This is a genomic window from Marinobacter sp. F4218 (assembly GCF_019443085.1).
GTDB classification, from domain to species: domain Bacteria; phylum Pseudomonadota; class Gammaproteobacteria; order Pseudomonadales; family Oleiphilaceae; genus Marinobacter; species Marinobacter albus.
In genome coordinates this window covers 1701487-1816829 of sequence record NZ_JAHZIL010000003.1, presented here as the reverse complement: position 1 = coordinate 1816829, position 115343 = coordinate 1701487, and the positions used below count along the sequence as shown (strand labels likewise).

Below are 115343 nucleotides of genomic sequence, written 5' to 3'. Positions count from 1 at the left end.
ACCACGACGATCTCGGTGGCCGATGGCTGATGGGTACCCATCTGGATGTGACCGATGAGAAGGTCAGTCAACACCAGCTCCAGAAACTGGCCGAATCGCTGCCGGGCGTCATTTACACCTTCGTGATGGAACCGGATGGCAGTTTTCACTTCCCGTACCTGAGCCAGAAGACCGAGGACTTCTATGGCGTTTCCGCGGAAGACGCCAGGGCCAATCCCAACCTGATGTTCGACCCGATCCACCCGGACGATCTGCCACGGCTTCAGGCATCCATCGGCGAGTCCGCCCAAACCCTGTGTCAGTGGGTGTGCGACTTCCGTATCGTGCAAGGTGACCGGATACGCTGGCTTCGAGGGGTGTCGCGACCGGAGCGGGATATCGATGGCAGCATTACCTGGCACGGCGTGATCACGGACATCGACGACCGCAAACTTCTGGAGCTGGAACTGGAACAGCTATCCATTACCGACGAACTCACCGGCCTGTACAACCGCCGGTACATGCTCCGGAAACTGGAAGAACTGGCCGCCGAGACCGAGCGCTACGGCCACACTTTCTCGCTTGTCTCCCTGGATATCGATTTCTTCAAGGCCATCAACGATTCCTGGGGCCATCCCATGGGCGACAGCGTGCTTCAGACAATTGCCCAACTGATCGAATCCCGCACCCGGAAGGCCGACATCGTGGCCCGGACCGGAGGCGAGGAATTCATCGTGCTGATGCCCAACACCACCCTGGGCGATGCCCGGCATGTGGCGGAAGCCCTCCGGACCGGCATGGAATCCCTGGCGTTCGTCAGTGACGAGGGGGAGTCCTTCAGTGTTACCCTCAGTGCCGGTGTGGTCAGCTGGTCGACCAACGTTCCGTCCGTGCGCGACCTGCTGGCGATGTGCGACCAGTCGCTGTACCAGGCCAAGCGGGCCGGACGGAACCGGGTGGTGGTCAGCGGTGCCGAAGACAAATGAACCACACCCATTGATCCCGGCAGGAAACTGCCCGTATTTATGCCAGAACCCCAACCTCAAACGGAGCAAGCACTATGATCGGATACGTCACCATCGGTGTCAGTGATATGAACAAGGCGAAGGCATTCTACTCGGACCTGCTCGCCGACCTGGACGCCAGAGTCCTGCTGGACATGGGCCGGATTGCCTTCATCGGCAAGAGCATGGGCACCCCCATGCTGGCGGTGTGCGAGCCCTTCAACAAAGAGCCCAATCACCCCGGCAACGGCAACATGGTGGCGATCAATCCCGGTTCCAAAGAGGCCGTGGATGCCCATTACCGCAAGGCCATTGAACTCGGAGCCAGCTGCGACGGTGAGCCGGGGCAGCGGATTCCCGATCAGTTTTACGGGGCCTACGTGAAGGATCCGGACGGCAACAAGCTGGCGTTCTTCCACTTCGGGTAACGCAAAAGGCCCTCTGTCGAGGGCCATTTGCCATTACCGGTTACCCGGGGCCACCTCAGGTGACCGCCGGCACCACCTCGGCCTTGCCCACCTTGACCAGGGCGTAGCCAAAACCAATCACCAGTGATCCGACCGCAATCGCGATGAGGTAGGGCAGCACGGCGCTGACCGCGTGGGGAATCGCCAGCACAAACAGGCCGCCATGTGGCGCCATCAGCTTGACCGAAAACAGCATGGACAGCGCGCCGGTGATTGCACCGCCCACCATGCACACCGGAATCACCCGTAAGGGGTCCTTGGCCATGAACGGAATGGCGCCCTCCGAAATAAAACACAGGCCCAGCACGAACGAGGCGCGGCCGGCCTGACGCTCGGCCTCGGCAAACTTCCGGCGGGCAACGAAGGACGCCACCCCCATACCGATCGCCGGCACCATGCCTGCCGCCATGATCGCCGCCATGGGCGCCGAGCCACCGCTGCCTTCGGACAGCAAGCCAACCCCGAAGGTGTAGGCAGCCTTGTTCACCGGCCCACCCAGGTCGAAACACATCATGGCACCGAGGATCCCGCCCAGCAGGATGGCGTTGGTGGTACCCATGCTCTCCAGGAACCCGGTCAACGCCCCCATGATTGCGGCCATGGGTTCTCCGATCACGTAAATCATGCCCAGGCCGGTCACCAGGCTGGCGAACAGGGGAATGATCAGGATCGGCTTCAGCGACTCCACACTTTCGGGTAATGGCAATTTCTGGCTGATGAAACGCGCGACGTAACCGGCCAGGAAACCGGCCACAATCCCGCCAAGAAAGCCGGCCCCCAGTTCCCCGGCCAGGAACCCTCCGATCATTCCGGGCGCCAGACCGGGGCGGTCGGCAATGGACCAGGCAATGTACCCGGCCAGTAACGGAATCATCAGCTTGAAGGCGGTACCGCCGCCAATCTGCATCAGGGCCGCCGCCAGTGTGCCCTGCTCCTGAAACGCCTCGATGCCAAAAACAAACGACAGGGCAATCAGGAGACCACCGGCCACCACCATGGGCAACATGAACGACACCCCGGTCAGCAAGTGCTTGTACGGACCCCGGTTCTCACCACCGGCGCTGGCCGCCTTTTGCTGGCCAACGTCCAGGAGCGTCGCATCGGCCAGGGCCTGACGCACCGTGTCCGCCGGCTTTTTCAGGGCTGCTCCGGTTGAGGTCCGCCAGACCCGCTTGCCGGCAAAACGGCCAGGGTCCACCTCAATGTCACAGGCCAGGATAACCACATCGGCCGCGGCAATCTCCTGCTCGGTCAGCGGGTCCTGGGCCCCCACGGAGCCCTGGGTTTCCACCCGGATACAATGACCGGCCGCTTCGGCCGCGGCCGTCAGTGCCTCTGCTGCCATGAACGTGTGGGCCACGCCGGTCGGGCAGGCGGTCACCGCGACAATGTTTCGGACTCCAGGGGCGGGGCCGTCGCTGCCGCCATCAGTTCCGGATACCACGGGCGCGTCATCCGGCGACCACGGGCTGGCCTGCTGTTCGGCGGCATCAAGCACGGCGGCCGGATCCGGCAAGGCCGCGGTAACGGGAATCTGGTACAGGGGTTTCCCGGCATAGGCGTCCAGCCCAACCGGGACGCCCAGCGCGGCGATCACCAGATCGGCCGCGGCAATCGCCGAGTCCCCGGGGGGATTCGGCGACTGGCCACCGGGACCCCGGACATCGGTGGTGACCTGCCAGCCGCGCTGGTGGGCGGCCCGTTCCAGGGTCCGGGCCGCCAGGAAACAGGTGGCGAACCCCTGAGGGCAGGAAGTCACAATAATCAGGTTCATAACGGCATCTCCCCATGGTTGTTATCCCCGGGCCAGGGGTACACCCGGGTGTTGTCGAGCAAGGTGGTGAAATCAGGCGCCGCCGGATCGCCCACACCTGCATGGCGCACGCACTCGGCGGACAGGGCGGTGGCAAACTGCAGGCGCTGGGTCGGGTTGCGCTGCTCTCCAGGCAGCAACTGGCCGTGAAGCATGCCGGCCAGCAGGGTGTCGCCGGCGCAGACGGTGCTCAGTACGGAGACCGGCGGCGGCAGGGAGCGGTAACGGCCCTCGGGCCCGAACCAGAGCACCCCGTCCGGGCCCAGGGAGACAATCACCTGCGTTATGCCCTGAGCCTGAAGCCGGGCCGCCACGTCAGCGACCTCACGGCGGGACGTCAGCGCGCAACCGGCCCAGGCCGACAGTTCCTCGAGGTTGGGCTTGATGGCGTCAGGCGTCGCCGCCAGACCATGGACAAGAGCCTCCCCGCTGGTATCGAGCCAAACCGGCTTGCCCGCCTGCCGGACCATGGTGACCAGCTCCGCCACCGCCGACGGAGGCATGTTGGCCGGAAGGCTTCCGCCAATCACAATGACATCATGCTCCGGGATCAGGGGCGCCAGCCGGAACTCCAGGCACTTCAGGGCATCGGCGGGTATCTGGAACCCGGCTCCGTTGAGGTCGGTGACCCGGCCACCCTGTTCGGCGATCTTGATGTTGATGCGATTCTCGCCCGGAATCCGGACGAAACTGTCGTCCAGTCCGGCATCCGCAAACAGCCGCTCAAACGGCGCAGCATTGTCCTCACCCAGCAATCCGGTCACAGTAACCCGGTGGCCCAGGCGTGCCAGCACGCGGGCCACATTGAGCCCCTTGCCGGCGGCATCCAGGCTGGTGGCGGTGGTCCGGTTCACCTGGCCGGGCGTCAGGGTCTGAAGGTCCGCGTTCAGATCGAGTGCAGGGTTCAGGGTAATGGTCATTATCCGGGCCATCAGAACGACTCCAGGGCATCGCGAACCTCGGCAGCAGAGGCCTTGGTCAATGCCAGTTCTGCCTGGGCCCGGGCCTCGTCCAGGGTGAGCTCGCGAATACAGGCCTTGACCAGGGGTACCCGGCGGCTGGTCACCGACAGTTCATCCACTGCCAGACCAACCAGAACCGGAATCGCCTGGGGATCCGAGGCCAACTCGCCACAGACGCCGACCCAGCGCTGGTGGGCGTGGGCGGCCTCCACCGTCATCTGGATCAATCGCAGCACCGCCGGATGCAGGGCATCGGATTCGGCGGAGAGCTGGCCATGCCCGCGGTCAATGGCCAGGGTGTATTGGGTCAGGTCGTTGGTGCCGATGGAGAAGAAGTCCACTTCCGGCGCCAGGGTTCCGGCCAGCAGGGCGCAGGACGGCACTTCAATCATCACGCCCACCTGCACATCCGCGGCAGCCACTTCCGCCTGCACCCGCTTCACAATCTCCCGGGCGGCCCGGAACTCTTCCAGATCCTTCACCATGGGAAACATGATGCGCAGCGGCCGGTCCCCGGCAGCCGTCAACAGGGCCCGGACCTGAGTTTCCAGGATTTCCGGCCGGGTCAGCGATAACCGGATACCCCGCAGGCCCAGAAACGGGTTGTCCTCCTGGGGCAGGGGCCAGTAGTCCAACGGCTTGTCGCCACCCACGTCCAGGGTGCGGGCCACCAGGGGCAGACCGTTCAGGGCATCGAAGGCGTGCCGGTACTCCCGGACCTGGGTGTCGAGATCCGGCGCCTCCGGATGCGCCATGAAAATGAACTCGGTCCGCAACAGGCCGATGCCATCGGCACCTCGTTCCACGGCATCCGGGGTATGGGCCGTATTACCCAGGTTGGCGCACACTTCGATGGAGTGCCCGTCCCGGGTCGTGGCCGGCCGATGACGGTGGTCGTAGGCGGCGGCCTGAAGGGATTCCAACTGATCGATGCGCCGGAGGACCCGTTCCCGGCGTTCACTGCCCGGATTCGGCACTAGGCAGCCACGCTCGCCGTCCACCACCAGTTCGGCGCCCTCGGCGATCGCCAGCACCGCCTCGCCGGCACCCACCACGGCGGGCAGACCCAGCGCCCGGGCCAGAATCGCGCTGTGGGAGGTGGCACCACCACGGGCCGTCACCAGCCCCCGGACCCGGGAAGTATCCAGCCGGGCGACATCGGACGGACCGAGATCTTCGGCCACCAGCACATAGGGGGTGTCCGGCGGCGTCGGCATGGCCACACCGCAGAGATTGGCCAGCACCCGGCGCCCAACATCCCGCAGGTCCGCCGCGCGCTCGGCCAGCAGCCGATCGGCCAGGGCCTCCTGGCCCTTCGCTGCAGTGTCGATGGCCCGCCACCAGCCGGCTTCGGCCGAGGCGCCCTCGTTGATCGCTTCCAGGGTGGCCTGGTACAGGTCCTCGTCCTGCAGCATTTCCACGTGCACAGACAGTATGGGTGCCGCCTCGCCCCCTTCCGCCTGACGGATCAGGGTCCGGAGCTGGCCATCCGATTCGTCGATGGCACGGTTCAGGCGCTGAATCTCGGCTTCGGCATCCGCAGCGGTTTCCAGGTACGTCAGTCGGGGCTGACGCATCACGAACGCCGGAGCCAGGGCAAGTCCTGGCGATGCCGCAACAGCCTTGAGAGGTTCGTCGTCCACCAGCGGCTCAGGGTCGGTTGCACCGGCCTCGGCCGGGTTCGGGGCACCCTCACGCAGGGGCGAAACCTGTTCACCAAGGCCTTCGGAGATGGCCCGGGTCAATGCCGTCACCGCCTGTTGCGCTTCATCGCCGGTGGCCGACAGCACCAGGGTCTGGCCACGGCGGGCCCCCAAGCCAATGACCCGGGTCAGGCTGGTGGCCGAGACGGCACTGCCATCGCCTTCCCGCAGACGCACCCGGATACTGGCGTTGTGACGACGGGCCTCCTGAACCAGCTGTTTTGCCGGCCGCGCATGCAGGCCGTGGGTGTTCAGCAGGGTGACGTTGGCGGTGACCGCATCCGACGCTTCGCCGGAAAGTCGTGCCAGCAGGGCATCAATGCCCAGGCCATCAATGCCGCCATCGCCCGCCAGGAAGTTATCCATGCGCTCCAGAAGTTCGTGGCACTCGTCACCCGGACCGGCCAGACAGAATACGCCCTGGAGCTCCGGCCCCGGTTTTTTTGGCGTCGCCAGCGACAGCGCCGGACGGTGGGCCCCCAGAGTATGATGGACCAACCAGAAGCCCCGCCCCAGGGCCACCGGCGGCTGGGTTATGATCTCGGTCAGAAAATCGGCGTCGATACAGCGCAATCGCTGGAGCCGGGCCGCCGCCGCCAGCGCCAGCTCCTGCGCCGTCGTGGCCTCGATACCCAGGCACAGGGTATCGCCGTCGCACTTGGCCACCACCGGCGGTTTGGAGAGCAGCGCCACCAGTTCACCGGCATTCCCGGCTTGCGCCAGCTTTTCCGCCAGCCCCGGCTTATCCAACACCCGGGTCAGATGACGAAGGATATCCAGATGCTCGTCGGACTGGGCCGCGATTGCCACCAGGACATGCACCCGGGCGCCGTCGTGCCAGGTGACCCCGTCGGGGAACTGAAGAATCCGGATGCCGGTCTCCAGGACCGCCTCCCGACTTTCCGGCGTGCCGTGGGGAATGGCGATGCCGTTGCCCAGCACGGTGGACGACTGCTGTTCACGGGCGTTCATGCCAGCCAGGTAAGCGGAAGAGGTTCGGCCGGCCGTTTCCAGGTCCCGGCCAGCCTGGGTCAGGGCATCCTGCCAGTCACTGGCGGTAGCCCCGAGTCGTATGTCGTTGGCGGTCAGCGTCAGCATGGGTGTTTGCCTCGCTTTGTTGTTGTGGTGTTCCGTGGTTTATAGTTGCTGAATCGTGTCAGCATGCTTAAAATCGATGATGGATCAGATATGCTCAGAAATCAAGCAATCCTTGAACAGGGAAGCAACCCATGACACTCGCTGAACTTGCCCGGCTGGCCGGGGTGTCGAGAACCACCGCCAGCTATGTCATGAACGGTCAGGGCGTGGCCCGGCGCATCAAACCGGACACCATTGACAAGGTCCTGGCCATTGCCCGCGCCCACCATTTCCAGGTGGATGCCCAGGCGGCGGCCCTGCGCGGTGGCGCCAGCAAAACCCTCGGTTTTATTCTGCCGGACCTGGAGAACACCAGTTACGCCCGGCTGGCCAAGCTGCTGGAACAGCGCGCCCGGAGCCACGGCTACCAGCTGCTGATCGCCGGTTCCGATGACGACCCGGCAACGGAAAAATCCCTGGCCCGGGCCCTGAAGGCGCGACGCTGTGATGCCCTGATCGTGGCAAGCGCGCTTGGCGCGGACGATCCCTTCTATCCGGAACTGCAAGCCAATGGCCTGCCGGTGGTGGCGGTTGACCGGGCCCAGTCGCCGGGCGTCATCCGCTGTGTGGTCAGTGACAACCAGAGCGCGGCGGACACCCTGACCCGGTCGGTTCTGGGCGACGACACAGGCACCGTGGCCTGGCTGGATGCGGTGCCGGAAATCGCCATGACCCGGGAGCGCCGGGCCGGATTCGAGGCGGCGGCACGCCGGGCCGGCTGTCACGTGCTGGTGCAAAGTGGTGCCCGCTACGATCGCGAGACCGGCGCCACCCTGATGCGGGCGCTGCTGACCGAGACCGGGTTGCCGGATGCCCTGGTCACGGCCTCCTACACGCTGTTGCAGGGGGTGCTGGATGTGCTGCTGGAACAGCCCGGCGGCTTGCCCGGGAACTTGAAACTCGCCACCTTCGGCGATGACCGTCTGCTGGACTTCCTGCCGGTGCCGGTCAATTCCATGCCGCAGAACCACGAAGCAATCGCCGCCGCCGCGCTCGATCAGGCGCTGGCCGCGATTGACGCCCCCGAAGGGCCGGCACAGCTGGTGACCATCAACCGGTCGTTGAAGGAACGCTCGGCGCCTCAAACCACCAGCCGGGGAGCAGATTCCGCACCGGTGGCTTGAGGAACCGGTCGTCGATCAGCCAGATCACACCCTCGTCCTCCGGTGTACGGATCACCCGGCCCGCCGCCTGGGCCACTTTCTGCAACCCGGGGATCAGGTAGGTGTAGTCGTAGCCGGCACCAAAGCGCTCCTCCAGTCGGTCCTTGAGAATCTCATGCCAGGCATCAAACGGGGGCAGGCCTAGGGTGGCGACAAAAGCCCCGATCAACTGGTTCCCGGGCAAATCAATGCCTTCGCTGAATACCCCTCCCAGAACCGCAAACGCGACGCTGCCAGTGCCTTCCCGGAACTCCGCCAGAAACTCAACGCGTTGTTGTGGGCTCATGCCCGGCTTCTGAGACCGTTGCGGCACCTCCGGTGCCTCCCGGGCAAGCACCTCGCTTACCTCGTTCAGGTATTTGAAACTGCTGAAGAACGCCAGATAGTGACCCGGTCGCTGCCGGAACTGCTGGGCAATGAGTTCGGCAATGGGTTGGGCCGAGGCGTGCCGGTGCGCCTGTCGGGTACTGATCCGCGGGGTAAAATGCACCTGTAGTTGATTAGCGGTGAACGGGCTGGGCAGCGAGGTAAACCGACTGTCCTCGGGCAGGCCCAACAGGTCCCGGTAATAGACCCCGGGGCTGAGGGTCGCCGAAAACAGCAGTACCGAACGGGCGGCCGCAAACCGCTCGCGCAGGAAATCCGCCGGCACCAGGTTCTGAATGGTCACGCTGGCCCGGCCCCGGCCGGTGCGCCGGAACTCGCACAGGGAATGATCGCCAAAAGAATCCGCCAGTTTCATGAACGCCACCGATTCGAACAGCAGTTCCTGCAGCGCCAGGTCCGGCGGGTTGTCGGCCAGAAAGTCGGTCAATGCCGAGACCAGCCCGAGCAGACTGCCGGCCAGCGCCAACGGCAGGCTGTCGAGGAACACCGGCGTGTCGCCTCCCTCCCCATGGTCCCGGATAACGCCTTGCCAGGCCCTGGCCGTCCGGTCCAGGTGCGGTTTCAGGACCCTTGGCGCGGTTTTCCGAATCCGCAGCAGGCGCTGCTGGTCCAGGCGCACCGAGTACATACCCCGGGCCCGGTCCACCAGATTGTGGGCCTCATCCAGCAGCACGGCCGCCTGCCACTGGTTCTGGCGGATCAGGCCATGGAGCAGGGCAGACTGGTCGAACATCCGGTTAACGTCGCCCACCACCACATCGCTCCAGCGTGCCATCTCCTGCGCCAGGAAGTAGGGACAGATGCCATGCCCGGCAGCGATTCGCGCCAACGCCTCCCGGGTCAGGGTGGCGCCGGTCTGAACCGCTTCCGCCCGGGCGTCCGGCAGGCGATCGAAGAACCCCTTCGCGAGAGGGCAGGAATCACCGTGGCAGGCCTTGTCCGGATGCTCACAGGCGTCGTCCTTGGACACCAGTTCGAGGGTCCGCAACGGCCAGTGTCCCGGGTTTTCCTGAGCCACCCGCAGGCGCTCGATGGCATCGACCGCCAGCTGCCGGGCGGTGTTGCGACAGGTGAGGTAGTACAGCCGATCCTGGCCTGCACTTGCCATCGCCATCAGTGACGGAAACAGGGTCCCCAGGGTTTTGCCCAGGCCGGTGGGCGCTTCCAGCAACAGTGTGCCGGCGTTCATGGCATTCTTATAGACGGTTTCGGCCAACCGGCGCTGGCGCGGCCGGAAATCCGGAAACGGAAACCGCAGGCCGGAGAGGCGTGCGTCCCGCAGTTCCCGATGATGCTCCTCCTGCTCCGCCCAGGCCCGGAACTGAGCACACAGGGCTTCCAGTTCCTGCCAGAGTTGCACCGCTGTGGCGGTTTCAGTCACCGGCGTCTCCTTGTCCTTGCCGGTGTCGTAATACACCAGGGTCAGTTCCAGTTTCTTCAGATTCTCCTGACGACAGAGCAACGCACCGTAGGCCCGTAACTGGGCCCGGTGCAGTCCCCGCTGGTGTTCCCGGATGCGGGACAGATCGCCCCGGTGGGTCTTGATCTCTTCCAGCCGGCCGCGATGCGGATGATAGCCGTCGGCTCGCCCGGAAAGCTGTAACCCCAGACACTCCCCGGTAAGTAAGTATTCGCTTTTATAGCCATACCCACGTCGGGCCTGGATCGCCTGGTGACCGGCAATGCCCTCGTCGGAACTGGGTGCCGGGGTGTAGCGAAAGTCCAGGTCACCGTGGCGGGCGGCAAACTCACACAGGGTACGAACCGCAACCTTCACCCGCACTCTCCATCGGATTGCCAGCGCACGTAACAGACGCTGGCTGCAATGTCGTTACTGGCGAAAAATGCCAGCCACCGAAGCTGGTGGTCCTGTAACCGATCCCCCGGGCCTTTGACCTCAATCATCCGGTAACGACGGCCGGCATCCGGTGCATCGGGAAAAAACTGGATCAGGTCCGGGAACCCGCTGCGGTGTTCCCGGATGTTCAGCAGCAGGCGCTCGAACAACACGCGAAGATCCCGGGCGGGAATGCAGTCCAGGGCCAGGGTCAGCAGTTCCTCGGTCAGTACCGGCCAGATCACGAACGGGTTGGCAACCCCCTGCTTATCCGCAAAGTTGTCCCGGATGACCCGGCGATAGCCACCGTCTTCCAGCAGTGCAAAGCATCGGTCGAACGACGACTGGCGGCGGGCGACGAAATCCTCCCGGGTGAGGTCCGCCGGGCCGACATGAAACGGATGGAAAAACGCCCCGGGGATGGCCTGGAAGATGGTTTGCCAGCACAAAAGGCCGAATAGTCCGTTGATCAGGGTGTTCTCCACGTAGAACGCCGGCGCGTCCTCCCGGCTCAGGTCGTCCCGCGCCGCCATTTCCACCGAGCCGGACGACGGCGGTACCAGGGTGCGGGTGAACTCCTGTATCGGTGGTGCCGGGGTGACCCGGGGAATTGTCGCTCCCATCCGGGACGCTAGCCGCTTCAGGATTCGGCCCAGGCCCTGGGCCTCGGCGTCGCTCAATTCCCCGGTCTGCCAGTCCCGGGCCAGGTCCCAGGCTTCGTCGAAGCGCTTCATGCGTTCGAGCAGCCGCAACCGTTTCAGCCGGGCTTCACGATGGCCGCTGGAGGCGAGCGCCTCGAGGGCGAGATCCCGGTCACCCTGGCGTTCGGCCTGTCGGCCCAGCTCCAACAGCAACCGGTCCCGGCGGCTGGTCAGCCAGGGATTGTCCGACGCAGCGGGCACATCGGCCCAGACTGCGTCGGCCGGAACGCCCTCGTCCAGCCGTTGTCGGCAGTCGTGCATCGCCAGGTAGCAGTCCACATCCTCGCGCCGGTGGAACGCCCGGGAGTCCGGCGCCAGGGACACCTGTTCGTAGCGTTGGTGCCCGAGTTCCACCAGCACGAAATCGGACCAGCTCTGGCGCAGGTTGCCAAAGAACATCAGTCGCGTGCGGTCGAACAGGGCCATGTGCCGAACCCGGACCACCGGTGCCCGGTCGTGGCCCAGCCACTCCGCCACCGGCAGGACGCCGGCAAAGTCCGGTTGCACCGCCTCGCGCAGCCGGGCCTTGGGCAGGGTTTTCGGCAGTCCCAGGCGCGCCAGCTCGTCGGCAAAGACCGGCCTCAGTTCCGCCAGGGTATAGAGCCGGAACAGGTCATCCAGGCCCAGCCTCGGCTCGCTCTCCAGCCAGCACCGGTCGGCCAGTTCTGCCAGGGCCTCGGCTTCGGGTACGGTCAGCTCTGGGTACCGCAGTTTGTCGGCTCGAAACAGCTCACCGGCGCGCATCACCATCCGGGTGAGCAGTGCCCGTGCGGACCGGGACAGGTCGAAAAAGCCAATCAGGCGGGCGTATTCGGTCGTCAGCAACAGGTCACGGTGGTGGGTGGTGACCCAGCGCAGGACGGTTTCCATGTTTTCCAGGTAGTACAGGGGGTTCTCAAGATCCGCGGTCTGGGGCCGTGAGTCCTGGGGCTGTGTGCTCATAGGGGATCTGGGCGACCTTGACGCTGAGGGTTAACCGGCCCCCAACTCTACGACGACCGGCGCGATCGCTCAAATCCCCATTTCGGCAGGCTGTACCCGAACGCCGGCCACTTTCCATTCGCCCTCGATCAGTACCATCCGGTAATAGGCATCCCAGCGCTTGCCCTCGGGGCCTTGCAACCGGACAACCTGAATCTCGAACGGACCGTGGGGAACCCGTTCCGCAAACTCGATGGTGCTGGCGCGATGGACGGCCGGGTAGGCTTCCCGGACCATGCTCAGGAACACATCGGACGAACCGAAACGCCGTTTGATGCCCTCGGACGCAATGGTCCAGGCGGCCTCGTCATCGTCGTTGGCAAAGGCCTCGATCTGCAGAAGGATGGCGTTGCGAATGGCAGTATCCTTGTCCTCGGCCCGCAGCGATACCGACGTCACGACAGCCAGGGCGGCAAGCACAATCACAAGCGGCCGAACGGGCCGGGTGCAGAACAATCTGGTTTTCATGAGAGGAACCCTCCTCAATAACCCCTGTTACAGCTTACGCCCTTTGCGGGGGGACGGATGCCTTTTTGGTTAAAATTTGGCCACCCGAAATGGCAGTCTGAATCTCGCGCCACATGCGGTAACCTGTGGCATCAGGATTGAACTGATCACCCGACAAGGATCCCCATGGCCGAGCACGCCGCCATCGAACCCGGCTTTCACGCCATCCACGCCAATCACCTGGAAGACCTGCGACGGGCCGTGGTGTTCCTGTGCCAGCAGACGCCGCTGCCCCCCCTGGAAAGCGAGACCTTTCTGGTCCAGAGCAACGGCATTGCCCAGTGGCTGAAACTGGCACTGGCCGAGAAGCGCTCGGAGGACGGCGACATCGGTGGGCTTGGTATTGCCGCCGGCATGGATTTCCTGTTTCCCGCCCGGTTTATCTGGCAGGCCTACCGGGCGGTGTTGCCGGCGGGGGATGTTCCGGAGCAGTCGCCGTTCGACAAGCGCCGGCTGGTCTGGCGCCTGTACCGGCTGTTGCCGGAACTCGTCGGTGAGGACTCGGTGTTCACCCCCCTGGCCCGATTTCTCGAGGGCTCCGATCCGGACCTGCGGGATTTCCAGCTGGCCGAGAAGGTGGCCGACCTGTTCGACCAGTATCAGGTGTTCCGGGCGGACTGGCTCAGTGCCTGGGAGCAGGGCCGGGATGTGGTGATCACCGCCCGCAACGAGGAGAAGCCGCTGGACGAGGAACGACGCTGGCAGCCCGTGCTGTGGCGGCGCCTGGTCGAGGACATCGGTGCCGACGCCCACACCAGCCGCTCCCAGATCCACACCCGGTTCATGGCACTGGGGCAGTCCGCGACGTCCCCGGCCAACCCGGCCCGGCTGCCCAAACGCATCGTGGTGTTCGGAGTCTCCTCCCTGCCGCGCCAGGCGCTCGAGGCCCTGTCCGTGCTCAGCCGGTTCAGTCAGGTGGTGCTGTGCGTGCACAACCCCTGTCAGTTCTACTGGGCCGACATCATCAGTGACCGGGAGCTGCTCAAGGCCGAACGCAAGCGCGGGGTCGCCCACCCGGCGCTGTCGCAGATCGGCGATCCGGACCAGCTGCACCAGCACGCCAATCCGCTGCTGGCGGCCTGGGGCAAGCAGGGCCGGGACTACATCCGGCTGCTGGACGAATTCGACAATCCGGACGAGTACCGTGACCGGTTCCGGACCCCGGACCAGAAGATCGACATCTTTTCCGAACATGGCGAGGCGGCCAGCCCCCGTCTGCTGCACCAACTCCAGAACGACATCTACAACCTGACCCCGCTGCAGGACATCCGCAACGAGCAGCGCGAGGTGAACCTGACACAGGACCACAGCCTGGTCTTCCACGACGCCCACAGCCCCCAGCGGGAAGTGGAAATCCTGCACGACCAGCTGCTGGCGGCCTTCAACGCCGATCCGGGCCTGCGTCCTCGGGACATCATCGTCATGGTGCCGGACATCAATGTCTACGCCCCTCACATCCAGGCCGTGTTCGGGCACTACCAGGCCGGTCGCAAACGCCACATTCCCTACACCATCTCGGACCAGGGCCAACGCCATCACGAGCCGGTGCTGATTGCCCTGGAAACCCTGATGTCGTTGCCACGCAGCCGGTTCGCCGTGAGTGAAATCGTGAGCCTGCTGGAAGTACCCGGCATCCGTGACCGCTTCGGCATCACCGAGGAAGAGATTCCCCTCGCCCGGCGCTGGGTTGAGGGCGCCAATATCCGCTGGGGCCTGCACGGCCAGCACCGGGAAAGTCTGGCCTTGCCCGGGAATCTGGACCGCAACACCTGGCAGGCGGGACTGCGGTCGATGTTGCTGGGCTACGGCATGGGTGACGAGGAGCCCTGGGCAGGGGTCCAGCCCTATGGCGAGATTGGCGGCCTGCAGGCGAGCCTGGCCGGTCGGCTGAACGAGTTTGTGCACCAGCTCGAGACGCTCTGGCAGGAACTGCAGGAGCCGCGCTCACCGACGGGATGGGAGACCCTGTTCTCCCAGATGCTGGGGCAGTTTTTCGAACAGCTGGAAGGCACCGATCTGTTGCTGCTGAACCGGTTCCGCCGACAGCTGGAGCAGTGGCTGGACGACGCCCTTGCCGCAGGTCTTGATCACCAGTGCCTACCCCTGAACATCGTCAAGGACGTGCTGCTGCAGGGCCTGGATGAGGGCGGCCTGAATCAGCGGTTCCTCGCCGGCAAGGTGAACTTTGCCACCCTGATGCCCATGCGCGCGATTCCCTTTCGCCGGGTGTGCCTGCTGGGCATGAACGACGGCGATTACCCCCGGTCGCGGCCGCCGGTGGACTTCGATTTGATGGCGGAGGACTACCGTCCGGGTGACCGGTCCCGCCGGGAGGACGACCGCTACCTGTTCCTCGAGGCCCTGCTGTCGGCCCGGGAGCAGCTCTATATCAGCTGGGTCGGCCGCAGCATCCGCGATGACTCCGAGCGGCCGCCATCGGTGCTGGTCGGGCAGCTTCGGGATCACCTCGACGACCTCTGGCAGTTACCCGACAGCGACCGGACCCCGGTCACCCGGGCCCTGACCACGGAGCACCCGCTGCAGCCGTTCAGCCGGGCCTACTTCCCGCCGACCAATGGCCAACACAACGGGGCCGACAGTCCTCCGAAGCCGGTTGCGGAGGTTCTCCGGACACGCAGTCTGTTCACCTACGAACGTGAGTGGCGCAGCGCCCACACCGAGGAGGCGCCGTCGGCGACACAAGCGCCGCTGCCTTACCAGGCACCGGAGGAACCCATCAGCCTCAATGACCTGGCGCAGTTCCTGAAAAAACCCGTCGACACCTTTTATCAGCGCCGGCTCCAGGTTCGGTTCGAGGCGGTGGAAGAGGCCGACACGGACAACGAGAACTTCGATCTGAGCGGCCTGGATCGCTGGCGCCTGGACAACGAACTGATCCAGGAAAGCGTGCTGAAGGCCGCCTCGGAGGACGAACTGTACGACCGACTCGAGCACACGCTGGACCGGATGGCCCGGCGCGGCGATCTCGGCATGGGCGTCACCGAACACCGGTTGCGTTCGGAGCTGTCGGGCCGGCTGCCGGACCTGTTCGAACGCTACCGGGCCACCCTGGCCGACTGGCCCGAGGCCCTGGCGGAGCCCCGGGTCCTTGACTACCGGTACAGCAACGACACCGGGGCCGTTGAGCTGGTGGATCTGGTCGACGGGCTACGCGCCAATGACCGGGGCGACCTGTGCCGCCTGGTTATTGCCCGGTCGAGCCTGCTGTCGGGCTCGGCCGGTGGTCGACGGGTACGCTACGCCAACCTGCTGCCGGACTGGATCCGGCACCTGGCCGGCCAGCTCACCGGGCAGTCCTTCAAAACCCTGGTCCTGGCCAAGGAGGAGGGCAGGCAATTCCACTTCTCGCCGCTGCCGCCGGATGTGGCGCGGGGTCACCTGGATACCATCCTGGCCCGCTGGATGGAGGCCACCACCCGCGTCCTGCCCCTGCAATGCGACGCCGGCTTCGCGTGGATCTACAGTTTCTACCAGAGCAAGAAATACCGGGGTGATCACGACCGGGCCATCGCCGATGCCGGGCAGGCCTACGCTAATGCCCTCGACCGGGACACCGGCTACCTGCGGGGCGCCTTTGAATCCCCGGCCGACCTGTTCGCCAGCGACGAATTCGAAGCACTGCTGCACGCGCTGTATGTCCCCCTCTGGGAAGCCGAACAGGACACCACCGCGGCGGCCGCCATCGAGGCCCTGGCAGGAGTAACGAGATGACCAATCGCAATCCGAACCTGGATCCGCTAGCCCTGCCCCTGAACGGCAGCACCCTGATTGAAGCCAGCGCCGGGACCGGCAAGACCTTCACCATTGCCATCCTGTACGTGCGTCTGGTACTGGGTCACCAGCAACCGGAAGGCAGCCCGCTGGCCCAGGGCATGTTGCCACCCAACCTGCTGGTGGTGACCTTCACCGATGCCGCCACCAAGGAACTGCGGGACCGTATCCGGACCCGGCTGACCCAGGCCGCCGAGGTGTTTTCGGGCTCGGGGGACAGTGCGGCAGCCTCACCGGAAACCGCCCTGATTTACCAGTTGCGGGATCACAGCTATCCGGAGCCGGCCAGCTGGCCGGAGTGCCGCAAGAAGCTGCTGCTGGCCGCCGAGTGGATGGACGAGGCGGCGGTGTCCACCATTCACGCCTGGTGCAACCGCATGCTCAGCGAGCACGCCTTCGACAGTGGCAGCCTGTTCAAGCTGACCCTGGAAACCGACCAGAGCGATCTGCTCGACGACGTGGTCCGGGATTACTGGCGCACGTTTATCTACCCCCTCCCGAGCCATCTCATGGAGGAAGCGCTGGGTCACTGGAGCACTCCGGCCGACCTGCGCCAGGCCGTGCGCAACCTGATCCCCGACGCCAACAGCCTGGGAACACCGGACGGCGACGTCACCGGCGCCATTGAGGCGATCCAGCGCCGGCGCCTTGACCGGGCCCGGGAACTGAAAGCCTACCCCTGGGCACACTGGAAGGATGAAGTGCTGGCGCTTCTGGACACCCTGCACCAGAGCAAACGCCTGCACGGCGGCAGCAAGAAACCCATGGTCGCGGCCTGGGACACCCTGCTGGCCTGGCAGGCCTCCGATGCCCTCTATCCGGACGGCCTGGACAAGGCGGGCTTCCAGAACCAGACACCGGCAGTGCTGCCCGCCAAACTCAAGGGCGACCAGCCGGCGCCCGAGCACCCGGCCTTCGACGCCATCGCCGAGCTGATCGCCTTCAGCCAGAACCTGCACAGCGCCGAAGCCGACATTCTCAGACACGCCACCGGCTGGATTGCCCAGCGCCTGGAAGCCGAGAAACAGCAACGCTCGGAAATGGGCTTCGACGATCTGCTGACCCGGCTCGGCGACGCCCTGCACGGCCCCCGGGGCGACCAGCTCGCCGCCACCATTCGCCGGCAGTTCCCGGTGGCCCTGATCGACGAATTCCAGGATACGGATCCGGTCCAGTACCGCATCTTCAATCGCATATATCGGGTCGCGGAGAACGATCCGCACACCTGCCTGTTGATGATCGGGGATCCCAAGCAGGCCATCTACGGCTTCCGGGGGGCCGATATCTACACCTATCTGGAAGCTCGCCAAGGCGCCCGTGAGCGTACCTATACCCTGGGCCGCAATTTCCGCTCGGCCGAGCCGATGGTCAGGGCCGTAAACCGGATTTTCGGGTACGCCGACCAGACCAGCCGCGACGGCGCCTTCCTGTTTGGCCAGGGTGATACCTCACCGTTGCCATTCCAGGGCGTGGACGCCAACGGCACCAAGCGGCTCTGGGCGGTTGACGGCGAGGTCCGACCCAGCCTGACGTTCTGGACCCTGGACAGCGACGACACGGCCGGCGGCAAAGCGCGGAGCCTCGCCAAGGGGGCGGCGACGGCCGATCTGGCCGAGACCTGCGCCAGTGAAATCGCCCAGTTGCTGACCCTGGGCCAACAGGGCCGGGCCGGCTTTGCCCTGACCGGCGATCCGGCGGATGTGCAGCCGGTCACGCCCGGCGACATCGCCATCCTGGTCAACAACCGCACAGAGGCCAGCGCCGTGCGTCAGGCCCTGGGCGAACGGCGGATCAAGAGTGTCTACCTGTCTGACCGGGACTCGGTACTGACCTCGCCCGAGGCGGCCGAAGTGCTGTGCTGGCTCCGGGCCTTTGCCGAACCACGCCAGCTCGGCCTGGCCCGGGCGGCCCTGGCAACCCCGACGCTGGCCCAATCCTGGCAGTCCCTGAACCGGCTGCTGACCGATGAGATCGCGCTGGAGCGGGAAATCGAACGCTTCATGGGCTATCAGCAGCAGTGGCAGAACCAGGGGGTGCTGCCGATGCTGCGCAGCTTCCTGATGGATTTCGACGTGCCCGGGCGTTTGTTGCAGCGGCCGGATGGCGAGCGGCGTCTGACCGACATCCTCCACATTGCCGAGCTGCTGCAGCAGGACAGCCTGCAACTGGACGGCGAACACGCCGTGGTCCACCACTTCACCCAGATCCTGCGGGCCGCGGACGACGAGGACGAGCATCGCACCCTGCGCCTGGAAAGCGACGCCGGACTGGTGCAGGTCATTACCGTGCACAAATCCAAGGGTCTGGAGTACCCACTGGTGTTCCTGCCCTTCGGTACCTCGTTCCGGGCCCAGAGCGACAACCAGGCCTGGGTGCGCTACCACGATGCCGGTGGCCAGCTGGTCACGGTTTTCGACCCGACTCCGGCCGACATCGCCCAGGCTGACCGGGAGCGGCTGGGCGAGGATATCCGCAAATTGTACGTGGCCCTGACCCGGGCCCGGTTTTCCACCTGGGTCGGAGTGGCCGCCATCGATCAATGGTCCCGGAGCGGACTGGGCTATCTGGTGACGGGCCAGGCCGGCGGCGACAGCGGTGGCCAGCCGGCGGTGGCCGGATGCCTGGAGCCGCTGGCTCGGGGCGAGGCGGCCATTACCGTGACCCCGATGCCGGAATCGACCGATACCTGCTACCACCAGCCCGAACCGGAAGCCCTGGGTCCTGCCCTGGTTTCCGGCCGGGAGGCGAGGGAAGACTGGTGGATAGCCAGTTACTCCTCCATTGAGTACACCGGGATGACCGGAACCGGCATTGTCTTTACCGGCGAGGTCGAAGACGCCGAGACCCAAAACCTTCTGGAAGAAAGCGCCCAGGCCCGGGACGAAACCGTCCCGGAAACCGGGGCCGCGGGGGATCATCACCAGTTTCCCCGGGGAGCCGGCCCCGGGACCTTCCTGCATGACGTGCTGGAGTGGTGCAGCCAGCAGGGGTTTCTGAGCATTGTGGATAACCCGTCGCTGTTGCGGGACTACCTGACCCGACGCTGCGTTACGCGCGGCTGGAGCGACTGGGTGACACCGCTCGAGCGCTGGCTGCTGGGCCTGATTCGGCAACCTTTGCCGCTGCAGCGGGGATCGTCCGAGCGAGCGAGTCTTGCCGACCTGACCCAACTGCGAGCGGAGCTGGAATTCTGGTTCGAAAGCCGAAACGTCAGCATCCGGACCCTGGACTGCCTGGTGAAGGAACGCACCCTGAACGGGGCCGACCGGCCCCAGGCCGAACCCGGCCGGTTCAACGGCATGCTCAAGGGCTTTATCGACCTGGTGTTCGAGCACCATGGGCAGTATTACGTGCTGGACTACAAATCCAATACCCTGGGCGAGGACGACCAGGCCTACACCGACCAGGCCATGGGCGAAGCGATCCTGGACAAGCGCTACGACCTTCAGTATGTGCTCTACCTGTTGGCACTACACCGGCTGTTGAAGGCAAGGCTGCCGGACTACGATTACGATCGCCACGTCGGTGGCGCCGTCTACCTGTTCCTTCGAGGCTACCGGGCGGCCAGTGTCGGTACGTTCACGGACAAACCACCCAGAGACCTGATTGAGCGGCTGGACGCGCTGTTCGACGGTCAGCACGGAACCGGGGAGGCCGCCGCATGAGCAGAACCCGCCATTCCGACCAGCAGTTCGCGCTGGACCTGGATACCGAACCCCGGCAGCCGACCGCATCCGCCATTGATACCCGGCACCTGTTCTCCCGCGCCGAGACCATGGACCATTTGCTCGACCAATGGCAGCAACGGGACTGGCTACGGCCACTGGACGTCGGCTTTGCCCGGCTGATCCGGACCCTGTCGGAAGAGCAGGGCGAACCGGCCCCGCCGCTGGTGCTCCTGCTCGCCGCGCTGGTGTCCCACCAGGTAGGTCGGGGCCACGTCTGCGTGGATCTCGCCAACCTGTTGCAGGATGCCGACGCCACCCTGGCGCTGCCGCCGGACGAGGCGGACCCGGTCGGCACCGACGAGGACGCGACCACCGCCGCGCCTCCGGCGCCGGGTGAGGTCCTCAGCCGAACCAGCCTGAATGATTGCCTGGAGGCGTTGGCAGAGTCTTCCGCGGTAAGTGATGGCTCACTGACTACCCCCTTGGTGCTGAACGGCACTCGCCTGTACCTGCGCCGGCTCTGGCAGTACGAGCGGCAGATTGCCGACGGTATCCACGCCCGGCTGGCGCTGACGTCACCGCTGGCCGATCCCGATTCCGAAGCCGCAGCCACCCTGGCAGAGGCCCTGGAAGTCCTGTTTGGCAGTCGGCCCGGGGTGGACTTCCAGAAGCTCGCCTGTGCGCTGGCCGCCCGAAACCGGTTTGCCGTGATCACCGGTGGGCCCGGCACCGGCAAGACGACCACGGTGGTCAACCTGCTTGCGGCCCTGCAGGCCGTCGCCAGCCAGTCTGCTCAACGCAACGGACGGAAATACCGGATCCGGCTGGCCGCCCCGACCGGAAAAGCCGCCGCCCGCCTGAACCAATCCATCGGCGACGCCACCAGCCGACTGCCGCTGGACCGGCTTCCCGGTCAGGTCACACTTGACGATATTCCGACCCGGGTGACCACCTTGCACCGATTGCTCGGCAGCCGGCCCGATACCCGCCGGTTCCGCCACAACCGGGACAACCCGCTGCTGGTGGATATCCTGGTGATCGACGAGGCGTCGATGGTGGACGTTGATCTGATGGCTTCGGTGTTCGAGGCCCTGCCGTCGACTGCCCAGTTGATCCTGCTCGGCGACAAGGACCAGCTGGCGTCGGTGGACGCCGGCGCGGTGCTGGGTGAACTCTGCCAGCGTGCAACGGCGGCCCATTACACACCGGATACCGCCGGCTGGCTGGCCTCGGTCGTCGGCGGTACCCTGCCGGACGAGCTGCTGGATCCCGTGGGTCAACGGCTGGACCAGGCGGTGGCCATGCTGCGCACCAGTTACCGGTTCGGTGACGGCAGTGGCATTGGCAAACTGGCAGAGGCGGTCAACACCAACGCCCTGGATGGGGCCATGCTCGCGGCGTGTCGCGACAGGGGGTTCGACGACGTGATCTGGCTCAACGGCGACACCCGGAGACCGGCCACGGACGAAACCCTGGCCCGAATCGCCGACCATGCCATCTCGGGCAGCCCTGGCGCCTTCCGCAACCGGGGGGAGGGGCGCCGGGTGAACTCACAGCTACTGCCGCCGCCGGTGGGGTATGGCCACTACCTGTCGTTGCTGAACAATCACAGCCTCACCGAAGCAAGCGGACGGGACGCCTGGGATGAACTGGCGCGGCAGACGCTCAGGGCGTTCTCGGACTTCCAGGTGCTCTGTGCGTTGCGCAAGGGCCCCTGGGGCGTGGAGGGCATCAACGACCTGGTGGCACGCCAGCTGCTGGCCCACAAGCTGATTCCGAGGGCCGAAGGCTGGTATTCGGGCCGACCGGTGCTGGTGACCGGCAACGACTACAACCTGGGCCTGATGAACGGGGACATCGGCATAACCCTGTCGGTGCCCTGGGATCAGGACGACGAAGGGCGACCGGCGCATACCCTGCGAGTCGCCTTTCCCGCCGCCGACGGCACTGACGACATCCGCTGGATCTCGCCCAGCCGGCTGCAACAGCTGGAAACCGTGTACGCCATGACCGTTCACAAATCCCAGGGGTCGGAGTTCAACCACACCTGCCTGGTGCTGCCGGACCGGATCAGCCCGGTGATGACCCGTGAGTTGATCTACACCGGCATTACCCGGGCCCGCAACTGGTTCAGCCTGATCACCGGCGACGCCGGGGTCTTCCGAGACAGCGTAAAACAGCAGGTGGTGCGGGCCTCAGGCCTGGCCCAGGGACTTATCGAGCAGTAGTACCGGGGTCGTCCGGGCCGGCCTCGACCTCACTCTGGTGCTGTTGCTCCCAGAGCCGGGCGTAGTGCCCCCGGCGCACCAGCAGGTCGTTGTGGTGACCGCTTTCGACGATCCGGCCACCATCCATCACCAGGATGGTATCGGCGTCCCGGATGGTGGACAAGCGGTGGGCAATCACCAGGGTTGTCCGCTGCCGGCTGACGTCTCGCAACGCCCCGAGAATGGCCTGTTCCGAGAGCGAATCCAGCGATGAGGTCGCTTCGTCCAGAATCAACAGTGGTGGATTCTTCAGGATGACCCGGGCAATGGCGACCCGTTGTTTTTCGCCCCCGGACAGTTTCAGGCCGCGTTCACCAACCCGGGTCTCGTAACCTTCCGGGAGGCTGTGGATAAAGTTTTCCAGGTGGGCCATGCGGGCGGCCTGATGTACCTCCGCTTCGGTGGCGCCGGGCCGGCCATAGGCCAGGTTACGGTAAAGGGTGTCGTTGAACAGAACGGTATCCTGGGGCACCACGCCAATCGCGGCGCGCAGGCTATCCTGGGTGACGGTGCGGATATCCTGGCCGTCAATGCGGATGGCGCCGGCATCCACATCAAAGAACCGGAAAAACAACCGCGCCAGGGTGGACTTGCCCGCGCCACTGGCGCCGACAACCGCAACGGTGTGGCCGGCGGGGATGCGGAAATTCACGTCGTTCAGGATGGGCCGATCCGGCCGGTAGGCAAAATGGACGTGATCGAACACCACCTCCCCGTCGGTAACCGCCAGGGGCTTTGCATCCGGCGCATCCTCGATGCCGGGCTTGTCCCCAAGCAGACCAAACAGGCGCTCGACATTGACCAGGGCCTGGCGGATCTCGCGATAGACGAAACCGAGTGCATTGAGGGGAATAAACAGCTGGAGCAGATAGGCGTTGATCATGGTGAAATCGCCCAGCGTGATAGCCCCGCTGGCCACCTCGCGTACCGCCATGGCCATGATCACAATCAGCGCCACCCCGATGATCAGGGCCTGACCGGCATTCAGCACCGCCAGTGACAGACGGTTTTTCAGGCGCGCCTGCTCCCAGTCCTGCAGGTCGCGGTCGTACAGCTCCGCCTCGAAGGCTTCGTTGTTGAAATACTTGACGGTCTCGTAGTTGAGCAGACTGTCCACCGCCCGTGAGTTGGACTGGTTGTCCCGGGCATTGGCTTCGCGCACAAAGTGGGTCCGCCATTCGGTCACCCGGATGGAAAAGAGCACGTACACCACGACCGATACCAGGATGGCAACGACGTAGCCGACGTTGAACACCACCAGCAGAATGCCGGCGACCATCAGGATCTCCAGCAGGGTAGGGACGATGTTGAACAGTGTGAAGCGCAGCAGGAAGCTGATGCCGTTGGTGCCCCGTTCAATGTCCCGAGCCAGCCCGCCGGTCTTTCGATCGAGGTGGAACGCCAGCTCCCGGTTATGCAGGTGCCGGAAGACCCGCAGCGATACCCGGCGCATGGCGCGTTCGGCAACGCGGGCAAACACCGCGTCCCGGAGCTCGCTGAACAGGGTGGCGCCAAATCGCAGCAAACCATAGGCGACCACCAGTAATACCGGTATCCACAGCAGCAGCTCAGCACCGCGGTCCTGGTCGAGATAATCCACGATGTACTTGAGTGCCACCGGTGTCGCCACCGTTGCGACCTTGGCGAGCACCAGCAGTGCCAAGGCCAGGATCACCCGTCCGCGAAACTCCGCGAGGTAGGGCCAGAGTCCGGCGATGACTTTCCAGTCCGGTTTGTGATGGGCGGGATAATCGTTGTCGGCGTAGGCGCGCACAGAAAATTCCTTGTCTGACAGGGCAAAGCAACGGCAGGGGCCGTATGATGAACGTCGGCAGTAGAGTGTACCGCAATACCCGCCCGGTTCGTTGAGGCGGAATGTACGTTGAACCCAGGAGGCAGATCATCAACACCCGTCATCGCCAGGCCCTGAAGCTGGTAATCGAATTCATCGGCCCGTATCGCAAGGCCGTGGCCGGAGCCCTGGTGGCTCTGGTGCTCACGGCTGGTATCACGCTGGGTCTGGGGCAGGGGCTGCGAATCCTGGTGGACCAGGGGCTGGCGACCGAATCGCCGGCCATGCTGGCCCGCGCCATTGGCCTGTTTTTTGTGCTGGTGCTCGGGCTCGCCTTCGGCTCGTTCGCCCGCTTCTACCTGGTGTCCTGGATCGGGGAACGGGTGGTGGCAGACATCCGCAAGAAGGTCTTTAACCACCTCATCGACCTGCACCCGGGATTTTTCGAACAGAACCGGGCCCTGGAAATCCAGTCCCGGTTCACCGCCGACACCACGGTGCTGCAATCGGTGATTGGCTCCACCGTCTCCATCGCCCTGCGCAACGCGCTGATGCTCGCAGGGGGCCTGATCCTGCTGTTTGTTACCAACGCCAAACTGGCCAGCATTATCCTGCTGGGTTTTCCCCTGGTGATTGCCCCAATCCTGTTTTTCGGCCGGCGGGTACGACAGCTGGCGCGCCTGAGTCAGGATCGGGTCGCCGATGTGGGCAGCTATGTGGGTGAGAACCTGACCCAGATAAAGACCGTGCAGGCCTTTAACCATCAGCCCCACGACCGGCGGTTTTTCGCCGAGGTCTCGGAGAAGGCCTTCGCCATTGCCCGGGAACGCATCCGCCAGCGGGCCTGGCTGACCACCTTGGCGATCTCGCTGGTGATGGGTGCCGTTGGCGTCGTGCTCTGGATCGGGGGCCTGGACGTGATTCACGGCCGGATTTCGCCGGGCGAGCTGGCCGCATTCGTGTTCTACAGCCTGCTGGTCGGTGTTGCCGCCGGGGCCATCAGCGAGGTGATCGGCGAACTGCAGCGTGCGGCCGGCTCCGCCGCACGCCTATTCGAACTGCTCAGAACCGAGCCCGCCTTCGCCGGCCGAGCAACAGGCGGCGGCAGCCTGCCCGACCGGGTGAACGGCGCCATCGCAATCGAAGAACTGACCATGCATTATCCCGGGCGTCAGGCACTGCCGGCACTGGTGGATTTCTCATTGACCGTCGAAGCCGGGGAAACCCTGGCGTTGGTGGGCCCCTCCGGCGCCGGCAAATCCACCCTGTTCGACCTTTTGCTGCACTTCTACCAACCCGACCAGGGCCGCATTCTGATTGATGGTGTGGATACCAGTACCTGGTCGTTGGCGGACCTGCGCCGGTGCTTTGCGCTGGTTCCCCAAAACCCCGCGCTGTTCCATGGCACAGTGGCCGACAACATTCGCTACGCACGCCCCGACGCCAGTCTCGAAGACGTGATGCAGGCCGCCCGGGTGGCCCACGCCCACGAATTCATTAGGGCCCTCCCCCTCGGGTATGACACCCGGCTTGGGGACGCGGGTCTGGGGTTGTCAGGGGGCCAGAAGCAGCGGCTGGCGATTGCCCGTGCGCTTCTGGCCAATGCGCCTATACTGCTACTGGATGAGGCCACCAGCGCCCTGGATGCAGAGAGTGAGCACCTGATCCAAAGGGCCATGCCGGCGTTAACGGCAGGTCGCACCACGCTGGTGATAGCCCACCGGCTGGCCACGGTAAGGGATGCCGACCGGATTGCGGTTCTCGACCAGGGCCGGCTGCTGGCCGTCGGCAGCCACGAGGAGCTGATGCAGACAAACGACCTCTACCGGCGCCTGGCGAAGCTGCAATTCCGGGACGAGGCGACCTCAGCCTGAGCAACCTCCACGTTGGTCGGTTTGTGGTTCCAGCCCGTACTCCTTACACTGTTTAATGAACGATTCGAACCTGAACTCAGGGAGAAGGCAAAGTGAGCAATAAAGAATTGCAGGCACTCAAAGAACGCTATGTTGCAGCGGGCGCAGCAAGTCCCAATGAACAGTTTGCCGATCACGCAACCAACGCAGAACTCTGGGATGCGGATGGCAAGCGGATGATCGATTTTGCCGGTGGCATCGGTGTACTCAACATCGGCCATCGCCACCCAAAGGTGGTGGAAGCCGTGAAGGCACAGCTGGACAAGCTGATGCACACCTGCCAGACGGTCATGCCCTATGAGGGTTACGTCAAGCTGGCAGAGAAGCTCAGCGGTGTGGTGCCGGTGCGTGGTCACGCCAAGGTGATGCTCGCCAATTCCGGTGCCGAGGCTCTGGAAAACGCGATCAAGATCGCCCGCGCCGCCACCGGCCGTACCAACGTGATCTGTTTTGACGGCGGTTACCATGGCCGGACCTTCTACACCATGGCCATGAACGGCAAGGCGGCGCCCTACCAGACGGATTTCGGTCCGATGCCAGGTACGGTGTTTCGTGCGCCCTATCCGGTTCCGTATCACGGCGTCAGCGAGGATGAAGCGCTCCGTGGCCTGAAGATGGCCATGAAAGCCGATTCCCCGGGCAAGGACACCGCCGCCATCGTCATCGAGCCGGTCCTGGGCGAGGGCGGTTTCTACGCCGCACCCGCCAGCTTCCTGAAGGAAATCCGCAAGATCTGCGACGAGAACGGGATCCTTATGATCGTGGACGAGGTCCAGAGCGGCTTTGGCAGAACCGGGAAGATGTTTGCCATCGAACATAGTGGCGTCGAGCCAGACATGATGACCATGGCGAAGAGCATGGCCGACGGCATGCCGGTCTCGGCCATTGTCGGCACTGACAAGCATATGGACGCGTCCGGCCCCAACTCCCTGGGCGGCACCTACACCGGTAGCCCGACGGCCTGCGCCGCGGCCCTGGCTGTGTTCGAGGTGTTCGAGGAAGAAGACATCCTGGGCAAGGCCCAGCGTCTTGGCGACAAACTCCAGCAACGGTTTAGCCAGTGGCAGGAGCAATTCGAGCATGTGGACAACGTCCGAAACCTCGGCCCGATGGCGGCATTCGAGCTGGTGGAAAGCAAGGACAGCCGGATCCCCAAACCCGAACTGGCGGCGGCGGTCACCAAAAAGGCCAAGGAAAAAGGGCTGATCCTGCTGAGCTGCGGTATGTATGGCAACACCCTGCGTTTCCTGATGCCGGTCACCATCGAAGATGCGGTGCTGGAAGAAGGTCTGGCGATTGTTGAGGAAAGCCTGAAAGAAGTAGGCGCCTGAGCCGGGCCCTGCCCAGCAGACCTGATAAAAACCGGACCCCCTGGGTCCGGTTTTTTTATGCCTTCGGAAGCCCTCCGAATTGTCGTATACTGCCGGCATACCCCGTTCCAAGCAGCACGTTCGGACCTGCGGCAGTTCATCAACCAGGCTGATTTATGACTTCTCCGACTACCCCGACGCACCCTGACCACAAGCCCCGTCCGTGGGTCGACTTGCTGGTCAGCATTGTGATTCCCTCCGTAATCCTGATGAAATTCAGCGGCGACGAGCACCTTGGCAGTGTCAACGCCCTGATTATCGGGCTGGCATTTCCCCTCGGCTGGGGCTTGTTCGAGCTGGTCCGTTACCGCAAGAAGAACTTCATTGCGGTGCTCGGTCTGATCAGCGTGGGCCTGACCGGGGGCATCGGCCTGCTGGAACTCGATGCGGGCTGGCTCGCGATCAAGGAGGCGGCGGTGCCGGCGGTCATTGGCCTGGCGGTGCTGATCTCGACCCGCACCAGGTACCCGCTGGTGCGAACCCTGCTCTACAACCCCAACGTGCTGGATGTGCACAAGATCCACGAGTCACTGGAGGAAAAGGGCAGGGTTGACGAGTTCGAGGCGCGCCTGCTCAAGGCCAGCTACTTTTTTGCCGGTACCTTCCTGTTCTCCTCGATCATGAACTATGTGATTGCCCGCTGGATTGTGACCAGCCCCTCCGGGACCGAAGCGTTCAACGAGGAACTCGGCCGGATGACGCTCGTGAGCTACCCGATGATCGCGATCCCGTCGATGATTATGATGATGCTGATCTTCTACTACCTCTGGCGAACCATCCGGCGGTTGACCGGCTATACCCTGGAAGAAGTCATGGCGCCTCATCTGGCGGAAAAAGAAAAGCAGAAGCGGAACTCGGGCAAGCAAACCGGGGGCTGACCGCCCCCGGAATCGGACTTTCAATACACCAAGGGCCGAGCAAAAAAAAAGCGGCGAGGATGAATGTCCTGCGCCGCTTTTTTTATGGCTGGTTCAGCCGGGGAGTTACACGTCCAGGTTGGTCACTTCCAGCGCGTTGGTCTGGATAAAGACCCGACGTGGCTCGACGTCGTCACCCATCAGCGTGGTGAAGATCTGGTCCGCGGCAAAGGCGTCCTCGATGGTCACCTTCATCATCCGGCGGGTTTCCGGATCCATGGTGGTCTCCCATAGCTGTTCAGGGTTCATCTCGCCCAATCCCTTGTAGCGCTGGATGTTCAGGCCACGCTGCGCTTCCTTCATCAGCCACGCCAGCGCGCCTTCAAAGGACAGCACTGCCTGCTTGCGCTCGCCGCGCTGGATGTAGGCACCGTCTTCGATCAGGCCCTCGAGGGTTTCGCCCATGCGGGCGATGGCGGCGTAGGAGGAAGAATCGAAGAACTCGTGATTGAACACGTGCTCATGGGGCATTCCGTGGACATAGATGGTGACCTTGGGCAGGAACAGATCCCGCTCCGGGTCCTTGGTAACCGAGAAGGTGTACTTGGTGCCGGTACGGGTATCAAGGGTCAGACCCTCGCCCAGGCGCGCTACCCAGCGGGCTACCGCGGCCTCGTCCTTCAGGTGCTCGGACTTGAGGGTGACGTTATCGAGCATCTGCTCCAGAACCTTGGCCGGATAGGCCCGCGACAGACGATCAATCATCGCCATCACCGCCTGGTAATCCTTGACCATGGTCTCCAGGGCCGACTCCTTGATAGCCGGCGCGTCCGGATTGACGAACAGCTGGGCCCCTTCCAGAGCGGTCTGGGTCAGGTAAGCTTCCTTGGCCTTCTCATCCTTCAGGTACTGCTCCTGCTTGCCGCGCTTGACCTTGTACAGCGGCGGCATGGCGATGAAGACGTGGCCACGCTCGATGATTTCCCGCATCTGGCGGAACAGGAACGTCAGCAGCAGGGTCCGGATGTGGGAACCGTCAACGTCCGCGTCCGTCATGATGATGATGGAATGATAACGAAGCTTGTCCGGGTTGAATTCCTCCCGGCCGATCCCGCAACCGAGGGCGGTGATCAGGGTCCCCACCTCCGCAGACGACAGCATCTTGTCGAATCGCGCCTTCTCGACGTTCAGGATCTTACCCTTCAGCGGCAGGATGGCCTGGGTCTTGCGATCACGGCCCTGCTTGGCACTGCCGCCGGCCGAGTCACCCTCCACAATGAACAGTTCGGACAGGGCCGGATCTTTCTCCTGGCAGTCCGCCAGTTTGCCGGGCAGGCCGGCGATATCCAGGGCGCCTTTCCGACGGGTCATGTCCCGTGCCTTGCGGGCCGCCTCGCGGGCCCGGGCCGCCTCGATCATCTTGTTGACGATCAGCTTGGCCTCGTTGGGCTGCTCCTGAAGGTAGTCGGCAAAGCTCTGGTACAACTCCTGTTCCACCGCAGTTTTCACTTCCGAGGAAACCAGCTTGTCCTTGGTCTGGGAGGAGAACTTCGGATCCGGCACCTTCACACTGATGATCGCGGTCAAACCTTCCCGGGCGTCGTCACCGGAGGTGCTGACCTTGGCTTTCTTACCCAGGCCTTCGTGCTCAATGTAATTGTTCAGGGAGCGGGTCAGGGCCGCCCGGAAGCCGGCAAGGTGGGTACCACCATCCCTCTGGGGAATGTTGTTGGTGAAGCAGAAGATGTTCTCCTGGAAAGCATCGTTCCACTGCATGGAAACCTCAACGACGATGCCATCTTCACGCTCACGGGTGAAGTGAAAGACCCGGTTGATCGGCGTCTTGTTGCTGTTCAAATGCTCGACGAAGGCCCGCAGGCCGCCTTCGAACTCGAACACCTCTTCCTTGCCGCTGCGTTCGTCGGTCAGCCGGATGCGCACACCACTGTTCAGGAACGCCAGTTCGCGCAGGCGCTTGGCCAGGATGTCGTAATGGAACTCAATGTGAGTGAAGGTTTCCGAGGACGGAATGAAATGAACCTTGGTGCCGGAGGCATCGGTTTCACCGACCGCGGCCAACGGCGCATTGGGCACGCCGTGGGTGTAGGTTTGTTCGTAAACCTTGTTGTCGCGGCGAATGGTCAGGGTAAGAGAGGAGGAGAGGGCGTTTACCACCGACACACCAACACCGTGGAGACCACCTGAGACCTTGTAGGAGTTGTCATCGAACTTACCGCCGGCGTGCAGCACGGTCATGATAACTTCGGCGGCGGAGACCCCTTCCTCTTCATGGATATCCACCGGAATCCCCCGGCCGTTATCCTTCACGGTAACGGATTCATCCGGGTGAATGATCACACCGATTTCGGAGCAGTAGCCTGCCAGAGCCTCATCGATGGAGTTGTCCACCAATTCAAAAACCATGTGATGCAAACCTGTGCCGTCGTCGGTATCCCCGATGTACATGCCAGGCCGTTTCCGTACCGCATCCAGTCCTTTCAAGACCTTGATACTGGAGGAATTGTAGTTCGATTCGCTCATTAGAGACTCCTGAAGGGGTGTACCGGTGTAGGAGACCTGGGCGCCAAACTTAGCGAACGCAGGTCCGGCCCTGGCCGGTTTTATTCTTCCGTCAATTTGCCATGTTCCACGTGGAACATTCTGTACTCTGGTGCATCGCCCGCCGGCCACAACACTCCGGGTTCCGGGTGTTCGATGGAGGTTATAAAGACCTGGCAACGCAATGCCTGTAATTTTCTGGCCAGCATGGCCCGATGCCCCACATCCAGCTCGGCATTGATATCGTCGAGCAAAAAGGTCACCTGCTTGCCCAGTCCACTCAGCACCATGCCCTGGGCAATCTTCATCAAGATAACAAGGGTCTTCTGCTGGCCTCTGGAAAACGTTTCCGATACGGGCCGGCCTTGAAATTTTAAGCGGATGTCTGCGCGATTGGGGCCATACAAGGTGTGCCCCATTCGCCGCTCCTGCTCCCGGTGGTTCGCCAGGATATCCACCAAGGACTGGCTGGTATCCCAGCCGGGATAAAACTCCAGTTTCAGCCCCTGTGTCCAACCCACGTCCACTTCCCGGACCAACGTTTCAAAGGCTGTTTTGAACCGGTCAAAGGTCGTTTGCCGAGCTTCGCTGATCCGCTCGCTCAGGCCAGTATACTGAGTATCCCAGACCCGCAGCAGTGCTTCGTCTAGTCTACCATTTCTGAGCGTTTGATTCCGCTGTGATGTGACCCTCTGGCACTGTTGCCAAATCCCGGCGAACGAAGGTTCCACGTGGAACACTGCCCAGTCCAGAAATTGCCGACGCTTGCCCGGACCACCCGCCACGATGTCGAAGACGCCGGGATCTATCACCGACACAGGCAGGTGCATGGCCAGCGACGAAAGACTTCTCACACTTTCCCCATCCACGCGCAAGGTCGTCTCTTTCTGCCCTACATCCCGGGCGATGCCGACCCGATGGGCGATGCCACTGCGGTCACGCCCGGGTTCGCCATCCAGGCCTCGGTCGAGCCCCCCAAACACCGTGAACCGCTGTTCGCCATGGCTGACCACTGCCTGGTGCCGACTGACCCGAAACGACCGTCCCAGGCCCAGATACGCGATGGCCTCGAGCACACTGGTCTTGCCGCTGCCATTTTCACCGTACAGCAGGTTAAAGGAAGGAGAGAAGCTTACCGGCGCAGACGACAGATTACGGAAGTGCTGGGTCTGGAGTTTCACTAGCGCCATAGAAACGGGAACTCGAAAGGAAGGGTGGGGGATATTTTCAAGCGCCCACAAAAAAGGCAGCGTTACCCTTGGTGCAACGCTGCCCTAGTGTACAAAAGCACGCCCCGGAAGGCGAGGCATCACTCAGTGAAGCATATTCAGGCGCTCGTCCATGAACACGTCCATTTCCGGCGCAAGGATGTGCACGTAGCGGTCAAAGTACAGGAACTGTTTCAGCAGCAAGGCAAATTCCCGCGGAAAATGAAGGCCGTGGCTTTCACCAATCTTCACCATGTCCATAAGAATGTGATTGACGTCGTCTTCTGCCTGGTCCGCCTCGTAGGGGATTTCGTCCGGCACCATCTTGTCCATCTGTTGATACAACCGACGAAGATCACCCGCCAGTTGATCAACCTGAACGGTCTGGTGGGTAACCCCGATGCGAATCATGGCATCCGCCATGCCTTCGAAATTGCCCACCATCACGGCCGAAATGAAATCACTCACGGCCTGCCACGTATCCGGTTTAATCCGACCGACAATCCCGAAATCGATAAAACCGATCCGACCGTCCTTGAGCACCATCAAATTGCCCGCGTGCACATCGGCATGGAAGAACTCACACTGGGTGAGACTGGCAAACCAGGTGTTCATGGCCGTGATCAACGTCCGCTCCGGGTCACGGGCATACCCGCGAATGCTCTCCAGATCCGTCAGCGGGACACCGTGGAAACGCTCCATCGTCAGGATCCGCCGGGTGCTGCAATGCTCGTACACCAGCGGTACGGTTGCATCGTCGTTGTGGGAATCGTGCAGGAAATTCCGGAACACCTTCAGGTTATTCGCTTCCTTGATGAAGTCGCATTCCTCCATCATGGTGCGCTGGATTTCCTCCACGATGCCGGAGAGGGAAGTCCAGGACAATTTGGGAGCCAGGGTTTCCAGAATCCGGGCCGACAGATACAGGAAATTCAGGTCGGTCAGCAGGATGTTTTCCACCCCCGGTTTCTGCACCTTGATCACCACGTCCTCGCCGGTAACCAGACGTGCCGCATGCACCTGGGCGATCGAGGCTGACGCCAGAGCAACCGGATCAATGTCCGAGTACACCTGATCCAGCGGCCGGCCCAATTCGTCGCGAATAATTTTTTTGATCACACCGAAAGGCAGGTTCGGGGTTTTATCCAAGCAATACTGGAACTCTTCCACGTACTCTTTCGGGAAAAACGTGGGGGAACTGGCGATGAACTGGCCCAGTTTGATGTAGGTTGCGCCAAGCGATTCAAAGGTTTGCCGCAGCAACCGGGGGGTCGGGGGCCGGTCACCCCGAACCCAGTTGACACCTGTGCGCCCCAACACGGACAGGGTCTGTCCGATTCTGAATGCGCCTTTGATTCCGTTCGTAACGGTGCCCATGTTTTTCCTCCTATAGCCTCATTGGCATAACCACATACAAGCAGCGATTATCGGTCTGGGATTCAATCAAGGCACTGCTGTTCGGGTTCGACAGGGTGATCTTCACCTGATCGTCATCCAGTGCGTTCATGACATCCACCAGATAGCCTACATTAAACCCGATCTGGAGGGATTCGCCCTGATAGTCCACCGGCAGCGCGTCTTCGGCCTGTTCCTGATCCGGATTGTTGGCAAACACCTGAAGCTCGTTCGACGCCAGGTTCAATCGCACGCCCCGAATGTTCTCGTGAGAAAGAATGCCCGCCCGCTGCAACGTGTTTTTCAGGGTGGCCCGGTCCGCAATAACGATCTTGTCGCCGCCCCGAGGAATAACGCGGTTATAGTCCGGGAACTTGCCCTCGATCAGCTTGGAGGTAAAGGTGTAGGCACCGACTGTTGCACGCAGGTGGTTGTCGCCGATCACCAGGGTCACCGGGGTTTCCACGTCATCCAGCAACCGGGCCAGTTCCAGCACGCCTTTGCGCGGCACAATTACCTGACGTGGATCGGGGCAGCCGGTCGGAAGTTCCAGATGGGCCATGGCCAGGCGGTGGCCGTCGGTCGCCACGGTACGGACATGGCCCTGGTCGACTTCCAGCAACAACCCGTTCAGATAGTAACGGACGTCCTGCTGGGCCATGGCAAACGCGGTTGCGTCCAGCATCCGACCCAGTTCCTTTTGCGGCAATTCCAGCCGGAAACTCTCCGCTTCGTCTTCCACGTTCGGAAAATGCTCCGCCGGCAACGTCGACAGAGTAAAATGACTCTTGCCGCAGCGCAGGTGCAATCGGTCACCTTCGAGCGCCATTTCTATGGGGGCTTCTTCACCCAGCGCCCGACAGATATCCGACAGCTTTCGCGCGGGCACGGTAATCTTCCCCGGCTGATCGACGTGCACCGGTGTCACCCGGCCCACCAGTTCAACCTCCATATTGGTCCCGGTCAGGGTCAGGGTATTGTCTTCCGCCACCAGCAACACGTTGGACAGCACGGGCATGGTCTGTTTCTTTTCCACCACGCCGGCAATGCTTTGCAGTGGGGTAAGCAGGGATTCACGGCTGATCGTCAGTTTCATGGCACTCAGCATTCTTTTAGGTTGGAAGGGTGAATGTTATGCGCTACCGCCCGGTATCAGGTGGTTAGCAATCTCATAAAGTTCTGATAATCCTCGCGGATACCCGGATCGGTCTCCTGCAGTTCCACGATCTTCTTGCACGCGTGCAGCACGGTGGTGTGGTCCCGGCCACCAAACGCGTCGCCTATCTCCGGCAGACTGTGATTGGTCAGTTCCTTGGACAGCGCCATCGCCACCTGGCGGGGGCGGGTCACCGTCCGGGTCCGGCGCTTGGACAACAGATCCGCCACCTTGATCTTGTAGTACTCCGCAACCGTGCGCTGGATATTATCGATGCTTACCTGTTTCTCGTGCAGCGCCAGCAGATCTTTCAGACTTTCCCGGATAAACGGCGGGGTAATCTCAGAGCCGGTGAAGTGAGCATTCGCTATCACCAGACGCAACGCGCCTTCAAGCTCACGGACGTTCGAGCGGATTTTCTGGGCAATAAAAAACGCCGCCTCACTGCTGAGTTTGACGTTCACCTGCTCGGCCTTTTTCATCAGGATTGCTACCCGCGTCTCCAGCTCGGGTGGTTCCACCATCACCGTCAGGCCCCAGCCAAACCGCGACTTGAGCCGCTCCTCCATATCGACAATTTCTTTCGGGAACCGGTCACAGGTGACGATCACCTGCTGCCCGCCCTCAAGCAGCGCGTTGAAGGTGTGGAAAAATTCTTCCTGTGAACGCTCCTTCCGGGCGAAGAACTGGATATCGTCGATCAACAACGCATCTACCGACCGATAGTACCGTTTGAACTCGTTGATCGCATTCAGCTGGAGCGCCTTTACCATGTCCGCCACGAACCGTTCCGACCGCAGGTAAGCCACCTTGGCCCTGGGGTTCCGGCGCACGATCTCGTTGCCGATCGCGTGCATCAGGTGAGTCTTGCCCAGACCCACACCGCCATACAAAAACAGCGGGTTGTAGGCACCACCCGGGTTTTCCGCGACCTGCATGGACGCCGCCCGAGCCAACTGGTTGGATTTACCTTCCACAAAGGTTTCAAAGGTGAACCCTTCGTTCAGAAAGCTCTGATGTTTGATATCGCCTTCGACCTGCACCGGCCGACGCTCGTTCGCGGATTTTGGACGCACCGCGGAGTTGTTGCCAACACTGACCGCAACCCCTTGCTCCTCCTCCGTAACCCGACTGCCGGCTTCTTCCTGGACCGCGCCATTAACCCTTACCGGCACTTCCGAACGTGTTACGGGTTCGCTTTCTCGGGGCGCAGACCCGACCTTCATGTTTACACGGGGCGCTTGACCTCCATTCAGGTCTTTAAGCACCTCTTCTATACGTCTCAAATACTTCTCGTTCACCCAGTCCATCACGAACCGGTTAGGTGCGAACAGCATCAACTGCCCTTCGCGATGATCGGACTGAAGGGGCCTGAGCCAGGTGTTGAACTGTTGTGCGGGAAACTCATCCCGGAGTACTTCAAGACATTGATGCCACATACTGTTCGGCACGACAGCCTGCTCCCGATAACCCAGAAATGTCTCAGATCAGAATGAGGAGACATCCAATCCAAAGAGGTGACTCCGGATTCTAACCCGACGGTCCCACCAGTGAAAGGGTAAAACCGGTTTCATGAACAGCCTGTGGAAATTAAATGATTTATTTTTCCGCAAGTTACAGACTTACCTACAGGCTTGTGTACAGATTTTTTTTCTTTTGAACTTACCCACACCCCTGTGTGTACACCCTGCGCTTAACCCTGTGCGAAACCCCGGTCGAATCGGTGGATAACTGGCTTCCGAATTCCCCAGGCGACTTATTCACAATTCATAGTGTTCCCGTCCACAGGGCTCATTGGTATTTGTCACAACCCTTATCAATGCCATAACTCCCTGCTTTAAAGAGCCTTTCTTGGATTATCCACAGAAAACAGCCTCAGTAATAACAGTAATAAGTAATCTTTAAAAAGAATTCTAAAAAGACCTATAGATATAATTACTGGCTCGCCACCAGGGATCGGGCGACGAATCCGCACAAGCTCCTAGCAATAACCATTGAATTTCCTCCGGCATTTGCATAGAATGCCGCTCCTGTTTTGGCTGTACATTTTCCAGCCAATTACGAATTCCCAACTTACGAATTGTGAGATCATCACCATGAAAAGAACGTTTCAACCAAGCGTCCTGAAGCGTAAGCGCGTTCACGGTTTCCGTGCCCGTATGGCCACCGCCAACGGCCGCAAGGTACTGTCCCGTCGTCGTGCCAAAGGCCGCGCACGTCTGTCCGCGTAACCAGCTCGCCTCATGAAGGCTTTGAGTTTCCCGAAATCGCACCGGCTTCTGCGCCCGGCCGATTACGGCAAAGTCTTCGATGACGTACAGCTGAAAGTTCCGCACCGGAATTTTCTGATCCTGGCAACACCGAACAATCTCGGTCACGCCAGGATCGGTTTGATTTTTTCCAAGAAAAACCTGAAGCTTGCGGTTCAGAGAAATCGGATAAAACGTCAGGTCAGGGAAACTTTCAGGCATCAGACCGATTATCCGGATCTGGACATCGTGGTACTCGGGCGCCAGGGGCTGGCGAGTCTCGACAACCATGCCATCCGGGCATCGCTGACTGAGCTTTGGCAACGTCTGAAGCGTAAACATCAGCAATCCCAGCCATCCCGGGCGAACTCATCAAGGCCTGCCGGTAGAGGAACGGGTTAATGCGCAAACTCCTGCTCTTGCCCATTCGCTTGTACCAGTATGCAATCAGCCCTCTGATGGCGAGTCATTGCCGCCACACCCCCACCTGCTCGCAATACGCTGTCGAAGCCATTAGTCACCATGGCGCGGGAAAAGGATTTTTCCTCGCGGTCCGGCGCTTATTGAGGTGTCATCCCTGGGCTGAAGGCGGTTATGATCCGGTTCCCGGCCTGGCAGAATCCGCGACCACCCAAACAGCACCCGGCCGGCAGGCTGACCATTCTCAAACCACAACCCAGACCAGACAGTAACTCTATGGATATTCAACGCATCGTATTATTTGCCGGCCTGGCTATTGTCAGTTATCTGATGGTGCTTTCCTGGAATGAGGATTATCACCAGCAGCCGGCCACCGAGCAGGTCGCGGAAACCAGTACCCCCCAGGCCAATACCGGAACCGACTCCATGGTGCTTCCGGAAAAGGCGCAATCCGGACAGGCGGGTGAAGAGTTCACCACACCGGATTCCGGACAGCAGATCACGTCCTCCGCCGACACCAGCGTCGCCGTCGATGACCAGTTCGTGACCGTGAAGACCGATGTCCTGGACCTCACCATTGATCGGGTCAGCGGTAATCTCGTCCAGAGCTCCCTGACTCATTACGACAAGTCCCTGAACAGCCGGGAACCGCTGACCCTCCTGACCAACACCGAGTCCCGCACTTACGTCATGGAAAGCGGCCTGATCGGTCAGGACGGTCCGGACAGCCGAGCCAATGGTACCGCCCCGGTCTACGACACAACTGCCGACAGCTACCAGCTGGATGAAGGCCAGGACCAGCTTACCGTGGATCTGACGTTCACCACGGGCTCCGGGGTGAAGATCACCAAGCGCTATCAGTTCGAGCGCGACAGCTATGAAATCGGTGTCCGTTACCTGATCAACAACGAATCCGGCGAGCCCTGGAAAGCCAACTTCACCGGCAAGATCGTGCGTGACCAGGCTCCGGACCCGACCGCGCAGACCAGCATGGGCATCAAGGCGTTCCTCGGCATGGTGATGAGCTCCCCCGAGGATCCGTACGAGAAGTTTGATTTCGGCGACCTGTCTGAAACGCCGATCAACCAGTCGGTAACCAACGGCTGGCTGGCCTTCCTCCAGCATTACTTCCTGGCGGCCTGGGTGCCTGAACGCGACCAGCCGGCCCAGTTCCAGACCACCCGCCGCGGTCCTCTGTACGTCATGGGGTTCGTCTACCCGGCCACCACCGTCGCCCCGGGGGAAACCGTGGAAGTCGGCGCCCGTGCCTACGTCGGTCCGAAAATTATCGATCGCCTGGAAAATGTGGCACCGAACCTGGATCGGACCGTCGATTTCGGCTGGCTGTTCTTCATCTCCCTGCCGCTTTTCGTCATCATGGAATGGTTCCATAGCCTCGTCGGCAACTGGGGTGTGTCCATCATCCTGCTGACGGTGCTGGTCAAGGCGGTGTTCTTCCACCTGTCCGCAACCAGTTACAAGTCGATGGCCAAGATGCGCGCGGTTGCGCCTCAGCTCACCCGTCTGAAGGAACTGTACGGCGACGACCGTCAGCGTATGTCCCAGGAAATGATGGCCCTGTACAAGCGGGAAAAAATCAATCCGCTGGGCGGCTGCCTGCCGATCCTGGTGCAGATGCCAGTGTTCATCTCGCTGTACTGGGTCCTGTTTGAGAGCGTTCAGTTGCGTCATGCGCCGTTCATGCTCTGGATTCAGGATCTGTCCCAGATGGATCCCTACTTCATCCTGCCGATCCTGATGGGCGCCAGCATGTTCCTGCAAATGCACCTGAACCCGACACCGCCGGATCCGATGCAGGCCAAGATCATGAAGATGATGCCACTGATCTTCACTGTGTTCTTCCTGTGGTTCCCGGCCGGTCTGGTTCTGTACTGGCTGGTGAACAACATTCTGTCGATCAGTCAGCAGTGGTACATTACCCGCAAGATTGAAGCAGAGACGGCAGCCAAGAAGCACTGACCGGTGCGCCTGAACTGACCCAGACAGAGGCTCCTTCACGGAGCCTCTGTTGGTTGTGCCCCGAGGAATCCAGATGAGCCAGACTTCAGACACCATTGCCGCCATCGCCACCGCCCCCGGCCAGGCCGGTGTTGGCATCGTGCGGGTTTCGGGCCCGGCGGCTGCGAGCATTGCCCGGCACATGCTCGGCTTTGCACCGAAACCCCGTTACGCTCATTACGGCCCGTTCCTCGACCAGGACGGTGGCCTGATCGATGAGGGAATCGGGTTGTTCTTCCCGAACCCCCATTCGTTCACCGGCGAAGACGTATTCGAGCTTCAGGGCCATGGCGGCACCGTGATCCTGGACCTGCTGCTTCGGGAAGTCTGCAGCCGCGGAGCCCGTCTTGCGCGACCGGGGGAATTCTCCGAACGCGCGTTCCTGAACGACAAGCTGGATCTGGCCCAGGCCGAGGCCATCGCGGATCTGATCGAGAGTAGCTCGGAACAGGCGGCCCGCTGTGCGGTCCGGTCCATGCAGGGTGTTTTCTCCCGGCGCATTGACCAGCTGGTGGATGCCGTCACCCATCTGCGCATCTACGTTGAGGCGGCCATTGACTTCCCCGAGGAGGAGATCGATTTTCTGGCCGACGGCAAGGTCGCCGGCGATCTGCAGGACCTGCTGGACCGGCTGGATACCATCCTGGCCGAGGCGCAGCAGGGTACGATCCTTCGGGATGGCATGAAGGTGGTTATCGCCGGCCGCCCCAATGCCGGAAAATCCAGCCTTCTCAATGCCCTGGCCGGCCGCGAGGCAGCCATCGTCACCGCCATCGAGGGCACCACCCGGGACGTACTGCGGGAACATATCCACATTGACGGCATGCCCCTCCACATCATCGACACCGCCGGTTTGCGGGACAGTCCCGACGAGGTGGAGCAGATCGGCATTGCCCGGGCCTGGGATGAAATCGGCCAGGCCGACCGTATCCTGCTCATGGTCGATGCCACCACCACGACCGAAACCGAACCCCACGAGATCTGGCCGGACTTCATCGACCGGCTGCCTGCCAATGCGCCGGTCTCAGTGATCCGCAACAAGGTGGATCTGTCCGATGAACCGGTCGGGATCGAGGAGGGCGAGGGCCAGACCGCGCCGGTGATCCGGCTTGCGGCAAAGTCGTCCGAGGGCGTGGAGGTGCTCCGCGACCACCTGAAACAGTGCATGGGCTTTGCCAGCACCACCGAAGGCGGATTTCTGGCCCGGCGCCGGCATCTGGATGCCCTGGAGCGAGCCCGGGATTCCCTGTTCCAGGGCCAGGGTCAGCTGGAAGGCTATGGTGCCGGCGAGCTGCTCGCGGAAGACCTGCGGGCGGCCCAGGATGCCCTGGGGGAAATCACCGGGCATCTGAGCCCGGACGAGCTGCTGGGGAAGATCTTCTCCAGTTTCTGCATCGGCAAGTAACCCGGTACCGCTACGGTTGCCGCTTTAGATCCGGCCTGTTACCAAATAAAACGTTTTTTCCGATACAAATCATCGGTCAGGGCGCGAATCTTGCGTCCTGACCGCGGCACATCCGTGTAGTTTCCAATTGGGAGTGATAAGCCGTGGTAAAGAAAGTCTTGGGTTCTGCGTTGGTTGGCCTGGTCCTGGCGGGGTCGTCCGCACAGGCGGCTGAACGCCTGTACCTGTACACCGAAAATTTCCCCCCTTACAACATGAGTGCCTCCGGCCGGGCGTTCGAGCACAACGCCGAAGACATTGACGGCTTATGCACCGAATTGGTGACCGCCGCCCTGAAACAGACCGATCTGGAATATCGCATCAAACTGCGTAACTGGGATTACGGCTATAACCGGGCGCTGAACAAACCGAATCACGGCATTTTCTGCACCACCTACACCGAGGAACGGGCTCCACAGTTCAGGTGGGTTGGCCCGCTGACCCAGAACCTGTGGACCATCTTTGCACCGGCAGGATCGAAGTTCCAGATGGACAGCCTCGACGATGCCCGCAACAAGGTCTTCGGCGGCTACCGCAACGACGTCAAATCGGAATATCTGATCAAACGGGGCTACGAGGTCTCGGCCCTGGACAGCGATGACCTGAACCCCAAACGCCTGGAGCTGGGCCAGATCGATCTCTGGCTCGCCGATCGCCTTGGTGGTCCCTACCTGGCGTCCCAGCAGAACGTTGAGGGCTTGGTGCCGGTGTTTTCGTTCAACGATACGGAACTGTTCCTGGCGTTGAATCTGGACACCTCAGACGAGGTGGTGGACAGCCTGAACGCGGGCCTTAAAACCATCCGGGAATCCGGCATGTTCGAGGCCATACAGACCAAATACGGCCTGTGATTCCCGGATCGGCTGCCCCGGGACGGGGTTTATCCGGTCCGTTGCAGATTGTCGCGGGTGTGGGGCTGGAGGGCGCCGGTGGCCTCGCGGTTGCCGAGAAATCCGGGCCGCGGTTTGTTGCCGCAGAATGGCTGTACCAGCTGGTTTTCCACACTGTTGTAAACAAAAAACAGATTGCTGCGGGGCCAGGGCGACATGTTGGCGTTGGACGCGTGCAGGGTGTTGCACTCGAAAACGATCAGTGAACCCGCGGGGCCGGTCGGGGCCTTGATGCCGTGCTGGTCGACAATCCGGGCCAGGTCCTGGTCACTGGGTACCCCAAGTTCCTGTTTTTTGAGGGACGACTGGTAATTGTCCTCCGGGGTGCGACCAACGCAGGGCACGAAGGTTTGGTGCGAACCCGGCACCAGCATCAACGGGCCGTTGAACGGGGTATTGTCGGTCAGCGCGATGGAAAAACTCACGGCCCGCATGCGCGGCATGCCGTCCTCGGCGTGCCAGGTTTCAAAGTCGGAGTGCCAGTCGAAACCCTTGCCGTGAAAACCGGGTTTGAAGTTGATCCGGGACTGGTGCACATACGCATCGCTGCCCAGTAACTGCCGCACCATGGCAAGAATGTTCGGGTCCCGGGTCAGCCGGTCGAAACGTTCCGACAGTTCATGGATGCCGAATATGGAACGGATTGCCTGCTTGCCGGGTTCGGTGATCGTGCCCTCGGACCGGAGAATGGCCTCATCGTCTTCGTAGGCGCGCAGATCCTCGCGAAAGTTTCGGACGGTGGCCGGATCCAGGAAGTTGTTGAACACCAGGAAGCCGTCGCGTTCGTACTGCGCCAGATCGGTCTCGCTGAGCGGACCTTCCCTGCGGACCTGGCCGGTGCTGTGGACAACCGGTTCCAGCCGGTCAAAGACCGGGGTGGGGCGTTCGAGTCGGGTGGGATAAAAGTCGTCAGAACGAGTCTCCATATTCGAACCTCCTTCTTTTACGCTCGATGGGTTTTGCTTACCTCATTGGCCGAAAAGTGTCCGGTTAACAAAGCCATCGAAGAGATTGGGATGGCTCCAGGGCAATTCAAGGGAAAAAATCCCTGGATTACCCGGGACTTACGTTTCGGCCTGATCGTTTACCCGATGAACGCCATGTCCTCGGCATCCAGTTGCATCAGGTTTTCGGTGGGGCTCAGCATGCTGGTGGCATGGGCCTGCGCCCGCGGCAGCAGCCGCTCGTAGTAGAACTCGGCGGTGACCAGCTTGGCCCTGTAGAAGGCCTCGGATTCCTCACCACCCTTGCGCACCCGGTCTGCGGCCACGGCCGCTTGCCGGGCCCAGATGTACGCCATGGTGACGTAGCCGCTGTACATCAGGAAGTCGTTTGCCGCCGCACTCACCACGTCCCGGTCCTTGCGCGCCGCAAGCATGACCCGGACCGTCAGCAGGTTCCATTGGGCGCTCAGCTTCAGCAGTTCCACCGCGTAGGGCCGCAGGCGTTTGTCGGTGAGGTGCTTGCGGGCGAAGTTGGCAATCTTCAGGGTAAAATCCCGTACCGCACCGCCCTGGGTCATCAACAGCACCTTGCGCCCCAGAAGATCCAGGGCCTGGATGCCAGTGGTGCCCTCATACAGGGTGGCAATCCGGGTGTCCCGGACAATCTGTTCCATACCGTGCTCGCGGATGTAGCCGTGGCCGCCAAACACCTGCATACCGAGGTTGGCGGCCTCACAACCCAGTTCCGTCAGGAAGCCTTTCAGGATTGGCGTCAGGAAGCCGAGTTTGTCGTCGTACTTTTCGGCTTTCTTCTGGTCGCCCGCGGTGTGGCCCTCCACCATGTGGTCCGCCAGTCGGGCGGCGTAATAGAGCATGGCCCGTCCGCCTTCGGCGATGGCTTTCTGGGTCAGCAACATCCGACGCACGTCGGCGTGGTAGATCAGGGCATCGGCGATCTGGTCCGGTTCCTTCTTGCCGGACAGCGCCCGCATCGACCGCCGTTCCCGAGCGTAGGCGAGCGCCCACTGGTAGGACAGTTCCGCGGGCCCCACGCCCTGGATGGCGGTGCCGATGCGGGCGGTGTTCATGAAGGTGAACATGCAGTTCAGGCCTTCGTTTTCCGGCCCGATCAGGAATCCGGTGGCGCCGTCGAAGTTCATCACGCAGGTGGCAGAGGCCTTGATGCCCATTTTCTTTTCCAGGCTGCCGCAGGTTACGGCATTACGCTCGCCAACACCGCCTTCCTCCGTCGGCAGGAACTTGGGTACGATGAACAGGCTGATCCCCCGGGTGCCCTTGGGCGCGTCCGGCAGGCGGGCCAGCACGATGTGGACAATGTTCTCGGTCAGGTCATGGTCGCCCGAGGAGATGAAAATCTTGGTACCGGTCAGCCGGTAGCTGCCATCGGCCTGGGGCTCGGCCCTGGTTTTCACCTGGCCAAGATCGGTCCCACACTGGGGCTCGGTGAGGCACATGGTGCCGCCCCAGCGGCCTTCAGTCAGCGGCGTCAGGTAGGTGTGCTTCTGTGTCGCGCTGCCGTGCAGGAAAATGGTGTTCATGGCACCCAGGGACAGACCCGGGTACATGGAAAATGACCAGTTCGCGGTGCCCATCATCTCCTGTTTGAGCAGGCCCATGGACGCCGGCAGTCCCTGCCCCCCGAATTCCTCGGGCGCGGACAGTCCCTGCCAGCCGCCCATAGCGTACTGAACGTAGGCCTCTTTGTAACCGCGCGGCGTGGTGACGATTCCGTCCTCCAGCTTGCAGCCCTCATCATCCCCGGACTGGTACAGGGGGCTCAGCACTTCCTCGCAGAACCGGCCGCATTCGGTGAGAATGGCGTCAACGATGTCCGGCGTGGCGTTGCCTCCGCTGGCAAGGGCCTCGTAGTGTCCGGGATAATCAAACACCTCATTGAGCAGAAATTTCATGTCGCGCAACGGCGCCTTGTAAACCGGCATAACGGTTCCTCGTGTTCTCTTGGTGACAGGGTTGGGAGGTTCGTCCGGCCTCCGTTGCTTTCAGTATTACGGTATTCCCCGTGCCCTGCCATTGACGAAAAGCACTGGTGCGTCTGTCAGGAAAGACAATTGGCTGAAATGACGAAACAGCCGCAAGGCGTTGAGACAGGCTGATCGGAGTCCACGTAAGTGGCGTATGTTCCGGAACAGATGTTCCATCCACGTTTCGTTGTGCGAGTGTAAAAGTCATGCAAATCCCCCTTGTTAGCGTTGCTGTCACTGGTCTGGTCCGGGTTCTCTGGGTATTGTTCGGGGTGTGGCTCCTCGCCGGTTGCGCAGGTCCCTCGCTGGAGGATTACAGTGATCGCGGCCCGGCACTGATTCCGGACCAATTCTTCGCCGGTAACCTGTTGGCCCGAGGCGTCGTCAAGGATTATTCCGGCGAGGTGATTCGCACCTTTGACGCCGATATCACCGCCTCCTGGGATGAGGATGGCACCGGCACCCTGGATGAGGTTTTCCGTTTTGACGACGGCGAGGTCCAGACCCGGGTCTGGACGCTGACGCCCGTCGAACAGGGCTATCGCGCCACCGCAGGGGATGTGGTCGAGCCCGGACTGATGGAATGGCAGGGCAACGCCATCCACATGAACTATGTCCTGCAGGTGGCCTACGGTGATGGCACCCTGGATGTGCGCATGGACGACTGGATGTATCTGGTAACGCCGGACACCCTGATCAATCAGACCACCATGAGCAAGTGGGGGATTGAGGTCGGGGAAATCGTCCTGGTGATCCAGAGGCAGTAGACTCACCTCACGATTGACAGACGCTGGAAGTTCTTATGTGGAAGCAATGGCTGGTTGCACTGATGTTGGTGGTAGTGGCGGCAGGTGCTGCGGTGGGTTACCAGAATCTGGAGGGTGACACCAAGGCACAGGCCGGCCGTGAGCGTCCGGCCAGCGTCGTCAATACCCGGTCGCCGGAGCAGGATACCGTTCGGGATGTGGTCAAATCCGTGGGCAATCTCCGGGCCGTGAACGCGGTGGCGTTAACCCCCGAGGTCAGCGGCCGGGTGGTTGCCTTGAACCTTCAGCCGGGCGCCCGGGTGAGTGAGGGGGATCTACTCCTGCGACTGGACGACCGTCAGGCCCGGGCCGATATTCAGGTAATTGAATCCCAGTTGGCGGACAGCCGCCGACAGTTGGAGCGGGCCCAGCGGCTGCGTTCGAACAACAGCATTTCCCAGGCTCAGGTGGACGAATTGCGGACCGCCGTGAACGTCGCCGAGGCCCAGCTTGCCGCAGCCCGGGTGCGATTGGAAAACCACCGGATCTTGGCGCCGTTTGACGGTGTGGTCGGGCTCAGCGACATTGCCATCGGGGCCTATGTCACTGCCGGAACCCCGTTAACCACCCTGGATTCCACCGACCGCATGGAACTGAACTTTTCCATTCCGGAGCGGTTCCTGGGGCAGCTCGGACTCGGCCAGCCGGTAACCGGGGTGTCACCCGCCTTTCCCGATGTCCGGTTTTCCGGCGAACTCGCCGAGCTGGGTACCCGCATCAACGAACTCAGCAGGACCCTGCCGGTGCGGGCTCTGATCAATAATCCGGACGGGATGTTGCGCCCGGGCCAGTTCATGTCGGCGACCCTGACCTTGAGGGAGCGCCAGGCGCTGGTGATCCCGGAACAGGCGGTGATGATCCGGGGTGATGAACAGTACGTGTTTGTTGCCGAGGATGGCATCGCCCGGCGGATCTCCGTGACCCTGGGGTCGCGGATGCCGGGCAGGGTAGAAGTGGCCGACGGGCTGACCCTGGAGGATGCGGTTATCGTTACCGGCCAGGACCGGATCAGTAGCGGTGACCGCATCGAAGTGGTGGATGGCGAAAATGCCATTCCGGACAACCGCTTCAGCCAGTCCCTGGAGTCCTGACCGTGATCCTCTCCGACGTCTCCATCAAGCGACCGGTATTCGCGACGGTTCTCAGTCTTCTGATCGTGGTGTTTGGTCTGGCCGCGTTGCTGGGTCTGCCGGTCCGGGAGTACCCGGACATAGATCCGCCGGTGGTCTCCATTTCCACCGACTACACCGGTGCCGCAGCCGAAGTGGTGGACACCCAGATCACTCAGGTAATCGAAGGCGCGATCAGCGGCATTGAGGGTATCCGTTCGATCGAGTCGTCGACCGAGCAGGGCGAATCCCGAACCAGCATCGAGTTTTCCACAGCCCGGGATGTGGATATCGCCGCCAACGATGTTCGGGACGCTGTGTCCCGGGTCGCCGACCAGCTGCCGGACGAAGCCGAGTCCCCGGTGGTTCGCAAGGCCGACTCCGACGCCCGCCCGATGATGTGGGTGACCCTGCGCAGCGATGTCTGGGACAGCGCCGAACTGAGTGATTTCGCCGATCGGGTACTGGCTGACCGGCTGTCCGTGCTTGATGGCGTGGCCGATGTTTCCATCGGGGGCGAGCGCCGCTACGCCATCCGGGTGTGGTTGGACCGGGAGCGCCTGGCGGCCCGGAACATTACCGTGTCCGAGGTGGAACAGGCCCTGCGCAGCAACAACGTGGAACTGCCCGCCGGTTCGGTGGATTCTTCCACCCGCAATTTCACCGTTCGGGCCGAGGGCCGGTTATCCACCGTCGACGAGTTCCGACGGCTGGTCATTCGTCGCGACGGTAACGACCTGCTGCGCCTAGGCGAAGTCGCGAATGTGGAGATGGGTGTGGAGTCGGACGTCAGCCGATTACGCGCCAATGGCCAGACCGCCATCGGAATGGGCATCATCCGCCAGTCCAAGGCCAACACCGTGGCGGTCTCCGATGCGGTCCAGGCCGAACTGGAAAAAATCCGGGAAACCCTGCCACCGGAAGTGACCATCGCCGAAAGCTATGACGAATCGATCTTTATCCGGGCCTCGATCAAGGAAGTGGTGACTACCCTGGCAATTGCCGTGTCCCTGGTGATTCTGGTGATCTTCCTGTTCCTTCGTTCCTGGCGCGCGACCCTGATTCCGGCCGTGACCATCCCGGTGGCGGTGATCGGCGCGTTTATCGGGCTGGGCTTTCTGGGCTTCTCCATCAACGTGCTGACCCTGTTGGCCGTCATTCTCGCTATCGGCCTGGTGGTGGATGACGCCATTGTCATGCTGGAGAACATCCAGCGCCGGATCGACGACGGTGAACCGCCGCTGCTGGCGTCCTACCGGGGCGCGAAACAGGTCGCGTTTGCGGTGATCGCGACCACGTTGACCCTGGTGGCAGTGTTCGTGCCCATCTCGTTCATGGGCGGCAACATCGGTCGCCTGTTCGCCGAGTTCGGGTTCACCCTCGCAGCCGCAGTGGTGGTCTCCAGCCTGGTGGCCCTCACCCTGGCGCCCATGCTGTGCTCAAAATGGCTTCGCCACAGCCCGGAGTCGGCCGAGGGGCATCGGCTCTGGGCCGCCAGTGAGAAATTTCTCGACGGCCTGACGAACGGGTACCGGCGGTTGTTGCGGTTTTCCCTGAATCAGCCCGGGCTGCTGCTTGGGCTCGGGATCGTGGGCCTGATCGCCGCCGCGGTTGTCTACCCGAAACTGCCCCAGGAACTGGCACCGACCGAGGATCGCGGCATCATCATCATGCCCACCAGCGCACCCCGGGGGTCGACGGTGGAGTACACGGATCATTACGTCCGTCAGGCCGAGGAGCAGCTGCTGCCATATTTGGAATCCGGTGTGGCCGACCGCCTCTTGTCCATCGTCGGGTTCCGGAATGAGGAAGACAACGCCTTCATGATCATGGGTCTGGTGCCCTGGGAGGAACGGGACACCAAACAGCAGCAGATCACCAGTGAGTTGCGGGGCAAGCTGAGCCGGATCTCCGGGATCCGGACCGTGGCAGTGAATCCCCCGGGGCTGGGCCAGCGCGGCTTCAACCAGCCGGTGGAGTTCGTCATCGCCGGCCCGGATTACGAATCGGTGCAGGCCTGGAGCGATGAGCTGGTGGAACGGGCAAAGGACAACGCCAACCTGCTGAACGTGGAAACCGACTTCGAGCTGACCCGCCCGGAACTGCGGGTATCCATTGATCGGGAACGGGCGGCGGATCTGGATATCACGGTCCAGGATGTCGGCCTGACCCTGCAGACCATGCTGGCTTCCCGTCAGGTCACCACCTATCTCGACCGGGGGCGGGAGTACGACGTCATCGTGCAGGCGGCGGACGCTGACCGGGCAACGCCGGCGGATCTGGGCCAGATATTCCTGCGCCCCCGGGACGGCGGAAGCCTGATTCCCCTGCAGGCCCTGGTATCGGTGAGGGAAACCGGGGCCAACCCGGACCTGCGCCGCATCGATCGGCTTCCGGCAGTGGTCATCAGCGCCTCGCTGGCGGACGGATACGATCTGGGCTCGGCCCTGACGTATCTGAACAACCTCGCTGTGGATAACCTGCCGCCGGAGGCCCGAGTCAGTTACAAGGGGCTGTCCCGGGAATTCGAGGAATCCTCCGCGGCCATTTACCTGACTTTCGGGCTCGCGTTCGTGATCGTCTTTCTGGTCCTGGCGGCGCAGTTTGAAAGTTGGATCCATCCCCTGATCATCATGCTACCGGTACCGCTGGCGGTCACCGGGGCTTTGCTGGCACTGTGGTGGGCCGGTATCAGCCTGAATATTTACAGCCAGATCGGGATCATCATGCTGCTGGGGCTAATGGCCAAGAACGGTATCCTGATCGTCGAGTTTGCCAATCAGTTACGCGACCGGGGCCACGAGGTGAGGGACGCGATTCTTGAAGGCGCGAGTCTGCGGCTCCGGCCGGTGTTGATGACCACCATCTCCACCGTGTTCGGTGCGGTGCCACTGGTGATTGCCACCGGCGCAGGCGCCGAGAGCCGCGCTGCCATTGGCATAGTGATTCTGGGCGGGCTGGTGTTTGCCACCACCCTGACGCTGTTCATCATCCCGGTGCTGTACAACCTGCTGGCGCGCTTCGCCAAGTCCACCAACGCGGTGGCAAAGGAGCTGGAACGCCAGGCCACCGGTGCGGCCGGGGGCTCCGGCATGGCGGCGGCTCCGCGGAAACGTGCGGACGAGTTCTGAGCCTCGGTCAGAGTGTGGAGGGGAAGGTCATCTGGCCGTGAAAGACCTCGTCCGGGTGCACGTCGACGCAAAGTACCTGGACACCGGATGGAGTCGGAAGGCTTGTGGACAAGGTGATGGTGCGTTTGGCGTCCGGTAGGGCAACGTAGGGCCGGGAGCTGTTGATGTTCTGGGGCCGTTCCAGGGCGTTTCGAAAATACTCCCGATGGCTCCAGCTCGCGCCGGCGGAATGATACAGGGGGTTGAATTTGCCCCGATTGAGGTCCTGGCTGGCGTGGGCAAGGTTGCCCTGCTGCACGCCGTTGCCGTCTAGCAGGAAGCAGCGTTTGACCCCGTCCAGTTCCAGCAGGCGATGACACGAGTGGCAGAAATCGTTGCCGCGCGCCAGGCTGTGGCAGGCATCCATGATCTCGAAACGCAGCAGGCGCAGGTAATTTTCCTGATCCCGGTGATCCTGCAGCGTCCACTCGCTGGAGTCGGTCACCACGGAACGCAGTCGGGATTCCGACTTTTCCAAAGAAGTGTCGGCAATGACCGCCGGTCGGGCAAACAGGAAACCCTGCAGCAGGTCGGCTTCGGTGGCCAGGGCGATCCGGGCCTGAGCGCCATTCTCGATGCCTTCAAGCAACACCAGGCTGCCACTTTCCCGGATCATCCGCACCAGACTCTCCAACAGGAGACGGGCGCGGTTGTTGTTCTCCGCGTTGACCAGCAGGCTGCGGTCGAGCTTGACGATCAGCGGGTTGATTCGCCACAGGCGTTCGAAGTTGGAATCGCCCATACCAAAATCATCGATGGCAATCTGAAAACCCAGGGTCCTGGCGTTGTGGATAAATTCCATCAGTGCATCGGGGTCATCCGAGGCGGTTTCCACCAGCTCCAGCACCACTTTCTCGGGATGAATGCCGTTGCGTTTGCATTGGGCGGCCAGACGCTCCAGTGACGCTTCGGGATGCACGCAGGTGTCGGGGTTGATGTTCAGGAACAGCCAGACCGGACTGGCTTGGGCAGAATAGTTGGCCAGGTGGAGGTGCAGCAGGTGCTTGTCCAGTTCCGCAGTCTGACCAAGTTCCTGCGCCCGTTTGAACAGGCTCACGGGCGACACCGGCTGGTGCCGCCGGCTCACCCGAACCAGCGCTTCGTAACCGACCAGTTTCTGATGGGTCGGACTCAGGATCGGCTGGTACACGGACTGAAACTGGTGACTGTGGATAACGCTGGATTCCGGGTTCAACCCGGTCCGGGCATGGCTACGGCGGGAAAGCCGGACTACGCTGCTCATGGTCAGCAACCTCGGGCCTTGCTGTTGTTGGAGCCGTCCTGGCCATGGATTCATATCATTAGGACAGTAACGACTGGCGAAATCCGTGCCAAAGCCCGTGGTTCCAGCAAACACGGGCGGTGCAGGGCCTGCAATCAGCGTCGGGACGATCAAGGCTGCACAGAACCGGTGCGTATCCGGATGTTCCCGGAGTTGTCATGCACTAAAACAGGATGGTTGGCAGCCACTCACTGCCTGTGCCTTGTGATGGCCTGCCTGCGGCGTCGCGATGCCGCCAAATCTGTGGATAATTTATTGGACAACCTTCGGATAAGCTCTGGAAATATTTTATTTAAATTAATAAAAACATTTAGTTATAAGTGGTTTTGCCTCTTCTGGCCGGATGTTTCGGGTGTGGATAACTGTCTTGAAAACTTTTTTGAAATTCGACTTACAAACGTTTGAAAAACTAAGGATTTCGGTTTTCCACTACACTATTTTCAGGTTCATCCTCCGGGTTTTACCCCTGCTGGCGTGGCATCGGCTTTCAACCTGCCCGATCTCTGGTTAAAATTTGCACATTTCGACTGCAATTTCATGGATCAGGCGTTATACTCGCCGGCCTGTTTTTATCCCCCGATTTCCGAGGTGAGCTGTGGATTTTCCGACCCGTTTCGATGTCATTGTCATTGGTGGTGGCCACGCCGGCACAGAAGCCGCGTTGGCTGCGGCGCGCATGGGTTCCCAAACCCTGCTGCTGACCCACAACATTGAAACTCTGGGCCAGATGTCATGCAATCCGGCCATCGGCGGCATAGGCAAGAGCCATCTGGTGAAGGAAATCGACGCGCTCGGCGGAGCCATGGCGAAAGCGACGGATCTGGCCGGAATCCAGTTCCGGGTGCTCAACAGCCGCAAGGGGCCAGCCGTGCGCGCGACCCGGGCCCAGGCCGACCGGGTGCTGTACAAGGCGGCGATTCGCCACGAACTGGAAAATCAGCCCAACCTGACTCTGTTCCAGCAGGCCGCGGACGATCTGATTGTGGAAAACGAACAGGTCACCGGCGTGGTCACCCAGACCGGCATCCGCTTCAACGCCAGAACCGTCGTCCTGACCACGGGCACCTTCCTGGGCGGAGTTATCCACATTGGCATGCAGGCTCACTCCGGTGGCCGTGCCGGCGATGCGCCGGCGAACGCGCTGGCCCAACGTCTGCGCGAACTGCCGTTTAATGTCGGCCGCCTGAAAACCGGTACTCCACCGCGCATTGATGCCCGCACCGTGGATTTCTCGGTGATGGAGCAACAGTGGGGGGATAACCCCGCGCCGGTGATGTCCTTTACCGGCAGCCGGGACCAGCACCCGGAACAGATCTGTTGCTACGTCACCCGCACCACCGAGCGGACCCATGACATTATCCGCAGCGGTTTTGATCGCTCACCGATGTTCGCCGGCAACATCGAGGGCGTGGGCCCACGCTATTGCCCGTCCATTGAGGACAAGGTCAATCGCTTTGCCGACAAGGACTCGCACCAGATCTTTGTTGAGCCCGAGGGCCTGACCACCAACGAGCTCTACCCGAATGGCATCTCCACCAGTCTGCCATTCGATATCCAGCTCGAGGCCGTGCGGTCGATCCCGGGGTTTGAGAATGCCCACATCACCCGGCCGGGCTACGCCATCGAGTATGACTTCCTGAATCCGCAGGACCTGCGCCATACCCTGGAAACCAAGTTCATCCAGGGCCTGTACTTTGCCGGTCAGATCAACGGCACCACCGGCTACGAGGAAGCGGGTGCCCAGGGTCTGTTGGCAGGTATCAACGCCGCCTTGCGGGCCCAGGAGAAAGAAGAATGGTATCCCCGTCGGGACGAGGCCTATCTGGGAGTCCTTGTGGATGACCTGATCACCATGGGCACCAGCGAGCCGTATCGCATGTTCACCAGTCGGGCGGAGTACCGCCTGATCCTGCGTGAGGACAACGCCGACCTGCGCCTGACCGAGACCGGCCGCAATCTCGGTCTGGTGGACGAGGATCGCTGGCAGAAATTCAACGACAAGCGCGAGGCGATTGGCCGCGAGCGCAGCCGTCTGGAATCGACCCGCATTCATCCGAACACCGACGCCGGCGAGCGCGCCAACGATTTCCTCAAGCAGCCGATGAACCGGGACCAGTCACTGGCCGAGCTGCTGCGTCGCCCCGAGATCGACTACAGCCATATTGCCGAGATTGGGGTCGAGCGCGCCGACGACGAGACCGTCGCCGCTCAGGTCGAGATCGAGATCAAGTACGAGGGTTACATTTCGCGTCAGGCCGACGAGATCGAGCGTCTGCGGCGCAACGAGAACACGGCCCTGCCGGTGGACCTGGATTACGACGTCATCGGCGGCCTGTCCAACGAGATCAAGCAGAAACTCAAGACCGTCCGTCCGGAGACCGTGGCTCAGGCGTCCCGGGTCCAGGGGGTTACTCCTGCGGCGGTCAGCCAGATCCTGGTGCACCTGAAGAAACGCGATCTGTTGCGTAAACAGAGTGCCTGATCCGATCCTATGACCAACGAACTCTGGCAGCGCCAGCTCCGGGATGGGCTGGCAGCGATGGATCTGTCCCTGAGCGATGCCCAGCAACAACAACTGCTGAACTTCCTGGCCCTGCTCAACAAATGGAACCGGGCTTACAATCTGACCGCTGTCCGCGATGAACGGGAGATGGTGTCGCGGCAGTTGCTGGACAGCCTGAGCATCCTGCCCTGGGTCACCACCGGCCATCTGCTGGATGTTGGCGCCGGTGGCGGCCTGCCCGGGATCCCGCTGGCCATTGCCCTGCCCGAACGTCGGTTCACCCTGCTCGACAGTAATGGCAAGAAAACCCGTTTCCTCAATCAGTGCGTGCTGGAGCTGGGCCTGTCCAACGTCGAGGTGATCCACGGCCGGGCCGAAGCGTGCGCGCCGGAACAGCCGTTCAGCCAGATCAGCAGTCGGGCCTTCACCGCGCTCGACAACCTGGTGGCGTGGTGTGGCGATTTGCTGGCAAATGAGGGCGAGTTCCTTGCCATGAAAGGCCAGTTTCCGGATGATGAGGTGGCTGCCCTTCCGGCCGGCTGGCGGGTAAAATCCCACCAGTCCCTGGCAGTTCCCGGCGCCGATGGTGAACGACACCTGCTGGTGATCGCCCGGGCACAACATTCCCAGTAACCCGCGAACAGGAGGCGAGACATGGCGCGCGTGATTGCAGTGACCAATCAGAAAGGCGGTGTGGGTAAAACCACCACCTGCGTGAACCTTGCTGCGTCCCTCGCCGCCACCAAGCGCCGGGTCCTGCTCGTGGACATGGATCCCCAAGGCAACGCCACCATGGGCAGTGGTGTCGATAAAAATGCCCTGGACCTTTCCGGTTACGACCTGCTGACCAAGCGAGCGTCTGCTGCCGAGGTGATCTTTCTGGCCGAAGCCTCCGGTTTCGATATCCTGCCCGCCAACGGCGACCTGACCGCGGCGGAAGTGGAGCTGATGAACGAGATTGGCCGGGAGCATCGCCTGCGCCTGGCACTCAACACGGTTCGCGATAACTACGAATACATTCTCATCGACTGCCCGCCTTCCCTGAGCCTGCTCACGGTCAACGCCCTGTCGGCGGCGGATTCCGTGCTGATTCCCATGCAGTGCGAGTACTATGCGCTGGAGGGTCTGGCGGCGCTGATGAACACGGTCGAACAGATCCAGGAAACGGTCAATCCGGAGCTACAGGTCGAAGGCATCCTTCGCACCATGTACGATCCCCGTAACAGTCTGACGCTGGATGTTTCCGCTCAGCTCAGCGAGTACTTCGACGACAAGGTCTACCGGGCCGTCATTCCGCGGAACGTCCGGCTGGCGGAAGCGCCGAGCTATGGCATGCCTGCGCTGAAATATGACCGTGCCTCCAAGGGCGCGGTGGCCTACCTGGCCCTGGCCGGCGAGATGGTTCGTCGCCATGGCTCTAAAAAGACATCCGCGCCGGTTGCGGTGTAACATACCGCCCTGTCACTCAATAACGCACAACGAATTTCAACGGGAAGAATGACTGACACCATGGCGGCGAAGAAACGAGGATTGGGCGAGCGCGGACTGGGCGCCCTGCTGGCGGGCTCCAAGGTTAACCTTGATCAGGAGCTGAAGGGCCACGACGGCGAACTGCGCGAGATTCCGATCGACCTGATCCAGCGTGGCCGATACCAGCCGCGCAGGGATATGGACCCCGCAGCGCTGCAGGAACTGGCGGATTCGATTCGCCAACAGGGCGTCATGCAGCCGGTGGTGGTTCGCCCCATTGCTGAGGGCCGTTACGAGCTGATTGCCGGCGAACGCCGCTGGCGCGCGACCCAAATGGCCGAACTCGACGGCATTCCCGCCATCATCCGTGACGTCCCCGATGAAGCCGCCATTGCCATGGCGCTCATCGAGAACATCCAGCGTGAAAACCTCAATCCTATCGAAGAGGCCTTCGCCCTCCAGCGGCTTCAGGACGAATTCGGCCTGACCCAGGCTCAGGTCGCCGAGGCCGTGGGTAAATCCCGTACCACCATCACCAACCTGCTGCGCCTCATCGGCCTGACCGAAGACGTGCGCCTGATGCTGGAGCACGGTGACCTGGAGATGGGCCATGGTCGGGCCATGCTGACCCTGCCGCCAGAACAACAGATGCTGGTGGCCAAGCAGGTGGTGGCCAAGTCCCTGTCCGTGCGCCAGACCGAGGCCCTGGTTCGCCGGGTCCAGCAGGAGAAGCCGGGGCAGAAAGCCTCCGGTCACACTGCGGTGGACCCGAACATCCGGGCTCTGCAGGACGACCTGGCGGAACGCCTTGGGGCCCGGGTGTCCATTGCCCACGGCCAGCGCGGCAAGGGCAAACTCGTGATCGAGTACAGTTCCCTGGACGAACTCGACGGTATCCTCGGCCATATCAAGTAATTTGGCTCGTTTATCTTATTCTTTCGGACGCCTACGAAAGTTTGTGATCCCTGCGTTACACAACATGTAGTGTTGCCAGTACGCTGACTCGCCTATTTGTGTCCAATCCCGCGCAACGTCAGTCGTTGTGCCCTTTCTTAACGGCTTTTGCGGAATCCGGTTTTGTTGATTCGTGCACATTGAACACATATAATCTGCGGCGCTCGTATCGGTGTATTTGTCTAATTTTTAAACTGCATCGGGTAAAGGCACCGTACTCCCGGGAAGAACATGACGCAGACGACTCCGAGCGGTATCCGCCGCCCGCCTATCGCACGATGGTTTGTCATAGAAAGTGTGGTACTGGTCTGCGTCAGCCTGGCGTTTTTACTGTTTCGGGGCCAGGTTTCCGGTTATTCAGCGCTATTGGGCGGTCTCATTTTTCTTCTGCCCCACGGTTATTTTGCGCTTAAGGCATTCCGCTACTCCGGCGCGCGGTCTGCCAAGAAGATCATGAGTTCTTTTTACCAGGGTGAGGCCGGCAAGCTCATCCTGTGCGCCATCTTTTTCACGATGGTGTTCAAATGGATTCAGCCGCTTGATATAGCGGCACTTTTTTTAACATTTGCGATCATGCTGGTCACCAACTGGTTGACACCGCTTCTGGCGGGCAGCAATACGCAGCAAAGCTAACTGGACTTGGGAAACCGTTATGGCAGGAAGTGCATCCGAATATATCCAGCATCACCTCCAGAACCTCACCTACGGTAAGCTGCCGGCAGGCTATGAGCGTGCCGACGGAACCGTAATCGAAGACACCACCTGGACACTGGCCCATACGGCGCAGGAAGCGTCCGATATGGGATTCTGGGCGGTCCATGTGGACTCTCTGGGCTGGGCTGTCGGTCTCGGCGTCCTGTTCCTGTTTCTGTTCCGCATGGCGGCCAAGCGCGCGACCTCCGATCAGCCGGGCGGGCTTCAGAACTTCGTCGAGGTGATGGTCGAGTTCGTTGATAACAGCGTCAAGGAAACCTTCCACGGCAAGAACAAGGTCATCGCCCCGCTGGCGCTGACCATCTTCTGCTGGATCTTCCTCATGAACTTGATGGACCTGGTACCGGTGGACTTCCTGCCGCAGCTGTTCCATCTGGCCGGTGCCGATTACATGAAGGTCGTACCGACCACCGATGTCAACGTGACGTTGGGCATGTCCCTGTCCGTTTTCTTCCTGATCATTTTCTACAGCCTGAAGGTCAAGGGCGTAGGCGGTTTCCTGGGCGAGCTGACCCTGCATCCGTTCTCGTCTGACAACCTGGTCCTGAAGATCCTGCTGGTGCCGGTGAACTTCCTGCTTGAAGGCGTGAGCCTGATCGCCAAGCCGATCTCACTGGCATTGCGTCTGTTCGGTAACCTGTACGCCGGCGAGCTGATCTTCATCCTGATCGCGCTGCTGCCCCTGTGGGCTCAGTGGACGCTGTCTGTACCCTGGGCGATTTTCCACATCCTGGTCATCACCCTGCAGGCATTCATCTTTATGATGTTGACGATCGTGTACTTGAGCATGGCTCACGAAGACAGTCACTGATCGGACACCATTAAGCCGTAGTTTTAAACCCTAACCGTTAAACTGAAAACCTAACTGAAAACTGGGAGTTATCATGGAAACTGTAGTTGGAATGACCGCGATTGCCGTTGCACTGCTGATTGGCCTGGGTGCCCTGGGTACTGCGATTGGCTTTGGTATCCTCGGTGGCAAGTTCCTGGAAGGCGCTGCGCGTCAGCCGGAAATGACCCCGATGCTGCAGGTTAAGATGTTCATCGTTGCTGGTCTGCTGGACGCCGTAACCATGATCGGTGTTGGTATCGCACTGTTCTTCACCTTCGCCAACCCGTTCGTCGGCCAGATCGCCGGTTAATCGAGTCGCCAGCCGGGGATACCCGGTCAGATGATTCTTAACAACACAGGCGAGAGGTGAAGACGTGAACATTAATTTGACGATGATTGGTCAAGCCATCGCGTTCTTTATCTTTGTCGTCTTCTGCATGAAATACGTGTGGCCGCCTATCATGGCCGCACTGCAGGAGCGTCAAAAGAAGATCGCTGACGGACTGGCTGCCTCAGACCGCGCGGCGCGCGATCTGGAACTGGCTCAGGAAAAGTCAGCTCAGGAACTGCGTGAAGCCAAGCAGCAAGCCGCCGGCCTTATCGAACAGGCCAACAAGCGCGCCGCCCAAATTGTCGAAGCATCGAAAGACGATGCTCGCAAGGAAGGTGAAAAGCTGATTGAGCAGGCCAGGGCCGAAATTGAACAGGAACGTAATCAGGCTCGTGACGCGCTGCGTGCGGAAATCGCCGCTATTGCCGTCGCTGGTGCTGAGAAGATCCTGGAAACCTCTGTCGATGCCTCCAAGCACAACGAAATGTTGGAAAAACTGGCGGCAGAACTTTAAACGACGAGGTTCATCATGGCAGAACTGAGAACGCTGGCCCGTCCTTACGCAAAAGCAGCATTCAAGGCCGCCCAGGAGCACGAGCAACTGGCTGAGTGGTCCCAGGTACTGACGATTGCCGGACAGGTCACCGCGAACAAAAGCATTCGACAGCTTCTCGCGAATCCGGGTCTGGAAGAGCAGAAGAAGGCCGAGCTGATTCTGGAGGTCGCCGAAGAAGGCGTCACCGAACAGGTTCGTAACTTTTTCGCCGTACTGGCAGAAAACCGTCGGCTGACTCTTCTTCCCGAGATTTCAGCGCTCTTCAACACGTACCGGGCTGATCTGGAGCGCACTGTTGATATCGAAGTTACCGCAGCTTTCGAGCTTACGGACGAACAGCAACAGAAGCTCGCCCAGGCACTCTCGACGAAACTCGAGCGGACAGTGTCACTCGCAGCGTCATTGGACAAGTCTCTGATTGGCGGTGCAGTTATCCGCACCGGCGATCTGGTCATTGACGCTTCTGTACGCGGAAAGCTGACCAAGCTGGCCGACGCTCTGGGCTCCTGATTTCAGCACAAGGTTTGAGGATATTGGCATGCAGCAACTGAATCCATCCGAGATCAGTGACATCATCAAGAAGAGAATCGAGAAGCTCGACATCTCTTCCGAAGCAAAAAACGAGGGTACGATCCTGTCGGTTTCTGACGGCATCGTACTGATCCACGGTCTTGCCGACGTTATGTACGGCGAGATGATTGAATTTGCCAACGGCATCTTCGGTATGGCTCTGAACCTGGAGCGTGATTCCGTAGGTGCGGTTGTTCTGGGTGACTACGAAGACCTGGCAGAAGGCCAGAAGGTTCGTTGTACCGGTCGTATCCTGGAAGTTCCGGTCGGTCCGGAGCTGATCGGCCGCGTGGTGGACTCACTGGGTAACCCAATCGACGGCAAGGGCGACCTGGGCACGAGCCTGACATCTCCGATCGAGAAGGTTGCGCCGGGCGTCATCGAGCGTCAGTCCGTTGATGAGCCGGTTCAGACGGGTCTGAAAGCGATTGACACCATGGTACCGATCGGTCGCGGCCAGCGTGAGCTGATCATCGGTGACCGCCAGATCGGTAAGACCGCGGTCGCCATCGACGCGATCATCAACCAGAAAGGCAGCGGCATCAAGTGTATCTATGTCGCTGTCGGCCAGAAGCAGTCTTCTATTGCCGCCGTTGTGCGCAAGCTGGAAGAGCATGGCGCCATGGATCACACCATCGTGGTTGCCGCCGGCGCTGCCGATCCGGCCGCTACCCAGTTCCTGGCGCCGTACGCCGGTACCTCCATGGGTGAGTACTTCCGTGACCGTGGTGAAGACGCGCTGATCATCTACGATGATTTGTCCAAGCAGGCTGTCGCTTATCGCCAAATCTCCCTGCTGCTGCGTCGTCCGCCGGGCCGTGAAGCCTATCCGGGTGACGTATTCTACCTGCACTCACGTCTCCTGGAGCGTGCGTCCCGGGTGAACGCGGATTACGTTGAGAAGTTCACAGGTGGTGAAGTGAAAGGCAAGACCGGTTCCCTGACCGCGCTGCCGATCATCGAAACCCAGGCCGGCGACGTGTCTGCGTTCGTACCGACCAACGTGATCTCCATTACCGATGGCCAGATCTTCCTGGAAACCAACCTGTTCAACTCCGGCATCCGTCCGGCGATGAACGCCGGCGTCTCAGTATCCCGGGTAGGTGGTTCAGCCCAGACCAAGATCATGAAGAAGCTTGGCGGTAACATCCGTCTGGCACTGGCTCAGTACCGTGAATTGGCGGCGTTTGCACAGTTTGCTTCCGACCTTGACGAAGCAACCCGCAAGCAGCTGGAACACGGTCAGCGTGTAACGGAACTCATGAAGCAGAACCAGTACAGCCCGATGTCAGTGGCTGAAATGGGTACGGTTCTGTTTGCAGCCAACGAAGGCTTCCTGGACGACGTTGATGTCGACAAGGTTGTTAAGTTCGAAGCGCAATTGCTCGACTGGATGCGCGCCGAACAGAAAGACCTGCTCGCCAAGATCAACGAGAAAGGTGATTTCAACGACGAAATCGCTTCCGGCCTGAAAGCTGCACTTGAGAAATTCAAGACCACTCAGAGCTGGTAAGAAAACGGGCCTGCGACCTTTGTCGCGGGCCGATTTTCGTAGCAACGAGTGTCTAACTTGAGAAGGCAGTGAGTTATGGCCGTCGGCAAAGAAATACGTAACCAGATTTCAAGCATCAAGAGCACGCAGAAAATCACCAGCGCCATGGAAATGGTTGCGGCGAGTAAGATGCGTAAGGCTCAGGAGCGCATGCAGGCAACTCGCCCGTACGCCGAAAAGATGCGTCAGATGATCGGGCACATTGCCAAGGCGAACGCTCAGTACAAGCATCCGTTTATGGTCGACCGTGAAGTTAAGCGCGTTGGCTATATCGTGGTGTCCACTGATCGTGGCCTCTGCGGTGGTCTGAACGGCAACTTATTTAAAGCGCTTGTCCGTGAAATGCGAGCGTGGAAAGAAAAAGGAGTCGAAGTTGAACTGTGCGCCATCGGGCAGAAAGGCGCCTCCTTTTTCCGGAGCTACGGCGGTAACGTCGTTGCGGCGCTGACCCATCTGGGGGACAGCCCGAGCTCTGAAAAACTCATCGGCAACGTCAAGGTCATGCTCGATTCGTACTCTGAAGGCAAGATTGATCGCCTTTATGTAGTGAGCAACGAATTCGTTAACACCATGACCCAAAGCCCGAAGGTGGAGCAGCTTCTGCCCCTGCCTGAGAGCGATGACGAAGAAGAGATCAAAAACCAGTGGGATTATCTCTACGAGCCCGATGCCAGGCAGATCCTCGATGGCCTTCTGCCACGATTTATTGAATCCCAGGTATACCAGGGTGTGGTAGAGAATCTGGCATGTGAACAGGCAGCCCGGATGATCGCCATGAAGAGCGCAACTGATAACGCCGGAGACATTATGGACGAGCTTCAGTTGGCCTATAACAAGGCGCGTCAGGCAGCCATCACCCAAGAGATTTCGGAGATTGTGAGCGGCGCGGCTTCGGTCTGATCCCGTAAACAATCCAACTGGTTTTATTGACTACTTAAGATAACGAGGAACCGAGCATGAGTAGCGGACAAATCGTTCAGATCATTGGCGCGGTTATCGACGTGGAATTCCCACGTGACTCCGTACCCAACGTATATGACGCACTGCTGCTTGAAGGTGGCGAAACAACTCTGGAAGTCCAGCAGCAGCTGGGTGACGGAATTGTTCGTACCATCGCCATGGGCAGCACCGAAGGCCTTAAGCGTGGCCTGAAAGCAGAAAACACTGGCAAGGCAATCTCGGTACCGGTTGGTACCAAGACCCTCGGCCGTATCATGGACGTACTGGGCCGCCCCATCGACGAAGCCGGCGAGATCGGCGAAGACGAGCGTTGGGCGATTCACCGTAAGGCACCGGGCTATGCCGATCAGGCAGCGTCTGCCGACCTGCTGGAAACCGGCATCAAGGTTATCGACCTGATCTGCCCGTTCGCCAAGGGTGGTAAGGTTGGCCTGTTCGGTGGCGCCGGTGTCGGCAAGACCGTAAACATGATGGAGCTGATCAACAACATCGCGAAAGAGCACTCCGGTCTCTCCGTATTCGCGGGTGTTGGTGAGCGGACTCGTGAAGGTAACGACTTCTACTACGAAATGAAGGACTCCAACGTCCTTGATAAAGTAGCGATGGTCTACGGCCAGATGAACGAGCCTCCCGGAAACCGTCTTCGTGTGGCGCTGACCGGCCTGACCATGGCCGAGAAGTTCCGTGACGAAGGTCGTGACGTCCTGCTGTTCGTCGACAACATCTACCGTTACACCCTGGCGGGTACCGAGGTATCGGCACTGCTGGGTCGTATGCCGTCTGCGGTAGGCTACCAGCCGACTCTGGCCCAAGAGATGGGTGAGCTGCAGGAACGGATCACGTCGACCAAGACCGGTTCCATCACGTCGATCCAGGCGGTCTACGTACCGGCGGATGACTTGACCGACCCGTCACCAGCAACCACCTTCTCGCACCTTGATGCGACCGTGGTACTGAGCCGTGATATCGCCTCCAAGGGTATCTACCCGGCGATCGATCCACTCGATTCCACCTCGCGTCAGCTGGATCCACTGGTTATTGGTAACGAGCATTACGAAGTTGCCCGTGGCGTGCAGACCAACCTGCAGCGCTACAAGGAACTGAAAGACATCATCGCCATCCTGGGCATGGATGAGCTGTCGGAAGAAGACAAGCTGGTTGTATCCCGTGCCCGTAAGATCGAGCGTTTTCTGTCCCAGCCGTTCCACGTTGCTGAAGTATTTACCGGTTCTCCCGGCAAGTACGTGTCTCTGAAGGAGACTATCAGCAGCTTTAAGGGCATCCTCAACGGCGACTATGACGATATGCCTGAGCAGGCGTTCTACATGGTTGGTACCATTGAGGAAGCGGTCGAGAAAGCGAAGGAAATGAAGAGCAAGGCCGAGAAGTAAACTGAGCCGTTGCACTTGTTTCCGGATCGATCAGAGAGGCAACTGACATGGGTATAACCGTGCATTGTGATGTGGTAAGTGCCGAAACAAAGATCTATTCCGGATTGGTTGAAATGCTGATCGCGGCGGGTTCTGAAGGTGACCTGGGCATTGCCCCGGGTCACACCCCGCTGCTGACCGAGCTGAAACCGGGCCCCATTCGGATCATCAAGCAGGGCGGTGAGGAAGAAATTCTTTACGTGTCCGGCGGATATCTGGAGGTCCAGCCCAATCTGGTAACTTTGCTGGCTGATACCGCGGTCCGTGCCAAGGATGTGGACGAAGCCGCTGCTCTCGAGGCACAGAAAGAAGCCGAGAAAGCACTTGCCAACAAGACCGGTGAATTCGAGTACTCCCGTGCCGCTGCAGAACTGGCCGAGGCTGCTGCGCAGCTTCGTACCATCCAGCAGCTGCGTAACAAAATGCGTTAAGCATTTTCGTTTCGGGTTTGCCGAACACCAACGCCGCATCCTGAGCGGCTGGAAATCCAACGCCTACCGTTGGAACTCCGGCCATCCGGGTTGCGGCTTTTTTCGTTTAATGACACAAAATCCAGAGACTCCGGGGGTCTGATTTGTCCATGAGCCCGTTACACGTTGTGATTCTGGCCGCCGGTCAGGGTTCGAGAATGAAATCCGCGTTGCCGAAAGTCCTGCACGCTGTGGCAGGTAGGCCGATGCTCCACCACGTGATCGGGACTGCCAAACAGCTCGGTGCGGAAAAGATTCACGCCGTAATTGGACATGGCGCGGACCAGGTCCGTTCAGTTACCGCTGAAGCGACCGTAAACTGGGTGGTCCAGAGCGAACAGCTGGGCACCGGCCATGCCGTCGCCCAGGTGTTGCCGGATCTGCCGGACGACGCGCGGGTGTTGGTGCTTTATGGGGATGTACCGCTGACTCGCCGGGATACCCTGGAGGCCATGGTTGCAGGACTGGACGACGAAACCCTGGGCCTGCTGACCGTCACCCTTGAGGATCCAAATGGTTACGGGCGGATTGTCCGGGATGCCTCCGGCAACGTCACGTCGATCGTAGAGCAGAAGGATGCCAGCGAGGCCCAGCAGGCGATCCGCGAGGTGAATACAGGGATTCTTGCGGTCTCTGCGAAGCATCTGAAAGCCTGGCTGCCGGCGTTGTCGAATGCCAATGCCCAGGGCGAGTACTACCTCACTGATATCATTGCCATGGCGGTGCAAAACGATCTAGCGATCTCGGTGTCCCAGCCGCGGGATCCTTTCGAGGTTCAGGGTGTTAACAACCGGCTTCAGTTGTCGGAGCTCGAACGTTGGTACCAGCGCCGGGAAGCCGAGCGGCTGATGGCCGAGGGAGCGACCCTGGCCGATCCGGCCCGGATTGATGTCCGGGGTGAACTGACCATCGGCAACGACATTCTGATTGATGTGAACGTCGTGTTTGAGGGCAAAGTGGAGCTTGGCAGTCAGGTCACCATCGGTCCCGGGTGTGTGATCCGGGATGCCCGCATTGCCGATGGCACCCAGATCAAGGCCCACAGCGTCATTGAAGGTGCCAGCATTGGCGCCAACGCCCAGATCGGACCGTTTGCCCGGCTGCGTCCCGGCACCGACCTCGCCGCCGACACCAAGGTTGGTAACTTTGTAGAAACCAAGAAGGCCATCGTAGGTGAGGGCAGTAAAATCAACCACCTGAGCTACGTTGGCGATGCCGCCCTGGGCCGTAATGTGAATGTGGGTGCAGGCACCATCACCTGCAACTATGATGGAGTTAACAAGTTCCAGACGGTGATCGGCGACGGCGTGTTTGTTGGCTCTAACAGCTCCCTCGTCGCTCCGGTCACTGTTGCCGCGGATGCCACCATTGGTGCCGGCTCGACCATCACCAGGGACGTGGCCGACAATGAACTTGCAGTGGCCCGTGGTCGCCAGCGTAATATTTCCGGCTGGGAACGGCCGAAGAAAACCGATTGATTAGCTTACAGGACAGGTGAAAGCAGCATGTGTGGGATTGTAGGTGCGGTTTCGGAACGGGACGTTCAGGGCATTCTTCTGGAGGGACTGCGTCGTCTGGAGTACCGGGGCTACGACTCCGCCGGAATGGCGGTGATCGATGGCGGAACCGTGGTGCAGAGGGCACGGGAAGTGGGCAAGGTTGCGTCCCTGAGCGATGCCATCAACACAAACCCGCTAACCGGGCACCTGGGCATTGCCCACACCCGCTGGGCAACCCACGGAGAACCTTCGCAGATCAATGCCCACCCGCACATGTCCGGTGAACGCCTGGCCATCGTACACAACGGCATCATCGAGAATTATCAGGATCTGCGTGAGGAGCTGAAGAGCGAAGGCTTTGAGTTCTCCTCCCAGACCGATACCGAAGTGGTTGCCCACCTGATCGAGAAGTACTATCGGGAGATGGACAACCTGTACGCCTCGGTCAAGGCTGCGATTGCCCGCCTGCGGGGGGCCTATGCCCTCGCCGTTGTGCATTCGGACGAGCCGGACCACCTGGTGGTGTGCCGGGAAGGCAGTCCCCTGGTAATCGGTGTCGGTATTGGCGAGAACTTCATTGCCTCCGACCAGCTGGCTCTGCTGCCTGTAACGGACCGGTTCATGTTCCTGGAAGAAGGCGATATCGCCGACATCCACAAGGACAAGGTGGTCATCCACGACCGTGAAGGGACCCCGGTGGAGCGCAAGGTCACCCGCTTCGAACACGGTGCCGATTCCGCCGACAAGGGCGAATACCGCCACTTCATGCTCAAGGAAATATACGAGCAGCCAAAAGTGATCAAGGCCACCATGGAAGGCCGGATTACCGACAGCCGTGTCCTGGAACAGGCCCTTGGCACCGAGGCGGCCAACCTGCTGGAGGACGTGAACCACGTTCAAATCATCGCCTGTGGCACCAGCTACCACGCCGGTATGGTCGCCCGGTACTGGATTGAGGAGCTGGCCGGTGTGGCGTGCTCCGTTGAGGTGGCGTCCGAGTTCCGGTATCGCAAGCACGTGATCCAGCGGGACACCCTGTTCCTGTGCATTTCCCAGTCCGGAGAAACGGCCGATACCCTGGCAGCTCTTCGCCAGGCCAAACAGGCCGGTTTCCGGGCCGCGCTCGCCATTTGCAACGTTCCCGGCAGTTCCCTGGTCCGGGAATCCGATCTGGTGATCATGACCCAGGCGGGCCCGGAGATTGGTGTGGCTTCCACCAAGGCCTTCACTACCCAGCTCACGGCGTTGCTGATCTTCACCCTGGCCCTGGCCCGCCATAATGGCCTGGATGAGCAGCGGGAAGCCGACATCGTGAAAGCGATTCACCAGCTCCCGGGTCAGGTCGATCAGGTGCTGGCCCTGGATGGGGACATTGCCGAGATGTCCAAGGCGTTCATGGACAAGAACCACAGCCTGTTCCTCGGGCGGGGATCGCAGTTCCCGGTTGCTCTGGAAGGTGCTCTCAAGCTCAAGGAAATCTCCTACATCCACGCGGAAGCCTACCCGGCGGGCGAGCTGAAGCACGGACCGTTGGCCTTGGTGGACAGTGAAATGCCGGTCGTGACCGTGGCCCCCAACAACGACCTCGTGGAGAAGCTCAAGTCCAACCTGGAAGAAGTCCGGGCCCGCGGCGGTGAACTCTTTGTGTTTGCTGACCAGTCGGCTGACGTCAGACCGGAAGAACATATCCACGTCATGCAGTTGCCGTCGGTGCATGAAATCACCGCCCCGATTGTTTACACGGTTCCGCTGCAGTTGCTGTCTTACCACGTCGCCGTCCTCAAGGGTACGGACGTGGATCAGCCGCGCAACCTGGCCAAGAGCGTGACGGTCGAATAGCTTCACCGCTGTCCGGTGCCAAATCGGGTTGTCGCAGCTAAAGGTTTTGTAGAACCGCGTTTTTTGCTATTTTGCAAAGCAGACTGGCTCATAGCCAGACTTGTTAGCGGGAGAGACTGTGTTGCACTGCTGTGCGACCGGCGCCGAAGGAGCAACTGCCCCGGAAACTCTCAGGCAAAAGGACCGCTAACTTGAAAACTTTCCGAAGAGCTGTCGACGACTGCGTCAGTCGGCACACCGAAGGAGCAAGCCGCCGATTCCGTTGAATCGGCGCGTGAATCTCTCAGGTTCCGTGACGGAAGGGGTGCTTTCTACCACTGTGGGTAGGAAGGAAACCCTGGACGCCTCCTGGAGATGGTTGTATGAAGCGAATTGCAGTAATTGGCGGTGGTATCACCGGTATCACGACCGCCTATACCCTGGCCAAGCGCGGCCTTGATGTCACCGTTTACGAAAAGCACCGCTATGCCGCGATGGAAACCTCCTTCGCCAATGGTGGCCAGTTGTCAGCCTCCAACGCCGAGGTCTGGAACAACTGGCAGACCATCATGAAGGGCATGAAGTGGATGCTCCGAAGTGATGCCCCCCTGCTGGTCAACCCCAAGCCGTCCTGGCACAAGCTGAGCTGGTTCGCGGAGTTTATCGCCGCCATTCCCCAGTATGAGCAGAACACCACCGAAACTGCGCGCATGGCCATTGCCGCCCGGGAACACCTGTTCCAGTGGGCGCAGGACGAGGGCATTGATTTTGACCTGAAGAAGCAGGGCATCCTGCACATCTATCGTGACAAGGACGGTTTTGATCACGCTGCCAACGTCTCCAAGCTGCTGGCTGCCGGCGGTCTCGAGCGCCGGGCCGTCACCCCGGAGGAAATGAAGTCGATCGAGCCCACCCTGGCCGGAACCTATTACGGTGGCTTCTTCACCGAAAGCGATTCAACCGGTGATATCCACAAGTTCACCAATGGCCTGGCCGAGGCGATCCTGCGCCTCGGCGTCAAGACCTGCTACGGGCACACCGTAACCGAACTCAGTGCAGATCAGAACAACGCCTGGGTGACTGCCTACGACGGCGAACAGCAGAATCGCGACACCTTTGACGGAGTGGTGATCTGCGCGGGCACCGGCAGTCGGGCACTGGCGGCGAAGCTGGGCGACCGGGTGAATATCTACCCGGTAAAAGGCTATTCCATCACCGTCCAGCTGGATGACGAGGCTTCCCAGAAGGCTGCGCCGACAGTCAGCCTGCTGGACGACGCCACCAAGCTGGTGACCAGCCGGCTCGGCGATGACCGCTTCCGCGTTGCGGGGACGGCGGAATTCAACGGCTTCAACCGGAATATCCGGGATGACCGGATCAAGCCGCTGACCCGCTGGGTCGAGGAATGTTTCCCGGGGGTCAGCACCCGCCGCGTTGTGCCCTGGGCCGGACTGCGCCCCATGCTGCCCAACATGATGCCGCGCGTGGGTCCGGGTCGCCTGCCGACCGTGTTCTACAACACCGGTCACGGTCACCTGGGCTGGACCCTGTCGGCGATTACCGCCGAGATGCTGGCCGAAGCTGTTGAAAGGTCGTCGTCTGGCGTTACCGTCAGCGCTGCCGGCTAGTCTGGGTTGTTGGCCCGGCCATATTCATTGGCCGGGCTTATCGCCAAGCGAAATCCCGCTCAGGTCCCGTTGCAGTTTTTTCAGAAGGTGCAGCAGACTCACTCCGTCATCGAAGCTCAATCCCTGCAGGGCTTGCTGGTAGAACTCGGTGATGGTGTCCTGCAGCTTGTTCCAGAATTCCCGACCGGATTCGGTAAGCACCACCAGTCGGGCGCGCCGGTCCTGGGGATCGGTAATTCGCACCACATGACCATCCCGCTCCATGCGTTTCAGTACGCCGTCGAGGTTCTGCCGGCTGACGTGCAGGTACTCCTTGAGCTGGTTGAAGGACGTTCCGTCTTCAAACCCTTCCCGTGACAGCGCCCCCAGCACCGCCCACTGCACCGCGCTGATCCCCATTTCATTCTGAACCTGCCGCTGGAGGATGTTTCCGGTCTGGAACAGGCGGAAAAACAGCCGGTTCGGAATACCGCCGGATTCGTTGACGATCATCTGAGCTCCTGTCTGTCCCTTCCCGGCCGGATGCCCAGGAAGGTATGCATCGGCGCCCCGAATCGCGTCGGTCAGGGGGCGCATTACTTGGGTAGGTACTCGCGAGCAATGATATTCTTCATGATCTGCGCGGTGCCGTCACCTATTTGCAGGCCCAGAACGTCCCGAAGCCGCTGGGCAAACGGCAGATCCTCGCCCCAGCCGGTGTGGCCATGGGCCAGCAGGCACTGCTTGACCACATCAAATGCCAGCTTCGGCCCCCACCACTTGTTCATGGCTGCCTCGGCATTGTGGGGCAGGTTGTTGTCCTTGAGCCAGAGCGCATGGTAGCACTGCAGGCGCGCCGCCTGAACGTAGGTCTGGTATTCCGCCAGCGGATGCGTCAGGCCCTGGAACGCGGACAGGTTCTGACCGAAGGCCGTGCGTTCGGTCAGCCACTGCCAGGTCTCATCCAACGACTGCTGGGCCACGGCCAGGCACTGCAGGCCGATCAGCGCCCGGCTGTAGTCGAACCCCTGCATCACCTGTTTGAAGCCTTTACCCTCGACACCCATCATGTTGCTGGCGGGCACTTCCACGTTGTCGAAGAAGATGGAGCCGCGGCCGATGGCACGCTGGCCATTGTCCTCGAACCGGGTAGTGGTGATGCCCGGGCTGTCCATCGGGACCAGGAAAGCACTGATGCCAGAGGCCCGCTGCTCCACCGTGCCCGTGCGGGCAAACACCACCGCCACATCGGCCTGGTCGGCCATGGAAATGGAGGTTTTCTCGCCGTTGAGCAGGTAGGCGTCGCCTTTCTTCTCGGCCTTCAGGCGCAGGTTGGCGGCGTCCGAGCCACCATGGGGTTCGGTCAGGGCGATGCAGGCCACCTTCTGGCCAGCGGTTATGCCGTACAGCCACTCTGTTGCCAGGGCCGGGGTCGCGTGGCTGGCGATGATCTGGCCATTCAGGGACGCCAGCAGGGGGATGTAGCCCACGTTGAAATCCCCTTTCGAGATCTCCTCGATGATCAGGCCGCTGGTGACACAATCCATGCCGCTGCCCCCGAACTCTTCGGACAGCTCACCGCCCAGAAGGCCCATCTCGCCAAGCTGGCGGATGACATCCCGTTCGATGACACCCGCCTGATCCCGCTTGCGGTAGCCCGGCGCCAGCACCTCGGTGCTGAAGCGGGCGACCACTTCGCGGATCGCCATCTGTTCTTCGTTGAATGCGAAATTCATGGTGGTCTCCGGGCCTTCGGCCTACTTGTAGTACTTGCGGAACTCGGGCTTTCGCTTTTCCTTGAAGGCGCTCACGCCCTCTTTGGACTCGTCGGTGTCGTAGTAAAGGCTCAGGGCCTGCATGCCGAGGGCGCCGATGCCGGCGATGTTGTCGCTGTCGGCGTTGAAGGACCGCTTGGCGATGCTCAGGGCCGTGGGGCTCTTTTCGAGGATCTCGTCGCACCATTGGCGGACTTCCTCATCCAGCTGCTCCGGCGGGACCACCGCATTCACCAGCCCCCATTCCAGCGCCTGCTGGGCGGAATACTTGCGGCACAGGTACCAGATTTCCCGGGCCCGCTTTTCGCCCACCACCCGTGCCAGGTAGGCGGTACCGAACCCCGGATCAACCGAGCCCACCTTGGGGCCGACCTGGCCGAAGATGGCGGTTTCCGAGGCGATGCTCAGGTCGCAGATCACATGCAGGACATGGCCGCCGCCGATGGCGAAGCCGTTCACCCGGGCGATGACCGGCTTGGGCACTTCCCGGATCAGGCGTTGCAGTTCCTCCACCGGCAGGCCGATCAGTCCGCGGCCATCGTACTGGCCTTCGTGAGCACCCTGATCGCCGCCGGTACAGAAGGCCTTCTCGCCGGCGCCGGTAAAGACGATCACCCCGATGTCCTTGTTCCAGCCAGCGCGATTGAAGGCGTCGATCAGTTCCATGCATGTCTGTCCGCGGAAGGCGTTATAGCGTTCCGGGCGGTTGATGGTGATGGTCGCGATGCCGTCGGTTTCGTCGTACAGGATGTCTTCGTAGGTCATGGTCGGTTCTCCGTATTTGTGAAAAAGGCCGTTCAGCCGGCCATGGTCAGGCCACCGGATACACTGATGACCTGGCCGGTAATAAAGTTGGCGTCATCACTGGCAAGCAGGGCAATCACCCCCGGGTAGTCCTCCGGCTGCGCCAGCCGCTTCATGGGTACCGCGTTGCGAAAGGCTTCCAGCAGTTTTTCCGGATTCGGGGCGCTTTCGGCGACGCCCTTGAGCAGGGCGGTATCGGTGGGGCCGGGGCAGACCACGTTCAGGCACACGTTCTTGGTGGCCAGTTCCCGGGCAACGGTTTTGCTGAAGCCCACCAGGCCGGCCTTGCAGGCGGCGTAGACGGATTCGCCGGAGGAGCCGACCCGGGCGGCGTCCGAGGCCACGTTGACGACCTTGCCGCCACCGGCCGCCACCATCCGGGGCAGCACCACGTGGTGCATGTTCAGAGCACCGGTCAGGTTCACCGCAATCAACTGATCCCAGAGTTTGGGGTCTGTCTTGAGGAAGGGCAGGAAGCGGTCGAAACCGGCGTTGTTGACCAGAACGGTGGGCACGCCCAGGTCATTCTCGATGGCTGCGACGGTTTCGGTGATGGCGGCGTAATCGGTGATGTCCGCGGTGTAGGCCCGGCCCTTTCCGCCGGCTTCGGTGATCCGATCGACGGTGGCCTGAGCCGCCCCCTCGTCCCGGTCCAGAACGGCCACCAGGCTGCCTTCCTCGGCAAAGCGCAGGCATACGGCGCGGCCAATGCCGCCGCCGCCACCGGTGACGATGACTGTTTTTCCGTTGAGGCCTCTCATGATGGTGTGCTCCTGTGTGTGTCGGTAAACGGGTTAGCTGCGCCTGGCCGGCTCCGGGTGAACCGCTCTGGCCTGTTCACGCAGCTTGAATTTCTGGATCTTTCCAGACGCGGTGCGAGGCATGGCGTCGATGACCTCAAGGAATTCGGGCAGGTAATTCCTGGACAGTTTCTGTTCGAGCAGGTACCCGTTGACCTCGTCCAGGGTGACGCCCGTGGCGTTGTCGTCGAGGGTTACGTAGGCGCACACCCGCTCTCCGAGCCGGTCGTCCGGGCAGCCCACCAGGGCGACATCGACGAGGCCGGGGAATTTGTAGAGCAGGTTTTCCACTTCAACCACGGGAATGTTTTCGCCGCCGCGTATCACCACGTCCTTGGTGCGACCGGTGATACGGATGTAACCGTCCTGGTCCATGCGCGCCAGGTCGCCGGTGCTGAACCAGCCGTCCTCATCGACGCCGTAGAGTTCCGGACGCTTGAGATAGCCGACAAACAGGCTCGCGCAGCGGACCAGCAGGTTACCTTCTTCGCCGGCGGGCAGGCCATTACCCTGGAAGTCGGTGATTTTCACTTCCATCCAGGGCAGGGCCTTGCCGTCGGACTGGCTTGCCCGCTCGGGGCGATCTTCCGGGCAGGTCATGGTGACCGCGCCGTTCTCGGTCATGCCCCAGGCCGAAACGATCTTTGCCTTCAACACCTTGCCGGCCTGTTCCACCACCGCGCTGGGGATCGGGGCACCTGCCGATACGAAGATGCGCAGGGAATCCAGTTCGCCCTCGTGCCTGGGGGCCGCTTTCACCAGGTCCGCCAGGAAGGGCGTGGCCGCCATGGTGAAGGCCGGCTGCTCGGCGGCAATCACTTTGCACACGTACTCGGCGTCCCAGATGTCCTGGAGGATGGCGGTGGTACCCAGGTAGATGGGCATCATGATGCCGTACATGAAGCCGGTCTGGTGCGCGAGAGGTGAGGCCATCAGGACCTTGTCGTCCGAACCCAGGTGCAGCCGGTCCGCGTAGGGACGGACATTGGAGAACAGGGTGTTGGAGGTGTGCATCACCCCCTTGGGCTCGCCGGTGGTGCCGGAGGTGTAGAGGATCTGGATGACATCGTCGGCACTGAGCTGGCGCTCCCGGAACAATGCGTCGGTGTCCTGCTGTTCTTCCCAGGCGGTGTCGAGCAGGCGTTGCTCGAAGCTGCGATCGCCCTCGCCGCCGATCACCAGCAGGGTTTCCAGGTCAGGCAGTTCGGCCCGGATGCCATCGACCATGGCTTCGTAGTCGAAGTTGCGGAACAGCTTCGGAATGACCAGCAGGCGGGCCTCCCCGTGCTTGAGCATGAACCGCAGTTCGCGCTCGCGGAAGATGGGCATCAGCGGATTCAGGATGGCGCCGATGCGCATGCAAGCGAGGTGCAGGGCGGTGGTTTGCCACCAGTTGGGCAGTTGGCAGGCCACCACATCACCCTTCCCGATGCCCAGGCCGGCCAGACCGGCGGCCATGCGGGTGACAGTGTCATTCAGTTCCCGGTAGGTGAGAGCGGTTCGGGTGTCCCCGGTAACTTGATATCCGACAATGGCTTCCCGGTCCGGGGTATGGGTGACCGCCTGGTCCAGGTAGTCGGTAATGAGTTTGTCGTTCCAGGCTCCGCTTTGAATCATGGCGGAGCGGCGGTCGGGTTGGTGGGTCAGGCCAGTTTCCATGTAATTCACCTGTTGTTGTCGGTTTTTGCTGGTCATTGGCGATCGGTCCAATACGGACCACTACGGTGTCATTCAACATACGCCTCTTGAAAATTATATGTCAACATATTGCTTTATAATTGGGTTGGCTAAGACTCCTGGGATACCTTTTACAAAGGTATTTTGGGTTTTATTTTGATTTGGTGATCCGGAGATGTCATGACATACAACAACATATTGCTAGAGAGGGACGGTGCGGTTGCGTTGATCAGGCTGAATCGCCCGAAAGTGCACAATGCGCTGAACAACGCCCTGATGTCGGAGCTGTCGGACGCGTTGAAAGCGCTGGATGCGTTCCTGGAAAAACGAACCCCGGAGTGGAAGCATCGTTAGGCGGTTCTGTTTTATTTTTTGACCCCGGTGCCCGCATGGCGCTAGAAATCGGTTAAAATGCGGCCAGCGTTTTCACTGTATTCCTGTAATGGTACGAATGTCTTGCGGGTGGCTGACCCCTCCGTGCGTTCTTGTTGCCAGGACCAAAAGTGGTCGCAAAGCGTACCTTCGGACCATACCCCGGTACACAAATATCAAGGAAGATGCGGGCTTTCTGCCGCACCCTTCCAGTAACCCGTTTTTTTAGAAGAAACCCGCAATGCCCACAACCGTCATCTCCGGCTTTACCCACAATTTCCTTGGCAAGGCGCCAGTCTGGTACAAACAGGTCATCCTGCTGTTCCTGATCGCCAACCCTATCGTGATGTATCTGTTGGGGCCGGGGACCGCCGGCTGGCTCCTGATCGCAGAGTTCATTTTCACCCTCGCCATGGCGCTGAAATGCTACCCGCTGTTGCCGGGCGGCCTGCTGGCGGTGGAATCGTTGCTCATCGGCCTGACCACGCCGGACGCGGTGTACCTCGAAGTGCTCACCAACTTCCCGGTGATTCTGCTGTTGATGTTCATGGTGGCCGGCATCTACTTCATGAAAGAGTTGCTGCTGGTGACCTTTACCCAGATCCTGGTGGGGGTGCGCTCCAAGTCGGCGTTGTCCCTGCTGTTCTGCAGCGCCGCTGCCGTGCTGTCCGCATTTCTGGATGCCCTGACCGTCACCGCGGTGATCATCAGCGTGGCCGTGGGTTTCTACTCGGTCTACCACAAGGTGGCGTCCGGGAAGGGCTATCACCACAAAGACCACAACGCCGGCAGTGACGAGGAGGTGGTCGAACTGCACCGGGAGGATCTGGAAAACTTCCGGGCCTTCCTGCGCAGCCTGTTGATGCACGGTGCCATCGGTACCGCCCTGGGCGGGGTTGCCACCATGGTGGGTGAGCCCCAGAACCTGTTGATTGCCAAGGTGGTGGATTGGGATTTCGCCGGTTTCTTCCTGCACATGGCGCCGGTCAGCCTGCCGGTGCTCGCGGCCGGCCTGTTTACCTGTTGGGCCCTGGAGAAGCTGCGCTGGTTTGGTTACGGCGGGCGTTTGCCCAGGCCGGTCCGTCAGGTGCTGGAAGAATTTGCCGAGAACGAACGGGCCAAGCGCACCAAGGCCGATCAGGCCGCGCTCTGGGTGCAGGCCATCGCCGCCGGCATTCTGGTGGTCGGTCTCGCCTTTCACCTGGCCGAGGTTGGCCTGATCGGCCTGTTGGTGATCATCCTGATCACCTCGTTCACCGGCATCACCGATGAACACCAGATCGGTAAGGCGTTCCAGGAATCCCTGCCATTTACCTCCCTGCTGGTGGTGTTTTTCGCCGTGGTGGCGGTGATCCACGAGCAGCACCTGTTCAAGCCGATCATCGATTACGTCCTGTCCCTGCCCGAGGGTCAACAGCCTGGCATGTTCTTCATTGCCAACGGTGTGCTCTCCATGATCAGCGACAACGTCTTCGTGGCCACCGTGTACATCAGCGAAGTAAAACAGGCGCTGGATGCCGGCAGCATCAGCTACGAGCATTTCCAGGACCTGGCCATCGCCATCAACACCGGCACCAACCTGCCCAGTGTCGCCACCCCCAATGGCCAGGCTGCGTTCCTGTTCCTGCTGACCTCGGCCATTGCGCCCCTGGTTCGCCTGTCGTACGGGCGCATGGTGATCATGGCTTTTCCCTATACCCTGGTGATGGGTGGTGTCGGCCTGTACATGGTGGTCAACCACATCTGAGGGCCCTTTGTTATTTTGAGGCAGCTGTCCGTGCACAATTTTTCCGGTCTGATAAGCTCTGCTAAAAGCGATCACATGAACTGGAAGCCATGAACAGCTGCTGTATCCGTCGCCCCGCATCGAATCCCGCTGGCTTCGCCACCTTCGCCCTGTGGCTCCTGGTGTCTGTCCTGGCCTGGCCATCGATTGCCTCGGGCGAAGAGGCCGCATCGAAAACCCTGCGCATCGCCTACGTGGAGTTTCCGCCGCTCTCGTACCGGAATGAAGCCGGTGAGGCGGACGGGGCGATGATGGAGATCACCCGGAAGGTCGCCATCGAAGCCGGTTACACCCCGGAGTTCATTTACCTGCCGGTAAGCCGGGTCTACCTATACCTGCGTAACGGCTTGATCGACCTCTGGCCGGGGCCGACGGATATCCCCACCCTCGATGGCGAAGTGCTGGAAAGCTGGGCCAGCCCGATGCCGATCCAGCTGAGTGCCTGGTACAGTCAGAACAAGATGCGTCCACTGGAGAATTTCAACCAGCTCCGGGGCAAGACCGTGATCGTGATCGGCGGTTACACCTACGCGGGGCTGATCAACTGGCTGAATGACGTCGAGGACATTCGCATCACCGAAGCCCCCAACCACCGCTCAGCCATCGATATGCTCAAGCGTAACCGGGGAGACTATCTGCTCGACTACCGGGAGCCGGTGCTGGAAATCCTGGATGGGCCCGCTGATGAGAAGATTGGCGAAACGGAAGTGCGCAGTCGCAACGTGGCCTGGCTGTTTTCCCTCGCCCGCCCACGCGCGGCGATCCTGAGGGAGGAGTTCGACGACGCCTATCTGCGACTGGCCGAGAAAGGCGAAGTACCCGGGGTGCGGACCGTCATGCCGGCGTACATCATTCCCGGCTTTCCGGAACAGTACCGCTAGCTTGGGCCGTCGACCTCATTCGGTCGACAGCCCGATGTCGCCGTACCAGGCCGTGGCCGTTTCCCCGGTGTTGTCCGAATCCGACATGATGGCAATGCCGACCACGGGTGGGGGCGCCTCCCCGAACGCTCGGTGGTAATCCGCGACGATATCCCGTTCTACCGTGACCCATGCACCCGCCCGTTCGCTCCCCGAATTTACCGCCACCATCATGGTCTTGTCGGTGTAGGGGTTGGGGACAAACTCGCCCTCGGGCAGGGTATTGGCCCAGATGTAGTTGAGGGCGTTGCCCGGCAGGCTTTCACCAAACAGTACCTCGACGGCCTTGCGCTTGGCCCGTTCAAAAAAACCGGCTTTCTCGGGCTGGAATTTGAACGCCACGTAGATCCGTGCCGGGTAGTCGTCGCCGGACTTTTTACGGGCATTGCCCTGCTCAAATACGTTCGATACCTTCCAGCGCCAGCGCAGAACCAGCGAATCCCCTGGCCGCAGTTCCAGCCGGGTGATCATCCCGGAGGCCCCACCGGCCGTCCGGGCCCGGACCACCTGTATGCCCTCGTCGGTCACCAGTTCGTAGCGGGAATGCCGGTCAATCTTGGGGAATTCCAGGGGCTCCCAGCCGGAGTTGCCCCCCAGGGTTTCGATCTCGGAGAAGGCAGGTAAGTCAGTGCCTTCCGCCTGTGCAGCGGGGGCCAGCCAGGGGCTGGTGGCCAGGGCCAGTGCGGGAATCAGTGATTTCAGTGCCGTCAGACGCACATGGGTCTCCTCTGCGGAATTCGCGTGGGTTACCGGGGAGACAGCCCGAGTGCTTAAAAGTGCCCGAACGCGCCTACTGGGTTGCCAGCAGGCGGATGGCGCTGGCGGCTGCGGCGGTCCGGTTTTCCACACCCAGCTTCCGGAAGACCTGTTCCAGGTGCTTGTTTACCGTGCGTGGGCTCATGTCCAGAATCTGCCCGATTTCCCGGTTGGTCTTGCCATTGGCAATCCACAGTAGCACGTCCGATTCCCGCAGGGTCAGCTGGAATCGCTCCCGCAGGGCCGCAGCGGCGCTGTTCTGGTTCTGCGGTGTCTTCAGCCGGAGCAGGTACTCGCGGCCGTCCACCAGCGCCAGGTACTCCACCGACCGGGGGGTATCCAGGGCCCGCAACGGCATGACATGCCCCGGCTCCAGATTGTGGCTGAGCCACTCTTCCAGCCGTGCCCGGACATCCGGGAACTCCGGATGACTGCTGTCGGGCAGGCACCGGCAGACCTGCGGCGTGCCCCAGAGCAGGTTGCCTTCCCGGTCCACCGCAAACAGGTTCTGGCCGGCCGTGTCGAGGGCATTGCGGGCGCTGCGGGTCATCCGGGCATTGGTCAGGTGCACGTCCATGCGCGCCAGCAGTTCCGTGGTGTTGATGGGCTTGGTGACATAGTCCACCCCGCCGGCGTTCAGACCCATGACCACGTGTTCGGTGTCACTCAGGCCGGTCATGAAGATGATGGGAATGTCGGTGAACGCCGGGTTCTCCTTCAGCCGCCGGCAGGTTTCAAAACCGTCCATGTGCGGCATGAGCGCATCCATCAGCACCACATCCGGTGTGATGTTCTGGCTGATGGTGAGGGCCTGATTGCCTTCCAGCGCCACCAATACGGTCATGCCCGCTTCCTCGAGGGCATCGTTGATCATGCGAATGGAGTCGACCGCGTCATCCACGACCATCACGACGGTTTTCCGGTCCTCATGAAGCTTCATGTTCGGCTACCTCGAGTAATTCCAGAATTTTTTCAAACTGAAAATCATTGGTGAGTTGGGTCAGTTCGTCGGTAAAGCGTTCTTCGGCCTCGCCCCGATGCTTGAGGCCATGCAGCGCCTCCAGCAGCCCCTTGCGGTGCCCGATTCGGGCCAGGTCCGCCAGAACCTGGCGATGTGCCATGGCGGGCAAGGGCAGGTCACCGGTGTCCGACACCGGGATGGCGGCCAGCGGTTCGGCACTCTTCTCGAACCGCCACTCCAGGTCCAGCACCCGGGCGATGGTGTCCAGTAACAGGTTCAGACGCACCGGCTTGATGATGTAGCCGTCGTGCAGGCGCGGTGAGTCCGCGGCATGATGGCCCTCGTTGGCATCGGCGGACACCATCACCACCGGCATGGCGTGTTTGTCCGCCCGCAGCTGCTGGAGGACCTCCCAGCCGGTACGGCCCGGCATGGAGACGTCCAGAAGCACCAGGTCCGGGCGTTCGGCGGCCACGGTTTCCTCGACCCTGAGGGCATTGCCGATGTCGATAATCTCGAAACCCAGCGGCGACAGCATGGCGCGGATGACCTGGCGGTGGGAGATATCGTCGTCCACCAGCAGGACCTTGCGCCGGGTGCCGTGATAGCCATAGATGCGACGAGCCGGGGCGCTGACCGATCGGGGACTGGAGCTGTGCAGGCTGGAGAGCATCAGGCTGACCTTGAAGGTGCTGCCCTGGCCGGGTTCACTGGCCACCGAGATATCGCCGCCCATGATCTCGGTGAGCAGGCGGGTAATGGTCAGGCCAAGCCCGGTGCCACTGCGGCTCTGGCCCGGGGTACGGATACGCTCGAACGGCCGGAAGATGCGTTCAATGTTCTCCTGGGCTATGCCTTCACCGGTGTCCCGGATGGTGAACTCCGCCACCTGGCTCCGGTAGCGCAGGGTCAGGGATACCTCGCCCCTGTCGGTGTACTTGATCGCGTTCGACAGCAGGTTGATCAGGATCTGGCGCAGGCGTTTCTCGTCCGTGGTCACCATTTCCGGCAGCGGGTAGGGGCAGTGGTAATCGAACGCCAGGCCCTTCTCCTCGGCCTGCAGCTGGAACATGGTGACCAGCTGTTCCATCAGCAGCCCGATTCGCACCTGGTCCCGGTGCAGGTCCAGCCGCCCGGCCTCGATCTTGGAGATGTCCAGCAGCCCCTCGATCAGATCGGCCAGGTATTCACCGCTGCGGCGAATCACCCCCAGGGCCTCCTTCCGGTGGGGTGGGACTGAGTCATCGTTCTCCAACAACTGGGCGTAACCGAGAATGGCATTCAGTGGTGAGCGGAGTTCGTGACTGATGCCGGTCAGATAGCGGCTTTTCGCGCCATTTGCTGCCTCCGCTTGCTCTTTGGCCTGCTGCAGGGCCTGATCGGTGCGCTCGTGAGCGACAATTTCCTCCATCAGCAGCCGGGTCTGACGACCGGACTCTTCCTCCGCCACCACCCGGCTTTCGTGGGCCAGCACAAACAGCCAGCAGATCACCCCGGTGACAATCACCAGGATGAAAAATACCTTCCACAGGGTGACGGACAGCAGCAGGGCTTCGGGTGCCGAGGCCACCGGCGTCTTGAAGTAGATCAGCGATAGCAGCAGGCCGGACAGGCCATTGATCAGAAACAGCAGGCTCAGGAAGTGACCGAGGCGGGAGTGGAGCCGGCTCAGGAGCGCACCGGGCATCAGCTTGCCGAGAAATTGCTGGAGCTGTTCCTGGTAACCGGCGCCGGGTTTGCAGGCGTCGCCGCAGCGGGCATCGAGCGAGCAGCACAGCGAACAGATGGTGCCGGCATAGGCCGGGCAGCTGGTGACATCCTCCGGTTCGAATCTGTGTTCACAAATGGTGCATTGCACCAGCTGGTGGTCGGTGGCGAGGGGCGTGAACGGGCGCGCAGTGTAAAACCGGCCGCCGGTCTTCCAGGCGATCAACGGCGCTGTAATCAGCGCCACCGCCATGGCAATGAAGTGAGACAGGGCTTCGGCGTAGTCGCCGAGGACGCCGGTGTGGCAGGTAATGCCCACCACCGAGGCGGTGATCATGGCACCGACGCCCACTGGGTTGATGTCGTACAGGTGCGCGCGCTTGAACTCGATGTGTTTGGGGCTGAGCCCCAGCGGCTTGTTGATCACCAGGTCCGCCACCAGCGCGCCGACCCAAGCGATGGCGATGATGCCATAGAAGCCGAGGGTTTCCTCCAGTGCCCGGTAGACCCCCAGCTCCATGACCAGCAGGGCAATGGCGACGTTGAAGAACAGCCATACCACCCGGCCCGGGTGGCTGTGGGTGAGCCGGGAGAAGAAGTTGGACCAGGCGATGGAGCCGGCGTAGGCGTTGGTGACGTTGATCTTGAGCTGGCACAGGATTACGAAGATTCCCGCCATCGCCAGGGAGATCTCCGGCGAGTGGGTGATGTAGTTGAAGGCGACCACGTACATCTGGGTCGGATCCGCCGCCTCCGTGGCCGATATGCCCTGGTTCAGGGCCAGTACCGCCAGGAAGGAGCCGGCCAGGATCTTGAGCATGCCGATCACGATCCAGCCCGGCCCACCGGACATCACAGCCACCCACCACCGGCGTTTCTCCTCCCGGTTCCGGGGTTCCGGAATGAACCGCAGGAAATCCACCTGCTCGCCAATCTGGGCAATCAGCGAGAACACCACGGCGGCGGCCGCGCCGAACATCACCACGTTCAGGCCCTGGCCGGCGGCCTCTCCCAGGCCCTCGAATTTTGTCCAGTCGCTGATGGACGAGGCATCGGCGTAGATGATGAACACGAACGGCGCCAGCTGCAGCAGGATCCACACCGGCTGGGTCCAGACCTGGAACCGGCTGATAGTGGTGATGCCGTGGGTCACCAGCGGGATGATCGCCACCGCACAGATCAGGTAGCCCAGCACCAGCGGAATGCCGAACAGCATCTCCAGGGCCATGGCCATGATGGCCGCCTCGATGGCGAAGAAGATGAAGGTGAACGAGGCGTAGATCAGCGAGGTGATGGTGGAGCCGATGTAGCCGAAGCCCGCGCCCCGGGTCAGCAGGTCAATGTCCACGCCGTAGCGGGCAGCGTAGTAACTGATCGGGATGGCGGTCAGGAAGATCACCAGGCTGACCACCAGGATCGCAGCGACCGCGTTGTCAAAACCGTAGTGCAGGGTGATGGAGCCGCCGATGGCTTCCATGGCCAGGAACGAGATCGCACCCAGGGCGGTGTTGCTGACCCGGGCAGCCGACCAGCGCCGGGCGCTCTTGGCGGTAAACCTCAGGGCGTAGTCTTCCAGCGTCTGGTTGGCGACCCACTGATTGTACCTGCGCCGAACCCGGAAAATATTCTGTCGTGCGGCCATCGCTGCCTTGCCTGTGTAACCTGGGTAAGTGCCCGGTTATGGTGCGGTTTTGGGGTTCCGCGCACCGGACCTGAAAGCTTCAACAAGTTCCGTGCCATAGTTCGGCGCGCAGAGAGATGCGGTGACATCTAATTCGTGTACCTGCGTTTTAGCCGTTTGGGCCGGGGACCGGAATGCGTCAAATGACGTAGTGCGCTGGGGTGATTGCCGAATGGGCACCCGGGAGGGGGCTGAGCAGAATGTTTGACGTGGGCGCTGTGCTTTCGCAAGGAAGCGCGGTTCCGGCTTTCAAACACTGCGAGGAATCACCATGGGTACGACAGAGATAACCGCCAGTGGGCGGTCGATAGGCAAGGGACTAGGGTTTCGCAAGAGCCTGATGACACTGGCGGCGTCGGTCATGCTGGCCACCTCCGCGCAAGCGGCAGGGCCAAGCACCGCCGAGGTCAACACCACAGGGCTGGCGGTGACCGATGACACCGTCACGGTCGGCATCCTGCACTCCATCACCGGCACCATGGCGATCAGTGAGATCGGCTCGGTGCAGGCGGAAAAACTGGCCATTGAACAGATCAACGCCTCCGGCGGCGTGCTCGGCCGTGAGATCAAGTACGTTCAGGAAGACGGTGCCAGTGACTGGCCGACGTTTGCCGAGAAGTCCCGCAAACTGCTGCGCCAGGACGATGTCGCCGCCATTTTCGGCGCCTGGACCTCCGCTTCCCGGAAGGCCATCCTGCCGGTGATCGAGCAGTACAACGGCATGCTCTACTACCCCACCTTTTACGAAGGCCTTGAGCAGTCCCCGAACGTCATCTACACCGGCCAGGAAGCCACCCAGCAGATCCTGGCGGGTATCGACTGGGCGGTGAAGGAGAAGGGCGCCAAGAGCTTTTACCTGCTCGGCTCCGACTACATCTGGCCGCGCACCTCCAACAAGATCGCCCGCAAGCACATCGACAAGCTGGGCCTGAAGGTCGTGGGTGAGGAGTACTACCCGCTGGGCCACACCCAGTTCAACTCCGTGATCAACAAGATCAAGCTGAAGAAGCCGGATGTGATCTTTGCCTCGGTCGTGGGCGGCTCCAACGTCGCCTTCTACAAGCAGATGAAGGCCGCCGGTGTTGATTTCACCGAAGAAAAGCCCCTGCTGCTGACCATCTCCGTGACCGAGGACGAAATCCGCGGCATCGGTGGTGAGAACGTGGAAGGCATCTACGCCTCCATGAAGTACTTCCAGAGCCTCGACAACCCCAACAACCAGGAGTTTGTAGCGGCCTTCAAGGAAACCTACGGCGATGACATGGTCATCGGCGACGTCACCCAGGCCGCTTACCTTGGCCCGTGGCTGTGGAAGGCCGCGGTTGAAAAAGCCGGCTCTTTCGACATCGACAAGATCCGCGAAGTCTTCGCCGGCATCGAGTTCAAGAAAGCGCCGGAAGGTTACGTGCGCATCCACGAGAACCACCACCTGTGGTCCAAGACCCGCATCGGCCGCGCCCAGACTGACGGCCAGTACCAGGTTGTCTACGAGACCGAAGAGCTGATGGAGCCGGACCCGTTCCCGGAGGGTTACCAGTAAGCATGGATTGCCGGCGCCTGCGCGCGCCGGCAGCCATTACCTCCAGAACGTAAAGCATGTTGGTTTGAAGGGGAGAAAGGGTCATGTTCGATGGCTACACCAGCAGTGAATTGATGTCGATATTTGCCATGCAGGGGTTTGCCGGGCTCTCCCTGTTTTCAGTGTTCGTACTGATGGCAATGGGCCTGGCCATCATCTTCGGTCAGATGGGTGTCATCAACATGGCCCACGGGGAGTTCATGATCCTCGGCGCCTACACCACCTACCTGACCTCGGGTTTCTTCCAGAGCTACCTGCCCAGCCTGTTTGGCGGGTATTTCTTTGTGGCCATGATTCTGGCCTTCCTGATCTGTGCCGCATTGGGAGCGCTCGTCGAGTGGCTCATGATACGGCGACTCTACCACCGACCGCTCGACACGCTGCTGGCCACCTGGGGCCTGAGCCTGATCATGCAGCAGGCCTACCGCTCGATCTTCGGTGCCCGTGAAGTGGGCGTGGAACTTCCCGAGTGGATGATGGGGGCGTTCCAGGTGACCGACCTGGTGGAACTCCCCATCAACGGCCTGTTCGTGATGATCATCGCGCTCTCGATTGCCGTCGGCGTCTACCTCCTGATGTACCGCTCCGGCTACGGCAAGAAAGTCCGGGCCGTGGTCCAGAACCGCCCCATGGCGGAAGCGGTGGGCATCAACAGCGCCGGCATCGACCGCGCCACCTTTGCCCTCGGGTGTGGCATCGCCGGTATCGCCGGGGCCGCGTTCACCATGATCGGCTCCACCGGCCCGTCCTCCGGCCAGGCCTACATCGTCGACACCTTCCTGGTGGTGGTGTTTGGCGGTGCCCAGAGCCTGATCGGCACCATTGTCTCCGCCTTCGGCATTTCCCAGGCCCAGTCCACCATGGAGTTCTTCCTGAGTGGTTCCATGGCCAAGGTTCTCACCCTGCTGGTGGTCGTGGGCATTCTCATGTTGCGCCCCGAAGGCCTGATGGCCCTCAAGGTTCGTCGCTAGGAGCTCGTCATGAAAACACCGTCTAAAACACCATCGATAGTGAACTGGTTTACCTCCCGCGAGGGGCTGTATTACCTCGCGCTGGCCGCGCTGCTGGTGGTCATTCTGCCGCTGGCGCTAGACCCCTTCCGCCTGAACATGGTGGGCAAGTACCTGACCTACGCCTTCGTGGCCATCGGCCTGGTGATGTGCTGGGGCAAGGCCGGCATCCTCAGCCTGGGCCAGGGCGTGTTTTTCGGCCTCGGCGGCTACTGCATGGCGATGTTCCTGAAGCTGGAGGCCTCCACGCCGGAGGCCACGGCCATCCAGTCCACCCCGGGTATTCCGGACTTCATGGACTGGAACCAGCTCACCGAGCTGCCGTGGTTCTGGGAACCGTTCCACAGCTTCTCCTTCACCCTGCTGGCGGTGATCGGGGTGCCCATGCTGCTGGCCTTCGTCATTGGCTTCGCCATGTTCACCCGGCGGGTGGGCGGCGTGTACTTCGCCATCATCACCCAGGCCATTGCGGCCATCCTGACCATCCTGATCATCGGCCAGCAGGGCTACACCGGTGGCGTGAACGGCATCACCGACCTGCAGACCCTGATGGGCTGGGACATCCGGACCGATGCCGCCCGGACCACCCTGTACTTCGTCTGCGTGGCGATGCTCTTCCTGTGCCTGTTTGTGGCCCGGTTCGTCCAGAACCGCAAGCTCGGCCGCATCCTGGTGGCCATGAACGCCCAGGAAAACCGGGTGCGTTTCTCCGGCTACGACGTCGCCGCCTTCAAGATCTTCGTGTTCTGCCTGGCGGCGGCCTTTGCCGGCATCGGTGGCGCCTTGTTCACCCTGATCGTCGGCTTCATGTCGCCGTCGTTCATCGGCATCGTCGCCTCCATCGAGATGGTGATCTTCTGCGCCCTCGGCGGCCGGTTGTCGATCCTCGGTGCGGTCTACGGCGCGCTGCTGGTGAACGCTGCCAAGAGTGGCTTCTCGGAATCCTTCCCGGAACTCTGGCCGTTCGCCATGGGTGCCCTGTTCATCGGTGTGGTGCTGGCGTTCCCGAACGGTCTGGCCGGGCTCTACCAGAGCTACGTGATGCCGCTTGAAGAGCGCCTGTTCAAGCGCAAGCCCAAGGCCGAGGCCCAGCCGGTATCCGAGCCCGAGCCGACCCCCGAGGCGCGCAAGCCCGCGGTTGAGGCGAAGGAAGCGCGCGAATACGACCCGATGATTGAACACTACAGCCCGGAGAAATCCTGATGAACGCAGCCAAATCCAAGAACAGTGATTTCCTGCTGGCGGTGGAAGGTCTCACCGTGTCCTTCGACGGCTTCAAGGCAGTGGATGACCTCTCGTTCTACCTCGATCCCAAGGAAATCCGGGTCATCATCGGCCCCAACGGTGCCGGCAAGACCACGGTGCTGGACCTGATCTGCGGCAAGACGAAGGCTACCTCCGGGTCCATCAAGTTTGCCGGCAAGGAGCTCACCAGGCTCAAGGAGCACCAGATTGTCCATTCCGGCGTGGGTCGGAAATTCCAGACCCCCTCGGTGTTCGAGGACCTGACCGTGTTCGAGAACCTGGAGCTGTCATTTCCAAAGGGCCACAGCGTCGGCGGGGCGCTGGCGTTCAAGCGCGATCCGGCGGTGATCGAGGCGGTGGAAGAGGTGGCAGCGACCATCTTTCTTACCGATGCCCTGAACGAGCCGGCGGCGTCCCTCAGCCACGGCCAGAAGCAGTGGCTGGAGATTGGCATGCTGCTGATCCAGAAGCCGGACCTGCTGATGCTGGATGAGCCGGTGGCCGGCATGTCCGTGGCCGAGCGCAAGAAAACCGCCGAGCTGCTCAAGGTGATCACCAAGGACCACACGGTGCTGGTGATCGAGCATGACATGCAGTTTGTCGGCGACATCGCCGACCGGGTCACCGTCATGCATCAGGGCAAGGTTCTCTCGGAAGGGTCCATCGAGCACGTGAAATCGGACCCGAAAGTCATCGAAGTCTACCTGGGGCACTGATCATGCTGAGCGTAAAACATTATTCGGTGGCCTATGGCCAAAGCACCATCATCGACGACCTGAACCTCGATGTGGCAAAGAATGAAATCGTGGCCGTGGTCGGCCGCAACGGTATGGGCAAGACCACGCTGATGAAATCCCTGGTGGGGATGACGCCCACCAGGGGCGGCGAAGTCAGCCTGGACGGTACCGATCTGTCCAGCCTGAAGAGCTTCCAGCGGGTGCGCGCCGGTATCGGTTTCGTACCCCAGGGGCGGATGATCTTTCCCACCCTGACAGTGCGGGAAAACATCGAGACCGGTCTGGCCGCGGTGGGCGAGAAGAAGGTGCCGGAGGACCTGTACGAGCTGTTCCCGGTGCTCAAGGAAATGCAGAACCGCCGGGGAGGCAACCTGTCCGGCGGCCAGCAGCAACAGCTGGCCATCGCACGCGCTCTGGCTACCCGCCCCAAGGTGCTGCTGCTCGACGAACCCACCGAGGGCATCCAGCCCAACATCATCAAGGACATCGCCCAGACCCTGCGGCGCATCCGCGATGAGCGGGGCCTGTCGATTGTGGTGTCGGAGCAGGTATTGAGCTTCGTGATGGATGCGGCCGACCGGATTCTGGTGATCGAGAAGGGCGCCATCGTGCACGAAGAGAGCCGGGCGGAAGCGGACCAGGACAAGATTGCCAGCTATCTGGCGGTGTAACGAGGAGTAGAGTAATGAGACACGGTGATATTTCCAGCAGCAACGACACCGTCGGCGTGGCGGTGGTGAACTACAAGATGCCCCGGCTGCACACCAGGGACGATGTGCTAGCCAACGCCCGCCAGATCGCGGACATGATCAAGGGCATGAAGGTGGGCCTGCCGGGCATGGACCTGGTGGTGTTCCCGGAATACAGCACCATGGGCATCATGTACGACAACGACGAGATGATGGAAACCGCCGCCACGGTTCCCGGCGACGAGACCGCCATCTTTTCCGCCGCCTGTCGCGAGGCCAACACCTGGGGGGTGTTCTCCCTGACCGGCGAGCGCCACGAGGAACACCCGAAAAAGGCGCCCTACAATACCCTGGTGCTGATCAACAACGAGGGCGAGATCGTCCAGAAATACCGAAAGTGCATTCCCTGGTGCCCCATCGAGGGCTGGTATCCCGGCGACACCACCTACGTCACCGAGGGCCCCAAGGGCATGAAGATCAGCCTGATCATCTGCGACGACGGCAACTACCCGGAAATCTGGCGCGACTGCGCCATGAAGGGCGCGGAGCTGATCGTGCGCTGCCAGGGCTACATGTACCCGGCCAAGGAACAGCAGATCATGATGGCCAAGAGCATGGCCTGGGCCAACAACTGCTACGTGGCCGTGGCCAACGCCTCCGGTTTTGACGGCGTGTATTCCTACTTCGGCCACTCGGCACTCATCGGCTTTGACGGCCGCACCCTCGGTGAGTGCGGCGAGGAGGACATGGGTGTTCAGTACGCCCAGCTCTCGGTGAGCCAGATCCGCGACGCCCGTACCAACGACCAGTCCCAGAACCACCTGTTCAAGCTGCTGCACCGGGGCTACACCGGCGTGCATGCCTCCGGTGACGGTGACAAGGGCGTGGCCGACTGCCCGTTCGAGTTCTACCGCACCTGGGTGATGGATGCCCAGAAGGCGCAGGAAAACGTGGAGGCGATGACCCGCAAGACCGTCGGTACCGCCGAGTGCCCGGTCGGGGAGCTGCCGTTCGACGGCAAGGAAAAATCCGCAGGGGCCTGAGCCCGGGAGGCACTGATGCCGTTTATCAACGAACGGCTGGAAGCCAACCGGGAGTCCATTGCAAAGAACCGGGCCGCTTCAGGCCCGGTCCGTGTTTCCCGGTTCCGCTTCGAGCCAGTGGCCGTGATGGCCCGCCTTCGGGACAACATCGTCGGCCAGGACCACGCCCTCACCGCCATGGAAGCCATGCTGGTGCGGGTGAAGGCCGACATCGGCGAGGACAACCGGCCGCTGGCGGTGCACCTGTTCCTGGGGCCCACCGGCGTCGGCAAGACCGAAACCGTGCGCCTGATCGCCGAGGCCATTCACGGCAGCCGCGATGGTTTGTGTCGCATCGACATGAACACTCTGGCCCAGGAGCATTACGCCGCCGCGCTCACCGGTGCACCGCCGGGGTATGTGGGCAGCAAGGAAGGCCACAGCCTGTTCGACCTGGACAAGGTGCAGGGCTCGTTCAGCAAACCCGGCATTGTGTTGTTCGATGAGATTGAAAAGGCCAGCAAGGAAGTGGTCCGCACCCTGCTCAACGTGCTGGACACCGGCCGGCTGGTGTTTCCCTCCGGTAACCGCGAGATTGATTTCCGCAACACCCTGATTTTCATGACCAGCAACGCCGGGGCCCTGGAGGCCGAGGCGTACGAACAGCGTTACCGGCGGGGCTGGCGGCGCTGGCTCGGGTTATCGCCCGGCAACGGCGAGGGTATTCGCGATGCTGCCCTGCGCCGCCACTTTGACCCGGAATTCCTCAATCGGATCGACCAGATCCTCACCTTCAATCCTCTGACCGAGAACTGGCTGGAGGCCCTGCTGGACATCGAGCTGGCGGGCCTCAATCGCCGCCTGTCGAAAAAACACGCGGAGCTGAGCCTGTCGCCGGAACTGCGCACCGAACTCTGCCGCGGCTACGACGCCCGCTATGGCGCCCGGGAGTTGCTGCGAGTATTTCGCCAGCGTCTGGAGCCGGCGCTGGCCCGGGCGTTGCTGACCTATCCGCACTGTCACCGGTTCGAGGCTTCGCTGGAGGGCAGGGCCGTCACGGTTCACCAATACGTCGAATGACGTAGGTACCGGGGGCATTTCGCGAATACCTCCCCGGCACCGGATTTCGGATAGTAAAGCCGTTACCTAAACGTGTAAGCCAAGACCAAGGAGCGCCCGTTATGGCTGAAACCATAATCAAGATTGATCTGAACAAGTCGGCCTATGAGAACGACAAAATCCACAACCGCTGGCACCCGGACATTCCGCTGGTGGCCACCGTCAAACCCGGCGACGATTTCATCGTCGAGTGCTACGACTGGACCGGCGGCCAGATCAAGAACGACGACAGCGCCGACGACGTGCGAGATGTGGACCTCAGCCAGGTGCACTTCCTGTCTGGCCCGATCGGGGTTGAGGGCGCGGAGCCCGGCGACCTGCTGGAAGTGGACATTCTCGATATCGGCACCTTCGAAGAGAGCCAGTGGGGCTTCAACGGCTTCTTCTCCAAGCAGAACGGCGGTGGCTTCCTGACCGAACACTTCCCGGAGGCCCAGAAATCCATCTGGGACTTCAACGGCATGTTCACCAAATCCCGCCACATTCCGAATGTGGAATTCGCGGGCCTGATTCACCCGGGCCTGATCGGCTGCCTGCCCTCCAAGGAACTGCTGGAAACCTGGAACAAGCGGGAAGCCGGCCTGGTGGCCACCGACCCGGAGCGGGTGCCCGAGCTGGCCACCCTGCCCAACGGCGAGACCGCCCACATGGGCCAGATGCGCGGCGAACAGGCCAAGGCCGCCGGCGCGGAAGCCGCCCGGACCGTACCGCCCCGTGAGCACGGCGGTAACTGCGACATCAAGGATCTGTCCCGGGGTTCCAAGGTGTACTTCCCGGTGTACGTGGACGGCGGGGGCCTCTCCGTGGGCGACCTGCACTTCAGCCAGGGCGACGGTGAGATCACCTTCTGTGGCGCCATCGAGATGGCCGGCTGGATCCACCTGCGGGTGAACCTGATCAAGGACGGCGTCAAGAAATACGGCATCAAGAACCCGGTGTTCAAGCCCAGCCCTATCAAGCCCCGCTACGACGACTACGTGATCTTCGAAGGCATCTCGGTGGACGAAGACGGCGGCCAGCATTACCTCGACGTGCACGTGGCCTACCGCCAGGCCTGCCTGAACGCCATCGAGTACATGACCAAGTTCGGTTACACCAAGGCCCAGGCCTACGCGATCCTCGGCTGTGCGCCGGTGGAAGGCCACATCAGCGGCGTGGTGGATATCCCGAACGCCTGCGCCACGCTCTGGCTGCCAACCGGCATCTTCGACTTCGACATCAACCCGTCGGCCGATGGCCCCCAGAAGAAAGTCAGTGGCGGCATGGACGTACCCCTGTCGAAAGATAAGGAGTAACCGCCATGCCCGTGTATGACTACAAGTGCCGCGAGCACGGCCTGTTCAACACACTTGCCACCATGGACGACGCCGCCAAGCCGGCGGAATGCCCCACCTGCAAGGTGTTGTCGCCCCGAGTGATTGTGTTGCCACCGCACATTGCGGCCATGGACCCGGCCAACCGGGCGGCCCAGGACCGGAACGAAAAATCCCGGCATGAGCCGGTGTTTTCCACCGCTGACCGCCGGGCCCACGACCAGGAACACAGCCGCAGTTGCGGTTGTGGTTCCCCGAAGCCTGGCAAGTCGATGCTGTTCTACACCGCCGACGGGAAGAAAATGTTCCCCTCCATGCGGCCCTGGATGATCAGCCACTGACGTTCAGTACAGAGTCTGTCACGTGTTTGGCCCCTTCGGGGGCCTTTTTTGTTGCCCCGCCTTGTTCCGTCTGAATATCGTGTATATAGTGTTTTCATCCTTGGTTAACTACCAGATGTTGTTTTTTTGAGCATCTCGGTATCGGGAATCCGGTGAGAATCCGGAACTGACGCGCAGCGGTATTGGAGAACGAGCGTGGCATGAAGACACTGGCGCAAGCCGGGAAGTCGCCACGCGAGGCCGAATCGAACGATTCATGCTCCTGAGTCCGAAGACCTGCCAGGGATACAACTGCACCTTCGCGTCTTAAGGTGAGCAGATCGGTAGTGCCTGCCCGTCCCCCGGGCAAGGTGCGCCCCTGCGTACGCGAAGGTGAAAGGAACCCAACGCGTATTCAGGAGTACAGACATGTCCACCTCTGCCCTGGCTGCACCCCAGCCGTCCGCCCCAACTGAAACCGAATCCCTGCAGGTCATCAAACGCAACGGCACCCTCGTGGGTTTCAATCCGTCCAAGATAACCGTCGCCGTGACCAAGGCATTTCTGGCGGTGGAAGGCGACAAGGCCGCCGGCTCGGCCCGCATCAACGACGCCGTGCACCGGGTCACCGAGCAGGTTATCCAGGCCATCGGCCGGCGCCTGAAAGCCGGCGGCAAGGTTCACATCGAAGACATCCAGGACCAGGTGGAGCTGGCGCTGATGCGGGCCGAGGAACAGAAAGTCGCCCGCGCCTACGTGCTCTACCGGGAAGACCACGCCCGGCAGCGTGCCCACCATCACCCGATGGAAGCCCACCCGCACCTGACCGTGAAAAAAGCCGGTGGCGAGATCGCCCCGCTGGACCTGGGCCGCATGAAACTGCAGGTGGAGCAGGCGGCTACCGGCCTGGACGGCATCGATGGCGACTCCCTGGTAGAGGACGCCCTGACCAACCTGTACGACGGCATTGCCGAGGAAGATGTGCTGTCGGCGCTGGTGATGACCGCCCGCGGGCGCATCGAACAGGAGCCGGACTACAGCGCCGTCACCGCCCGGCTGTTGCTGGAGCAGCTACGGCTGGAGAACGCCTCGGCCCTGAACTTGTCCACAGAGCTGCCACTGGCGGAAATTTATCCACAGGCCCTGAGAGCCTTCATCGCCGCCGGCATCCGCTACGAGCTGCTGGACGAAGCGCTGGCGGCCTTTGATCTGGAGCGCCTGGGCACCGCCCTGAAACCGGAGCGGGACCGGCAGTTCGGCTTCCTTGGCCTGCAGACCCTGTACGACCGTTACTTCCTGCACTGGAACAAGGCCCGCCTGGAACTGCCGCAAGTGTTCTTCATGCGCGTGGCCATGGGCCTGGCGCTGCGCGAGGATGACCCGAACACCCGCGCCATCGAGTTCTACAATCTTTTGTCCTCGTTCGATTACATGGCCAGCACGCCCACGCTGTTCAACAGCGGCACCCGGCATTCCCAGCTGTCCTCCTGCTACCTGACCACCGTGGGAGATGACCTCGAAGATATCTACGGGGCTATTCGCGACAACGCCATGCTCTCGAAATGGGCCGGTGGCCTGGGCAACGACTGGACTCCGGTGCGCTCCCTCGGCGCCCACATCAAGGGCACCAACGGCCAGAGCCAGGGTGTGGTGCCGTTCCTGAAAGTGGTCAACGACACCGCCGTGGCCGTGAACCAGGGGGGCAAACGCAAGGGCGCGGTGTGCGCCTATCTGGAAAGCTGGCACCTGGACATCGAGGAATTCCTGGAACTGCGCAAGAACACCGGTGACGAACGCCGCCGCACCCACGACATGAACACCGCCAACTGGGTACCGGACCTGCTGATTGAGCGCATGCGCGAGGACCGGGACTGGACCCTGTTCTCTCCCAGCGACGTGCCGGACCTGCACGACCTCTACGGTAACGAGTTCCGGGAGCGCTACGAGCATTACGAGGCGCTGGCGGAGCAGGGCGAAATCAGGCTGTTCAAGACACTTCCCGCCAAGCAGCTCTGGCGCAAGATGCTGACCGTGCTGTTCGAGACCGGCCACCCCTGGATCACCTTCAAGGACCCCTGCAACCTGCGCTCGCCCCAGCAGCATAAGGGCGTGGTGCACAGCTCCAACCTGTGTACCGAGATCACCCTGAACACCAGTGCGGACGAGATTGCCGTGTGCAACCTGGGCTCGGTGAACCTGGCCGCCCACATCGAGAACGGAGAGCTGGACGTGCAGCGGCTGGAGCGCACGGTGACCACCGCCGTGCGTATGCTCGATAACGTCATCGACATCAACTACTACGCGGTGCCCCAGGCGAAGAACTCCAACCTCAAGCATCGGCCGGTGGGCCTGGGCCTGATGGGCTTTCAGGACGCGCTCTACCAGCTGGGCCTGCCCTATACCAGCCCGGAAGCGGTGGCCTTTGCCGACGTCGCCATGGAGCAGCTCAGCTACTTCGCCATCCGTGCCTCCGCCACGCTGGCGGGTGAGCGAGGTGCCTATGAGAGCTACGAAGGTTCACTGTGGCAGCAGGGCATTCTGCCCATCGATTCCATCAGCCTGCTGAAACAGGCCCGCCGGGAAGGGGACCTGTCCGTGGATACCAGCGCCCGCCTGGACTGGACCCCGGTGCGCGAGCTGATCGCCCAACACGGCATGCGCAACAGCAACGTGATGGCCATCGCGCCCACGGCGACCATCTCCAACATCGTGGGCGTGTCCCAGTCCATCGAGCCGGCGTACCAGAACCTGTTCGTGAAATCGAACCTCTCGGGCGAGTTCACGGTGGTGAATCCGTCGCTGGTCCGCGACCTCAAGGTCGAGGGCCTGTGGGACAACGTGATGGTCAACGACCTGAAATACTTCGACGGCTCGGTGCAGCAGATCGACCGCATCCCGGCCGAACTCAAGGCCCGCTACGCCACCGCGTTCGAGATTGACGCCCGCTGGCTGGTGGAAGCCGCCGCCCGCCGCCAGAAATGGCTGGACCAGGCCCAGAGCCTGAACCTGTACATGGCCGAACCCAGCGGCAAGAAGCTGGATGCCCTGTACCAGTTGGCGTGGGAGCGGGGCCTGAAAACCACCTATTACCTGCGCTCGCTGGGTGCCACCGGGGCCGAGAAAACCGCGCCCGTATCAGCGCCTTCTATGGCACCCCAGCCCCAGGTATGCAGCATCGACGACCCTGACTGCGAAGCTTGTCAGTAACCACTTACTTTCAATTTAAGAGGCACAGACCATGCTCGACTGGGACGACGAACCAGCAACCACCAGCACGCCGGCCGCTCATGCCGGCGCCAACCCCAACGCACCGGCGCCGGTCAACGCGGACGACAAGCGCGTGGTCAACGGCGAGACGGACATCAACCAGCTCGCCCCGTTCAAGTATCCCTGGGCCTGGGAATACTTCATGAACGCCAACAAGAACCACTGGACCCCGCTGGACGTGAACATGGCCCAGGACGTCCACGACTACCACCACCGGCTCACAGCGCCGGAAAAGCACGTGTACGAGAACGTGCTGGCCTACCTCACCACCTCCGACATCCTGGCCATGCGCAACATCGGCCTGGCAGTAATGGAGAAGATGAGCGCGCCGGAACTCCAGATCTACCAGGCCCGCCAGGTGTACGAGGAGGCCATGCACACATGGGCCTACCAGCACTGCATCGAAACCCTGAACCTGGACCAGAGCGAGATCTATAACCGCTACCGGGTGGTGCCAGCAATCAACGGCAAGATCCAGATCGCCAACCGCCGGCTGAATGCCGCCATGCGCCCGGACATGAACCTGCGCAACAAGGATGACCTGCAGGAATTCATCATGTCCTACCTGTTCTTCGCGGCGGTGTTCGAAGGCACCTGGTTCTACAACGGCTTTAGCCCCATCTTCGCCCTGCAGCGCCGCGGCCTCATGCGCGGTACCGGTGAACAGCTGCAGTACATCCTGCGGGATGAAGCCATGCACTTCTCCTTCGGCCTGAAGGTGGTGAACCAGATCGTGGAGGAGGAAAACATCCGCTTCGACCCGAAAGCCGTGCGCGAGATGTGGGACGAATCCGAAGCCGCCGAAACCAACTACGCCAACTACATCCTGCGCGACCCGATCCTCGGCTACTCTGCCGAGTACCACAGCGAACAGTTCCGCTTCGTGGCCAACCGCCGCGCCCGCACCGTGGGCCTGGACGAGCCGTTCCCGGGCGCGAGGAATGTATCACCCTGGCTGGACGAACAGGCCACTCTGAGGAAGGAAAAGAACTTCTTCGAGACCCGGGTGATCGAGTACCAGACCGGGGCGCAGTTGGAGTGGTAAGGCCGCCCGAACGGCCGGAGTTATTCGAACGCGTTCGTATAACTCCGGCGAACTCTCGCGCAAAACCTGTAACTCTCTGATACGGTTAAGGTAGTGGATTTGAGGGTTTGGAGTTATACGCCCTGATCTAACGAGAATCGGGATCTGGAAGGGGCGTATAACTCCGGCGGTAGCCGTTGTAGGTTCTGGTAACGTACTGGTTTAATGGCGGTTTATGAAATCAGACAGGCGGCTGAAACAGGAATTATACGAATGCGTGTTATACGTACGGGTTCGTTGAATACGCTGTTAGGATTTTGGGATGGAGACTAGTGTACTCTTCAACAAAATTTGGGTAGTTGAATCTCTCCGTGGCTCGGACAAGAAGACCGGTAAGCACTTGTTCGAAAATAAATTGATGTATCTGTGGGCCCAAGATGAAAACCTAAGCGCAGAGCTCAGGGAGCCCAAGAATAAAGAGGAATTTCTCCAAGTTTTGGAGGAGATTAAGGAAGACGTAAAGAACAACAACTCCCCCATTATTCACTTTGAATGCCACGGAGATGAGAGCGGGTTTGAACTATCAAACAATACAAGAATTTCGTGGAATGAAATAAGGTCTCACCTCATTGAGATCAACAGACTGTGCGGGCTCAATCTGGTCATAACTCTTGCAGTGTGCCAAGGGATTCATTTGATAAAGTCAGCAAGCAAACCGGATGGTGCGCCTTTCTCGATCTTGATTGGTCCCGATCAGCAAGAAAATTCCGGCGATTTAGAAGAGGCTTTCAACGCATTTTACAGTGAATTTTTTGAATCGCTGGATGGTGACAAAGCGATGGAAGCGCTTAATAGTAAAAGTGGAGAAACTAAAAAATTCCATTTCACGAGCGCGGCTGGCATTTTTGCCCGTGCATTTTGTTCGTACTACAAGAAATTCTGCAAGGGCTCGGGTAAGAAGAAAAGAGCGGATTACCTTGTTAGCCGTTTAATGAAAAGTGCGGACGTAAAAGAAAAAGGTAGAGAATGGGCCAGGCAGCAGGTCAACGAAAGTCTGGATGAAGGAGATTTTGGCTTTGAATTGCTGAGAAGAAGGTTCTTTTTTATGGACCAGTATCCTGAGAATGAGGAAAAGTTTCCGCTCACTTTCGACCAGATTATTGAGCGATGCGAATCCTAACCGGTGAATCAAGCCGGCCAATTTTCCGCTGCCGCTCCAAACTGGCGGCTTATACAGGGCGTTAGGCGTTAAGTTCCGTCCATGGAGTGCAAGTTTGAAATGAAAATCTGGCTACTCAAGCGTCTCTTGCCTCGTCTCATCGCTCGGTCGTGTGAGTCACGGATACCGCGTTCTGGAAAACGTGGTGAAGCGGTGAACTGCTACGTTGTGGCTATGGACAGGAACTATGAACCGTATTTCTTAGCAACGGCCTTCGATGGGAATAAGCTTTCGGGATTGAAATGGGACGGACGGTCATACAGTGAGGACCTCGATCTATCTCTGTCTGAGTTATTGCACGGCCAATTGAGTATTACCCACTACTACGGCCTATCCGAAGTTACGTTTTCTAGCATTTATGATTTTGCATGGCACTATTTCACTAGAATCATATACCTGAAGATTCGTCTATATCGTCATATTGATGCGTCTTTTCAATACTTCTTTAACAAGAAACGATTGGTTACGAAGCGACGGATGGATCTGTTGGCCTTCATGGTGGAAGATCAGTTGGTTAGAACACACAAAGGCATTGATCTGTTATCTCTGATGTCGAAAATTTATTCAATGCGGATGTTTTTGCACCCGTCACGTGAGGTTCAGAGAGAGAAAGTACGACTATATCTAGAGTCGCTTGTCCAGTCCGGTGAGCTGCGGAAAGTTAACACTGAATATGTCGTGGAAGGGAAGGCAATAGAAACGCTAGAAAAGCACGAGGAGACGGAGCAGCGTCATACGGAAGCCGTAAAACTTCAACGTAAGATGTTTTGGCTTACGTTTGTCGCAGTCACCTTTGCGGTAGTTCAAGCGGGTGTTATCAAGCTGCCAACTATCATCGATTTGTCGAACACCGCACCGTAATGAGAGGCTCGGCTAACAAGTGCAGGCACGGCGATGCCCACTTTATTGCGCCTTCGGCTCCATTCGATGGGCGCGCATGCTGCAAGCGTTAGATATGGTTTCGAATCGAGATATTAGATGACTATTTGTGCAGCGTGGATAAGAAAAATAAATAAGTGTGAAGAGCTATTGTTTGTATCTGACAGCAGGTTGTCCGGCGGAAGGAACCTCGACTACTCACCGAAAGTCATCACTTTGGCTAGGTCTGACTGTGCGATTGCTTTCGCTGGTGAGACTGACATGGCTTACCCTTTGATGCATCAAATTTCCTTAGCGATCGCGTCATACAACCGTTCGAAAACTCGTGCCATGGATGTCCGAGAGTTAAAGACGCACAGCGTTAAGGTGTTGAATAGCATGGCTTCCTCGATTCTTAGTGATATACCAGCCATGATGAACCCAGATGTATCATTTATCTTTGGTGGGTACTCATGGATTCATAAGAGATTCGATATTTGGGCCATCAAATATGATGCAGTACAAAAAAAGTTTATTGCCAGACCGGTGAAGCGCTGGGTCGGCGGCATGGATCCGATGATCTTTGGTGGCGATAAAGCAAAAGAAGCTAATGCCAAATTAGTAGACGTAATGAGAAAAAAAGGCCGGCTCGTGGGTAATCAGACCGAGGGTAGTTCTTTTGATATGGAGCCATTTGAGGTAGTTAGAGATATGTTAAGGAGCAGCACCCAAGCGGATAGCATTGGAGGTGCGCCTCAGGTCGTCAAGGTATACCAGCACATGAATGCACTGCCTCTCGGTGTTTTTTGGCCTGATAAAGCCAGTGGAAAAGTTTACATCCAAGGGCGCCCTTTACTTGGTTACGAAAGCACTGATTTCTGGGTTCTAGATCCCGACACATTCTATTCGGAAAATATTAACCATTAAATTCAAACTTTCAGAATATTCAAAATCTAACCAAGGGCGTCAGTCGGGCCGACTTGTTTCGCTGCTCTACACAAATCGGCCGCTGCGCCCAGCGTTAGATGAGACATTATGCCCGTAATTTATAATCCTCCATATGACAGCCCCATCGAAGATCTTTTTGTGCGTCATTACGAGAGATACGCCGCGCCTTCGGTTGAGCTTGTTCCTCAAAAGGAAGTCGACACCATCTGTGGACGGTTCATTTTGGATTTTCTGGTTCAAGGTGAAACTGGATACCGGGTTGGAATTGAATGCGACGATAAAGAGTTCCATGAGGAGTCCCGAGATGAGTGGCGGGATGCGATGATCTTGGGCGATGGCCATGTGGATGCTATGTATCGACTACGTGGTAGCGACATAAATTTCTACATCGAGGATATTCTGTTCTTGTTGGCAGAATTGGAGCCAACCATTTTTCGAGACCGCGCTCACGCCAATCTAGAGGTTCTCGCCAGCCCTGAAATTAAAAGGCTTAAAAAGGATCATGGCCGTGATCACTATTTCTTTAAGTACCGAAATGGTGACGATAAAGGCTTCTTCCGGCTCGAAGCTCGAGGTCGGACTGTACCGGCCCGCGAACGACGATTCTGGCAATCGGCCTACAGATATGCCCAAGAAGTTGGAGGCGGAAAGCTGGATGATGTCATTAACAGCTATCGAAATCGTCGGCAGTCTGATTTCATCTAACAATACGCGGCACGCGGATGACCTTTTTTCCGCGTCGCTCCAAAAAGACTACCGGTACGATCAGCGTTAGAGAAGGGAATATGTCACAAGCAAAGAGCTCGTTCGAGCATGGAATAAAAGACGCAGAAGAGCTCCTTGCTCATTTCGATGCAATCAACTGCAATCCGCCCCCGGCAAGTGCTGAGGTGCTAAAGCGAGCTGGCTTGGTGATGGCTCTGACGGCGTGGGAAACATACGTCGAAGACCGTATTACCGAGGCCATGGATAAACGTCTCAGTGTCGTCTCGGGTAGCTACGTTGGCGAGTTTATTCAGAAAAAGCTCCAACAAGAGCTCAAGCAGTTTCACAATCCAACCTCAGATAAGACCAAAAAGATATTCCAGGACTATCTTGGGTTAGACGTTACTTCAGCATGGTCTTGGGCGAACGTAACCCCGGAAAAAGCTCGAAAATCTCTGAACCAGTGGATTTCAAAGCGTGGAGATGCCGTTCACCGCTCGAAGCCAATCAATAACGGATCGCCAGCTGCTCATCTGATTAAGAAAGACGAACTGGAGAAGGTGATTAGATTCCTAAGGGAGTTGGTACGCGCAACGGATGAGTATCTTGAACAAAATCTCTAACAATTCGCATCAGTACGCGGCCTGCGGCCGCCGGACGTCCCTGACGGGCCACCGCTGTGCTCCGCGTTAGCGTATTGCTCCAAAGTGCTCCAAGGTGCTTGCGGAGTACTACACAGTACTCTATAGTTTCCTTTGTCTGATAAAGGAGGCTATTCGATGAACGAACATGTTTATGTGCCAATTGAAGTTGCTCTCTATAAAGAGCTGCTAGATCGCTATCCAGCAGCAGCCAATTCGACCATCCAGAGCGTCATAGGCGACTTCCTCGAGCGAACTCGTGAAGATTTTGTGTTCGAGGAAAAGCGCGGAGTTTATTGGGACAAGATATTTTTGCCGAACGGAACCCAAATAAGGACCAAGTATTTTAACGAGACATTGGTTGGAGAAATCGAAAATGAAAGAATCGTTTGGCGGAATAAAGAGTATGGTTCGATTTCACAGATGGTGAACACCATGAGAGGAAATACATCGAACAACGCGTGGAAGGTGAGCGAGGTAAGGCGTCCAGGAGATTCAGTTTGGTATGCAGCGGATAGGCTTCGGTGATATCTACGCTAACCAGTGGGTGAAGCTGAGCGGCACTACGCTGCGCTCCGTACCGGCAGCTTACCCAAGGCGTTAGGCAACGAAGAGATCTCAGTGCCGATGAAAGACGAGCTATCAGAAAATCTACGTCAGACTGCTAAAGAGCTGGAACTGGCGGTAGGCACGATGGGTAATGCAGAGTTTGATGCGACCAATCATGCTCTTAGTTGCTTATTCAAGGAAACTCATCGGGAACTTGGGAGGCTTCTCCAGAGCTCTGATGATCTTACTTTGGCTAGCCTCTCAGTGAGGAACTTGTTTGAGCTTTATTTGATTTCGAGTCATGTTCACTCGAATCCAAAAGCGTTAAGTAAATGGCTTGGGCAGGCGCACAAGGACGCGAAAGATGTGAAGGATGGATTCATCGCGCTAATGCGAAAGAAGGGATTCGACCCCAAAGAGTTGAATGAGCTGCAAGAATTTGAGGACCAAGTGCTTGCTGAGAGTCCTTTTACATCAAATGGCGCATTTCAGATCAGGAACTTGGCGGAAAAATATGGGTATTTGGATGATTACAGTTTCATTTATAAATTGAGCTCGAAGCTGATACATCCAACGTCCATGAAGGTGATGGGCCACGAGGCATTGAAAGAGGATTCGAGCTACCTAATTACAGTTCTTCAAGTTGGTGCCTATTTTAACCATAAGTACAGAGAGCTAATTCGGGATGTTGTCTCACAAAGAGCCTAACAATCGCAGGCACGGCTACGCCTTTTCCATTGCGGCTTCGCCTCCATTCCAAAGCCGCGTATGCTGCGGGCGTTATACAGGGAGGTGTAACCTAAATGAGAGCTCTCTTGCTTAAGGGCCCGCAAAAATTTGGTCTCGAAAACGTCGCTCCACCACAGCCAAGTCAAGGCGAGGTGATCATCGATGTAGAGGTCACAGGGCTTGGTGGTAGCGAAGTAGCGGCACTTCAGAATCCAGGGCTTCGGCCTCTTCCAAACATAATGGGGCATGGGCTGTGCGGCGTAACAACCGCAGGTCAACGAACAGCGGTTTTTCCACTATCAGGTTGTGGGGACTGCCTCTACTGCAACCAAGGCCAGCCCCAACTTTGTAACGACTGGAATCTGATTGGTGTTCAAAGACCTGGGGGCTTTGCTGAACAGGTATCGGTTCCAGAGAGTGCTCTCGTTCATCTACCCGCCTCATTAAACTGGGAGCAAGCGTCGTTCATCGAGCCGTTCGCAAACGCCGTGAACGCGTGGGAGCGCGCTCAACCAAAGCCAACCGACTCAGTACTGATTGTAGGAGCTGGCTCACTGGGTTTAGGTTTAACAGCAATGGCTCGGGATCAGGGCTACGGATCAGTATTTGTCTCAGATCTATCTCCCAATCGCTTAGAAGCTGCTTCGTCACTTGGCGCTTGCGAGGTAGCTCGGACCTTCGGCCGCGAATTCGACATCGTGTTCGACACTGTTGGCACAGAGGTAGCTCGCACTGAGTGTATTAATCGAACGAAGAAAAATGGACAAAGCGTTTTCCTTGGCTTTGCTTCGCAATCTTTAAGTGTTGATTTCACACGCATGATTCGAGAGCAGAAAACGTTTATTGGATCGTTTGTTTTTTCGAGGGAGCAGTTCGCGAAAGCAATGGAGCTAGTGCAGGGTTGTAGTTCTAAGTGGGTAAGAAACGTGAGTTTCAGTGAGGTTGAAGCCGAGCTAATGGCATACGCAAATGGCGATTTTGAATCAATAAAGTCCGTGCTTCGACCGCAAAGATCAGCATAACCAATAGCGTAAGACGGGCGGCTTTCAGCCGCCGCTTCGCATAGGCGTTGGCCAAAGGAAAATGCCCCTTGAAACCCGATTTCACTGTCAGGAATGAAACAAGCGTCGACGTCAGCGCAATTAGCGAAGTGACGATCGCTGCCTTCAGTACGCTGGAGATCAGCAACCACACGGAGCAATTTATAATTGAGGCGCTGCGCGCCGACAATGCCCTCACGGTATCGCTGGTCGCAGAGATGGATGGCCGAGTAATTGGTCACATTGCGTTCTCGCCCGTGACCATTTCCGACGGCACACCGGGCTGGTACGGACTTGGACCTGTTTCGGTCTCGCCGGAATACCAACGTCAGGGCATTGGCAAGGCCCTGATCCGCCAAGGATTGGCACAACTGAGGGAGATGCATGCTCGCGGCTGTTGTCTCGTAGGGTATCCGGAGTACTACAGGAAGTTCGGATTCGATAACGTTCCAGAACTTGTCCATGAGGGAGTCCCACCGGAAGTCTTTCTTGCAATGTCTTTCGACGGGAATATTCCCCAAGGCACTGTCACTTTCCACGAAGGATTCAAAGCGGATGGCCAACAAGAGCACGCAGGCGACGCTTGACGTTCGGCGTTAGGTTTTTATGCCATCAACAAGGAACAATAAATGGAACATCCCTTTGCAGATTTAATTGGCATGGAGGTTAACTTTTTAGAGCTTGGGAAAAGCGAGTGCTCAATTCCTGTCTCAAAAAAACTTCTGAATCCACACAAGGTAGTGCATGGGGGGGTCTTATATTCGCTAGCGGATACTGGTATGGGCGCGGCATTGTATCCAATGCTTTCAGAAGGTGAGTTGTGTGCAACGATCGAAATCAAAATCAACTATTATTCTCCTGTCCATGATGGCCGTCTTACTTGTGTGACAAAGGTTGTAAATAAAGGCAAATCTGTGGCTAACCTTGAGTCGGAGATCTTATGTGGTGACAGGTTGGTGGCAAAGGCCAACGGTAACTATTCGATATTCAAGCCAAGTAAAACCAGGTGACATAAGCGGGTAAAACCTAAAAAGGCCAGGCACGGCGCCGACTTTTCGTTGCGGCTTTGCCTATACTGCAAAGGCGCGCACGCTGGCAGCGTTAGGGGATAAGGAAACACCATGGATCAGGTAGAATATTGGTACGCGATAGCTTCAGTGCTTCTGTTTTTCAAGATGTTCGCGATCTCCGCATATCAGGGATTCCATCGAATCGGGAAGCTCACATTCAAAATCCCTGAGGATGCAGCTTTCGTCGGGCGCGAGCCCGCCGAAGAGGAGTTACCTCAAGTTCAAAGAGCTGCCCGAGCCTGGCTAAACGATCTCGAAAATATTCCTGTTTTTCTCGCGCTGGGAGTTGCTTACATCTGGGTTGAGGCTACTTCGGGGATGGCCCCTTGGCTGTTCATGGTTTTCACCGCAGCGCGTTATCTGCATACATTGTTTTATCTTGGCGGGATCCAGCCGTGGCGTACGGTGGCATATGCAGTTGGTGTGGTGTGCATGTTTATCATGAGTTTCCAGATTCTCTATGCACTTCCCTAACAAGGTGGTCAACGGGGCCGTACGTCACTGCGCTCCGTTGGCGCCCATCCCCACTGGCGTTATGCATTTCTGAGTCAGTGCCATGAGTGAAAGTCTTCCCATCGTATTCGGGATTTACCCAGTACTTCTGTCCGGGATCACACTAATTTGGCTGCTTCGTCTTCAGTATCGCAGTTGGCCGAATTGGGCAGCGTGGGTATTGGCTTGCGGCAGCATCATTGCCTTCGCTTTTATAACGGGTCCTTGGGTCTACACGAGTTATTACTTGCGGTACGTTTTTTTAGGGCTATTCGCCCTAGCCGCCGTTTTCTCTTACTTCCGAATGAAGCGCAGTAGGCCTTATTCTAGAACGCGCGGTGACCGTATCTCTATCGCCTCTGTATTGATTTTTCTTCTTTTTTCGGTACTGAATACCTTGGCCATTGCGTCGTATTATCCTTCTGGGAAAACGCTTGACGTAACATTCCCACTCAAATCAGGCACCTATTATGTCCTACAAGGTGGCGACAGTATTGTTACGAACCCTTTTCACGCGCTGGCCGACACCAAGCAGGCCATCGACATCGTTAAGCTGAACTCGCTCGGTAAACAGACAGACGATTTGGCCCCGCGTGCGTTGAGTGCCTACCAAATCTTTGGCGAGAAACTCTATAGCCCATGCCAGGGAAGTATCTTGGAGGTTCGCGACAGCTTGCCGGACAATCCTCCCGGAAACCCCGATATAAAGCATCCGGAAGGCAATTACATAGTGTTGAAGTGTCTCATGGGGAATATATTAATGGCTCACCTGAGGCGAGGAAGTATTAAGGTAGTGCCGGGGGATGCTGCGACTATTGGACAGCCTTTGGCTGAAATCGGCAATTCAGGAAATACACTTGAGCCACACTTGCATATTGAAGCAACGAAAGACGGCAAACCGGTATGGCTTAGTTTTAACGGACTGTCGTTGTCGATCAATAGCCTGATAACGAGGAAGTGAAAATACACAACAATGTCATCTACGCGGACAGTAAAACGTGTCGCTTCTTTGTCGCGTCACTTTTTGCTACCCGTTATGCCGAACGTTAGGTCTCTTGGGTGAATATGGAAGTTTCGATTAAGGCTGCAAACACTGAACACCTAAAAGGGATACACGAGTTAGTTCTGGAATGGGGGCACCCAGCCAGCGAGCTCGAAACTCTTGAGTGGCTCAAAGAAATAATGAAATCCTCAAATCATCAGTTATTCGTGGCCGTTTCTGATGATTCGGTTCTTGGGTGGGCTGCTGTAGAAAGGCGCATATCGCTGGGTCAGGGATTTATCGCCGAAATTACTGGCTTGGTCGTGCGCTCAAGTTATAGGCGGTTGGGCATAGGACAGTCGCTGGTAGACGCTGTTGAGGGGTGGTCTCAAAATTTGGGTCTCTCACGAATTCTCGTTCGCTCGAATGTGCGTCGTTTGGAGTCGCATGAGTTTTACCCTTCGATCGGTTTTGAGCTTGCGAAAACGACGAATGTTTATGCCAAAGAGCTCAACGGCCCTAACCAGTCATGGAAGGCGGACGCGTGAGACGCACGGCTTCGTTTTCGCGTAATAAGCGGCTTTATCCACGCCCCAGTTACTGGTTATATAGTCACTACTTTCCCCAATCAGGCCGTCACCATGAGCATTGAGCGCATTTCCACGAACAGCCGAATGAGCAAGATCGTAAAACACAATGGCACCGCTTACCTTTGCGGCCAGGTTGCCAAGGACAGGAACGGCGACATTCGTACCCAGGTAACCGGGATGCTGGAAAAGGTGGACGAGTTGCTGGAAGTTGCCGGTTCCGGCCGAGACAAAATCCTGTCGGCAACGATCTACCTGGCGGACATGGCTGATTTTCAGGCCCTGAACGAGGTCTGGGATAACTGGGTGCCTGAAGGTACGGCGCCGGCCAGGGCCTGCGTGCAGGCTCAGATGGCGTCTCCGGAGTTGCTGGTGGAAATTTCGGTGATTGCCGCGACCTCCTGAGGATAATCGGGAAGATCCGGCGTTCCGGCGCGCTTCAGAACCAGACTCCAATTTTCATTTTTGTCAGGAGCACACCATGGCGTCCCCTCTCGTAACCACTGACTGGCTGCAGGAAAACCTCGATAACGAGCGGTTGGTTCTGATCGACGCGAGTATGGCCACCGTTATTGGTAAGGAGCCCATCGTATACGATCACCCGGTGTGGATACCGGGTAGCTACCAGATTGATCTTGAGGGAACCCTTTGCGATACCGGATCTTCCCAGCTCCATGCCTTCCCCACGGAGGAACAGTTCACGCAGGAAGTTCGCAGCTTGGGCATTACGCCCAACAGCCTGGTGGTGCTCTACGACAACCAGGGAATCTATTCGGCTCCCCGGGCCTGGTGGATTCTGCGGTCGATGGGTCTTGAGCAGGTTTTCGTGCTGGATGGTGGCCTGCCACAGTGGTTAGCGGAAGGCCGCGATACCGTGTCGGCGCCGGTTAGAGAAGCGGCTTCCTCCGGCAGCATGGTGGGCAATCTTGATCCCGGCCGGGTTCGGGATTCCGCCTACGTTTTACAGCATCTGGAAGACGAGCAAGTGGCCGTTATTGATGCGCGATCCCGGGCGCGGTTCCTGGCACAGGCGCCGGAACCCCGCCCGGGTGTGCGTGGTGGCCATATCCCTAACTCCCTCAACCTTCCGTTTACCGAGGTGCTGGAAGGTTACCGTTTTAAACCGGCCAGTGAGCTGGCGGAAACGTTTAAAAACCTTGCTCCGAACCTTCATCCTGGCAACGGGCACCAACTGGTCTTTTCCTGTGGTTCCGGAGTCACCGCCTGCATCATTCTTCTGGCGGCCGAGGTGGCGGGATATGACCAGCTGTCACTGTACGATGGTTCCTGGGCGGACTGGGGCAGCGACGAATCGCTGCCGGTGGCCTAAGCCCGACGGCAGGTTTTTATCAAGCGATTATGGGTAGTCAGGCCATGCGTTTCATGGTGCGGTCTCCCAGCATGTACTGGTGCGCCAGGGCAGCCGCCACGTGTACGCCGATCATGAGCCAAAGCAGGTTCGCCAGTACCTCATGTACATCTTCTCCGCTGTCTTCCAGCCACTCCACTTCCGGGCCGTAGCCAAAGACTGTCCAGCCGAAAAAAGTGACGGGATCGCCTTCGCCAAGAGACGTGGCGAGGCCTGAAAGCGGCATCAGAATCATCAGGGCATAAAGCACGAGGTGCCCCAGTTTCGCGATGGTGGCCCAGTGCGCGGGTGGTGACAGACGCGAGCGGTTCAGCCATCGCCACAGGCCACGAAAGATCACCAGCCCGAAGATAGTCAGGCCCAGGCTCTGGTGCCAGCCCATAAGAGAGGCTTCGGAGAGGATGTGTTCCAAAGCTTCAAACCAGACCTCACTGGCGAGCATAACCAGCAGCAGAACCGCCATTATCCAGTGCACAGCCCGGGAAACGGCACCATAACGGTTGTCAGCGTCCATCAATGTCATCGGGATTCTCCTTGATCAGAGGGTGGCGGGGTACCTGAAGTGCCCCGCGCTGGCTGATGGCAATCAGTCCCGGCGTGCGCCGCGAACCGAGGCACCGTACTGGTTGAACTCCTGCTCCCGGATCAGATTCTGCTCGGCATCCCGAAGCTGTACCCGGTAGGTGCCATCGGAAGTTTCCTCAACGGACACATCCACGCCTGGGCCGAAGCGTTTAAGCGCCTGACCATAGGCCATGATGCGCATTTCTTCGGTGCTGTACTGCTTGAGATCTGACCCCATGGCTTTACTGTGGTGGCGATTCTCGTAACGATCACCACAGTCACCTCTCCTGTAGTCGTCATCGGCAGACACAAGCAGTGGCGAGGCGCTGAGCAGCGCGGCGACGGAGAGGGCAGCAATGGTGGTGGTTTTCTTCATGGTCGAACTCCCTGGTTGGTAAAACCCATGACGGAATGTCATCGTTGGTCGGGAGTTATTGCACCAAGGAAACGTCGCAGAATTGTCTCGGTGATGCGCCGACTTTGTCGCAACTTGTCGCAAGACCGCGAATTGCGACGGTTTTTGACAAGATCGCGCCCAAGCGGGAAGTCGACTCCCCTATAATCAGGGCAGACGGTAATTCAACGGAGTAACGAGTGAGCGACACTCCCGCAATCCTGGTGGTTGATGACCATCGAGACATTCGCGATCTGGTCGGTCGCTATCTTCAGGAGCATGGCCTGCGCGTGCTGCTGGCGGATGGGGGCGATGCCATGAAGCGCCAACTAAAACAGCATTCCGTCGACCTGGTTGTACTGGACATCATGATGCCCGGCGATGATGGCCTTACCCTCTGCCGTTACCTTCGTGAGCACACCGAGTTGCCGGTGATTCTGCTGACCGCCATGAGCGAGGAAACCGATCGCATTGTCGGTCTGGAAATGGGGGCCGACGATTACCTCACCAAGCCCTTCAACCCCCGGGAACTGCTGGCTCGCATCAAGGCGGTTCTGCGCCGGACCACGGCGCTGCCACCCCAACGCAGCCCTATGGCTGGGCAGTGCCTGACGTTCGAAGGCTGGAAGCTGGACGTCGACCGCCATCAACTGGTTGATCCGGAAGGTGTCGAAGTTTCGCTGAGTACGGCTGAATACAAACTTTTGCTCGCCTTCCTGGAGCACGCCGGCCGCGTGTTATCCCGGGATCAGCTGATGGACCTTACGCTCGGCAGAGAGGCCGATGCCTTCGACCGGAGCATTGATAACCATGTCAGCCGCCTGCGTCGCAAGATCGATCCGGATGCCCGTAGCCCCAGGCTGATCAAGACCATCTGGGGTGGGGGCTACCAGTGGATCGCTGCGGTCGAAGGGGCTGAAAAATGAGACTGTGGCCCCGGCGCGCCGGCGGGCAGCTGGCGCTGTTGCTGATTCTGGTGCTGCTGGTGGCCCAGATTATCACCATCGTTATCCTTGCTGGCGAGCGCCAGGGTGCCCTGCGCAGTGCCAGCCTGGAGCACGTCCTCCAGAGGGTGGCCGATGGCTACACCCTGGCTGATACCACAGACCCGGATCGGCAGGAGCGTATCCTGCGGGCACTCTCCAGCCCAACCCTGCGGCTGTCCATCGATTCTGCGCCATATCTTCCCGAGGATCGGGCCCCCGGTATGACGCGCCGGCTGGCCGACGAACTGGGTCTGTCGGTGGACCGGGTGCGAACGGCCATGGAGGCTGACGAAGACGACTGTCTGCCCGGTCGCGATGCCCATCGGGACCGTGAACGCCACGACAATGAGGATGATGAGCATCACGAGTATGAGGAACACCGTGACGATGACGACCATCGCGATGAACGTCACGAATGCCCACCGGTCCTGGGGGTTTCCCTGGCCTTGTCTTCCGGCCAATGGTTCAACGCCCGTGCCCGGCCACCGGCGCCCTCCTGGTTGTGGTTGAAGGCCACGCTCACCAGCGTTGGCATTACCGCTGTGCTGCTCACGCTGACCCTGTTGCTGGCGGTCCGTCGAATCCTTCGGCCAATGAACGAGTTGAGCAGGGCGGCGCACGCTTTCGGGCGGGGTGAAAAAGTCCGGATTCCTGAAAAGGGACCGGAGGACGTCCGTGAGGTAACCCGGGCCTTTAACCAGATGCAGGATCAGGTTGGCCGGGCCCAGGAGGACCGGGCAAGACTGCTGGCGGCCCTGGCCCATGACCTCAGAACCCCCATCACCTCCATGCGGCTGCGGGTGGAAATGATGCCCGAAGGCGAGGACAGGGACCGCCTTCTCGATTCGCTCAGCGAGATGCAGCATCTTGCCGAAGCCACGCTCGATTTCATCCGGGGCAGCACCACCGAACAGCATCGCCGCTATGATCTGGCCACCCTTCTGGACAGTCTTTGCGGTGATCTTCAGGAAATGGGCCTGGCGGTCCACTGCGAAGACAGCCCGAGATGTGTGCTCCAGGGGCAGCCCGAAGCCGTCAAACGTGCCCTGCGTAATCTGATTGAGAACGCGGTAAATTATGGCGAGCAGGCGGAGGTTACACTGGAAACGACGGACTCGGAGGCGGTTGTCACCATCGTCGACCAGGGGCCGGGTATTCCTGAAGCCGAACGGGAACGGGTTTTCGAACCATTCTACCGGCTGGAACAGTCACGCAGTCGGGAAACCGGCGGCGCAGGCCTGGGCCTGGCCATCGCCCGCACCCTGATTCGGGGTATGGGCGGTGACATCCGTCTAGGGGCGGGTCCGAATGGGAAAGGCCTTCGGGTGTCAGTAACTCTGCCTGTGTGATTAAAGCCTGCGCCTGCCCTGGCCGCATCCGCTTTTGTTGCGCTGTCATTGTGCCCAGTTGTTGGTATCGGTTACTTCTGGTGGCGGGGAATCCATGTCAAAACTCAGCCTGAGAAAGACCATCAGCCTCGCGGCGGTTTCACTTCTTTTGCTCGTAGAATTCGGGATGTTCTACGACTTTTTCTACCCGTTTCAGTTCCTGTGGAGTCAAGGCCAGATAACCGAGCTCCTCCTGTCGGTGATGGTGTTCCTGTGGAGTCTGGCAGGAGTGTTCCTGGTCTTTTTCAGTGACCGCAGTCTTTTCCGAAAAATCACCCTGCCGTTTTTTATCTTTTTCTTTCTTTCCAATATTGGCTCCTTCCTTGTCTCAAACGCGCCTATCGATTTCCAGCAGGCAGACCTGATCGCAAGTTACTTTCAATGGTGGGCCGGGGCCGTGGTTGAGAATATTGGCCTGGCCGTACTGCCGCTCTTCATCGTCCTTGTACCGCTTATTCTTTTCGTCGAACGTCTGCCTGGTCTTTTCAAACTGAATATTCCGGGGAAGTTCTACGCCGTTCCAGTCATCACCGTACTGCTTGTCTTTATCGCTCTGCTACGTAGCGATGGCATTTTTGATCGATATCCCTCTTTTTTCAGGGTGCCGGCACTGCTTGTATTTGCGGGCCAAAGCGAGCTTTTCAGTGGTGAGCGATCCGGGGTCAGCTACTCCGGTTCTTTCGAATCGCAGGTCGAGAAAATTGTTCTGATTGTCGATGAAAGTATCCGTGCAGACATTCTGGGCATCAATGGATACAGCAAGGATACGACCCCCTATCTCAGCTCGGTGGAAGGGGGGCTGGTGAATTTCGGTTTGGCTGCTTCCGCGTCAAACTGCAGTGATTATTCCAACCTCATCCTCAGGACGGGCGCTAGAAAAGAGGCGATCCCGGACCGGGATCAAATGAGCTTGAAGACACCGACGATCTGGCAATTCACCCGTCGGGCAGGCTATTCAAATGTGTACCTGGATGCGCAGAGTGCCGAGACGTGGGCGAACTACCAGAACTTCATGAATGACCACGAAGCCAGCTTCATCGACGATCTGCTAAGGCTTCGCCAGGAAACCGCCTTTGAGAGTGACGGCGTTGCCCGTGACACGTTAATCGCGCTGCTCAAGCAACCCGGCAAGACCTTTATCATGCTGAATAAGTATGGCATCCACTTCCCGTACTTCCGGAGTTACCCCCTGGCGTCCACTCTCTTCACCCCGGTGCTTGAACCAGGGGAGCCAATGAACGATCAGGAAAAATCCCTGAATTCATACATGAACGGACTGCGTTGGAGCGTCGATGATTGGTTCAGGGACTTGTTATCCGAAAGCGGCGAATTCAGGAAGTACGTCATCGTCTATACCAGTGATCATGGGCAAAACATCGTCGATGACGGGACATTGGCCACACACTGCAGGCCGAGAGCGAACCGTTTCGAGGGTATTGTGCCCATGATGGTCTTCTCCAACGTGGCGGGACCTCTGGAAAGGTTAAAGGTGGCTCAAGCGACCGGTTATGACCGAACCAGCCACTTTCAGGTATTCCCGACGCTCCTTATGTTTGCCGGCTACAATGATTCATGGGTGACAAGCCATTATGGCGCATCTCTGAGCGAGCCTCCCGGCACTGCGCCGGAGTTTTTTGTGGGAGACGCCTTTGGCCGTGGATCGGTCAGACAATGGCGCTCGATATTTCCGACAGATAACGATGATGGTCAGTGACCAGAATCTATTCCCATTATTCGGGCTTGCGCCTACACCAAAAATTACGTGATTTTGGGGTCATGTTATGTCGTCGGTTGCAGATGATTCACAGGTAGCCCAGGCAGCGTCCCCTCATCAGTGGGCCAGGCTGGTGGTGTTGTATCTTTTAATACCACTTGTCCTTCTGGTGTGCGGAGGGGATCTTGGTTGGTGGCAGGGGTGGGCCTATTCCCTACTGATATTTGTGGTCGGCCTCGGGGGCCACATTTGGGCGGAAAGGCGGCATCCGGGATTGATGGCCGAACGACAAAATATGGAGAAGGCCCAGAGCGCAAAAGCCTGGGACAAAGTACTTGCGCCGTTGATGGCCCTGAGCCTGAGTTTTCCGCTGGTTATTGTCGCCGGGCTGGATCATCGCTTTGGCTGGTCACCGGTAATTCCGTTGGGGCTCATTGTGCTCGGCTTCCTCCTGACCGCGCTCGGATACGCTTTCGCTACGTGGGCGTTGATAGAGAACCGGTTTTTCTCAAGCGTTGTGCGCATTCAGGTGGAGCGAGGGCATGTGGTGTGTGACAGCGGCCCTTACAGGATTGTGCGACATCCGGGCTATGCCGGAAACATTGTGGCACTGGCAGGCATCGTGCTGGCCTTGAACTCACTGTGGACACTGATTCCGGCGGCGGTGGCGCTGGTCATTGCGGTGATCAGAACGGTGCTGGAAGACCAGACTCTACAGGACGAGTTGCCGGGTTATCGCGACTATGCGCAACGTGTGCGCTATCGGTTGATTCCAGGGATTTACTGACATTATTTTCCAGGAAGAAATACACACTGCATGGCAGGTTTCCCATAAAAACAACAATCCGATAGTCAGACTATTCTTTTCCAGGATGAAACCGGAGTTTTTTCAGCTGTCCGAGGAAGAGCGCAGACAGTTCATGATTCGCGATGGCGCCAACCTTGATGCCCCGGGCATGAAGGCGATTTCCATGGCCGCTGGACGCCCTGGTCGGGCGCCGCTCAGATGAATGTCCAGGCCAATACGCTCGTAATCTTGTTTCCCTGCTTCATCTCTATTTCCCGTATATCGACTGCACCCATCTCACGGATCAACGTCTTTGCAGGCTTATGACCGATGCGATCGAAAGCGCAGGACTCGCGCGCTTGTCGGTGTCGTTGGCGCACACGGGCGCTGCTGGACCAGCAGGGCCTGTTGCAGGCCGAGTAACGAGTCGTACATCATCGCGTGAATATCCAACAAGGCCTTCATGGGGCTGCCGGCCATCCGGCGCCGGGCCTCGATCACAAACTGCAGGCCCCGTAGCCGCCGTTGATTGCACTCCGAACTGCGGCGAATACAGTCTTCGATCGCTGCCGCGCGTAATCTCTCAAAGCCTTCCGGATCGCGTTGGGCCAGATCCTTGAGCGCGTCGAACGTGGGCATTTCCATAACTTGCCTCCCTTCCTGGATTCAAGTAACAAGTACTGCACCACTGCTTTTCAAAGTCCCTGTAACCCGCGTTCGACAGTCCGGAATCTAGCTTCCTCACCTCGCAGAAAAAAAGCTGGGACACTTTCAGTTAAGCCTCGGCGGGTTCCGGAATCAAGCTTGTGGTCTAACGACGTCAATCTTCCTACGTCGGCCGTCACGGAACTCTTGGTTAACGATCGGCGTTCGCCGGCGGCACCTCACTTTGCCCACTATACTCAGCTTTGACGAATGCAAAGGAGGACGTGAAATGAAAAGGATCGCAATCGTTTTGTTTTCAACTTTGGTGCTCGCGCCAGTACACGCGTTCGCTGAGGAAATGAGATCACAAGCCCCGGAAAATGCCGAAGCGTATTTCGTCCAGCCAGACGATGGTGCAACGGTTGAGGGTACCTTCAAGGTCGTGTTTGGTTTGCGGAATATGGAGGTTGCGCCTGCGGGGGTGGAGAAAGAGGGGACGGGACATCACCACCTGCTGATCGATACCGACGTACCGACGGATTTGAGCCAGCCACTTCCCGCCACCGATCAGGTCCGGCATTTCGGCGGCGGGCAAACGGAAACCGAGCTCACGCTGCCGCCCGGCGAGCATACCTTGCAACTGTTGCTGGGTAACCATGTGCATGTGCCGCACAATCCGCCCGTCATGTCCGAGCAGATCACGATTACGGTTGAATGATTGAGCCCGGGGTGAGCTGGTTCCCGGTCAGTTTTGCAGGCGGATATCGTCTTTCCAGCGAAACCCCACGCCACCGGCTTGCCAAACGCCATCCTTATTGAATGGATGGGGGCCTGACATGTTGATGTAGGTTGGCAAGCCGAAGTGAGGTGCTAATTCCCGTTTGGATTTAATCGTGACACGATCCATGATCCGCAGGCCCTGCTCGCCGGCTGGCATATGGGCTTCGGGCGATGCCCGGTGGGCGACGGCCCAGTTGTCGATGAAGAGCAGATCGCCGTTGTCGTAGTGGTAGCGTATCCCGTACCCCTTCTCGAACGAGTCGTTCATCAGATCGTTGTAGTCGTTGAACAGCTCCTTCATTTCGGCGTCGTTCAGCAGCCGGAATTTGTCGGCGGTTGCCGGTTCCTTCTGCAGCTCCTCGATCGAGAGCCCATCCTCCGGCAGCCGCTCGAGAACGGCCCCGGTCATACCCAGGTGAAGCCACACGCTTTTTTTTCCGGAAACCGGGTGGGTGTGGACCACGGGATGGGTCACGCTTGACGCAGAATTGACCGATACCAGGCGCTGCCAGAACGCCTGCTTGTCCGCGGGCAGGGCATCAAAGGCTGCGCCCTGGTGAGCGAAGTGGGTGCCGCCCCCGCGCTCCGGCGCCCGGGCCATGTAATAGGCGGAATGTGAGAAGGTCGCCGCCTCGAAGCTGCCATCGTTGTGCCACTGGGGGCCCACCCCGAGGATTCCATAGCGGCTGTCGTTGGAGCAGCGAAAGATGTGCCGGTTCCTGTCAGGCGTCGCGGGATGGACGCCGTGAGTGGAATGGATTTCGTGCGCCCCCCACCATTTGCTGGCGTTGATCAGTTCATCGGGTGAGAGATCGGTCTGGTGTTTGAAGACGATGAAGCCCCGGTTCGCCATTTCCACTTCCAAAGCCTCGATGACAGGTTTCGGAAGCTCCGAGCGGACATCTGCGCCGTATATCTCAACGCCCAGTGGTTCGAGTTGTTTGAGGGTTAAACCCTCGTTCTCGATCAGGGCAACGCGCTCGGGGTCTAGCGGAGGAAGGGTCGGTGGTGTCCCGTTGGTGTCTTCGGATACGTGTTCCATGATCGTGACTCACCTCGCTGGTCAATTTACACACAGCCTAACGCAGTGAGTGACACAGACAAGGGGGTGATCAACTCAACGCTTTTTCCTGTGCTTCAATCAACGGGCAGGAATGTTCGACGCAACAAGGCGCGCGTGTGAGCCTGCACGGGGCAGGTGAAACGGAGCTGGTCCCTAGCAAACGAGATGCTTCGTCTCCCCGCTTTCCACATCACGGTATTCGATCTTCACGGTCTTGAAGTTCAGATCGACGAACAGGCGGCAGTAATAGTCGCCGTGGCGCCACGCCATGGCGACGCTGGAGTCGTTGGAGTAGTTCAGCTCAAAGTGGCCATCGAAGGCCGGGTAATTGCTGCGGAACTTCATCAGGCTCAGCAGGCGCTGTACTACTGGCTTCTGCATGTCCTGGTCCACTTCCTCGAGGCTGTAATAGTGCCGGTTGATGTCCCGCAGCTCGCCGGTCTTCTCCATCAGTTCCTGATCGTTGCAGCCGGCCAGCAACCCCACGTAATAGACCTGCGGGATGCCGGGGGTGAAGAACTGGATCGCCCGGGCAGCAATGTAGGCGTCGTCGTTCTGCATCAGGGCGTCGTAGAAGGTGCAGGTGAGCTGGTAGATGGCCCCCACGCTATGGATGTTGGCAGCCGAGCGGCGCAGGATCGGGTCGGCACTGCGGGCGTCGATGTTGTCGATCAGGACCCTGATTTTCTCGTCCGGCAACACCCCCTCCACATCCGGTATGCAGATGCCGTCGTGGGTATCCAGCACCGTCACCATGTTGCGCGGGCACATGCGCAGCCAGTTCTTCAGGTACACGCTGTTGGCATCCAGCAGCGAGTAGAGCAGGAGGGGCGGCAGGGCAAATCCATAGGGGTGCATGTTGCGCCGGCTGATGGCGTACTGGTAACTCGTGTGGTCGTGCACCTCCGGCAGGCACTCGGCGCCGTGTTTCAGGGCCACCTCGTTGATCCAGTCCAGGATCCGGTACACCTCGGGCTCCACCAGAAAGCAGCTGGTGCCGATGCGCTTGGTGGTGTAGCCGAAGGCGTCCAGCCTGAGCAGGTTTACGC

General features: G+C 60.1%; 97 protein-coding genes and 2 riboswitches (2 of these 99 only partly in view). Of the genes, 69 read left to right on the top strand and 28 right to left on the bottom strand.

What is annotated here, in order from left to right:
- Both K0B93_RS12305 and K0B93_RS12300 read left to right on the top strand, forming a co-directional pair.
- Nucleotides 1–965: the 3' portion of a sensor domain-containing diguanylate cyclase gene (locus K0B93_RS12305; RefSeq protein WP_219867487.1), read on the top strand. 319 nt of this gene lie to the left of the window's left edge; the window shows 965 of its 1284 coding nt (coding positions 320–1284); its start codon lies beyond the left edge, outside the window; it ends in the stop codon at nucleotides 963–965.
- A 74-nt stretch (nucleotides 966–1039) separates the two neighbouring features.
- Nucleotides 1040–1411, top strand: coding sequence for a VOC family protein (locus K0B93_RS12300; protein ID WP_219867486.1), 372 nt, complete (start codon nucleotides 1040–1042; stop codon nucleotides 1409–1411).
- Nucleotides 1412–1466: 55 nt separating this feature from the next.
- Here K0B93_RS12300 and K0B93_RS12295 read toward each other — a convergent pair whose 3' ends face one another.
- The 3 genes from K0B93_RS12295 to ptsP are packed head-to-tail and all read right to left on the bottom strand — an operon-like array spanning nucleotide 1467 to nucleotide 7026.
- Nucleotides 1467–3224, bottom strand: a complete 1758-nt coding sequence (locus K0B93_RS12295) for a PTS fructose-like transporter subunit IIB (protein WP_219867485.1) — start codon at nucleotides 3222–3224, stop codon at nucleotides 1467–1469.
- Nucleotides 3221–4195, bottom strand: coding sequence for a 1-phosphofructokinase (pfkB, locus tag K0B93_RS12290; protein ID WP_219867484.1), 975 nt, complete (start codon nucleotides 4193–4195; stop codon nucleotides 3221–3223). The genes K0B93_RS12295 and pfkB overlap by 4 nt, the downstream gene beginning before the upstream one ends.
- Nucleotides 4195–7026, bottom strand: a complete 2832-nt coding sequence (gene ptsP / locus K0B93_RS12285; RefSeq protein WP_219867483.1) for a phosphoenolpyruvate--protein phosphotransferase — start codon at nucleotides 7024–7026, stop codon at nucleotides 4195–4197. Before ptsP ends, pfkB begins: the two co-directional genes overlap by 1 nt.
- Nucleotides 7027–7157: 131 nt before the next feature.
- Between ptsP and cra the strand changes: the two genes are divergently transcribed.
- Nucleotides 7158–8189 carry a catabolite repressor/activator gene (gene cra / locus K0B93_RS12280; RefSeq protein WP_219867482.1) on the top strand — a complete coding sequence of 344 codons (1032 nt, stop codon included), beginning with the start codon at nucleotides 7158–7160 and terminating at the stop codon, nucleotides 8187–8189.
- Here cra and K0B93_RS12275 read toward each other — a convergent pair.
- The 3 genes from K0B93_RS12275 to K0B93_RS12265 form a co-directional block, all read right to left on the bottom strand.
- Nucleotides 8116–10392, bottom strand: a complete 2277-nt coding sequence (locus K0B93_RS12275; RefSeq protein WP_219867481.1) for a helicase C-terminal domain-containing protein — start codon at nucleotides 10390–10392, stop codon at nucleotides 8116–8118. The two genes, cra and K0B93_RS12275, sit on opposite strands and share 74 nt — an antisense overlap.
- Nucleotides 10389–12095, bottom strand: a complete 1707-nt coding sequence (locus tag K0B93_RS12270; protein ID WP_219867480.1) for a VRR-NUC domain-containing protein — start codon at nucleotides 12093–12095, stop codon at nucleotides 10389–10391. The genes K0B93_RS12275 and K0B93_RS12270 overlap by 4 nt, the downstream gene beginning before the upstream one ends.
- Before the next feature lie 69 nt (nucleotides 12096–12164).
- The gene (locus K0B93_RS12265) at nucleotides 12165–12602 is read right to left on the bottom strand and encodes a DUF4864 domain-containing protein (RefSeq protein WP_219867479.1); all 438 of its coding nucleotides are present in this window, start codon (nucleotides 12600–12602) and stop codon (nucleotides 12165–12167) included.
- A gap of 165 nt (nucleotides 12603–12767) precedes the next feature.
- Between K0B93_RS12265 and recC the strand changes: the two genes are divergently transcribed.
- The 3 genes from recC to recD are packed head-to-tail and all read left to right on the top strand — an operon-like array spanning nucleotide 12768 to nucleotide 22329.
- The gene (gene recC / locus K0B93_RS12260) at nucleotides 12768–16373 is read left to right on the top strand and encodes an exodeoxyribonuclease V subunit gamma (protein ID WP_219867478.1); all 3606 of its coding nucleotides are present in this window, start codon (nucleotides 12768–12770) and stop codon (nucleotides 16371–16373) included.
- Complete coding sequence (recB, locus tag K0B93_RS12255) at nucleotides 16370–20098, top strand: exodeoxyribonuclease V subunit beta (RefSeq protein ID WP_219867477.1); 3729 nt, start codon at nucleotides 16370–16372, stop codon at nucleotides 20096–20098. Before recC ends, recB begins: the two co-directional genes overlap by 4 nt.
- A complete protein-coding gene (recD, locus tag K0B93_RS12250) occupies nucleotides 20095–22329 on the top strand; it encodes an exodeoxyribonuclease V subunit alpha (RefSeq protein ID WP_219867476.1) in 2235 nt (744 codons plus the stop codon). The genes recB and recD overlap by 4 nt, the downstream gene beginning before the upstream one ends.
- Here recD and K0B93_RS12245 read toward each other — a convergent pair.
- Nucleotides 22316–24142, bottom strand: coding sequence for an ABCB family ABC transporter ATP-binding protein/permease (locus K0B93_RS12245; protein ID WP_219867475.1), 1827 nt, complete (start codon nucleotides 24140–24142; stop codon nucleotides 22316–22318). The genes recD and K0B93_RS12245 overlap by 14 nt on opposite strands.
- A gap of 101 nt (nucleotides 24143–24243) precedes the next feature.
- Between K0B93_RS12245 and K0B93_RS12240 the strand changes: the two genes are divergently transcribed.
- The 3 genes from K0B93_RS12240 (at nucleotide 24244) to K0B93_RS12230 (ending at nucleotide 28321) form a co-directional block, all read left to right on the top strand.
- Nucleotides 24244–26034, top strand: a complete 1791-nt coding sequence (locus tag K0B93_RS12240; RefSeq protein ID WP_219867474.1) for an ABC transporter transmembrane domain-containing protein — start codon at nucleotides 24244–24246, stop codon at nucleotides 26032–26034.
- A 92-nt stretch (nucleotides 26035–26126) separates the two neighbouring features.
- Nucleotides 26127–27404, top strand: coding sequence for a 4-aminobutyrate--2-oxoglutarate transaminase (gene gabT / locus K0B93_RS12235; protein WP_219867473.1), 1278 nt, complete (start codon nucleotides 26127–26129; stop codon nucleotides 27402–27404).
- 155 nt (nucleotides 27405–27559) lie between these two features.
- Nucleotides 27560–28321 (top strand): VC0807 family protein, encoded by a 762-nt coding sequence (locus tag K0B93_RS12230; RefSeq protein WP_219867472.1) that lies wholly within the window; start codon nucleotides 27560–27562, stop codon nucleotides 28319–28321.
- Between the two features lie 105 nt (nucleotides 28322–28426).
- On the opposite strand, the gene gyrB is transcribed toward K0B93_RS12230, so the two are convergent.
- The 5 genes from gyrB to dnaA all read right to left on the bottom strand — a co-directional run bounded on the left by gyrB (nucleotide 28427) and on the right by dnaA (nucleotide 36057).
- Nucleotides 28427–30841, bottom strand: coding sequence for a DNA topoisomerase (ATP-hydrolyzing) subunit B (gyrB, locus tag K0B93_RS12225; protein ID WP_219867471.1), 2415 nt, complete (start codon nucleotides 30839–30841; stop codon nucleotides 28427–28429).
- An 80-nt stretch (nucleotides 30842–30921) separates the two neighbouring features.
- Nucleotides 30922–32049 carry a DNA replication/repair protein RecF gene (gene recF, locus K0B93_RS12220; RefSeq protein WP_219867470.1) on the bottom strand — a complete coding sequence of 376 codons (1128 nt, stop codon included), beginning with the start codon at nucleotides 32047–32049 and terminating at the stop codon, nucleotides 30922–30924.
- Between the two features lie 123 nt (nucleotides 32050–32172).
- Nucleotides 32173–33444 carry an ABC1 kinase family protein gene (locus K0B93_RS12215; protein WP_219867469.1) on the bottom strand — a complete coding sequence of 424 codons (1272 nt, stop codon included), beginning with the start codon at nucleotides 33442–33444 and terminating at the stop codon, nucleotides 32173–32175.
- Between the two features lie 10 nt (nucleotides 33445–33454).
- Nucleotides 33455–34558 carry a DNA polymerase III subunit beta gene (gene dnaN / locus K0B93_RS12210; RefSeq protein WP_219867468.1) on the bottom strand — a complete coding sequence of 368 codons (1104 nt, stop codon included), beginning with the start codon at nucleotides 34556–34558 and terminating at the stop codon, nucleotides 33455–33457.
- A 56-nt stretch (nucleotides 34559–34614) separates the two neighbouring features.
- Nucleotides 34615–36057 carry a chromosomal replication initiator protein DnaA gene (gene dnaA, locus K0B93_RS12205; protein WP_228743508.1) on the bottom strand — a complete coding sequence of 481 codons (1443 nt, stop codon included), beginning with the start codon at nucleotides 36055–36057 and terminating at the stop codon, nucleotides 34615–34617.
- A 657-nt stretch (nucleotides 36058–36714) separates the two neighbouring features.
- On the opposite strand from dnaA, the gene rpmH reads away from it, so the two are divergent.
- The 6 genes from rpmH (at nucleotide 36715) to K0B93_RS12175 (ending at nucleotide 41601) form a co-directional block, all read left to right on the top strand.
- Complete coding sequence (rpmH, locus tag K0B93_RS12200) at nucleotides 36715–36849, top strand: 50S ribosomal protein L34 (RefSeq protein ID WP_008940054.1); 135 nt, start codon at nucleotides 36715–36717, stop codon at nucleotides 36847–36849.
- Between the two features lie 12 nt (nucleotides 36850–36861).
- A complete protein-coding gene (gene rnpA, locus K0B93_RS12195; RefSeq protein WP_219867466.1) occupies nucleotides 36862–37269 on the top strand; it encodes a ribonuclease P protein component in 408 nt (135 codons plus the stop codon).
- The gene (gene yidD, locus K0B93_RS12190; RefSeq protein ID WP_219867465.1) at nucleotides 37269–37559 is read left to right on the top strand and encodes a membrane protein insertion efficiency factor YidD; all 291 of its coding nucleotides are present in this window, start codon (nucleotides 37269–37271) and stop codon (nucleotides 37557–37559) included. Before rnpA ends, yidD begins: the two co-directional genes overlap by 1 nt.
- A 4-nt stretch (nucleotides 37560–37563) precedes the next feature.
- Nucleotides 37564–39267 (top strand): membrane protein insertase YidC, encoded by a 1704-nt coding sequence (gene yidC / locus K0B93_RS12185; RefSeq protein WP_219867464.1) that lies wholly within the window; start codon nucleotides 37564–37566, stop codon nucleotides 39265–39267.
- Nucleotides 39268–39340: 73 nt separating this feature from the next.
- Nucleotides 39341–40711, top strand: a complete 1371-nt coding sequence (mnmE, locus tag K0B93_RS12180; protein ID WP_219867463.1) for a tRNA uridine-5-carboxymethylaminomethyl(34) synthesis GTPase MnmE — start codon at nucleotides 39341–39343, stop codon at nucleotides 40709–40711.
- A gap of 143 nt (nucleotides 40712–40854) precedes the next feature.
- On the top strand, nucleotides 40855–41601 hold the full coding sequence (locus tag K0B93_RS12175) for a substrate-binding periplasmic protein (protein ID WP_285368334.1): 747 nt from the start codon (nucleotides 40855–40857) through the stop codon (nucleotides 41599–41601).
- Nucleotides 41602–41630: 29 nt separating this feature from the next.
- On the opposite strand, the gene thpD is transcribed toward K0B93_RS12175, so the two are convergent.
- Entirely contained in the window at nucleotides 41631–42566 is a 936-nt protein-coding gene (gene thpD, locus K0B93_RS12170) for an ectoine hydroxylase (protein WP_219867462.1), read from the bottom strand.
- Nucleotides 42567–42724: 158 nt separating this feature from the next.
- Nucleotides 42725–44545 carry an acyl-CoA dehydrogenase C-terminal domain-containing protein gene (locus K0B93_RS12165; protein WP_219867461.1) on the bottom strand — a complete coding sequence of 607 codons (1821 nt, stop codon included), beginning with the start codon at nucleotides 44543–44545 and terminating at the stop codon, nucleotides 42725–42727.
- 248 nt (nucleotides 44546–44793) lie between these two features.
- On the opposite strand from K0B93_RS12165, the gene K0B93_RS12160 reads away from it, so the two are divergent.
- Genes K0B93_RS12160 through K0B93_RS12150 form a run of 3 tightly spaced genes read left to right on the top strand, consistent with a single transcriptional unit; the run spans nucleotide 44794 to nucleotide 49633 of the window.
- On the top strand, nucleotides 44794–45354 hold the full coding sequence (locus K0B93_RS12160; RefSeq protein WP_219867460.1) for a DUF3833 domain-containing protein: 561 nt from the start codon (nucleotides 44794–44796) through the stop codon (nucleotides 45352–45354).
- Between the two features lie 35 nt (nucleotides 45355–45389).
- Nucleotides 45390–46484 carry an efflux RND transporter periplasmic adaptor subunit gene (locus tag K0B93_RS12155; RefSeq protein WP_219867459.1) on the top strand — a complete coding sequence of 365 codons (1095 nt, stop codon included), beginning with the start codon at nucleotides 45390–45392 and terminating at the stop codon, nucleotides 46482–46484.
- Nucleotides 46485–46486: 2 nt separating this feature from the next.
- Nucleotides 46487–49633 (top strand): efflux RND transporter permease subunit, encoded by a 3147-nt coding sequence (locus K0B93_RS12150; protein ID WP_219867458.1) that lies wholly within the window; start codon nucleotides 46487–46489, stop codon nucleotides 49631–49633.
- A gap of 7 nt (nucleotides 49634–49640) precedes the next feature.
- Here the strand turns inward: K0B93_RS12150 and K0B93_RS12145 are convergent, their stop codons facing one another.
- Entirely contained in the window at nucleotides 49641–50915 is a 1275-nt protein-coding gene (locus K0B93_RS12145) for an EAL domain-containing protein (protein ID WP_219867457.1), read from the bottom strand.
- A gap of 634 nt (nucleotides 50916–51549) precedes the next feature.
- Here K0B93_RS12145 and mnmG point away from each other — a divergent pair.
- From mnmG to K0B93_RS12065, 16 genes are all read left to right on the top strand, one after another.
- Entirely contained in the window at nucleotides 51550–53436 is a 1887-nt protein-coding gene (gene mnmG, locus K0B93_RS12140; protein ID WP_219867456.1) for a tRNA uridine-5-carboxymethylaminomethyl(34) synthesis enzyme MnmG, read from the top strand.
- Between the two features lie 9 nt (nucleotides 53437–53445).
- The gene (rsmG, locus tag K0B93_RS12135; RefSeq protein ID WP_219867455.1) at nucleotides 53446–54090 is read left to right on the top strand and encodes a 16S rRNA (guanine(527)-N(7))-methyltransferase RsmG; all 645 of its coding nucleotides are present in this window, start codon (nucleotides 53446–53448) and stop codon (nucleotides 54088–54090) included.
- A gap of 21 nt (nucleotides 54091–54111) precedes the next feature.
- Nucleotides 54112–54906 (top strand): ParA family protein, encoded by a 795-nt coding sequence (locus tag K0B93_RS12130; RefSeq protein ID WP_219867454.1) that lies wholly within the window; start codon nucleotides 54112–54114, stop codon nucleotides 54904–54906.
- A 60-nt stretch (nucleotides 54907–54966) separates the two neighbouring features.
- Nucleotides 54967–55842, top strand: a complete 876-nt coding sequence (locus tag K0B93_RS12125; protein ID WP_219868112.1) for a ParB/RepB/Spo0J family partition protein — start codon at nucleotides 54967–54969, stop codon at nucleotides 55840–55842.
- A 270-nt stretch (nucleotides 55843–56112) separates the two neighbouring features.
- The gene (locus tag K0B93_RS12120; RefSeq protein WP_219867453.1) at nucleotides 56113–56514 is read left to right on the top strand and encodes a F0F1 ATP synthase subunit I; all 402 of its coding nucleotides are present in this window, start codon (nucleotides 56113–56115) and stop codon (nucleotides 56512–56514) included.
- Between the two features lie 19 nt (nucleotides 56515–56533).
- Entirely contained in the window at nucleotides 56534–57406 is an 873-nt protein-coding gene (gene atpB, locus K0B93_RS12115; RefSeq protein ID WP_219867452.1) for a F0F1 ATP synthase subunit A, read from the top strand.
- 73 nt (nucleotides 57407–57479) lie between these two features.
- Nucleotides 57480–57737: a F0F1 ATP synthase subunit C gene (gene atpE, locus K0B93_RS12110; protein WP_012138088.1), complete on the top strand. Its 258-nt coding sequence runs from the start codon at nucleotides 57480–57482 to the stop codon at nucleotides 57735–57737.
- Between the two features lie 64 nt (nucleotides 57738–57801).
- Nucleotides 57802–58272 (top strand): F0F1 ATP synthase subunit B, encoded by a 471-nt coding sequence (locus K0B93_RS12105; protein ID WP_219867451.1) that lies wholly within the window; start codon nucleotides 57802–57804, stop codon nucleotides 58270–58272.
- A gap of 15 nt (nucleotides 58273–58287) precedes the next feature.
- A complete protein-coding gene (locus K0B93_RS12100) occupies nucleotides 58288–58824 on the top strand; it encodes a F0F1 ATP synthase subunit delta (protein WP_219867450.1) in 537 nt (178 codons plus the stop codon).
- Between the two features lie 28 nt (nucleotides 58825–58852).
- Nucleotides 58853–60397: a F0F1 ATP synthase subunit alpha gene (gene atpA, locus K0B93_RS12095; protein ID WP_219867449.1), complete on the top strand. Its 1545-nt coding sequence runs from the start codon at nucleotides 58853–58855 to the stop codon at nucleotides 60395–60397.
- A gap of 75 nt (nucleotides 60398–60472) precedes the next feature.
- A complete protein-coding gene (gene atpG / locus K0B93_RS12090) occupies nucleotides 60473–61336 on the top strand; it encodes a F0F1 ATP synthase subunit gamma (protein ID WP_219867448.1) in 864 nt (287 codons plus the stop codon).
- Nucleotides 61337–61392: 56 nt separating this feature from the next.
- Nucleotides 61393–62787, top strand: a complete 1395-nt coding sequence (gene atpD, locus K0B93_RS12085) for a F0F1 ATP synthase subunit beta (protein WP_219867447.1) — start codon at nucleotides 61393–61395, stop codon at nucleotides 62785–62787.
- A gap of 47 nt (nucleotides 62788–62834) precedes the next feature.
- On the top strand, nucleotides 62835–63257 hold the full coding sequence (locus tag K0B93_RS12080; RefSeq protein ID WP_041341952.1) for a F0F1 ATP synthase subunit epsilon: 423 nt from the start codon (nucleotides 62835–62837) through the stop codon (nucleotides 63255–63257).
- Nucleotides 63258–63406: 149 nt separating this feature from the next.
- A complete protein-coding gene (gene glmU / locus K0B93_RS12075; RefSeq protein ID WP_219867446.1) occupies nucleotides 63407–64774 on the top strand; it encodes a bifunctional UDP-N-acetylglucosamine diphosphorylase/glucosamine-1-phosphate N-acetyltransferase GlmU in 1368 nt (455 codons plus the stop codon).
- 27 nt (nucleotides 64775–64801) lie between these two features.
- The gene (gene glmS, locus K0B93_RS12070; RefSeq protein WP_219867445.1) at nucleotides 64802–66634 is read left to right on the top strand and encodes a glutamine--fructose-6-phosphate transaminase (isomerizing); all 1833 of its coding nucleotides are present in this window, start codon (nucleotides 64802–64804) and stop codon (nucleotides 66632–66634) included.
- A gap of 97 nt (nucleotides 66635–66731) precedes the next feature.
- A riboswitch (glycine riboswitch) is annotated at nucleotides 66732–66830 on the top strand.
- 166 nt (nucleotides 66831–66996) lie between these two features.
- Nucleotides 66997–68241: a D-amino acid dehydrogenase gene (locus tag K0B93_RS12065; protein ID WP_219867444.1), complete on the top strand. Its 1245-nt coding sequence runs from the start codon at nucleotides 66997–66999 to the stop codon at nucleotides 68239–68241.
- A 24-nt stretch (nucleotides 68242–68265) separates the two neighbouring features.
- On the opposite strand, the gene K0B93_RS12060 is transcribed toward K0B93_RS12065, so the two are convergent.
- From K0B93_RS12060 to K0B93_RS12040, 5 genes are all read right to left on the bottom strand, one after another.
- Nucleotides 68266–68733, bottom strand: a complete 468-nt coding sequence (locus K0B93_RS12060) for a MarR family winged helix-turn-helix transcriptional regulator (RefSeq protein ID WP_219867443.1) — start codon at nucleotides 68731–68733, stop codon at nucleotides 68266–68268.
- Between the two features lie 83 nt (nucleotides 68734–68816).
- Entirely contained in the window at nucleotides 68817–69956 is a 1140-nt protein-coding gene (aliB, locus tag K0B93_RS12055) for a cyclohexanecarboxyl-CoA dehydrogenase (RefSeq protein WP_219867442.1), read from the bottom strand.
- Nucleotides 69957–69977: 21 nt separating this feature from the next.
- Nucleotides 69978–70760: an enoyl-CoA hydratase-related protein gene (locus K0B93_RS12050; RefSeq protein WP_219867441.1), complete on the bottom strand. Its 783-nt coding sequence runs from the start codon at nucleotides 70758–70760 to the stop codon at nucleotides 69978–69980.
- A gap of 32 nt (nucleotides 70761–70792) precedes the next feature.
- Nucleotides 70793–71560, bottom strand: coding sequence for an SDR family NAD(P)-dependent oxidoreductase (locus K0B93_RS12045; RefSeq protein ID WP_219867440.1), 768 nt, complete (start codon nucleotides 71558–71560; stop codon nucleotides 70793–70795).
- A gap of 33 nt (nucleotides 71561–71593) precedes the next feature.
- Nucleotides 71594–73258: an AMP-binding protein gene (locus K0B93_RS12040; protein WP_219868111.1), complete on the bottom strand. Its 1665-nt coding sequence runs from the start codon at nucleotides 73256–73258 to the stop codon at nucleotides 71594–71596.
- 198 nt (nucleotides 73259–73456) lie between these two features.
- On the opposite strand from K0B93_RS12040, the gene K0B93_RS12035 reads away from it, so the two are divergent.
- From K0B93_RS12035 to K0B93_RS12025, 3 genes are all read left to right on the top strand, one after another.
- The gene (locus tag K0B93_RS12035) at nucleotides 73457–73630 is read left to right on the top strand and encodes an enoyl-CoA hydratase-related protein (protein WP_219867439.1); all 174 of its coding nucleotides are present in this window, start codon (nucleotides 73457–73459) and stop codon (nucleotides 73628–73630) included.
- 259 nt (nucleotides 73631–73889) lie between these two features.
- Nucleotides 73890–75395, top strand: coding sequence for a sodium/proton antiporter NhaB (nhaB, locus tag K0B93_RS12030; RefSeq protein WP_219867438.1), 1506 nt, complete (start codon nucleotides 73890–73892; stop codon nucleotides 75393–75395).
- A gap of 89 nt (nucleotides 75396–75484) precedes the next feature.
- Nucleotides 75485–76315, top strand: coding sequence for a substrate-binding periplasmic protein (locus tag K0B93_RS12025; protein ID WP_219867437.1), 831 nt, complete (start codon nucleotides 75485–75487; stop codon nucleotides 76313–76315).
- Nucleotides 76316–76330: 15 nt separating this feature from the next.
- On the opposite strand, the gene K0B93_RS12020 is transcribed toward K0B93_RS12025, so the two are convergent.
- The 3 genes from K0B93_RS12020 to K0B93_RS12010 all read right to left on the bottom strand — a co-directional run bounded on the left by K0B93_RS12020 (nucleotide 76331) and on the right by K0B93_RS12010 (nucleotide 81420).
- Nucleotides 76331–76960, bottom strand: a complete 630-nt coding sequence (locus K0B93_RS12020) for a DUF3047 domain-containing protein (RefSeq protein WP_416383210.1) — start codon at nucleotides 76958–76960, stop codon at nucleotides 76331–76333.
- Nucleotides 76961–77144: 184 nt separating this feature from the next.
- The gene (locus K0B93_RS12015; RefSeq protein WP_219867436.1) at nucleotides 77145–78050 is read right to left on the bottom strand and encodes a DNA-binding response regulator; all 906 of its coding nucleotides are present in this window, start codon (nucleotides 78048–78050) and stop codon (nucleotides 77145–77147) included.
- Nucleotides 78037–81420, bottom strand: a complete 3384-nt coding sequence (locus tag K0B93_RS12010) for an ATP-binding protein (protein ID WP_219867435.1) — start codon at nucleotides 81418–81420, stop codon at nucleotides 78037–78039. The genes K0B93_RS12015 and K0B93_RS12010 overlap by 14 nt, the downstream gene beginning before the upstream one ends.
- A 400-nt stretch (nucleotides 81421–81820) precedes the next feature.
- Here K0B93_RS12010 and urtA point away from each other — a divergent pair, with 400 nt between their 5' ends.
- From urtA to K0B93_RS11880, 26 genes are all read left to right on the top strand, one after another.
- Nucleotides 81821–82999, top strand: coding sequence for an urea ABC transporter substrate-binding protein (gene urtA / locus K0B93_RS12005; RefSeq protein ID WP_416383209.1), 1179 nt, complete (start codon nucleotides 81821–81823; stop codon nucleotides 82997–82999).
- A gap of 83 nt (nucleotides 83000–83082) precedes the next feature.
- Complete coding sequence (gene urtB / locus K0B93_RS12000; protein WP_218636084.1) at nucleotides 83083–84009, top strand: urea ABC transporter permease subunit UrtB; 927 nt, start codon at nucleotides 83083–83085, stop codon at nucleotides 84007–84009.
- A gap of 9 nt (nucleotides 84010–84018) precedes the next feature.
- Nucleotides 84019–85251 (top strand): urea ABC transporter permease subunit UrtC, encoded by a 1233-nt coding sequence (gene urtC, locus K0B93_RS11995; protein ID WP_219867434.1) that lies wholly within the window; start codon nucleotides 84019–84021, stop codon nucleotides 85249–85251.
- A complete protein-coding gene (gene urtD, locus K0B93_RS11990; RefSeq protein ID WP_219867433.1) occupies nucleotides 85251–86009 on the top strand; it encodes an urea ABC transporter ATP-binding protein UrtD in 759 nt (252 codons plus the stop codon). Before urtC ends, urtD begins: the two co-directional genes overlap by 1 nt.
- Nucleotides 86010–86011: 2 nt before the next feature.
- Nucleotides 86012–86701: an urea ABC transporter ATP-binding subunit UrtE gene (gene urtE / locus K0B93_RS11985; RefSeq protein ID WP_219867432.1), complete on the top strand. Its 690-nt coding sequence runs from the start codon at nucleotides 86012–86014 to the stop codon at nucleotides 86699–86701.
- Nucleotides 86702–86715: 14 nt separating this feature from the next.
- Nucleotides 86716–87762 (top strand): aliphatic amidase, encoded by a 1047-nt coding sequence (locus K0B93_RS11980; RefSeq protein WP_219867431.1) that lies wholly within the window; start codon nucleotides 86716–86718, stop codon nucleotides 87760–87762.
- Between the two features lie 15 nt (nucleotides 87763–87777).
- Nucleotides 87778–88821 (top strand): AAA family ATPase, encoded by a 1044-nt coding sequence (locus K0B93_RS11975; RefSeq protein ID WP_219867430.1) that lies wholly within the window; start codon nucleotides 87778–87780, stop codon nucleotides 88819–88821.
- 101 nt (nucleotides 88822–88922) lie between these two features.
- The gene (fmdA, locus tag K0B93_RS11970; protein WP_219867429.1) at nucleotides 88923–90155 is read left to right on the top strand and encodes a formamidase; all 1233 of its coding nucleotides are present in this window, start codon (nucleotides 88923–88925) and stop codon (nucleotides 90153–90155) included.
- Between the two features lie 5 nt (nucleotides 90156–90160).
- Nucleotides 90161–90514 carry a zinc ribbon domain-containing protein gene (locus K0B93_RS11965; protein WP_219867428.1) on the top strand — a complete coding sequence of 118 codons (354 nt, stop codon included), beginning with the start codon at nucleotides 90161–90163 and terminating at the stop codon, nucleotides 90512–90514.
- Between the two features lie 84 nt (nucleotides 90515–90598).
- A riboswitch (cobalamin riboswitch) is annotated at nucleotides 90599–90813 on the top strand.
- 109 nt (nucleotides 90814–90922) lie between these two features.
- Nucleotides 90923–93700 (top strand): ribonucleoside-diphosphate reductase subunit alpha, encoded by a 2778-nt coding sequence (locus K0B93_RS11960; protein WP_219867427.1) that lies wholly within the window; start codon nucleotides 90923–90925, stop codon nucleotides 93698–93700.
- Nucleotides 93701–93731: 31 nt separating this feature from the next.
- Nucleotides 93732–94805, top strand: a complete 1074-nt coding sequence (locus K0B93_RS11955) for a ribonucleotide-diphosphate reductase subunit beta (RefSeq protein WP_219867426.1) — start codon at nucleotides 93732–93734, stop codon at nucleotides 94803–94805.
- A 301-nt stretch (nucleotides 94806–95106) separates the two neighbouring features.
- The gene (locus K0B93_RS11950) at nucleotides 95107–95964 is read left to right on the top strand and encodes a hypothetical protein (RefSeq protein WP_219867425.1); all 858 of its coding nucleotides are present in this window, start codon (nucleotides 95107–95109) and stop codon (nucleotides 95962–95964) included.
- Between the two features lie 99 nt (nucleotides 95965–96063).
- Nucleotides 96064–96864, top strand: coding sequence for a hypothetical protein (locus K0B93_RS11945; protein WP_219867424.1), 801 nt, complete (start codon nucleotides 96064–96066; stop codon nucleotides 96862–96864).
- 396 nt (nucleotides 96865–97260) lie between these two features.
- Entirely contained in the window at nucleotides 97261–97788 is a 528-nt protein-coding gene (locus K0B93_RS11940; protein WP_219867423.1) for a hypothetical protein, read from the top strand.
- A 108-nt stretch (nucleotides 97789–97896) separates the two neighbouring features.
- Complete coding sequence (locus tag K0B93_RS11935; protein WP_219867422.1) at nucleotides 97897–98514, top strand: hypothetical protein; 618 nt, start codon at nucleotides 97897–97899, stop codon at nucleotides 98512–98514.
- A gap of 80 nt (nucleotides 98515–98594) precedes the next feature.
- Complete coding sequence (locus K0B93_RS11930; RefSeq protein ID WP_219867421.1) at nucleotides 98595–99137, top strand: HEPN domain-containing protein; 543 nt, start codon at nucleotides 98595–98597, stop codon at nucleotides 99135–99137.
- A gap of 156 nt (nucleotides 99138–99293) precedes the next feature.
- On the top strand, nucleotides 99294–99683 hold the full coding sequence (locus K0B93_RS11925; protein ID WP_219867420.1) for a hypothetical protein: 390 nt from the start codon (nucleotides 99294–99296) through the stop codon (nucleotides 99681–99683).
- 15 nt (nucleotides 99684–99698) lie between these two features.
- Entirely contained in the window at nucleotides 99699–100412 is a 714-nt protein-coding gene (locus tag K0B93_RS11920) for a DUF5677 domain-containing protein (RefSeq protein WP_219867419.1), read from the top strand.
- A 95-nt stretch (nucleotides 100413–100507) separates the two neighbouring features.
- Nucleotides 100508–101455, top strand: coding sequence for a zinc-dependent alcohol dehydrogenase (locus tag K0B93_RS11915; RefSeq protein WP_219867418.1), 948 nt, complete (start codon nucleotides 100508–100510; stop codon nucleotides 101453–101455).
- A gap of 68 nt (nucleotides 101456–101523) precedes the next feature.
- Nucleotides 101524–102060, top strand: a complete 537-nt coding sequence (locus K0B93_RS11910; protein ID WP_219867417.1) for a GNAT family N-acetyltransferase — start codon at nucleotides 101524–101526, stop codon at nucleotides 102058–102060.
- A gap of 42 nt (nucleotides 102061–102102) precedes the next feature.
- Entirely contained in the window at nucleotides 102103–102483 is a 381-nt protein-coding gene (locus K0B93_RS11905) for a PaaI family thioesterase (protein ID WP_219867416.1), read from the top strand.
- A gap of 111 nt (nucleotides 102484–102594) precedes the next feature.
- On the top strand, nucleotides 102595–103017 hold the full coding sequence (locus K0B93_RS11900) for an MAPEG family protein (RefSeq protein ID WP_219867415.1): 423 nt from the start codon (nucleotides 102595–102597) through the stop codon (nucleotides 103015–103017).
- An 82-nt stretch (nucleotides 103018–103099) separates the two neighbouring features.
- Complete coding sequence (locus tag K0B93_RS11895) at nucleotides 103100–103996, top strand: M23 family metallopeptidase (protein WP_219867414.1); 897 nt, start codon at nucleotides 103100–103102, stop codon at nucleotides 103994–103996.
- Nucleotides 103997–104100: 104 nt separating this feature from the next.
- A complete protein-coding gene (locus K0B93_RS11890) occupies nucleotides 104101–104565 on the top strand; it encodes a GNAT family N-acetyltransferase (protein ID WP_219868108.1) in 465 nt (154 codons plus the stop codon).
- A 93-nt stretch (nucleotides 104566–104658) separates the two neighbouring features.
- Nucleotides 104659–105009 carry a RidA family protein gene (locus K0B93_RS11885; RefSeq protein ID WP_219867413.1) on the top strand — a complete coding sequence of 117 codons (351 nt, stop codon included), beginning with the start codon at nucleotides 104659–104661 and terminating at the stop codon, nucleotides 105007–105009.
- 76 nt (nucleotides 105010–105085) lie between these two features.
- Nucleotides 105086–105934, top strand: a complete 849-nt coding sequence (locus tag K0B93_RS11880) for a sulfurtransferase (protein WP_219867412.1) — start codon at nucleotides 105086–105088, stop codon at nucleotides 105932–105934.
- 37 nt (nucleotides 105935–105971) lie between these two features.
- Here the strand turns inward: K0B93_RS11880 and K0B93_RS11875 are convergent, their stop codons facing one another.
- Nucleotides 105972–106496 carry a cytochrome b gene (locus K0B93_RS11875; RefSeq protein WP_219867411.1) on the bottom strand — a complete coding sequence of 175 codons (525 nt, stop codon included), beginning with the start codon at nucleotides 106494–106496 and terminating at the stop codon, nucleotides 105972–105974.
- A 63-nt stretch (nucleotides 106497–106559) separates the two neighbouring features.
- Nucleotides 106560–106913: a hypothetical protein gene (locus K0B93_RS11870; protein WP_219867410.1), complete on the bottom strand. Its 354-nt coding sequence runs from the start codon at nucleotides 106911–106913 to the stop codon at nucleotides 106560–106562.
- Between the two features lie 218 nt (nucleotides 106914–107131).
- Here K0B93_RS11870 and K0B93_RS11865 point away from each other — a divergent pair, with 218 nt between their 5' ends.
- From K0B93_RS11865 to K0B93_RS11845, 5 genes are all read left to right on the top strand, one after another.
- Entirely contained in the window at nucleotides 107132–107857 is a 726-nt protein-coding gene (locus tag K0B93_RS11865) for a response regulator (protein ID WP_219867409.1), read from the top strand.
- On the top strand, nucleotides 107854–109266 hold the full coding sequence (locus K0B93_RS11860) for an ATP-binding protein (RefSeq protein WP_219867408.1): 1413 nt from the start codon (nucleotides 107854–107856) through the stop codon (nucleotides 109264–109266). The genes K0B93_RS11865 and K0B93_RS11860 overlap by 4 nt, the downstream gene beginning before the upstream one ends.
- 94 nt (nucleotides 109267–109360) lie before the next feature.
- Nucleotides 109361–111019, top strand: a complete 1659-nt coding sequence (locus tag K0B93_RS11855) for a sulfatase-like hydrolase/transferase (protein ID WP_219867407.1) — start codon at nucleotides 109361–109363, stop codon at nucleotides 111017–111019.
- Between the two features lie 277 nt (nucleotides 111020–111296).
- Nucleotides 111297–111806 (top strand): methyltransferase family protein, encoded by a 510-nt coding sequence (locus tag K0B93_RS11850; protein WP_219867406.1) that lies wholly within the window; start codon nucleotides 111297–111299, stop codon nucleotides 111804–111806.
- Between the two features lie 85 nt (nucleotides 111807–111891).
- Nucleotides 111892–112029: a hypothetical protein gene (locus K0B93_RS11845; protein ID WP_219867405.1), complete on the top strand. Its 138-nt coding sequence runs from the start codon at nucleotides 111892–111894 to the stop codon at nucleotides 112027–112029.
- A 98-nt stretch (nucleotides 112030–112127) separates the two neighbouring features.
- Here the strand turns inward: K0B93_RS11845 and K0B93_RS11835 are convergent, their stop codons facing one another.
- Nucleotides 112128–112451 carry a DUF3135 domain-containing protein gene (locus K0B93_RS11835; protein ID WP_219867404.1) on the bottom strand — a complete coding sequence of 108 codons (324 nt, stop codon included), beginning with the start codon at nucleotides 112449–112451 and terminating at the stop codon, nucleotides 112128–112130.
- A gap of 289 nt (nucleotides 112452–112740) precedes the next feature.
- On the opposite strand from K0B93_RS11835, the gene K0B93_RS11830 reads away from it, so the two are divergent.
- Nucleotides 112741–113169 (top strand): DUF4399 domain-containing protein, encoded by a 429-nt coding sequence (locus K0B93_RS11830; protein ID WP_219867403.1) that lies wholly within the window; start codon nucleotides 112741–112743, stop codon nucleotides 113167–113169.
- A gap of 27 nt (nucleotides 113170–113196) precedes the next feature.
- Here K0B93_RS11830 and K0B93_RS11825 read toward each other — a convergent pair whose 3' ends face one another.
- Together K0B93_RS11825 and gtfA are read right to left on the bottom strand one after the other, a co-directional pair.
- Nucleotides 113197–114273, bottom strand: a complete 1077-nt coding sequence (locus tag K0B93_RS11825) for a TauD/TfdA dioxygenase family protein (protein WP_219867402.1) — start codon at nucleotides 114271–114273, stop codon at nucleotides 113197–113199.
- A gap of 174 nt (nucleotides 114274–114447) precedes the next feature.
- Nucleotides 114448–115343, bottom strand: partial view of a sucrose phosphorylase gene (gene gtfA / locus K0B93_RS11820; protein ID WP_219867401.1) — the 3' portion only. It continues 547 nt past the right edge of the window; only the last 896 of its 1443 coding nucleotides appear in the window; its start codon lies off the right edge, out of view; it ends in the stop codon at nucleotides 114448–114450.

What these genes read in the sequence shown, in the direction of transcription:
- K0B93_RS12300 (WP_219867486.1), top strand. Translation starts at nt 1,040, where the DNA reads ATGATCGGATACGTCACCATCGGTGTCAGTGATATGAACAAGGCGAAG.
- K0B93_RS12295 (WP_219867485.1), bottom strand. Translation starts at nt 3,224, where the DNA reads ATGAACCTGATTATTGTGACTTCCTGCCCTCAGGGGTTCGCCACCTGT.
- pfkB (WP_219867484.1), bottom strand. Translation starts at nt 4,195, where the DNA reads ATGGCCCGGATAATGACCATTACCCTGAACCCTGCACTCGATCTGAAC.
- ptsP (WP_219867483.1), bottom strand. Translation starts at nt 7,026, where the DNA reads ATGCTGACGCTGACCGCCAACGACATACGACTCGGGGCTACCGCCAGT.
- cra (WP_219867482.1), top strand. Translation starts at nt 7,158, where the DNA reads ATGACACTCGCTGAACTTGCCCGGCTGGCCGGGGTGTCGAGAACCACC.
- K0B93_RS12270 (WP_219867480.1), bottom strand. Translation starts at nt 12,095, where the DNA reads ATGAGCACACAGCCCCAGGACTCACGGCCCCAGACCGCGGATCTTGAG.
- K0B93_RS12265 (WP_219867479.1), bottom strand. Translation starts at nt 12,602, where the DNA reads ATGAAAACCAGATTGTTCTGCACCCGGCCCGTTCGGCCGCTTGTGATT.
- recC (WP_219867478.1), top strand. Translation starts at nt 12,768, where the DNA reads ATGGCCGAGCACGCCGCCATCGAACCCGGCTTTCACGCCATCCACGCC.
- recB (WP_219867477.1), top strand. Translation starts at nt 16,370, where the DNA reads ATGACCAATCGCAATCCGAACCTGGATCCGCTAGCCCTGCCCCTGAAC.
- recD (WP_219867476.1), top strand. Translation starts at nt 20,095, where the DNA reads ATGAGCAGAACCCGCCATTCCGACCAGCAGTTCGCGCTGGACCTGGAT.
- K0B93_RS12240 (WP_219867474.1), top strand. Translation starts at nt 24,244, where the DNA reads ATGTACGTTGAACCCAGGAGGCAGATCATCAACACCCGTCATCGCCAG.
- K0B93_RS12230 (WP_219867472.1), top strand. Translation starts at nt 27,560, where the DNA reads ATGACTTCTCCGACTACCCCGACGCACCCTGACCACAAGCCCCGTCCG.
- gyrB (WP_219867471.1), bottom strand. Translation starts at nt 30,841, where the DNA reads ATGAGCGAATCGAACTACAATTCCTCCAGTATCAAGGTCTTGAAAGGA.
- recF (WP_219867470.1), bottom strand. Translation starts at nt 32,049, where the DNA reads ATGGCGCTAGTGAAACTCCAGACCCAGCACTTCCGTAATCTGTCGTCT.
- K0B93_RS12215 (WP_219867469.1), bottom strand. Translation starts at nt 33,444, where the DNA reads ATGGGCACCGTTACGAACGGAATCAAAGGCGCATTCAGAATCGGACAG.
- dnaN (WP_219867468.1), bottom strand. Translation starts at nt 34,558, where the DNA reads ATGAAACTGACGATCAGCCGTGAATCCCTGCTTACCCCACTGCAAAGC.
- dnaA (WP_228743508.1), bottom strand. Translation starts at nt 36,057, where the DNA reads ATGTGGCATCAATGTCTTGAAGTACTCCGGGATGAGTTTCCCGCACAA.
- rpmH (WP_008940054.1), top strand. Translation starts at nt 36,715, where the DNA reads ATGAAAAGAACGTTTCAACCAAGCGTCCTGAAGCGTAAGCGCGTTCAC.
- rnpA (WP_219867466.1), top strand. Translation starts at nt 36,862, where the DNA reads ATGAAGGCTTTGAGTTTCCCGAAATCGCACCGGCTTCTGCGCCCGGCC.
- yidD (WP_219867465.1), top strand. Translation starts at nt 37,269, where the DNA reads ATGCGCAAACTCCTGCTCTTGCCCATTCGCTTGTACCAGTATGCAATC.
- yidC (WP_219867464.1), top strand. Translation starts at nt 37,564, where the DNA reads ATGGATATTCAACGCATCGTATTATTTGCCGGCCTGGCTATTGTCAGT.
- mnmE (WP_219867463.1), top strand. Translation starts at nt 39,341, where the DNA reads ATGAGCCAGACTTCAGACACCATTGCCGCCATCGCCACCGCCCCCGGC.
- thpD (WP_219867462.1), bottom strand. Translation starts at nt 42,566, where the DNA reads ATGGAGACTCGTTCTGACGACTTTTATCCCACCCGACTCGAACGCCCC.
- K0B93_RS12165 (WP_219867461.1), bottom strand. Translation starts at nt 44,545, where the DNA reads ATGCCGGTTTACAAGGCGCCGTTGCGCGACATGAAATTTCTGCTCAAT.
- K0B93_RS12160 (WP_219867460.1), top strand. Translation starts at nt 44,794, where the DNA reads ATGCAAATCCCCCTTGTTAGCGTTGCTGTCACTGGTCTGGTCCGGGTT.
- K0B93_RS12155 (WP_219867459.1), top strand. Translation starts at nt 45,390, where the DNA reads ATGTGGAAGCAATGGCTGGTTGCACTGATGTTGGTGGTAGTGGCGGCA.
- K0B93_RS12145 (WP_219867457.1), bottom strand. Translation starts at nt 50,915, where the DNA reads ATGAGCAGCGTAGTCCGGCTTTCCCGCCGTAGCCATGCCCGGACCGGG.
- rsmG (WP_219867455.1), top strand. Translation starts at nt 53,446, where the DNA reads ATGACCAACGAACTCTGGCAGCGCCAGCTCCGGGATGGGCTGGCAGCG.
- K0B93_RS12130 (WP_219867454.1), top strand. Translation starts at nt 54,112, where the DNA reads ATGGCGCGCGTGATTGCAGTGACCAATCAGAAAGGCGGTGTGGGTAAA.
- K0B93_RS12125 (WP_219868112.1), top strand. Translation starts at nt 54,967, where the DNA reads ATGGCGGCGAAGAAACGAGGATTGGGCGAGCGCGGACTGGGCGCCCTG.
- K0B93_RS12120 (WP_219867453.1), top strand. Translation starts at nt 56,113, where the DNA reads ATGACGCAGACGACTCCGAGCGGTATCCGCCGCCCGCCTATCGCACGA.
- atpB (WP_219867452.1), top strand. Translation starts at nt 56,534, where the DNA reads ATGGCAGGAAGTGCATCCGAATATATCCAGCATCACCTCCAGAACCTC.
- atpE (WP_012138088.1), top strand. Translation starts at nt 57,480, where the DNA reads ATGGAAACTGTAGTTGGAATGACCGCGATTGCCGTTGCACTGCTGATT.
- K0B93_RS12100 (WP_219867450.1), top strand. Translation starts at nt 58,288, where the DNA reads ATGGCAGAACTGAGAACGCTGGCCCGTCCTTACGCAAAAGCAGCATTC.
- atpA (WP_219867449.1), top strand. Translation starts at nt 58,853, where the DNA reads ATGCAGCAACTGAATCCATCCGAGATCAGTGACATCATCAAGAAGAGA.
- atpG (WP_219867448.1), top strand. Translation starts at nt 60,473, where the DNA reads ATGGCCGTCGGCAAAGAAATACGTAACCAGATTTCAAGCATCAAGAGC.
- atpD (WP_219867447.1), top strand. Translation starts at nt 61,393, where the DNA reads ATGAGTAGCGGACAAATCGTTCAGATCATTGGCGCGGTTATCGACGTG.
- K0B93_RS12080 (WP_041341952.1), top strand. Translation starts at nt 62,835, where the DNA reads ATGGGTATAACCGTGCATTGTGATGTGGTAAGTGCCGAAACAAAGATC.
- glmU (WP_219867446.1), top strand. Translation starts at nt 63,407, where the DNA reads ATGAGCCCGTTACACGTTGTGATTCTGGCCGCCGGTCAGGGTTCGAGA.
- glmS (WP_219867445.1), top strand. Translation starts at nt 64,802, where the DNA reads ATGTGTGGGATTGTAGGTGCGGTTTCGGAACGGGACGTTCAGGGCATT.
- K0B93_RS12065 (WP_219867444.1), top strand. Translation starts at nt 66,997, where the DNA reads ATGAAGCGAATTGCAGTAATTGGCGGTGGTATCACCGGTATCACGACC.
- K0B93_RS12060 (WP_219867443.1), bottom strand. Translation starts at nt 68,733, where the DNA reads ATGATCGTCAACGAATCCGGCGGTATTCCGAACCGGCTGTTTTTCCGC.
- aliB (WP_219867442.1), bottom strand. Translation starts at nt 69,956, where the DNA reads ATGAATTTCGCATTCAACGAAGAACAGATGGCGATCCGCGAAGTGGTC.
- K0B93_RS12050 (WP_219867441.1), bottom strand. Translation starts at nt 70,760, where the DNA reads ATGACCTACGAAGACATCCTGTACGACGAAACCGACGGCATCGCGACC.
- K0B93_RS12045 (WP_219867440.1), bottom strand. Translation starts at nt 71,560, where the DNA reads ATGAGAGGCCTCAACGGAAAAACAGTCATCGTCACCGGTGGCGGCGGC.
- K0B93_RS12040 (WP_219868111.1), bottom strand. Translation starts at nt 73,258, where the DNA reads ATGGAAACTGGCCTGACCCACCAACCCGACCGCCGCTCCGCCATGATT.
- K0B93_RS12035 (WP_219867439.1), top strand. Translation starts at nt 73,457, where the DNA reads ATGACATACAACAACATATTGCTAGAGAGGGACGGTGCGGTTGCGTTG.
- nhaB (WP_219867438.1), top strand. Translation starts at nt 73,890, where the DNA reads ATGCCCACAACCGTCATCTCCGGCTTTACCCACAATTTCCTTGGCAAG.
- K0B93_RS12025 (WP_219867437.1), top strand. Translation starts at nt 75,485, where the DNA reads ATGAACAGCTGCTGTATCCGTCGCCCCGCATCGAATCCCGCTGGCTTC.
- K0B93_RS12015 (WP_219867436.1), bottom strand. Translation starts at nt 78,050, where the DNA reads ATGAAGCTTCATGAGGACCGGAAAACCGTCGTGATGGTCGTGGATGAC.
- K0B93_RS12010 (WP_219867435.1), bottom strand. Translation starts at nt 81,420, where the DNA reads ATGGCCGCACGACAGAATATTTTCCGGGTTCGGCGCAGGTACAATCAG.
- urtA (WP_416383209.1), top strand. Translation starts at nt 81,821, where the DNA reads ATGCTGGCCACCTCCGCGCAAGCGGCAGGGCCAAGCACCGCCGAGGTC.
- urtB (WP_218636084.1), top strand. Translation starts at nt 83,083, where the DNA reads ATGTTCGATGGCTACACCAGCAGTGAATTGATGTCGATATTTGCCATG.
- urtC (WP_219867434.1), top strand. Translation starts at nt 84,019, where the DNA reads ATGAAAACACCGTCTAAAACACCATCGATAGTGAACTGGTTTACCTCC.
- urtD (WP_219867433.1), top strand. Translation starts at nt 85,251, where the DNA reads ATGAACGCAGCCAAATCCAAGAACAGTGATTTCCTGCTGGCGGTGGAA.
- urtE (WP_219867432.1), top strand. Translation starts at nt 86,012, where the DNA reads ATGCTGAGCGTAAAACATTATTCGGTGGCCTATGGCCAAAGCACCATC.
- K0B93_RS11980 (WP_219867431.1), top strand. Translation starts at nt 86,716, where the DNA reads ATGAGACACGGTGATATTTCCAGCAGCAACGACACCGTCGGCGTGGCG.
- K0B93_RS11975 (WP_219867430.1), top strand. Translation starts at nt 87,778, where the DNA reads ATGCCGTTTATCAACGAACGGCTGGAAGCCAACCGGGAGTCCATTGCA.
- fmdA (WP_219867429.1), top strand. Translation starts at nt 88,923, where the DNA reads ATGGCTGAAACCATAATCAAGATTGATCTGAACAAGTCGGCCTATGAG.
- K0B93_RS11965 (WP_219867428.1), top strand. Translation starts at nt 90,161, where the DNA reads ATGCCCGTGTATGACTACAAGTGCCGCGAGCACGGCCTGTTCAACACA.
- K0B93_RS11960 (WP_219867427.1), top strand. Translation starts at nt 90,923, where the DNA reads ATGTCCACCTCTGCCCTGGCTGCACCCCAGCCGTCCGCCCCAACTGAA.
- K0B93_RS11955 (WP_219867426.1), top strand. Translation starts at nt 93,732, where the DNA reads ATGCTCGACTGGGACGACGAACCAGCAACCACCAGCACGCCGGCCGCT.
- K0B93_RS11950 (WP_219867425.1), top strand. Translation starts at nt 95,107, where the DNA reads ATGGAGACTAGTGTACTCTTCAACAAAATTTGGGTAGTTGAATCTCTC.
- K0B93_RS11945 (WP_219867424.1), top strand. Translation starts at nt 96,064, where the DNA reads ATGAAAATCTGGCTACTCAAGCGTCTCTTGCCTCGTCTCATCGCTCGG.
- K0B93_RS11940 (WP_219867423.1), top strand. Translation starts at nt 97,261, where the DNA reads ATGGCTTCCTCGATTCTTAGTGATATACCAGCCATGATGAACCCAGAT.
- K0B93_RS11935 (WP_219867422.1), top strand. Translation starts at nt 97,897, where the DNA reads ATGCCCGTAATTTATAATCCTCCATATGACAGCCCCATCGAAGATCTT.
- K0B93_RS11930 (WP_219867421.1), top strand. Translation starts at nt 98,595, where the DNA reads ATGTCACAAGCAAAGAGCTCGTTCGAGCATGGAATAAAAGACGCAGAA.
- K0B93_RS11925 (WP_219867420.1), top strand. Translation starts at nt 99,294, where the DNA reads ATGAACGAACATGTTTATGTGCCAATTGAAGTTGCTCTCTATAAAGAG.
- K0B93_RS11915 (WP_219867418.1), top strand. Translation starts at nt 100,508, where the DNA reads ATGAGAGCTCTCTTGCTTAAGGGCCCGCAAAAATTTGGTCTCGAAAAC.
- K0B93_RS11905 (WP_219867416.1), top strand. Translation starts at nt 102,103, where the DNA reads ATGGAACATCCCTTTGCAGATTTAATTGGCATGGAGGTTAACTTTTTA.
- K0B93_RS11900 (WP_219867415.1), top strand. Translation starts at nt 102,595, where the DNA reads ATGGATCAGGTAGAATATTGGTACGCGATAGCTTCAGTGCTTCTGTTT.
- K0B93_RS11895 (WP_219867414.1), top strand. Translation starts at nt 103,100, where the DNA reads ATGAGTGAAAGTCTTCCCATCGTATTCGGGATTTACCCAGTACTTCTG.
- K0B93_RS11890 (WP_219868108.1), top strand. Translation starts at nt 104,101, where the DNA reads ATGGAAGTTTCGATTAAGGCTGCAAACACTGAACACCTAAAAGGGATA.
- K0B93_RS11885 (WP_219867413.1), top strand. Translation starts at nt 104,659, where the DNA reads ATGAGCATTGAGCGCATTTCCACGAACAGCCGAATGAGCAAGATCGTA.
- K0B93_RS11880 (WP_219867412.1), top strand. Translation starts at nt 105,086, where the DNA reads ATGGCGTCCCCTCTCGTAACCACTGACTGGCTGCAGGAAAACCTCGAT.
- K0B93_RS11875 (WP_219867411.1), bottom strand. Translation starts at nt 106,496, where the DNA reads ATGACATTGATGGACGCTGACAACCGTTATGGTGCCGTTTCCCGGGCT.
- K0B93_RS11870 (WP_219867410.1), bottom strand. Translation starts at nt 106,913, where the DNA reads ATGAAGAAAACCACCACCATTGCTGCCCTCTCCGTCGCCGCGCTGCTC.
- K0B93_RS11860 (WP_219867408.1), top strand. Translation starts at nt 107,854, where the DNA reads ATGAGACTGTGGCCCCGGCGCGCCGGCGGGCAGCTGGCGCTGTTGCTG.
- K0B93_RS11855 (WP_219867407.1), top strand. Translation starts at nt 109,361, where the DNA reads ATGTCAAAACTCAGCCTGAGAAAGACCATCAGCCTCGCGGCGGTTTCA.
- K0B93_RS11850 (WP_219867406.1), top strand. Translation starts at nt 111,297, where the DNA reads ATGGCCGAACGACAAAATATGGAGAAGGCCCAGAGCGCAAAAGCCTGG.
- K0B93_RS11845 (WP_219867405.1), top strand. Translation starts at nt 111,892, where the DNA reads ATGAAACCGGAGTTTTTTCAGCTGTCCGAGGAAGAGCGCAGACAGTTC.
- K0B93_RS11835 (WP_219867404.1), bottom strand. Translation starts at nt 112,451, where the DNA reads ATGGAAATGCCCACGTTCGACGCGCTCAAGGATCTGGCCCAACGCGAT.
- K0B93_RS11830 (WP_219867403.1), top strand. Translation starts at nt 112,741, where the DNA reads ATGAAAAGGATCGCAATCGTTTTGTTTTCAACTTTGGTGCTCGCGCCA.
- K0B93_RS11825 (WP_219867402.1), bottom strand. Translation starts at nt 114,273, where the DNA reads ATGGAACACGTATCCGAAGACACCAACGGGACACCACCGACCCTTCCT.